Origin of the sequence: Arthrobacter sp. StoSoilB5, from assembly GCF_019977235.1 — a bacterium.
In the GTDB taxonomy this organism is placed as follows: domain Bacteria; phylum Actinomycetota; class Actinomycetes; order Actinomycetales; family Micrococcaceae; genus Arthrobacter.
In genome coordinates this window covers 2,468,507-2,583,849 of record NZ_AP024646.1, presented here as the reverse complement: position 1 = coordinate 2,583,849, position 115,343 = coordinate 2,468,507, and the positions used below count along the sequence as shown (strand labels likewise).

The window sequence follows — 115,343 nt, the reverse complement described above, 5'->3', positions numbered from 1 at the left end:
GTATCGGCGTTGCTTACGCTGTTTCTTCCAACACGTTCCTGGTGTTCATCGTCCCGGGTGTGATCGGCGCCGTACTCCTGGCACTGTTCCCGCTCATCAAGCCCGAAGGCAGTTCGCAGAACATCGCTGTGGACACCCGGGTCACCTTCCGCTCAGTGATTGCAAGCTATGGGTTCAACGTCCGCAAATACCCGGACTTCGCATGGAACTGGCTCGGCCGTTTCATCTTCTTCATGGGCCTGTATTTCAACACCACGTTCGGCACGTTCTTCTACGCCCAGCGACTCGGCCTCCCCGTAAGGGAAGTCGCTGGCGTTGTGGCAACGATCGGCATGCTGGGCGTAGTGGCCGCTGCCGCCGGTGCACTGCTGGGTGGCTTTCTTTCTGACAGGCTCAAGCGTCGGCGTCTGTTTGTCATCATTGCCGCGCTTCTCTTTGTGGGAGGAGCGTTGGCTGAAGCGTTCGCGTGGTCGCTGCCACAACTGATCATCGGTGCAGTCCTTATGCAGACTGCCATTGCAGTATTCGCGACAGTAGACCAGGCCATCATCTTCGCCATTCTGCCCAACCGGACCGAAACGGCACGGTACATGGCGGTGGTTGCCTTTGCCCAGAAGATCCCAAGCGCCGTGGCTCCACTTATCGCCTCCGTGATCATCACCCTTGGCATCACTGGAGCGGACAAGAACTACACCTTCCTGTACCTCTCAGGAGCTGTACTGGCGCTGATCGGTGGACTCGTGATCGCGCTCAAGGTCAAGTCCGTTCGATAACGCCGGGATAGGCAGTAGGAAGAAGGAAAACATTATGGGCGAAGTGCCCCATGACCTCATCGTGGACAGCGGCGGAGACCAGTTCCCCGTCACCGGCCCATCCCCCAGGCTCTCTTGGAAGATTCCAGCCCACATGTCGGCGGAGGCCTTCGAACTGGAAGCAACCGTCGACGGCGTGGCGCAGCCACCAGCGACGACGGCAAGCCGCCTTTACTTTCAATGGCCGTGGCAGGAGCTCCGCAGCCGGCAGCGCGTCACCTGGCGCGTACGGGTTGCAGAAAAGACCGCCGCATGGTCGGCATGGTCTTCGTTTGAAGCAGGCCTTCTCGACCGCGACTGGACGGCTTCCTGGATTTCCCCGGTCGAGCAAGAGGACAAACCATACGGCCAGCGGCCCGCGCATGTTCTTGCCACGGAATTCATCGTGGACGCGGAGGTAAAGTCGGCCCGTCTCTACGCCACAGCCCTGGGCGTCTACACCGCTGCGATCAACGGACAGCGGGCCGGGACCGCAGAACTGTCCCCCGGGTCGACGTCGTACGACCATACTCTCTACGCCCAAGCGGCCGACGTGGCATCCTTACTGGCCCCGGGACCGAACCGGCTGGCCATTGAACTGTCCGATGGCTGGTACCGGGGGCAAGTGGGCGCCTTCCGCCACCCCGCGGAGTGGGGAACTACTCTGGGCGCCCGCGCCGAACTGCACATCGAACGTGTCGACGGATCACGCCAAGTCATCCTTACTGATGGCAATTGGACAAGCGCACCCTCAACCACAACTCGTGCGGACCTCATGGACGGACAAACGGTGGACTTCGCCGCTTCGGCGGCGCCGCCGTCGACAGTCCTGCTCAACGTGGTGGATGCCCCCAGTATTGACTGGTCCCCCGCTCCGCCGGTGCGGGTCATCGAATCGCGGACGCCGATAAGCGTCAGTGAGGTAAGGCCGGGCGTGTGGATTGCTGACTTCGGCCAGAACGCCTCCGGATGGATCCGGCTCGAAGACCTTGGGCCACACGGAACGCGAACAGTGATCGAGTACGGTGAACACGTTGGCAGCGACGGCGACCTCTCAACCGCACACCTGGATTCACACCGGCCAGGAGAACCGGCCAGGATCTTCTCGCAGCGCGACGAGGTAACCGCGAGCGCGGCTGGCGGAGTCTTTGAACCGCGCCACACTGTCCACGGTTTTCAATACGCGCGCATCAGCCGTAACGGGGCGGACCTGAATTCGTCCAAGCTCAGCATGCAGATAGTGCACAGTGATCTCCGCCCAACCGGTGAGTTCGCATGCAGTAACGAGGACCTGAACCAACTTCATCACATCGGGCAGTGGAGCTTCCTGGGAAACGCGGTGGATGTTCCTACCGACTGCCCAACGCGCGAGCGACTGGCCTGGACCGGTGACTACCAGGTGTTTATCTCCACAGCTACGCGGTTGAGGGATGTGCTCGGGTTCAGCCGGAAGTGGTTGAGATCGGTTCGCGACGACCAGCTTGCCGATGGCCGCATTACAAACTTCTCCCCCGACGGCCGCGGCATCAAGAACCACTTGGACGATCAGTTCGCCATGATGACCGGATCTGCCGGGTGGGGAGATGCGATCGTCACTGTTCCTTGGGAGCTGTACGAGGCCTACGGAGATGAAGCCGTTCTCGCCGAGAATTGGGATGCGATGCTCCGTTGGGTCCGGTGGGCGCTGGAAATGGCGCGCACAACGCGCCATCACGCACGGACAAAGGCATTCCCGAAGCCTGAGCCCTACGAACAATACCTGTGGGATGGCACCTTCCATTGGGGTGAGTGGACGGAACCGAAGGAACGCGACGCCGACGGACGCCTGATCGACCCCGTCCAGGACAACCCCATGGCCTGGTTCATGCAAGACAAGGGCGAAGTGGGTACGGCCTACCTTTACCGCTCTGCCGGTACGCTCGCCCGGATCGCCCGCGTACTGGGACGATCCGCAGATGCGGCAGAGTTTGAGGAGATTTCCGAAGCTGTTCGCGATGCTTGGCGTGCGGCATATCTACGTCCCGATGGAACAACCGACGCCGACACCCAGGCCAGCTACGTCCGGGCCCTGGCGTTCGGCTTGCTTCCCGGGGAATTACGCGAACGTGCCGTCGACCGGCTGGTGGAACTCATCCGCTCCGCAGACACCCACCTGGGAACGGGGTTTCTCTCTACGGGTTACCTGCTCCCGGTGCTGGTTGAAGCCGGCCGGGCCGACGTCGCCTATGAATTGCTGCTTCAGCGCACGGCGCCGTCGTGGCTGTACATGGTGGATAAGGGGGCCACGACGATCTGGGAATCATGGGAAGGAATCGACAACAACGGCGACGCCCATGATTCACTGAACCACTACAGCAAGGCAACCGTGCTCCGCTTCCTGCACGAGCACACCCTGGGATTGCGCCAGGCCGAGGGCTCTGTGGGCTGGCACTCGATCATCATTGCTCCCACCCCTGGACCGTCGGTTACGTGGGCCCGGGGCTCCCATGAAACACCAAACGGCACCATCAGCGTCCACTGGCAACTCGACGGTGACGAGCTCCGCATCGACGCGGACATCCCGGCTGACACGACCGCCCGGATCCTTTTCCCTGATGGATCCGAATACACAGCCGGGCCGGGCAGGTTCCGGGCCGCAGCGCCTGCGGCTTCGTACGGCATCAGCGTGCCAAGTAACGCCTGACAGTACCTACCATCAGCCTCACAACCTTCAAGAAACGAGAAACCCATGACAACTTTCCCTGCCAATTTTCTCTGGGGCGCAGCAACCGCCGGGCACCAAATCGAGGGCAACAACGTCAACAGCGACTGGTGGGCACGCGAACTGACCATGCCAGGCATGGAACTCTCCGGAGACGCCTGCGACAGCTACCACCGCTACCGCGAAGACATCGACCTCCTGGCCGACGCCGGCCTGACCTCCTACCGGTTCAGCCTCGAATGGTCACGTATTGAACCCGCACCTGGTGCCTTCTCCAAGGCCGAACTCGCCCACTACCGCCGGATGATCGAACACTGCTTCGCCCGGAACGTCACCCCCGTGGTGACCTTGCAGCACTTCACTACTCCCCAGTGGTTCGCGAACGACGGCGGCTGGCTGGCTCCGGACGCGTCGGAAAAGTTCCAGCGCTATGTCAAGGAAACTACCACCATCCTGGACGGGGTGGAGTGGGTAGTCACCATGAACGAGCCGAACATGCAGGCCGCCATCATGACGGCCATGCGCCGAATGCAACTGGCCGACGGCGCTCAATGGCAGAGTCCCACCGTCGAAGGCACCGAAGAGACTAAACAAACGCACAGCGACTTCCTGACCTACGCCGATCCGGAGATAGGACGCACTTTCACCACCATTCATCACGCCGCCAGGGAAATTATTCGCGCCCACACCGAGGCGAAGGTGGGATGGACGATCGCGGCCGGCGCGCTCACGGCCGCCCCTGGCGGGGAAGAGAAACTGCTGGAGATCCGCTACGGCAAAGAAGACGTCTACTGGGAAGGTAGCCGCGGCGATGATTTCGTTGGCGTTCAGGCCTACTCCAGCCAGCAGGTCGACGCCAACGGTCTCGTCCCACACCCGCCACACCCGGACAACACCCTGGTGGGCACCGCGTACAGGCCCGACGCGTTGGCCATGGCAGTGCGTCACGCCTGGGACATCACCGGGGGCGTGCCCGTGCTGGTCACAGAGAACGGCATCGCCACAGCTGATGACCAGCAGCGAATCCGCTACACCACCGAGGCGCTGCAGGGCCTGCACCAGAACATGGCCGAAGGGATTGACGTACGCGGTTACCTCCACTGGTCCCTGTTGGACAACTTCGAGTGGGGACACTGGGAACCGACGTTCGGCCTCATCGCTGTCGATAGGGATACCTTTGCCCGCACTCCAAAGCCCAGCCTCGCCTGGCTTGGCAGCGTCGCCAAAAGCAACCAGCTCGACGTCGAGGTTTCCGCATGACCACAGCATTCGCCGATGCCTCGCTCACCCCTGTCCGGGACCTGCTTTCCTTGGCCGGACGCAGGGCCGTCATCACCGGCGGCGCGCAAGGCCTGGGCAAAGCCATTGCACTCCGCCTGGGAGAAGCCGGCGCCGACATCCTCATCGGGGATGTGAACGCGGAACGCGCCCACGAGACCGCTGCGGAAATCGCCAACCGCTTCCCCGTGCAGGCACTTGGCCTTGGCATGGACGTCAGCGACGCCGAGTCGGTCCGCCTCGGCGCAGTGGAAGCCATGGAGTCATTCGGAGGGATCGACATATGGGTCAACAACGCGGGCATCTTTCCCAGCGTCCCGGTCCTGCAGACGACTGACAGCATGTGGGAGCAAGTCTTTGCAGTCAATACCCGCGGGGTATTCAATGGCTCCCGCGAAGCCGCGCGCCACATGTCCACAGGAAATCAAGGTGGGGTTATCGTCAATATCGTATCCACCGCAGGATTCGGCGGGACGGCACCGGGCTTGTCCGCCTACGTCGGATCGAAGCATGCCGTCCGGGGCATGACCAAGCAAATGGCCCTCGAATTTGCCCCACTGGGAATCCGGGTGCTCGGTGTTGCCCCAACCTTTGTGCCTACTGAGGGCAACATGGCCGCCGCAGCTCAGCACGCCCCCGCAGACGGCACAGCGGCCATGGACCTCATGACCAACAGCCTTATAGGCCGGATCGGAACGCCGGACGACATTGCACGCGTGGTCCTGTTCTGCGCAAGCGACCTATCCACCATCATGACCGGCAGCACGCTCCTGGCCGACGCAGGCCAAACCATCTAACGCCAGCAGCAGGATCGCCCTCCAACCAGGCACGTGCGCGGAAGCAAAATGCGCGCGCGCCTGGCTGGGCGCAGCACTGTCCAAGGAAGTGAAAATTGCCGTCCGACGAAACAATAATTCAATCGAGAACGGCCAAGGCAACCATCTACGACGTGGCGCGGCAAGCCGGCGTTAATCCATCAACCGTCTCCAGGGCACTCAACAATCCCGAAAGAGTCAACTCCCAGACGAGAAGCCTCATTGAAGCCACCGCCGTTGAACTCAACTTTCAACTGAACCATGCAGCCAAAGTACTGCAGACGGGATCAACGAAGACGCTGGGATTAATTGTTTCCGACGTCACCAATCCAACATTCTTTGGCATTCTTCGCGAGGCAGGAAAAGCCGCGGCACAACGCGACTACACCGTAGTTTTTGTAAATGCAGCCGAATCCGCAACCACAGAACTCGCATCGGCCAATCGTGTTATCAGTGCCGTGGACGGGCTGATCTTGACCAGCCCACGCATGAATGAAAGTGATATTCAGACTCTTGCCAGAACCACGCAGATAGTCGTGATAAACCGAGAGGTAAGCGGCATCAGTTGCGTCATCCCTGATCCAGACAGGGGTGTTAGCCAAGCGGTCCGCTTTTTGGCGGGAATTGGGCACAAAAAAGTCCTTTTCGTTGCGGGGCCAGAACAGTCCTGGATGTCCGCCCGTCGCTGGAACGCCATCTCGGCCGCCTGCGAGTGGTGCCATCTCACAGCCGAACGCATTGAGTCGGCCGCGCCAACCGTTGACGGAGGTCGGCGAGTTGCAAGGACTGTCAAAGCCTCGGGAGCAACGGCCGTCATCACCCACAACGATCTCCTGGCAATTGGCCTGATGCACGAACTCCAAGTCGCTGGAGTTGCGATACCGGAAGCCCTCAGCATCATAGGCTTCGACGACATATTTGGCGCAGACTTCACCACGCCATCGTTGACGAGCATCAGATCCCCGCTCGGGCAGTGCGGGTCATTGTCTGCCGGCCTGATCCTGGACTCCCTGTCGGGCTCTGTAAAAGACCCCCAAACCCTGCTTGTAGACACCGAATTGGTCATCCGGGGGTCTGCGGGTCCTTGGAAGGGAGTTTGACACGACTCCCGTTCGGTGACCCTATGCACCATCATCGAGTGCATGCTTCCTACTCCAAAAACTGAGTGGCACTCTTATTAAGGAGGACTCTTGCTCAGACACATGAGCACCATCCTAAATCTTTCGGTTTTCTATGGTGTGGCACTCAATTTTGGACTATCTTTAGCACATGGACTCCGTAACAGCTCCCCGCAAGCGCTATGCGAAGACGCGTGAGCGCCGCTCAGCTATAGCCCGGGCAGCCCTCGACATCGTCCTTGAGAAAGGACACCGGGCTCTGACAACAGCGGAGGTGGCAGCGCGGGCGTCGATAAGCGAGACCGCCATGCTCTATCACTTCCCGACGCGCGACCATATTCTCGTCGCGGCCATGGAGCTGGCCGATGAGGATTACCGAGCCATCCTTACGGCCGAGTTCCACGTTATCGATGGTGGGAACGCGGACTGGCCCCCACCCGCAATGGCTCACCTAACCCTTGATGACCAGGCTACGACGCGCCTCTTCCTGGCGTTGAGCGCCGAGGCAGTCAACCCCGAACACCCGGCCCACGCTTACCTGAAGACCCACCACGAGCAGGTGATTTTTGAGTTCACAGAAGGAGTCAAAAGACGCCAGGCAAAGGGAATTGCCGATCCCAAACTCGACCCTGGCAGAGTTGCCCGTCAAATGATGGCAGCCTGGAGCGGCCTTCGCATGCAATGGCTTATCGACCCAGCCCTTGATCTGACGGCGGCAGTATCCCAAGCATTCCTGGCCCTTAACGGCTACCCACTAATGAAGTTCAAACACGAAATAACTGAATTCATATCGCAAATCTGATCTGAACCGACCAGGAACTTCCACAACATAATTTAGCAAGACAAGACCGCCCCGACTCCCGGACTGCCTATTCTCCGGATACCGGGTGGTCATTTGGAGTACCTAAAAATTCAACAAGATTCAGGCCAATTAACTTTTTTCATTAATTGTGGCAATCGGTTGCCTTTTCGATTTTCAGATGCTTTGCTAGTGATGTCGGTCACCCCAGACTAAACGGCCCAAACAATGGCCCCCCCAAAAAAAATCTCCAGAAGCTTCCCTCAATGACAAAGGAGTCTCAAGACATGTTCCCTGTCTTGTCCCAAACCACCTCGCTGACCCGTGCGGCAGTAGCCTCCGTCGCGGTTGCAGCGCTACTCTCCACGGCGGCGTGTTCCTCTTCCGCACCAGCGTCGGAACCCATCAATTCTTCACGCAACGAGGAGCTCAGCATTGCCGTTCAAGCCCAGCCGGCTTCGTTGGACCCCGCCCAGCTCGCTGAAGGACAGCAGTCCTACATCTGGGCATCAATTTTCGACACCCTTCTCATGGTGGATAAAGACAACAAGATCCGTGCCAACGCCGCTGAGAGCTGGAAATATTCAGATGACCTGCGCACGCTGACCCTCAAGCTTCGCGGCGACCTAAAGTTCAGTTCAGGAGACGCCGTCACTTCCAAAGACGTTGCCGCAACCTTGGAGAGGACCAGAACAACGCCTGGGCAGCAACAGCCCAAGCTTGCCAAGGTGTCCTCAATTTCCGCTCCCGATGCGTCGACCGTAGTCATTCAGCTTTCCGCTCCTGAACCATCACTGCTGAACTATCTGGCGCAGGCCACAGGCGTCATTGGTGACGCGGACACGTTGGCGTCCGACACCACCAAACTCCGCCCAACTGGTTCCGGGCCCTACGTCCTATCGGACAAAACTGTGGACGGCACCGAATACGTCATGGAACGCCGGGACGACTACTGGAACGCGTCCGCCTATCCATTCAAAACCGTCAAGGTCAAGGTCATCCAGGACAGGACGGCCCAGTACAACGCGCTCCAGGCAGGGGAAGTAAAGGCAGCCCTGATTCAGGCACCTCAACGCAAGCAGGCCGAAGGTGCAGGATTCACAGTCAAGGAGGTGCAGGCAACGGCCGCTCTCGTTCTCGTCCTGGCCGATCGGAAGGGAGAACTCGTTCCCGCCCTGGCGAATGTAAAGGTGCGCGAGGCCATCAACATGGCCTTTGACCGTGCACAGGTCGTCAAGGCCCTCCTCAATGGACTAGGTAAGCCCACGGTCCAAGTGTTCGACCCCAACAGTGGAGCATACGACACCGGGCTTGAAGATGCCTACAGCTTCGATCCGGCGCAGGCACGCAAGCTATTGGCTGAGGCAGGATACGCCGACGGTTTCTCCATGACGATGCCAAGCACGGTCATCTCCCAGTCCTTCGAGCCGGTGATCACGCAGGCTCTTGCGGACATCGGGGTGAAGGTGACTTGGGAACCTGTGCCTCCGCAGAACACTGCATCATCAATAGCCTCGAAGAAGTACCCGGCAGTTCTTTGGTTCTACGGACTCAACAGTGCAGGCCGGCAGGTCGGCGACATGTACGCCCCTGAAGCCTTCCTCAACCCCTTCAAGTGGCAGGACCCTGAATTCGACAAGTTGCTTCAGTCCATTGCCACGGAACCAGACGATACCGCCCGCGATGCTCTGTACAAGAAGGTCAACGAATACACCGTGAAGCAGGCATTGAACGCGCCGATCGCCTACGTAGGCACTCTCTGGGCGACAGCGCCCGATATTGATTTCCTCCCTACTGGGGTGGTTTTGCCGACCGTACGTGACTTCGGCCTATCCGGCAAATAGTGCCGCAGGAGCGAGGGCCCGAAATTCCGGTCGGGTCCTCGTTCCCCCCACCACATGACTCTCCCCCACTTGTCCTGGTTTCGAACCACCGGGCCATTCACAATTAGGAGTTTAGAGATGCCAGAGGAAACGCCACGAGGCAGCTCATGATCAGTTACGCCCTCCGACGTCTTGGTGCAGGCATTGTGCTTGCGCTGCTCGTCACCTTAATCACGTTCTTCCTTCTCAGCGGTTCTTTGGAATCCGTTGCCCGCGAACGCCTGGGAAGTGCAGCCACTCCAGAGTCCCTGAAAGCTCTGATGACCCAGCTGGGCTTCGATCGGCCGGCCATCGTTCAATACCTGGATTGGCTCGGCTCGGTACTGACCGGTGATTTCGGTACTTCTCTTTTCACCAGTCAACCGGTAGCCCCTGCCGTTGCTGCCCGCTTGGGCGTCACGTTGTCGCTCGTCATCACCGCACTCGTCATCACAGTGCTCGTCAGCGTTGCGCTGGGCGTCTGGGCGGCAACCCGAGGAGGATTGGCCGATAAGGTTTCCCAAGGCTTGTCCTTGGTCGGTTATGTCGTTCCCGGGTTACTCATCGCCATAGTCCTTGTGGCTGTGTTCGCCGTGAATCTGAAGCTGCTACCTGCCACCGGCTTTACACCCTTTGCGCAGAATCCCGGAAAGTGGGCGGCATCGATCACTATTCCTGTCATTGTGCTTGTCATTGGTGGAGTGGCCAGCATGGCCGCACAGATCCGCGGCACCATGATCGGGGAGCTCAGGAAAGACTACGTCCGCACCCTGCGGACACGAGGTGTACCGACGCGGTCCATCGTGCTTCGCCACGCACTTCGGAATGCTGCAAGTCCTGCCCTGACAGTCCTGTCCCTTGAATTTATTCAAATGCTCGGTGGTGCGCTCATCATCGAAAACGTGTTCGCGCTCCCTGGCTTTGGCGCTTACGCATTCAACGCCTCGCTCCAGGGCGATATCCCCATCATCATGGGCATCACTTTGTTCAGCGTCATGCTGGTGGTCACGGTGAACCTCATCACGGACGTAGTGAACGGCTGGCTCAACCCGAAGGCGAGAATCTATTGAGCATCGAAGAACTCAGCGTGAATTCCGGGTTGGCAGCCCCACCCCGGAAGTCTCCGTTACGGAAACTCGCCACCGACCCTCAAGCAGTAATTACTTCAGTCCTGCTATTGGTCATCATCATCCTGGGCCTTCTCACTCCCTGGATCGCCCCGCACGATCCCAACGAGGCACAACTCAATGCGATAAACGCAACACCTGGAACCCCGGGATACCCCCTTGGGGCCGACCAGAACGGGCGTGACATCGCTTCGCGGCTCCTCCATTCAATCAGCACCAGCCTGATCGCAGGATTGATTGGAGCAAGTGTTGCCCTGGCTATCGGAATAACGTTTGGCCTCATCGGCGGGTACTTCGGCCGACGGCTACGAAGCGCAACGGAGTGGGTTTTCAGCCTCATCATGACATTCCCCGGGCTACTGCTGCTGATCGTCCTGATGCCCGTAACCAAGGGTGACTACCGGGCAACCATGCTGATCTTTGGAGTGCTGCTCTCCCCCGGGGTTTACCGCATCGTGAGGAACCTGGTCCTTGGCGTGAAGAACGAACTTTACGTCGATGCCGCCCGCGTGTCCGGACTGTCCAATCTTAGAATCCTGGGCCGCCACGTGCTGTTCGCTGTCCGTGGGCCCATCATCGTCGCCGCAGCCTTCCTGATAGGTTCGGCGATCAGCCTGCAGTCCGGCCTGGCTTTTCTCGGCGTTGGGTCCAACCTCGTTCCCAGCTTTGGTGCAATGATCGCCGACGGATTCACAAACCTTTACGTCGACCCCACCCAATTCATCTGGCCCAGCGTCATGCTGGGGACGCTGACTGCTTCCCTTGTATTGCTCGGAAATTCCCTGCGGGACGCCTTTGAGGGAGCAAAGCTCAAACCATCAAAGGCTTCGGCGCCCAGAGCAATTACCCCCACCAGGGACAGCATCCACGGCTCAGCGGCGGACCTGCTCTCGGTTGACGACCTGGCCATCGCTTACCCCACTCCGGCAGGCCAGCTGAGGGACGTGGTGAAGGGAGTTAGCCTCAAACTGCGCGCAGGTGAAACCCTCGGCCTGGTGGGTGAATCCGGCTCCGGAAAGACGCAAACCGCCTTTGCCATCCTCGGCGTGCTTCCGCCCGAGGCCGTGGTCACGCAAGGCGCTATACAGTTGGATGGTCGCCATCTGATCGGCCTTTCGGAGCAAGGGCTACGCGCCCGAGGACGCGAGATCGCGTACATCCCGCAGGAACCCATGTCGAATTTGGACCCCTCCTACACGGTTGGCGCCCAACTCGTCGAAGGCATCCGCGCCTCTGCCCGGATGTCACGCCGGGAGGCAAAGGCGAAAGTGATAGCGCTGCTGGCACGTGTGGGTATCCAAGATCCCCAGCGAACGTTCGATTCCTACCCGCACCAGATCTCCGGCGGAATGGCACAACGCGTGCTCATCGCCGGCGCCGTGGCAAGCCGCCCCAAGCTCCTCATCGCCGATGAACCCACGACGGCACTTGACGTCACAGTCCAGGCCGACATCCTGGATCTGATACGGGACCTACAGGCCGAGCTAAACATGGCTGTGTTGCTCGTAACGCACAACTTTGGAGTCGTGGCAGATATCTGCGATCGGATTGCCGTGATGCAGGACGGCCGCGTTGTCGAATCAGGAACCGCGTTGGAGCTCTTCCGGGAACCGCAACATTCATACACTCAAATGCTTCTGGGCTCCATCCTCGACGAGCACACCATTCGGACCGACCAGCCCACGCCGGTCGTGACGGCCACCGGGGGAAAGAACTGATGACAACACCGCTATTGAACGTAACAGACCTCCGCGTGGCCTTCAAAGGCCACGGATTCCGGCCTCGGGAGGTGGAAGTCCTACACGGGGTTTCCCTAACAATTGCCGAGGGCGAGACCCTCGGAGTCGTAGGCGAATCCGGATCCGGAAAGACCACCATTGGGCGGGCAGTCCTGGGTCTTGTAAAACCCAGTGGTGGGCGCATCACCTTCCGGGGTTCGAACATCACCCATGCCACTCCGAAGGAACGCCGTACCCTGTCCAAAGACATCCAGGTCGTCTTCCAGGACCCCTACACCTCCCTCAACCCGTCCCTGACCATCGGTGACACCCTGAGCGAGCCCCTCATCGTCCAAGGAACAAGCGCCACGCAAGCACGCGCCCGCGTACGCATGCTGTTGGATCAAGTCGGCCTGCCCGGAGACGCGGCGGAACGTTTGCCCCGCGAGTTCAGTGGCGGACAACGTCAACGAGTCGCCATAGCCCGGGCCCTTGCGCCGGAACCCAAACTCATTGTCTGCGACGAACCGGTCTCGGCGCTGGACCTTTCCACACAGGCCCGTGTCATGGACCTTTTCATCGAAATCCAACGGCGCACAGGCGTTGCCTACTTGTTCGTCTCACACGACCTGGCAGTGGTCCGGCACATCAGCCACCGCGTCAGCGTCGTCTACAGAGGGGACATCGTTGAAACGGGCCCCGCGGACCGGGTAACTTCCACTCCAGAGCATCCCTACACCCAGAGGCTGTTACTCGCGGCGCCCATCGCAGACCCTGTGGAGCAAGAGAAACGCCGGGCAGAGCGCCATCGCCTTGCGGAGCTGCACCGGGAACAGCAAATCCAAGCAGGAGTGGCGGGATGACGGATAGAGCCGTGGATGAAAGACTGCGTCCCCAAACTCCATTGCGGTGGGCTATCGCCGGGGCCGGCACTATCTCCCGGAGCATAGTGCCCGATCTGCAGCTCTTGCCCGGAAACCACGTGGAAATTATCTTCAGCAGAAATTCGGCCAAGGCGGCACGCTTCGCGGAAGAGTTCGGGCTGGACCGGTGGACCGACGACTTCGATTCACTGGTCAGGGATCCTGGCGTTGACGTTTTGTATCTGGCGACGCCGTTCGCTACCCACGCGGCCATGGCGCGCCAGGCGCTGCTTGCCGGCAAACATGTGGTTGTCGAAAAGCCCATGGCCTTGAACGCGGATGAAGTGCAAGAGCTCTTCGCGCTGGCGGAAAGCCAAGGGCTTTTTCTCATGGAGGCCATGTGGATGAAGTTCAACCCCGCATTCCAACACCTTTTCGAACTCCTCAACAGCGGAATTATCGGAAAGCCGTCCAGCCTCCGCGCAGGGTTTGGCTTTCCCCTGATCGCCGATGGTGGCAGCAGATGGGACATTGCGCGCAGCGGAGGAACACTCCTTGATCAAGGGATCTACCCAGTGACGTTGGCCCACTCAATCTTCGGTGAGCCAACAGCAATCACGGCGCATGGACGCCTCAGGGACGACGGGCTGGACTTCGCCGAACATTTCACCCTCGACTTCCCCGGGGGCGGGTTCGCGCAATGCGCGAGTTCAATGACCGAATTCGTCGATCCCTCCGCCGCTATCAGCGGAGGCAAGGGCTGGATCACCATCCCAGGCATGTTCTGGACATCCACCACTCTCCAGATCCACGCAGGCTCCTGGGAAAAAATGTTCGCGCCTGAGCCCATCGATCACCTTCGTGAAGGCAACGGCTACGTCCCCATGCTCAGAGCCGCCAACGAAGCAATCCAGATCGGGGCAATCCAACACCCAATACATCCGGCAAAAGACACGATTGCCGTTTTCCGCACCCTGGACACCATCGCCAGCCACGTCAGGGCATCGGCGGGGTCCGCTCCGGATGCCCTCGACGACGAAACGAACCACGCGCTTCCCGGCTTCGTGTAAGCATTCGCCCTAGCCCGCTACCTCATTGACAGCCAAGCAGGAGAAAATACATTGCTTAAGCCCCGCCCTACAATCACCCGAGAACTTATCAACCTGGACGGTCTTTGGCGCTTCGCCCTCGAAGATGCAGACGTTCACGCGCCTTGGAGAGGCGTCTTGGGGGGCAAACTCGAAGCCCCTGTCCCCTCGAGTTATAACGACCTTTTTGCCGACCAGAAGATCCGGGACCACGTGGGATGGGTGTGGTACCAGCGCACGGTGCGCGTACCGCGAGGCTGGACCGGGGAAAGAGTTTTGCTCCGCTTGGACGCAGCCACCCACGAGGGCAAGGTCTATGTTGACGACGTCCTGGTAGCCCAGCACGTCGGTGGCTACACACCCTTTGAAGCAGACATCACCGACCACGTCTCACCGGGAGGTGAATTCCGGCTCACCGTTGGGGTGAACAATGAACTGACCAATGCCACCATCCCACCGGGCAGCATCAGTGTCAGCCAGGACGGGCGACGCCAACAGACCTACCTGCACGACTTCTACAACTACGCTGGCCTGGCGCGGTCAGTGTGGCTCTACAGCAAACCAGAACGCCACATCCGCGACGTCACTGTTGTCACCGGAGTCATCGGCCGCACCGGCGTCGTCGACTATGTTGTCGAAACGAATCACCAAACGTCGGTCCGTGTCCGGGTTTTGGATGCTACGGGCCAGGAAGTTTCATCGGCCGAAGGCACTCAAGGGACACTCACTATTGACGATGTCTCGCTGTGGCGACCAGGTGCTGCCTACTTGTACAACTTGGTGGTAGAGCTCCTCGACGGCGAAGACGTGATTGACAGTTACACAGAGCCGTTCGGTGTGAGGACTGTCGAAGTCCGCGGGACCCAGTTCCTCATCAACGGAGAGCCCTTTTACTTTACGGGCTTCGGCAAGCACGAGGACACAGCCGTCCGGGGCAAAGGTCACGACAACGCCTACCTTGTGCACGACTTCCAGTTGCTGGATTGGGTGGGCGCCAACTCGTTCAGGACCTCGCACTACCCCTACGCCGAGGAGGTGCTGGAATTCGCCGACCGCCACGGCATCGTCGTCGTCGATGAAACCGCCGCCGTCGGACTGAACCTGGGGGTCCAGGGTGGACTCACAGGGGTGGGCCCCAAACCCACGTTTTCCCCGGACACCTTCAACCACGAAACCCAGGCAGCCCACGCCCAGCACCTTCGCGAGGTCATCTCACGCGACAAGAACCACCCAAGCGTTGTCATGTGGAGTATCGCCAACGAACCGGCTTCTAACGAGGACGGGGCACGGGAGTTCTTCGAGCCCCTCGTCCGGCTCGCCCGTGAGCTCGATCCAACGCGTCCCCTGACTTACGCCGCTGTCATGTTTGCAACCTTCCAGAACGACAAAATCGCAGACCTCTTCGACGTTCTCAGCATTAATCGCTACTACGGCTGGTATGTCTTCACCGGGGACCTTAAGACCGCAGAAGATTACCTTGAACGTGACCTCCGCGGCTGGGTGGCGGCCTTTGGCAAACCCATCATGATGAGCGAATACGGGGCAGACACCATGCCAGGCCAACACTCCATCTGGGATATGCCTTGGAGCGAGGAGTACCAGCAGTCCTTCCTCGCCATGAACCACCGCGTCTTTGACAGGATTGACGGCTTTGTAGGTGAACACGTCTGGAACTTCGCCGACTTCCAAACGTCCAACGGCATTCATCGTGTGGACGGCAACCGGAAGGGCGTATTTAGCCGGGATCGAAAACCAAAAGCAGCAGCACACACCCTGCGTGACCGGTGGGCAGGTCTAAACGGTGCCAAGCCCGCACCGGACGAAACAGAGGTTTCCGGAAGCCTAACCAACGAGCCCAAGTCAGCACCAGCCCTCGAAGGAGCAAAATGACCAACAACATCAAGGCCCTGACCAGCTCACGCCCTATTCGGGAATGGCTGGCCCATCCCACTGGCGGTCCCCTCATTCGGGAAATGCTGAACGCGGCCGGGCAGGACGAATCAGCCCTAAAACCCATCGATCACCTTGCCCTCCAGCAGCTCGTTGAACTCGGTGGCGAACAGTTCCCCCAATCTCTACTCGATCAGCTGGTGAGTGAAGCAAACGGCGGTTACATACCGGACGATGACGCTGAGGACACAGAGGGGAACGTTTGGCAGGAACGCATCACCGACGGCAGATTCCTTGGCAAGACCGTCATCGTTACGGGCGCTGGCTCCGGGATCGGCCGTGCCACTGCCTCCAGGATTGCCCGCGAAGGGGGAAGGGTAATTGCCGTAGACATCGCAGCTGCACGGCTGGACTCGCTCGTGACGGAACACCCCGAGGGTGACGTGACAACAGTGCTGGCCGACATCACCAAGGACGATGACATTCTCAGGATTGTGGAAGCTGCTGGCGACCGGATATATGCCTTGGCCAACGTCGCCGGAATCATGGACGACATGACCCCCTTGCACGAGGTGGCCGATGAGGTCTGGGACCGCGTGTTCGCGGTCAACGTCGACGGAATGTTCCGGCTGACCCGCGCCGTACTTCCGATCATGATGGCTGCCGGGCGCGGTTCCATCGTGAACGTTGCCTCCGAAGCCGCACTTCGTGGCAACTCTGCAGGGCTGGCGTACACCGCTTCCAAGCACGCCGTTCTCGGACTGACCCGCAGTACGGCCTTCATGTACGCGCCTCAGGGAATCCGCGTCAATGCAGTCGCACCAGGCCCGGTTGCAACAGGCATCGAGGCCACCTTTGGATCGGAGCTTGGCGCCAATCGCTTGGCCCCCTTCATGCAGATAATCCCACCTGTGGCCGTGGCCTCGCAGCTGGCTGCCTCCATCACCTTCCTCCTCAGCGAGGACGGAACCAACATCTCCGGCGCCGTCCTGCCATCGGACGGTGCGTGGTCAGTCCAGTAAGAACAGCAATGGAGGTCCTCACTGCAAACTATGAAGTGAGGACCTCCGGCACTTAACGGTGGCCGTGGTACCTCCTCGTCCTCTTCCTGCTGGTTTGGTCCTGGAAAACAGAGATGACTGGGGTTAGTCGCGCCGCTAGGAGCGCTTACGGGAAGCGCTCAAGAAACCCCAACAGTCATCGCCCAGGAGGAGTCCGAGTCCCGCAGCGATAGGTTGACTGGACAACCCTGCTGCGCTCTGACACAAGCTGGAGACCGTCTAGGTTTCAACCCTGACAGTCGACGCATCCACTCAGCTGGCCGCCGAACATATGGGCCCTTATCGGCAAACTGTTTGGCCTGCACATGCTCGGCCGACAATCGCCTCAGCAGTAGTGCCCCGGAGGCCACACTACGGCCTACTAAACGGCAGCTCTTTGACGCCATACGCAACATTGCTGGCGCCCTTGGGTCCATCCGAGGAGTGGCCCTTTTCCGGGGCCCTGAGCGCGCCAAAGGTGTCGGAGTTTCCCTCACCCTTGACAGAAACCGTTCGGAGGGGCGAGCTTGACAGGGCTCAGCCCGTCAGCAGGTCGGCTGGCCTCACGATGAGGTCTCCTCCGGCAGTTGACGAAAGGCTGCGGCGAGAAGAGTGTCGATGTGCGCATTGCTCAACCGGCGGGCCTCTTCCGGGTTCGGTTCGAGGAGTGCCGTGACCAGCCGGAGATACTCCAGGTACATCTTGTCGGAGTCCTGGAGCCGCCAGTTTATGAGGTCTTCGAGGAGAAGCGTTCCAATTGCGAGGTCATGCTCGGCACGCTCTAGCTCCTGAGTGCCTGCCAGCCCGACTATCGCGACGTGTAGTTCGATATCCGCCATGGCTGCCGCGTCGCGCCGATCCGCGACCGACTCACGGACATAGGTGGCGAACGCCTCGCGAAGCCGGGTGCGGGCGTCCTCGGACGCGCGGTCGCATCGACCAGCCGCATAGCCCTCGAGTAGGCGGCGGGCTTCCAGGATGTTGGCGACCTCGCGGGTGGAGTAGGAACGCACGCGGGCGCTCTTGTACGGCTCCTGGTCGAGGTACCTTTCGGCGACCAGCAGGTTGAGCGCATCGCGCACGGTGGGTCGGGAGACATCAAACCGCTCTGTCAACCATTTCTCGGTGACCGGCGCACCAAGGGGCAGTTCGCCGTTGAGGATCTGCTGCTTCACCGTGTCAGCCAAGAACCGGGAGGCCGGCGGCCCAGCTGCGAGGCTCTTCCGTTTCGCCGCGACCCGCCGGGGCACACGAATGCGCCCGTCCGCACCGCTGACTACGCCCTCCGTTGCGTTCGCCATCCTGACCTCACCGTCCGTGTCTGAGAAAAAAGGCTCTCGCGTCAATGTCCAAGCAATGAATCGATCGCGTTGCCATGCTACAGGCAACGTGCAGTGTCACACATTGCCATACAGTTCACATTGTATGATAATCGGTGTCGAGTTATCGATCTGATAATCAAAGTGATCTCAAGGAGGAGTCCCACTGTGACGAGCCAAGACATTATGGGCGGCGTACACGACGCCGGCAAGCTTTGGGGAGGTCGTTTTATAGACGGCCCCGACCCCGCGCTGGAGCGGATCTCCAGGTCGCCAGCGCAGTTCTTCGCGTTAGCACCTGAGGACATTCGCGGTTCGGTCGCACATCTCGGCGAGCTGGAGCGGTGCGGCCTGGTCACGAGCGAGGAGCGGGCACTTCTCACCTCAGCCCTGCAGCAGATCAGCGCCGACCATGAGGCTGGCCGCATAACACCCTCCCCGAAAGACGAGGACGTCCACGGCTACCTCGAGCGTGTCCTCGTCGAGCGGGTCGGTCCGATCGGCGGCAAGATTCGTGCTGGCCGCTCCCGCAACGATCAGACCTCGAACGATCTGCGCCTCTGGCTCCGGAGCCGCATCGACGTCATTGCCGAACACCTTGAGCAACTCATAGAGGTGCTGATCATTCGGTCCGAGGATGCCGGGGATGCGATCGTGCCCGGGTTCACCCATCTGCAGCCCGCCCAGCCGGTGTTGTTCGGCCATCAATTACTGGCCCACGCGCAGACCTTGGCGCGTGACCTCGTGCGTCTCCGTGCCGCCCGCGAGGCCGTTTCGCTGTCGCCGCTTGGCGCTGCGGCGCTGGCCGGCAGCACCTTCCACGCCGATCAACTCGCCATGGCCCGCGAGCTTGGCTACCGCGACGTCGTCGCGAACTCGATCGACGCAGTCGGAAGCCGCGATCACGTTATCGACTTTCTCTATGCGGCCGCGTCGATCGGCACGAACCTTTCCCGCCTCTCGGACGAGTTGATCCTTTGGGGGTCGCAACAGTTCGGCTGGATACGCCTCGACGACGCCTTCTCCACTGGATCGTCGATCATGCCGCAGAAAAAGAACCCCGATATCCCCGAGCTCACACGTGGGAAGGCGAGTCGCCTCCACGCGGACCTCCTAGGCATGCTCGGTGTCATGAAATCGGTGCCTTTCTCCTACAATCGGGACTTTTCAGAGGACGAGTTCTTCCCGTTCGACGCCTCCGAGGTGCTCGATCAGGTACTGCCCGCCATCACGGGATTCGTCCGCACGATGGGACTCGTGCCACAGCGGATGCTCGAGCAAGCCGCGCAAGGCTTCACTCTCGCGACAGAGCTTGCCGATTGGCTCGCCGAACAGGGGCTCCCGTTCAGCGAGGCCCACGACATCACGGGACGCGCAGTGGTCTTCTGTGAGGAGCGCGGCATTGGAATCGAGGGGCTCACCGGGGAAGATCTTGCCGGGATAGACCCCAGGATCACCGCAGATGTCCTCGGCCGGCTGACCCTCGAGTCCGCCGTGGCCCGGCGGTCGGGAATCAACGGAACCGCACCATCTCGACAGAACGGGCAACGCGAGCGGCTGCGGCGCGAGGTTGCCGATCACATGACCGCGTTCGCCGCGAAAGCAGCACTCTCATGACCGGCCTGAACCACTCGACTTACCGGATCGCCAATCTGAACCACTCGGAGTACCGGGTCGTACATCTGAAGCACGTCGGCCGCTACCTGGCCGGAGCGATCACGATCGCCGTGTTCGCGGCGATCGTAATCGCCTTCGCGCGCGGCCAGATCGACTGGCCCACGGTCGGCCAGTACTTCACGGCCCCTTCGATCCTCGCTGGCTTCGTCCTCACGATCATCCTCACGATCGTCGCTATGTCGATCGGTATCGCGCTCGGTGTCTTGGTAGCGGTGATGCGGTTGTCGCATAATCCAGTCCTCTTGGGGATTTCCTGGCTCTACGTCTGGATCTTCCGCGGGACGCCGGTGTACCTGCAGCTGCTTCTCTGGTTCAACATCGCTCTGTTTGTTCCGTCCATCGGAATCCCTGGATTGTTTGAGGCGCGCACCGTCGATCTCGTCACCCCGACAGTCGCCGCGATCGTCTGTCTCGGTCTCAACGAGGCCGCGTATATGTCCGAGGTGGTTCGGGGCGGTATCCTGTCGGTCGACGAGGGACAGGCTGAGGCCGCCAAGGCGTTGGGCATCAAGGGCACGAAGACGATGAGCACGATCGTGCTCCCGCAAGCGATGCGTGTAATCCTGCCACCAGTCGGCAATGAGGTCATCGGCATGCTCAAGACGACCTCGCTGGCCTCGGCGATCACGTTTTCCAGCGATCCCGTTTCCCCCGCGTGGGACGTTCGTCGAAGTCCACGTTCCCTAGCCAGAGCGTAGGCCTCTCTGAAAGCAGCATTGGGGACTGAGCGTTCGTCCCCCACCATGCCAATCCCCTTTACCAGGTCGCTTGGGTTTTCCGCAACGGTGGCTACGAGATCGACCGCTGAGCGCGGTCCGAGCTTCCGGTGGATGCAGGGAATCACTTGGGATTTGATCCCAAGATCCTCTTGGGCTGCCTTCGCTCCATTTTCGATGCCCTCAAGGGCGTCCTTGTAGCAAAGGTGCAGCAAAGTTTGGGGAGCGAAAGAGATTTCGCGGAAGCGTGTTTGGATTGTCCCGGCCGCCTCAGCTAGGGAGGAGTAGGTAGCCTCTTCGAAGTCTTGAACCGTCTTCATGCTGTGGCCGATCAGGTCCGACAGGTCAAAGAACCCCCGAGAGTCGGCAAAGTCGTATAGCCCCGCAACGTCGTCCCAGGGGTCCCTAGAGTAACCGCGATCCAGTTTCGAAGCTCAACAGCACCCATGTCGGGGTAGCGGCTGAGAGCCTCTCCGCCGGCCACGACGGATGCCGGCACGGAGGGAATCGGAGTCTCATGGCTTTCGTTAGAGGCCAAGGCCGCGGTCGAAGGGTCCGAAGCTCTGCGTCCGGCGATGTACGAAGGGAGCTCCGATAGCACGTTCCTTAGCTTCGGTTCGTGAGATTCAGTGTCTTCGTGCGTAGGGATGGTTCCCACAAGATAGTCCTTCATAGATTCGGTGTGTTGGATGCTTGGACGTCGTACTTCCCCACCACCGGATATCAAGGAGCACTTCCGGTTGAGATCAAGATCCTTACTCTTAGAGGTCATTTTTCATAGCTGCCATGCGGCTAGGATGCCCTCCGGAACGGCGTCCGTGAGCCATGAATGGAAGCAGCCTGAAGGTTGGTTCGATCACGATTGGCCCTCTTACTCACTCATGAGCGGCTTCTTCGGACGGCAGCAGCCATGCGCTTTCGGTGAGTCCGCAAACCTGCCGAGCATTCATGGTGTCATTGCGCATGACCGACACTGCTGTGGAATAGCTCGTCTTCGTTTCAACCTCAGCTGCAAAGGTCATCCCGTCCTAAAGCAGAGCCTGGACGCAATGCCATGGGCGTGAGACGACCCATCCTGGGGATCAGGTGGTCCGAGCCCTGGCCTTGGGGGATTCCTTGTTCACGTATCAGCGACTGGCGATCACATCAAACGACATGCGGCCAGCGGGCCACTTCGTACTCAAGCCCCGTTCCAACCATTTTTAGTGAGACGAGCTAAGTGAGGGATCGTCCGTCAGTGCGCCGCCGTCACCATCCCAGCGGTCAAGCTGAAACGGTTCAAGTACCTGCGGTTTATGTCCCGTATCCATCCACTCGGCAAGCAGGCTTGCGACTGCCGGAGCGATGGCAAAGCCGTGTCCGCTCCACCCGGTGGCCAGATAGGTCTGCCCCAGACCAGGAATGCGGTCAATGATAGGGAGTTGGTCGATGGTGACCGTTTCCGCCCTATCGGTATGAACCGCTACTACTTCCGCGCCCGCGAGTAGCGGGAAAACCGCTTCTGCTTCGCGCAGGTTGCCTTGGATCTGGTCCTCGAGTTGTGTCCCGGCGGAGCTGCCCAACCATCCCCCCGTAACCATCACGTGGTCATCGTCGATGCGCTTTACCGAGAGAACCCTGTGATTATGATTCACCAACTGAGTCAGAGGGAACTGCGAACGCGGGACCTTGAGGATTATGGCCTGGGGGTAAACACTCCACAGCGGCGGGTCGGACAGACCGAGCGATTCAAAGACTGCGCTGGTTCCGGAGTTTGTGGCGAGAACCACCCCGCGCTCAGCAACATATCGCTCACCGGAAGACAGCGTGACATCAATGGAATGGTTGGCGGCTTCCTGAATACGAGCGACTGGACTGTGTTCGACGACCTGGGCTCCCAATCGAGCGGCCGCATTTGCATAGGCTCGTGTCGTTGCCCCGTGATCTGCTACGCCGTCGGTCGGGCAGAACATGGCGGCCTGAACGTCCACACTAACTTCTGGAAGAAGCCCACGTAGCTCAGCACTTTCCAGAAGCTCTGCCGCCACACCGTAATCCCTCATCACACGCTGCTGGGCGCGCGCAGTAACGAGTCCCCCGCGAATTCCCACTGCCTCACGTTCGTACAGCATGAGAGAACCCACGCGTTCGTAGTAGGTGGGCTCGCCTAATTTTTCGGATAACCCCGGCCACATGTCAGCCGCGAGCCGTATAAGAGGAAGCTCGCGGTAGTCTCGGTGATTTGCCCGAACGCCCCGTTGTCCTGGGCCTCCGGAGGCGCCGGATGCGAGCGTGTCTGCTTCGAAGAGTGCCACGGAGTGGCCACGCGAAGCGAGCTCGAAAGCGGTTGCGCAACCATAGAGCCCGCCCCCGACAACAATGTAGGAAAATTTTTCATTCATGTAGCAAAAACTACAGCACTTGACGCGGCAAGGGTAGGGTCAGGCGAAAAATTGCGGAGTCTGCCCGTTGCCAGTGGGGATTGGATCGACGTCTACCGGGCCGCCTGCTCGGTCCTGCGAAGCTTGGCGAATCCAGCCTAGGATAGACCGTAGGTAGTCAACCCCACAGAAAGCCGGCGAACTCGTAGTGGAAAGATCAACTCTTACCTTTTCAGAGCGCTACATGGGCGCCGGCTCCAGACTGACGCCGAGCGAACGCAAAATTGGCGAGTACCTTTTGCGGCACCCGGATGAGGTGATTGGCGCATCTGCGTTGCGTATTGCGGAAGCGACCGGGACTAGTGACGCCACGGTCGTCAGAACGGTAAAAGGGCTGGGGTATTCCGGGCTCAAGGAGATGAAGAAAGAGTTCCTTGAAAGCGTCCTTCGGCGCAGGAACGTGTCGGCAACTATTGATCACAGAATTGACCGGATGCTCATGAACGAGCAACCGGTGCTGGGCATGCTGTCTGAATCCGTCGGCGTTTTGGACGCTTTCCGCGAAGAGTTTGATGTTGAAGCGTTCGAACGAAGCGTCGAGATCATGGCGTTGGCCAAGCGGATATATGCCTATGGTCTTGGGCCTGGCGGGATGATTGCCGGATTCCTCGCGCTTAATCTGGTCCGGGTAGGTTATGACGCGCATTCAATAACACAGACCGGCTATCGACTCGCCGATGATCTGCTGCTCTTAAGGGACGGGGACTGCGTAGTCCTGTTTGCCCCTTACCATCAGACAGCTGAAGTCGAAGTGCTGGTGGACCATGCAAATAAGGTCGGTGCGTCTGTAGTCTTGGTGACAGAGGCCTTGGGGCCCTCCCTCGAGGACCGAGTCCAAGTCGTAATTAAGACCCCCTCCACCATTTCCAGTCTTGCAAGTGAAGGTTTGGCTCCCCTGACGTTCAGCTACGCAGTCACCGTGCAACTGGCTTCGAAGCATAGGGATGCGTCCATGAAGCGCGGTGAACTCTTCACCGAGTTGTCCTCCAGATTCACCGGCAGTCCGGAAATGCTCTCCCCTCCATTCTTTCCCGTCGACATCAACGTTGACTAACTTGATAGAGTCCTGAGTTTCCGGTCAACCTCCATTGCTTGAGAAAACAGTGCAAACGATCCGAAGTGTCCTGCAACATTTGTAATGGGGGCTGGCCTGGGACTGGCTGACAGACTGAGGTCCGGCACCGCTACGCGTGGCGCTACTGCAATTTGGCCCATTTGAGGGTGCTTTCCACTGGCTTGCCTGCCGGGCAGGACGGACCCGCGCGGCTCCGAAGATACTCCCGGTTGCCCGCCGAGCGATTGACACTCACCGAACCGCGGAGCGGAACCTGCCACCGCGCCTGCTGCGCAGCTTCGGGCTCGGCATCGACGCCTGGAATCCCTGCCCGATGCCTACGTGCGCAGCATGGGCTTGCATGGCGGGCCCGTCGCGGCGAGGACACAGCCCCGCAGACGATCCGCGAGGAGCCCGGAGACTGGCCAACCCGGTCCTCGAGCTCACGGCCAGACGGAGTCCAACCACGCCGCCCTGGGCAAGCATGTCGGCGAACTCGCGTCCAGACTGAGAGAGGCCCGGGCGGCGGCCCTGTCACCACCGTCTTCGTGCTTTTCACCTACTCGCGCAGGGGCAGAATCCGATGCCGTGTCCGCGGTTCTTGCGGCTGCTGCGCCCCTGCTGGCGTCAAACGGGAGCGCAGTCCGTCATGGCTAAACTGCGGCGGCGACCGCCATTTCGACAGCGCGCTCGAGACCATCTCCCGCGTCCACATCTCGAACCACCCCGAAACCAAGGGCAGACGGCCGGCTCGCCGAGGCAAATCGATAGAGAGATTCACCGCGGCCTCAAGCGCTATATCGCCCGCTCGCCCTTCCGCAGCCATAACCGCTTCGGCGGTCTCTCCAGCACTTTTCGGACCCCGTTAACACCACACCCCGGATCATCGATGAGTAGGGCGCCAATCATGCCCGGGACAGGCAGGGCGGCGCACCTATCCCGGCACAGGAACAGGCTATCTCGGACGCCCAAAAAGGCGTTCTTCAAGTTTTCACTACAGTATTGACGATTTTTAGAGTAAGCACTACAGTATGAGCTACACCACATCTAACAAGCGTTTTCGGGAGGTCCAAATGAAACGCGTAGGGCGGGAGCGGTCTATCCGTATAAGCCCAGAACTACTAGTCGGAGAATCATGTCTCCGAAGCTCAACATCGCAGTAATCTGGCGTTGCGTCACGGATTTTTGCACTGTGGAGGCTCACCAATCGCGGAGACTAGTGAACTGATGCCACGCGGGAAGCATTCCGATTGAGTTTCAAAACGGCCTCACTGACATCGCTGTCCGCCGAGAGTCGTACGTGGAAGGCTATCGGCCCAACCGCCCCCCGATCATTGGCCCGAACGGCAACGACAAGTTATGCAGGCCAATGGCTGGACTCTTAGGCCACGCATTCAAATACGCCGACCATAGGCGAAGTCATTGCTGATCTGGCGACATATGGCACAACACCGCCTCATAGGCCGAATGGCCCGCAAGCGCCCGCTGGTAAGTACTTAAGGAGTTCGAATGAAACAAATCCTCGCAGCAGTCACAGCTGTTTTCTTGATGGGTTCTCTGGCAGCTTGCGGTTCAAGCGCGGAAACCCCGAAGAATCAAGAGACCGGCAACGGCAATGCCGTCGTGCAAAGCGCGGCCAATCTGCTCCCCAAAGAAGTAGCCAGCTCGGGAGTGCTGACGGTGGGAACCCCAGCGTCCAGCCCTCCCGAAGGATTCAAGACAGAATCCGGTGCTCTGGATGGTTACGAAGTGCAGATACTGGAGGAGATCGCTGGCGTATTGGGGCTGAAAGTCGACTGGCAGATCACTGACTTTGCCTCGCTCATCCCTGGGCTCAAGTCGGCCCGCTTCAACGTGGCTGTCGGACAAATCGGCATAACCCGCGAGAGAGCGGAAATTGTCGACTTCGTAACGCTGATCCGCACTAACCAGGCCTTCGCAGCTCTTAAGCCCGCCGGTCTTCACGACCTGACCATCGATGATTTGTGCGGCAAGAAGGTGGCGATTATCCAAGGCTCACGACAGCAGGAATTTGGAGCGGCGCAGTCCAAATCCTGTGGGGAAGAGGGCAAGCCAGCGGTCGATCTCAGCGTCTTCCAAAGTGCCAACGACGCCTGGCTAGCCATGCAGAGTAAGCGAACGGAAATCTACTGGGCCGGCGCTACCAACGTCGGCTACCTCGTGTCGAAATCACCAGAGGCGCAAGTCGTTGGTCACCACCTGCAGCCCAACCCAACAGGCATCGCCTTGAATAAGGGATCCTCCGTTGGGCCAGCGATTGAAGCCGCTTTCCAACATCTCATTGAAAATGGCACCTACCAGCGGATCCTCGAAAAGTGGGGCCTGAAGGACAACGGAGTCACTGACGCCAAACTCAATCCGGAAATAACCTGGTAACTGCAGCAAAAGAGAACCTCATGAAAACTTACCCACTACGCCCGGTGCACACTTCATCTGAAGCATCCAAAGACGGACCCGGAAAGACGAACGCGACCGTTGTTAGGCTGAAGCACCCGGTGCGCAACGCCATCACTATCGTCATCGCGATCACGCTCCTTCTTGGCGGATACAGCGTTGTCACAAATGAAAACTTCGGCTGGGAAACCGTCGGCCAGTACTTATTCGATCCTCAGATCCTCGAAGGTCTTGTCAACACTCTGTATCTGACCGTCATCGCGATGATGATCGGTCTGGCGTTGGGAATCACGCTGGCGGTCATGCGGTTGTCCCCGACTTGGCTGCTCCAAGCCATCAGTTCCGCTTACATCTGGTTCTTCAGGGGCACCCCGGTGCTGGTCCAACTCATTTTTTGGTATAACTTTGGGGCACTGTACTCCCACCTGTCGCTGGGAATCCCCTTCGGACCACAGATGCTCAGTGTCCCCAGCAACGACTTCATCACGCCGTTGACTGCGGCAATCTTGGGATTAGGTCTTAACCAGGCCGCCTATACAGCAGAGGTCATCCGCGGTGGCTTCCTTTCCGTAGGAAAAGGCCAACGGGAAGCTGCCAAAGCGATTGGCATGACACCTGGACTGATTTACCGACGGATAGTCCTTCCGCAGGCCATGCCCAGCATTATCCCCCCGGTTGGTAATGAGCTCATCTCAATGCTAAAGGGTACTTCCTTGGTGAGTGTCATCGCCATGACGGACCTGCTCCATTCCGCACAACTGATTTACGCAAGAACGTATGAGACCATTCCCCTGCTGATGGTCGTCTGCGTCTGGTACTTGGCAATTACAACCGTACTGATCCTCATCCAAGGCCGAGTCGAGCGCCATTATGCGAACAGGTAAGACTATGACCACAAACATTCTCGTCGCTGAAGGCGTAACCAAGACTTTCGGTCAAAACGAGGTCCTTAAAGGCATCGATCTGACATTGCACTCTGGAGAAGTAGCCTGCATCATCGGCCCCTCCGGATCCGGCAAGAGCACGTTCCTTCGCTGCATCAATCACCTCGAAACCCTGGATGGAGGCCGCATCGAGGTATGTGGCCAGACAGTTGGTTATGACAGTCGGAACGGCAAACTTTACGAAATGCGCGAGAAGGACATCGCCCTAAGACGGAGGAAGACGGGCATGGTCTTCCAGCAATTCAACCTTTTCCCGCACATGACCGCGATCGAGAACATCATCGAAGGCCCGACGATGGTCAAGGGAACCCCTAAGAAGGCCGCGCTTCTCCGGGCCGAGGAACTCCTGGAGGTTGTCGGTCTGTCGGAGCACGGAAGGCACTACCCATCCCAGTTGTCCGGAGGCCAGCAACAGCGCATTGCCATCGCCAGGGCCATGGCAATGGACCCTGAAATACTCCTCTTCGACGAACCCACGTCAGCATTGGATCCCGAACTCGTCGGTGAAGTCCTGGCCGTTATCAAGAGACTTGCCCACGACGGGATGAGCATGATTGTCGTGACCCACGAGATGGGATTTGCCCGTGAAGTCGCCGACAACGTCATCTTCATGGACCAAGGACTAATCGTTGAATCGGGAAGTCCATCAAAAGTCATCGGGGCGCCCCAGCACGAACGGACACAGTCCTTCCTCTCAAAGGTCCTCTGACAGGCAACGCCACCCGTCGCCAGATGGGCAGCGAACGAGCTCTATGGGGAGCCAAATGTGCTAGCCCGAACGCGACGAAATGAAAGGGCTGCTATTTCGAAACTTAGTCGTTTACGAACTCGCTCCTTAGCCGTAATGCTGGTTACGGCGGCCACGATGTCCGCTTGCGGATCTGGCTCGGAGCCCGATACCGCAGGGCCTCTGACCATCGAGGACCAAGGTAGCTTCACGGTGGGCGGAACCACCGCGACTGCCCCCGGCCAGTCCGATCCCCTGCAGCCGCTGAAGCCGGAAGGTCAGACGTATCACGGTGATCATGCCTACACCTTCTACCAAGTACCGAAGGAGGCACGTCGGCTACCGCTCGTGATGGTGCACGGCGCCGGACAATTCTCGAAAACATGAGAGTCAACCCCCGACGGACGCGAAGGCTTTCAGAGCCTATTCCTGCGCCGTCACTACAGTACCTATCTTGTCGATCAACCACGTCGAGGCGATGCCGGCCGAAGCACAGTCGGCACGACAATCACCCCCACTCCCGATGACAATATCTGTTCAACGTTTTTCGGCTCGGTAACTGGCCGGATTTACACCCTGCCGTTCAATTCTCGAACGACCCATCAGCTCTCGATCAGTATTTTCGACAGATGACACCCAACACCGGACCGCACGACCCCGAGGTTGTGGCTAAAGTCCATGTCCGCCTTGTTCGACCGATCGGGGACGTGGTTCTGTTCACCCATTCGCAGAGCGGGAGTCGGGCTGGTTGACGGCAATCCAGAATCCACGGGAAAAGGGCATCGTTTCCTTCGAACCATCAAGCGGATTTGTGGTTCCTGAAGGCGGAGTGCCGCCGCCTTTTGTAGGCCCCCGATCGCAACGGTACCCGGCGTAGCGGTTACGCTCGCCAGTTCACCGCACTCTCTAAGATTCCAATCGTCATCTATTTCGGCGACAACATCCCGAAATCATCCGCCGAGAATCCCCCAGCCCCCACGGCGGTGACGCCACTGTGGTGCGTCTGCCGAACCGAGGGCTCCACGGGAACACTCACTTCCCCATGTCCAATCTCAACAACGTTCAAGTGGCCGACGAAGTAACTAAATTTCCTAAAGAGAAGAACCTCGACGCCTACTGAGCATCACGCTAATCGGACGACTGAGAGAGCTTACTGGGGGTTCCGGATTACATGAGTGGTGCAGCACCGCAGGGGAGTCTCTGTTGAGTTCACTCCTGCACTCACAAGCATCCTTGCGCCAAGTCTTGATGCACCAGCAAGGGCAGGGTCTTGTCGGCACGCCCTCGTCTTCCACGCACACGCCGAGGTTTCTATGGTTCCTCGTCGTGCTCACGGTTCACCAGAGAAGGGAAATATCATGGCTAGAACAACGGTGGCCACTGTCGCCGTCATAGGTGCTGGCAGCAGCGGACAAGCGATCGCGGGCTTCCTTGGGCTAGGTGGATACCACGTGAACCTCTGGAACCGTGACGATGACGGCGAAGTGAACCAGTGGCTAAAGCCCATCATTGAACGCGGCGGCATCAGCGTCCAGGGAACAATTGAAGGATTCGCGCCCGTCCGGTACATCACGACAGAAATGGCAGATGCGATCTCCGGCGCAGACGTTATTTTGGTCAACACCACAGCCGACGCCTATCCAGATATCGCTTTGCAGTTGGCACCGCACCTCCTGAGCTCACAGATTCTCATCCTGATGTGCCCCGGAACGCTCGGATCCATCGGCATGTGGCACAGTCTCGTGGCAGCCGGCTACAAAGATGACCTGATGCTAGGCGAAACATCGACCACCGTCTTTGGTAGCCACGTGATCGGCCCGGCTAGCGTTCACATCGGCGCAATGAAGGATCGCGTAGAAATCGCAAGTCTTCCAAGCGGACAGGCAGACGTCATGGCAGGTCTTCTTCCCGAGTTCCCGTTCGTGGCTGTCGAGGACGTGCTGATATCCGGGCTGAGCAATGTGGGGCCAGCACTGCACATTGTTCCAATGCTTCTCAACGCGGGCAGGATTGAACACCCAGGTTCAGATTTCCTTTACTACGCCGAAGGGGTGACTCCAGGCATCGCATCGGTCGTTGGCCAACTGGATGATGAACGTGTAGCCGTAGCTCGGGCGTTCGGCTACGAACCTACATCACTGTCCGAATACCTCACACAAGTGGCCGGCGCTCCTCAGGGAAGTCTGTACGAGTCAATCCGTGGATGTGCGATGTATTCCGGAATTCGCGCACCGGACAGCCTTAATCACCGCTTCCTATGGGAAGACACACTGTCAGGTGCAGTGCCTCTGCTGGCTCTGGCCGAAATCGCGGACGTGCCGGTACCTATATGCGATGCGTTCGTAGCCTTGGCCAGTGCCACTCTTGGGCGTGACTTCCGTGCAACTGGTCGCAGTGCACGGAACCTTGCTTTAGAGGGACTCACTGTGAATTCCATGAAGGAATTGGTCAATGACCATGCTTCGTTTCTGACCTGGACGAAGAGCGTGAGTTCTAAGTTGCCAATCCTGCGCGCCTAGGAGAATTCCACTGAGAATCTTCCCAGCTGGAAAGCAGCACGTGGGATTACACGCCCTCTGCTGCTCTTTCAGTTGAACCTTGCACCAGGAGAACATCAATGAACAGCTTTACTGACAACTTCACGATCAACGGGATAACCCTGACGGCTCACGCCGTTCGGCGGCAGAACGAAAACCTCACTCCGGAGGCGCTGGAATTCATCTCGACTTTGCACTGGAAGACTGAGGAACGCCGGCAGGAGCTCCTGAAAACCCGGCAGACCCGGCGAGCCGCGATTCGCAGCGGCCAGGACCCCAGGTTCCTGCCTGCAACCGCCCAGATCCGTGACGACCCGTCGTGGCGCGTTGCTCCGCCGGCCCCGGGCTTGGAAGACCGCCGGGTTGAGATCACGGGCCCGGTGGACAAGAAGATGACCATCAACGCGCTGAACTCCGGCGCGAAGGTGTGGCTCTCTGATATGGAGGACTCCGCCACCCCCACGTGGCGGAACGTCATCAAGGGGCAGCTGAACCTCACCGATGCGGTGGAACGACGCATCGACTACAGGAGCCCCGAAGGCAAGGAATACAAGCTCCGCCCGGCCGGGGAACTGCCCACCATCGTGGTGCGCCCCCGCGGCTGGCACCTGCCCGAGAAGCACATGACTAGCGACGGCGCCCCGGTGGCCAGCGGCATCGTGGACTTCGGCCTGTTCTTCTTCCACAACGCCCGCCGCCTCCTGGCCCAGGGGCAGGGGCCCGTACTTCTACCGGCCCAAGATCGAGAACCACCTCGAGGCACGGCTGTGGAATGACATCTTCATCCTCGCTCAGGACCTGTTGAGCATCCCGCAGGGCACCATCCGCGCCACCGTGCTGATCGAGACCATCACCGCGGCGTTCGAAATGGAAGAGATCCTCTACGAACTGCACGTTCATGCCTCGGGCCTGAACGCCGGCCGCTGGGACTACATCTTCTCCCTGATCAAGAACTTCCGTACCCCCCGGTTCGTCCTGCCGGACCGCGCCCAGGTGACCATGACCGCCCCGTTCATGCGCGCCTACACCGACCAGCTGGTCCGTGCCTGCCACAAGCGCGGCGCCATGGCCATCGGCGACATGGCAGCCGCCGTCCCCAACAGCAAGGACGAAGCCGCGAACACCAACGCCTTCGAGAAAGTCCGTGCGGACAAGACCCGCGAAGCCAATGACGGCTTCGACGGCTCCTGGGTGGCCCACCCGGACCTCGTCCCCACCTGCCGCGAAGTGTTCGACACCATCCTTGGCGAGGGTCCCAACCAGCTGGACCGCACTCGCGAGGACGTCATCCCCGATGACCGCGCCCTGATCAACGTGGCCGCCACCGAAGGCACCATCACCGAGCAGGGCATCCGGAACAACATCGAGGTAGGGATCCGCTACATCGAGTCCTGGCTCCGCGGGAACGGCGCCGTCGCCATCCACGACCTGATGGAGGACGCCGCCACCGCGGAAATCTCCCGGTCCCAGATCTGGCAATGGATGTTCGCGTCCGCCATCACCGATGAGGGAGAGATTGTGACCCGCGAGTGGGTAGAAGACCTTCTGGATGACGAATTCGACAAGTTGGAACGCTTCGACGGCGACCGCTTCGAAGACTCCCGCGACATCTTCGAGGAAGTCACCCTCAGCAAAGACTTCCCCTCCTTCCTCACCCTCCCCGACTACGTCTGGTACCTGGAGGACCGGATCAAGCCTGGCAAAGAAGCAGAAGTGCAGACCCCCAAACATCTCTGAGGGCGGCAGAGAGATTTTTAGAAGGCCCGATCTGACAACGAGACTGGCATTTCACGAGGGGAGCGGGGCAACTCTGTTGCGCTGGGCTATATGATTGGGAACCGTGCACCTTCCCGTTGGGGATGGGAATTGGGTGGAAATTTCAGTAATCGCAGGTCAGGCCACCTACCATGGAATGTCAATTCCCAGCTCGCTGCCGCACGAATCGTGCGCTATGGCCCGAGATCCCAGGCTTACCGGGACCGCAAGAGAGCGCAAGGCCACTCGTCAGCTGACGCTATCCGCTGCCTCAAACGGTTCATAGCCCGGGAAATCTACTACAGCCTCAAGCGGGACCTAAGCGCGTCACCTGCAGCCGCTCTCGTCAGTTCGCGCTGAGAACCCAGTCAGTGACTTCCTGCAGGCCAACGTCGTTGTTATCACGAAGGAGAAGGACGTTCGAACGGTCGGTGAACTCCGAGAACGCGGCGTGAAGTCGTGAATAAACTCTGGTCGATCCTCACGTGCAAAGAACTGGTCACGTTGCTCGCGCATGTTCAGAGCGGTTCGGCCGCTGAGGCGTTCCTGGACTTAGGGGTTGACCTGAAGGGCCAGGCTCGCGGCCGCGCCACTTTTGTAGGTGCCCACGAATGAGAGGTTGTTGGCGTGACGGACGAGATTGCCCGGTTCCAGGACGTCATGGTCGATCACTGTCAGACCCAGTATCCCTGAACGCGCCAGCTGGTCAGCGATGACGCTGCCGACCGCACCGGCACCCAGCAGCAGCACACGCTTGGAAGAAGGCAGCGAAGACGTGCCAAGCCGGGCCTTCATATCGGCCGGTCCGATGCGTCCGGCGCGGACCAGGTGCACGGTGGGTTGTCCCCGCCGGGGTGCGCGGCGGGCAGGGTTGCCCGACTTGCTGTCCTTCCGGCTGGGCTGGTGTAGCCGCCCGAGCTCACGGACCAGGAGAACCCACCCCGTACCGGTGGTGGTTTGACTGTGTTCTTCGGGGAAGGACACCAAACGCAGCTCAAAATACGTGCCGTTGCAGCTTAGGGGCTGCGCGTGAGGGCCCGCCAGTTCTTCACTGGCGGACCAAAGCCCGACCCCCGTTGAAGCCTTAGCCGGTTGCGGCAGGTGCGTCCACTGAGCTGTCCACTCCGCAGCAGCCTTGTAATGCTCCCGGACCGGGGCAGGCATGCGGAATAAACGCTCACCAGCGTGGTTGGTTACGGATTCAATGACGAAAAGACTCTGTGCATCCTCCCGTAAGGGCATGGGACCGCTTACCGCAACGTCACCGTTCCCTTCACCGAGCCCGAGGGCGGTGTCCAGGCGCTATCGATCAGGGCCATAGCATTTGGCCGGTAGGGATAATAATCCGAGAAGGGTTCGCCCTGGTCCTCTTCATCACCCCACGCTCCGGCGATTTCCCGAGCGTGAGGGCCTTACGCAGCTGCTCTTGGATCAACCACGCAAGGTCATTGCTGGTGTCCCACGCGGCCGAAGCCCGGCCGATTAGGCACAGGTTCTTCCCGAAAGGGTGTTGGTGGTGTGCCATGTCCACTCCAGGTGCGGCCACGTCCGGGCGAAGGAACGGATAAAACTCCGGAAACGTCGCCACCAGATCCACGTCTCCGCAGCCGGTCAGGGCATCCGGTGCCACGAACGACCACCTGATCACTCCCCCGGCTTTGGCTTCGGGATCCTCGACAACAGTGATCCCGGCCGACTGGAGCGCACGTCTTTCATGCTCCAGTCTCCCGGGATACCGTTCCCACCACGGCAGGAAACCGGCCACGCTGTTAACCCACAGGCCTGTTACCCGGTGGGGTCGGCGGGTTCGCCGGGCCCGGGGGAACATCCGGCCTGCCAGGCTTATCCGGTTGCTCGGGGTGCTCCGGGTGCTCCGGCTTGTTGGGCTTATCTTCAGGCTTAGCCATACCCACTACCGCTCTTCTTTTGCTCAGGAGACCATCCCCTGAGACGAGCGTGCCACAAGGCACCGACATTTCCAGACACAACTGTGCCGAGGAACGAATAGCTTCTTTGTTGACTGTCCCTCAGATCTGTTGCTTATTGCAGGAAGCGGAAGACAGTCTTGTCACGAATGAGCGCGGGGCAGGTCGGCTCATGATCGGCCAGAAAGTGCACTGGCGGAGTCCTTTTCGGACGGTACAGACGAGCCGACACCCCGCATCCGATACAGACCAAGCCTCGTTTTAGTGCCCGCAGCCGTACGGGCGGGACGTTCTCAAGATCAGTTGCATTCCACTCGTTGCCGTCCACGGAGCAAAACGCCACTTTCATGGGTCGACAGTCGAACGGATGATCCGGGGCGGCACGGAGCACAAGGCTAGACCCATGGAACGGAATTTGGTTTTGCCAGGTGGGTCAGCCAGCCGTGGGTGTCCTCGACCGTTCCGGTCTGGATACCCAGAAGCTTTTCGCGGATGGCCATAGTTGTTTCGCCAGCCGTGGCATCTTCCGCGCCAATGAATTCGGTTGCATCCTTGAGGACACCAATCGGAGTGATCACGGCTGCAGTACCGCAGGCAAAAACTTCCGTGATTTCACCAGAGGCAACGCCGTCGCGCCACTCGTCCAGGGTGATCTTGCGCTCGGAAACCTCGCGGCCCATGTCCTTGGCCACCTGGATCACCGACATACGCGTAACGCCCTCGAGAATGGTGCCGCTGAGGGCGGGAGTCACCAACGAGCCATCCTTCATCACGAAGAAGACGTTCATGCCACCGAGTTCTTCCACGGCGTCGTCGTTGAAGTGATCCAGGAGCAGAACCTGCTTGCAGCCGTTGGCCTCGGCTTCCTGCTGCGCGATCAGCGAAGCGGCGTAGTTGCCACCACACTTGGCCGCACCCGTTCCACCACGGCCAGCACGGGCATACTCACGGCAGATCCAGATGGACACAGGCTTGAGCTCGCCACCGAAGTAGTTGCCAGCCGGGGACGCGATGACGCGGAAGGACACCTCGCGGGCAGCCCGAACACCCAGGAAGGCCTCCGTGGCGATCATGAACGGACGAAGGTACAGAGCCTCGCCATCGCCGGACGGAACCCATTCCTGGTCCGCCTACACCAGTTCCCGGATGGCACCCAGGAAGTACTCTTCGGGCAACTCCGGAAGGGCAAGACGGCGGGCCGACTTGTTCAGGCGCGCCGCGTTGGCCTCGGGACGGAAGGTCCATACGGAACCATCGGCGTGCCGGTAGGCCTTCAGTCCCTCGAAAATCTCCTGGCCGTAGTGCAGGACCGCGGCCGAAGGATCCAGGGAGATGGGGCCGTAGGGCTCGATCCGGGCATTCTGCCAACCGCCATTGCCATCGGCGTCGACCTTGTAATCGACGACGGCGGTGTGGTCGGTGAAGTAGTCGCCAAAGCCCGGGTTCGCCAGGATAGCTGCACGCTCCTCAGCAGACTTCGGGTTTTCCGAGAGCTGCCGGCCGAATCCAACGCCATGCGCACTTTGAATCATGATTCCTCCTAAGCCGTGTGTCGTTGCTGATCACGGCATATTGTGCTTGATTTAGGATGAGCAAGCCCGGTGAGGCGTCCCGGATCTCCGAATGTAGTGTTGCGAGTAGTACATGCCGCCTCGAGGGGGTCATACGCGGAACATATCTTCCTTTATGGTGTACCCGGCCGACGTTGAGGGCGTGTGTAAGTACCAGTTGGGTACTTCTCGTCAATCTAAAGGAACGTCTATTGGGATTGGGATCCCTATGACCGAGTAACGGTCCCGGAGAAAGAGGCAACCGGGCGAAGGAAAACAGGGCGGACAAGAAGCCAAAAAGTCGTGGTGATGGCCAGGGAGCCGGCGAAGAACCAGAAACCGGCCCAGCCCTCATCATCCGCTGCGGCGTACATATGGTTCAGGTTCCTCAGGGCTCCCGTGGCAAGTACCAGCGTCACGTGGGTGATAATGAAGAGCGCAAAGAAAATCATCGTGGGAAAGTGAATGGCGCGGGCAGCTTCGATTGGAAACATCATATTGAGCGAACCTGCTTTCTTGGGCCATGCGGCCGACATACGCAGCCCCGTGATGATGGCCAAGGGCGCTGCAAGGAACACAACCGTAAAGTACGCGAGCAGTTGCAGGGCGTTGTAGTTAGTCCAGCCGTTTTCGAGTGGCCAGTCCAGAGAAGCGTACTGAAGCAGGGCAGAGAGAGCATTGGGAACGACATCAAGGCTTGTTGGGACTATGCGCATCCATTGTCCGGTGACGAACAACAGGACAATAAAGATTGCTCCGTTCAGTGCCCATAATGCATCAAGACTGAGGTGAAGCCACAGGTCGAGGCTAATCTTGGTTGGCTTGCCGCGCGTCTTGAACGCGCCCTGGTTACGCCGGGTCCAGTACGCTTTGGGACGTGTTGTAGTACGCAGCAGCCAGCCCGAACGGATGCTGAGCACAAGGAAAAAGGCGTTCAGGAAGTGCTGCCACCCGAGCCAGGCAGGCAATCCGACGGGGGCATCCTTTGGCAACGTCGTCCAACCGGGATACGCAGCCAGAAATTCCTGAACGCCAGGCAGTTCCCGTAGTCCTTTTGCCGCCAGAACTATCAGGAACAGCACTGCAATGAGGACACCTGTTGTGCTGCCCCATTTAGCCCACGGCTTTCCTCTCCTCGATGGCGGCTTCGTTGCCAGAGACATCCGTTTTTCCTCTCAAGCCGTAGCAAACTGCTAGTTGGACCGTGTTTCGAGGGCCTCGATGAGCTGCGGTACCACGGTGAAGACGTCGCCCACGACGCCGAAGTCAGCAACATCGAAAATGGGAGCGTCAGGATCTTTGTTGATTGCCACGATGGTTTTGGCGGTTTGCATGCCTGCCCTATGCTGGATGGCTCCGGAAATCCCCAACGCGACATACAGCTGTGGTGAGACGGTAATCCCGGTTTGCCCCACTTGGCTGGCTTGTGAGGTGTACCCGGCGTCTACTGCTGCCCGGGAAGCGCCGACCGCAGCATCCAAGACATCGGCAAGCTGCTCGACGAGGACGAAATTTTCCTTCGAAGCCAGACCCCGTCCGCCGGAAACGACCCGTGCGGCCCCGCGCAGTGACGGCCTTGCGGGCGTGGTGGTTGCCTGGTTAGGCGATTTGATGATGGCGGCAGGCCCTGTGGAGGGCGTGAGAGTTACCGTGCTGGTCTGGCACGTGGTTGCCGATACCCGGTGTTCTATTGAGCCCTGGCGGATCGTGATGATTGGCAGGCCCTCCACAGTGGAATCGACGTAGTATGAGCCGCCGTAGACGGAGTGCGAGGCGACTATTCTGTCCTTCACGGTTTGAACGTCAACAGCATCCACGCAGATGCCACCGCCCGTGCGGATAGCCAGTCGCGCTGCCACCTCGCTACCGTTCACCGAGTGGGCGACCAGGACTGCAGCGGGCTTCAGTGCCTCAATGGCAGCCTGCAAACCGTCCAGCTGGGGAGTCACCAACACGCCCCCCAGCTGCTCGGACTCAGCTACAAAAACCTCTGCCGCGCCGAGGGCAGCCAACTGCTCAGAAGTTTGCGGACCCAAGCCCGGAGCCACCACGACAACCGCGGTAGGCCGACCGAGCCTGGACGCTGCACCGAGGAGCTCCCCGGCCGAACCGCTGATGCTTCCGGACGCGGAAACTTCAATGAATGTCAGGATGTTTGCCATCATATTTCTCCTCAAACGAGTCGGCTGGAGACTAGGAACTCGGCCAGGCGCCTGCCGGCGTTGCCGTCATCGACGATCTTGGATCCGATAGCACGTGCAGGCCTGCCCTGTACGGACAGCACAGTCGAACGGGCCCTCAGTACTTCTTGCGGGACGCGTAGGTCATCCAGCATCAAGTCGCGCACCGTCTTGCGCTTGGCCGTCAGGATCCCCTTAAAGTTCGGGAACCGGGCTTCCGCGGCGCGCTCAGTGACGGAAAAAACGGCTGGCAGCGAAGCCTGGACCATAGCGGTGCCATTCTCTTCCTGACGTTCGCCAGCGACAGAGTCAGCAGTGAGTGTCACCTGGTTGAGAGAACCGAGCAGCGGAACGCCCAAGAGCTCTGAAATCATCGCCGGAACAATCCCGCCACCACCGTCGGTGGATGCGTTACCGGCAATCACCACGTCGAAACCGGTGGCCTGCAGCGCTGCAGCCAGGACATGGGCCGTCTGGACCGCGTCGGCACCGGAAAGTCGGTCATCTTTCACATGGACTGCTGAATCAGCACCCATCTGCAGGCCCTTTCGCAGGGCGGCAGCCGTTTCCGCAGGCCCCATGGACAGCAGGACCACTTCGGTGCCTTTGTTGGCATCTTTGAAGGACAATGCCACTTCCAATGCCCGCTCATTGATTTCGTCGGCCACCCCCGAGGCAGACTTCCGGTCCAAGTTCCCATCGGGTGCAATCATGCGCTCTTCTTCAGTGTCGGGAACCTGCTTGACCAGGACGACGATCTTCATGTGGACAGCTACCTTTCGCTCCATTGCTCAACGGTCTGGGACTTGAGACACCAAGCTACAAGCAATCCAAGGAGTCCGCCCCGCAAACGGAACACAGGTTCAATTACGAGCGCAAATTGCGGCCTTTTGTGCACCAAGAACATCGAAAATCGCCACTGCTCTATACATCTGGACTAGTTATTTTTATTCTCGTTGTGCCACTTGCTTGAAGTGATTAGCGTCATAGCAACAAAGACGGCGGTGCCCCTGCTTCAGCGGGGGAGGCGCGTGAGCGCGACCGCCCAAGCATGCAAAGGTGCGTGAAATTGCTAACCAACGAATTGGGTCCCGCCGCGAGCCGGCACGGGGTCGCGGCGCAACCGCAACACGACATCCTTCAACTCATCACGTCCGAGGGCATCCGGATACCTAACGAGGAATACGACCGGTGGGTCGAGGACATCACGGATGACCGGCTGGCGGGACTGTACGAAGACATGGTGGTGATCCGCCGCATTGACAAGGAGGCTACATTCCTCCAGCGTCAGGGCGAACTGGCACTGTGGCCACCGCTTCTGGGACAGGAAGCTGCACAGATCGGTTCCGGTCGCGCTCTGCGCGATGATGACTTCGTTTTTCCAAGTTACCGCGAAAACGGCGTTGCATACTGCCGGGGAGTGAAGTCGGAAGACATCCTGCGGGTGTGGCGGGGCAACGCCCATTCCGGATGGGACCCCTACAGCATCAATATGGCCACTCCACAGATCATCATCGGGGCCCAATCCCTGCACGCTGTCGGCTATGCGATGGGAATCAAGTATGACGGCGCGAGTTCGGTTGCCGTCACCTATTTTGGTGACGGCGCCACCAGCCAGGGCGATGTCAATGAGTCTCTTGTGTTCGCCGCCAGCTTCCAGGTCCCCGTCATCTTCTTCTGCCAGAACAATCACTGGGCCATTTCCGAACCCGTCGGCCTTCAGTCGTCCGTCCCAATCGCGGACCGCGCCCCGGGCTTCGGCATTCCCGGCATCCGCGTTGACGGCAACGATGTTCTCGCTGTTCTTGCAGCAACCCGGGTGGCTCTGGACCGGGCACGCACCGGCGGAGGTCCTACCTTCATCGAAGCTGTCACCTACCGGATGGGGCCGCACACCACCGCTGACGACCCCAAGAAATACCGTGATGACAATGAACTGCAGGACTGGGTGGAAAAGGATCCCATTTCGCGTGTGGAGGCCCTGCTGACGCGCCAGGGCAAGTTCACTGACAACTTCCAGGCGAAAGTACAGGCAACAGCGGACAGAGTGGCTGCAGAGATGCGCTCAGGCTGCATCTCCATGGTCGAACCGGAGCCTATGGATGTCTTCTCCAACGTCTACAGTTCGCCAAACTCCATGCTGGACCGGCAAAGGGACCAGTACGCCAGTTATCTTGCCTCCTTTGAGGCCGCCGAGGAAGTTGCGCAATGATCGAGACAATGACGTTTGGGCGCGCAATCAACACCGGCCTACGCAAAGCAATGGAGGAAGACCCCAAAGTCCTCCTCATGGGTGAGGACATAGGCAAGCTTGGCGGCGTTTTCCGGATCACCGACGGCCTCCAGAAGGACTTCGGCCCCTCGCGCGTCATCGACACACCGCTTGCTGAGGCGGCCATTATGGGCACGGCCGTGGGTCTGGCCTACCGCGGGTACCGTCCGGTTGTAGAGATCCAGTTCGATGGCTTCATTTACCCGGCCTTTGACCAGATCGTCTGCCAGGTCGCCAAGCTGCACTACCGGACGCAGGGTAAGGTCAAGATGCCGATAACCATCCGCGTACCGTTTGGCGGAGGCATTGGCTCCCCGGAACACCACTCTGAGTCCCCTGAGGCTTATTTCACCCATACTTCCGGTCTGCGGGTCGTTACCGTATCCAACCCGCAGGATGCGCACACGGTTATCCGCCAAGCGATTGCCTCCGATGACCCGGTTCTCTTCTTCGAACCCAAGCGCCGCTACCACACCAAGGGTGAGGTGGATCAATCCATGAATCTTCAACAGGCCACCCCCATGGAGCGGGCCCGTGTACTCACTCAGGGGTCCGACGTAACGCTCGTTACGTACGGGCCGCTGGTCACTACTGCCTTGCAGGCGGCGATTGCAGCCGGCGATGAAGGGACTTCCGTGGAAGTCATTGATCTCTGCTCACTGGCACCCATCGATTATGAGCGGGTCGAGGCCTCAGTGTGCAAGACGGGCCGCCTCGTCATCACACACGAAGCCGCCCAGTCGGGAGGACTGGGTGCGGAGATAGCTGCAAGCATCACAGAACGCTGCTTCAACTACCTGGAGGCGCCCCCGGTCCGCGTGACCGGCTTCGACATCCCCTACCCGGCTTCCAAACTCGAATCACACCATCTGCCTGACCTGGACAGAATCCTAGACGGCGTCGACCGCGCCCTCGGGCGCCCTAACACACCGAGCGGGGCTACGGCATGAGCACCGTCATCAAGGAATTTCTCCTTCCCGACCTGGGCGAGGGACTAACAGAGTCGGAAATTCTCGACTGGAAAGTCTCCGTCGGTGACACTGTCGAATTGAACCAGATCATCGCCGAGGTTGAGACTGCCAAAGCTGTGGTCGAACTCCCGTCGCCCTATGCCGGTGTCATTTCTGAATTGCACGAAGAGCCGGGAACAGTCGTCGCTGTCGGAACCCGCATCATTTCCTTTGAGTTGCCAGCCGAGAAGAACACCACGCCGGACCAGCGGGCGGCCGAAACATCCCTGAAAGTTGACGGTGAACCACCGAAGCGCATTCCCACACTTGTGGGATATGGAACGGAAGTCGAAAAGTCGGGAAGGCCACAGCGCAGGCCGAGAAGCGTGGCCCGGGTCAGTGCCGCACAGCCGCTTACCGCCTCAGCCGTTCCTTTAGCCGCGCCGAAGGCGGGACTCGAAAAGACCCGCGTTCGTTCCACCCCGCCGGTCCGTAAGCTTGCCCGGGATCTGGGGGTAGACCTGGGCACTCTGACCGGGACAGGCGCACAGGGGGTGGTCACCAGATTAGACGTCCTAGCCGCTGCAAAAAAGCCCAACATCGCCTCACCCGACGTGTCCCTTGCAGGGGAGGCAGCTTCCGAGACCCGAACGCCGATCAAGGGGGTACGCAAGCACACCGCCGCCGCCATGGTGGCAAGCGCCTTCACCGCACCGCACGTAACGGAGTTCCTGACCATAGACGTGACAGCGATGACGGAACTGCTTGCACAGCTGAAGAAAAGGCATGAATTCAATGGGTACAAACTCACGCCTCTCACCATGGTCGCTAAAGCTTTATGCATTGCCGTTGCACTGCAACCCTCACTAAACTCCCGCTGGGACGAGGAAAACGCCGAGATTGTCACCATGAACTACGTCAATCTTGGTATTGCTGCTGCCACGCCACGTGGGTTAATGGTCCCCAACATTAAGAACGCGCAAACCTTGAACCTGTTGCAACTGTCCTCGGCAATCACCGAACTGACAGAACGCGCCCGCGGCGGAAAGACCGGCCCGAACGAACTCTCGGCGGGAACCATCAGCATCACCAACATTGGTGTCTTCGGCATCGATGCCGGAACACCGATCCTCAACCCGGGAGAAGCTGCAATTCTGGCGATGGGAGCCGTACGCAGACGACCATGGGAGCACAACGGAGAGGTCACACTGCGTGATGTCATGACACTCAGCTTGTCATTTGATCACCGGCTTGTGGACGGCGAACAAGGATCACGCTTCCTTGCAGACATCGGTGCCATTCTGTCCCAACCAGGCGTGACCCTCGCGCTGCTCTAGGGAACCATTCCCGCCACAGTCCCGTCCTCTGCCACTGGAAGACGCGAGTACAGACTCAGAACGGAATACGCCCATGCAAGCCATCGAAAGCCACGTGGTTCCCTCCACAGGCGAGTTCGCAGCCAACGACGCCATGCAAAGGGAGCTGGCCGCTGCACTTGAAAAGCATCTGGCAGCCGCCGCCCTCGGTGGTCCGTCCCACGCCCGGCAGCGTCACCTCAGCCGTGGAAAATTGCTGCCGAGGGAACATGTCGAAGCCCTGCTCGACGACGGAAGCCCCTTCCTTGAAATAGCTCCCCTTGCGGCTCATGGAATGTACGGTGGCGACTGTCCCGGCGCGGGCCTCATTGCCGGCATTGGCGTGATCCACGGTCGGCAGGTTTTAGTGATCTCCAACGACGCCACGGTTAAGGGTGGAACGTACTATCCAATGACCATCAAGAAGCACCTTCGGGCACAGGAAAATGCTCTCGAAAACCGGTTGCCCTGCATCTACTTGGTGGACTCCGGAGGAGCCTTCCTCCCGAAGCAGGACGAAGTCTTCCCGGACAAGGAACACTTTGGGAGGATCTTCTACAACCAAGCCAAGATGTCCGCGGCCAAGATTGCGCAGATCGCTTCCGTTATGGGCTCCTGCACTGCCGGCGGCGCCTATATGCCGGCGATGAGCGATGAGACAGTAATAGTTCGGAACCAGGGCACCATTTTCCTGGGTGGGCCTCCGCTGGTTAAAGCTGCCATCGGCGAGATTGTCGCCGCCGAGGAGCTCGGCGGCGGAGAAGTCCACTCCCGGATTTCAGGTGTGGCTGACCACCTGGCCGAGAATGACGAGCATGCACTCCAAATTGTTAGGGACATCGTGTCCACCTTGCCTGCACCGGCGAAGCCGGTGTGGGACGTGGACACAGTAGTCGAAGAACCCGCCGCCGACATATTCTCCAATTTGAAGGCCAAATGGTGGACTCCCCTGTGCTCCTCCACGCCGAACGCATTCTGTCCCGACGGGAGACCTCCTAATGCCCTCTGACGCGAATGACTCCTGGGAGTTCGCAGAAATAGGCGGATGCGTATCAGGGCAGGGCCCACTTCCTCCACTGTCGTGCCGAGCCAGCTTCCTACGATGTCAAACCTGGTTGAGACGGCCCTCACGTTCTGAGTACTGCTAATGAATTACTCCCGTCTATTTGTTCAAGAATCTGTCCGGTCGCCGATGACGACGCGATTGGTCGCCTCTAGGCTGGGACTTGTTTGCCAAGGGCTGCGCGGCGGCGAACATAACTAGGCGGCATGAACGCAGGCGAATGGTTACCGCCCCGCTTTCATGGCGGCCTTATCATCAGCACATGCAACTTCGTTCCGTGTTGATGTCGCCAGTGGATGTCGCCGAGTTATTGGGTTCCGGCGGTTCAGCATTCAGTGCTGTCCTCAAAGCCGCTATGAACGATTAGCCTAGCGGCGGCAGTCACAGAAAGGCGACGCTGTGAGGGGTACTTGGTCCGCTTGCCACGGCGTTGCTCAAACTTGCACACGCGAAAAGGAGTCAGCATGCATCGGACAGACAAGCTAGATATTGACCTTCTGAAACTGCTTGTACAGTCCCCCAAAGCGGGAGTCAGGGAATATGCTCGTCGCCTAAACATTGCACGCGGTACGGCACAAAGTAGGCTTGACGGGTTTAGTCGATCAGAAGTGATCACCAGTTACCGCCCACAGATTTCCCCCGAAGCTCTGGGCTTCGTCATATTGGCATTTGTCCACATTCACGTTGCTCAGGCGATGCTCGATGCGACCGTAGCTGGGCTTGCGAAAATACCGGAAGTCCTCGAAGTGAACAGTGTGGTCGGCGACGGAGATTTGATTTGCCGTGTTGTGGGCCGAGATAACACTGACTTCGAGCGGGTACTGCAGCAAGTCATAGGAACCGAGGGAGTCCGACGCACGCGGACCGAACTGGTCCTCAGCCGGCGAATAGAACCGCGAATCGTTCCCCTGCTGGAAAAAATCCAGCGTGATCTAGATCGTCCCTCGAGATAGCTTCTGGCTGCCAGCGTTTCTGTACCCGAAGGGGGCAACTCATGCTGGGCTTGTCTGCCGCCGCGTAGATGGAGAGAACGAAATGGGGTTGCTTGTGGTGGAGTAGGCGCGTTTGCTGCTACCGGTTCTATAGCGCACGGGCTCCGCTCTCGATGAACAGAAAGAGGGCGGAGCCAGCTTTTTGGAGTGGCCGCTGAACTGACGCGTCGCCCAAATATCACGATCGATTTCCACCAGCGCGGCGCAGCGGGAAGAAACCTTCTATCAAGAGCAGCTTGCTGCTCGGTCCTCCATTCGGCGGCGTCTATCGGCGCGGTGCTCCCAGAGTAGGGTCGAGGGCTGCGACGAGGTGTACTTTGTAGTGCCAGGTGGTCGGCTATGGTGAGCTTTTAGGGGTGTGTAAGTGGCTATGGGAGTACTTACGCGATGATGTATGCGCAGTCTCCTACAAGACATATGGGTGCTTATCGGCCATTTTATTACGACGCCGATCCTGTCGACGCCTGTGGGCGAGGGAACCCTGCAGCAATCTGTGCAAAGCCAGTTACGTCGATTAGTTAGCAACCACCCGGCAGCTGCCCACACCGCAGAAACAGTTCTGCACGCAAGCAGCCGTACTTCAGCGGCTCTAGCCGGCATGTGACATCCACGACCCGGCCGTGGCATGGCCGAGCCTTCAATCCCCGGTCAAGGTAGAGGCCTGGCCTTGCAGGGTCTGGACCCACATGTGGCCATGCCCCCGGTTGGGAACGAAGTCATGTTGCCACGAACTGAGAGACCCAATGAAGAGGTGAATACTCCGAAACCAAGCCAGGAGGACCCCGAATGTTATCTGCTTTAAGTGTGGACATTGTCCACACCCCCTTTGGCAGGACAAACAGGGACGCCACCTCGACGGCATGCGACGAGGCACGGTCTTTTCGGAGGAAAAGTTCCGCAGGATCCCCGAAAAGTCATGTCGACACCACAACCACTGCCCATGAAGAAGTGAGCGGCCAATAATGGCCGACGAAACACCACAGGAAAGGACGCCGAATGACCACACATCCCAGCAAGCGGAGCGCCCACACGCCAGGACGCTGAACCCGCCCCCCAAACTGAACAGGCCGTACCCGGCGGCCAGGCACCATCTGGGACGATGAGGCAGAGGCACTTGTCAAGCTTTGTCCAGACTTAAAAGCAAAAACCCCTCTGACGAGGGGTTATGCCGTGCCCGAGGTGGGACTCGAACGGGATTCCGGGCCTTGTCATTGCTGGGATCCTGCGGAAACATGCCGAATCCGGGGCAGTCCGGCGGCCGTACGGGCCAGTCCGAGGTGGAGAGTGTGGATATTGTCCACACTTCCTTTTTACCCCTATCGGCGATAACCCATCATCAGATTCCCTTCTTACACAGGTTTATGGCGCCCCAACAAACGACCGACATGACAACACCGAAATCTTCAGACCCCTATCCGCGGACTTCCTCGGCAGCTAAGGGCCTCGTGGCCAGGGTCCGGGACGGCCAAAGGAATAGTCATTACTGTTCTTCGGGCTCGAACTGGGCCTAAACCTCTCAGGGCACGTCCGCGCCACGCGGCACTTCCGACAACCAGGGCTTTCGAGCCACCAGATGCTCCGATATTTGCGCGGCAGAGTCCCGCAACTCGATGTTGCCGGCAGCGACTCCCACAACCAGCCCGAAACCCTCATCAGTGGTGAAGTCGTGGCGGTAGCCGTTGATCCACAAGAGCAGGACCATGAGCGTCCAGGCGGTGCGCTTGTTGCCGTCAATGAGCGGGTGGAATCGGGCCACCGACTCCAGCAACGCAGCCGCCTTCATCGTCAATTCAGGATAGGCGTCAGTGCCCATGACTGTTGTCGCGGGCCGGGCCAGGGCCGAGGCGAGCAAGCCAACATCACGGATGTGGAATCCGTACCGGTCGCTTACCTGCAGCGCGTCCTTAATGTCGAGGTACGCGGTCACGCGTCCTCAAGACGGGTCAACAGCTCAGCGTCGTGACTCATCACAAAGTCCAACCCTTCACTGATCTCCCGGCGCCGGGCATGCCGCTGCAAAACCAACTCAGCCCCCTGCAGGAGAAGTGCGGACTTGGACGTGTGCTCCTCGGCCGCGAGCTTCTCCAGCCTGCGATCGAGGTCTTCCGGGACGCGGAGATTCATTGCCATACTCATATGGTACCAAAACGGTACAAGTCCGGGATTGGGGCTGAAAATCCACAGACCATCTCGCGAATGCACCCCGAGTGCACCGGGCCTGTCACGCTGGTGCCAGATCACGATGGCCAACGCATACGAAGGAGCACTATGTCAGCGGAGATTGTCACCAAGCTCTTGGAAGTCTTGGACGACCTCATTCGTGACGCGAGAGAAACAGCGCTCTCGACCAACCCCGACACCGAGCTCGGGCGATTCGATCGTGGCGCCTTCGAACGCTGTATCAGCGTCATCCATGCAGCCCGTGTCCTCGTAAAAGCCGGCCACTGGGAAACAGCCACGTCTCCTGTTCGTCAGCTTTACGAGATCGTCCTCAACATGGAACATCTCAACACCTATCCCGATAGAGAACTCGCCGCGATCAGGTTCATCCGGCTCGGGAGCCTGCAGGAAGCCTTGGCAACGCTTGCAAACCTCGAGTACGAGCATGAACGAGGCGAACGAATCCAGGTAAAACGAGTCCTCGAGATCAGGCAAACCCTCCAAGGGGAGGCTTACACCGAATTTCGTGCCAAGCCTCGACGGGACGGTTCGCCTCAATGGCGGCAGTCTTGGTGTGGCAAGAACATCGCAGAGCTGGCCCGGGAATCGACGAATCGGCTTCACCATGTGAACTACAAACTCCTCTACTCGGCATGGTCCGAACAGACCCACGGGTCCCCTGGGGCGTTGCTCCCGCGAGTCATGGATAGCATCTATCCCGAGAGGATCGACCCTAACCGCGACGAATTTGAATCGGAAATGCGAGTGATTCTGATGGCCTTGGTCCTCTTTCGCGAACTATGGACTTTGCTCCCCGGAATGCCTCCGCAAAGACCTGCTGCTTCGCAGGAACAGACACTTCGCATGAACGTCCTCGCGGAGGCAGGCAAAAGCCGACGGCAAACCATTCATCATGGCCTTCGACCTTTGAGGTGCCCAGACTCTGAGTTCCTTTCCATGTTCCCAAAGGCGAAAAGTAAGTCATGCCGATAACGGCGCATATGTCGGGGCTGGAAGCAGCCTCCGGCCGACCCTGCGCAGCGATTCCCACCAAGTGATGGCACCCACCGGAGACTAAGTCCACTCACGTCATAACGCCCCACCCCCGCCTGCCCATGAATACCCAGAAGCAACAACGCTGTTTGTCATTCTGATGTCCCGATCAATGGCTGGACGGTACTCCGCCTAACCAGGGCGCTGACGCGGCGGACCCGGTCCCCTGCGTTGCACTTCGGCCCTATCCGAACGACCCACAAGACCCAAAGACGCCACGCACGCACAAAGGAACAGGACAATGAATGCGCTCACCATCAAAGACCCGGCAGACTTGCTGAGCTTCATCGGGCACACCCTAGGGTTCTGGCCCCAAGAGAGCCTGGTCTGCATAACTTTGGACAAGGGTAGAGTCGGCGCAACCCTCCGCATCGACCTCCCCCGCCATCCGGGAACAGAACTTCCTTACGCCCGCACCGTCAGCAGCTACCTCACCAGTGACACCAGCAGGACGAGCATTGTCTTCGCCCTCTACACCTCAGCCCACTGCGAACCAGGACAGCCCAAACCACACGCGGCCACGATCCCAGCGCTCACCGGAGTCCTCGCCGAAAACGACATCACCATTCGCGACGGAATGTTCGTCAGCGGCGAAACCTACTCCCCCTACGACAGCGAACCCGGACAAGACATCAGCCTGCCCCTCAGCACCACTGAATACAGCCGAGTCAACGCCGAATTCATTTACCGCGGCAGCACCATAGAACCCACCAACCGGATCATCCTCCCGACGCCGACCCAAGAAGCAGACCACGCCATCGCCGTCGAAAACCGCATGAACACCATCCGAGTCCAGGCACCCCATCAAGCCGCGCTTCAAGCCAGCCAACTCTGGACGGGCATGCTGGATACAAACGACTTCCCGACCGACGAAGCCTGCACCATGCTCATCGCGAACTTCCAATTCCCCCACCTCCGCGACCGGCTCTTGGCAGACATCCCGGGCATCGACGAACCACCCCAACACATCCCCTTCGCCCAAACCGAGACAGCACCGAAGTGGTCCCGCGTCGAATGGGCACAACAACTCCTCCTCCACGCCTATACGAGGACCAGCCCACAACACGCAGCACCCATCCTCACCACCACCGGCTATATCAGCTGGTGGGAAGGCAGAGGATCCAAAGCACACCAATACATGCAACTCGCCCTCGACACCGACCCCGGATACCGCTTCGCACGACTCACCGACCAAATGCTCGGAGCCGGAATCATCGCCGGCTGGAACACCAACAAAAACACCGCCTACAAAACCCAACTCGACATGCCCTGAAAGAGGGGCAGACAATTTTGTGCGCTGCTTCGTACCAATAGACGGCGTCCTCATCGTGGCCGGCTGGAACACAAGTAGAGGCGACACCTACACCACGACCTCCGGCGCACAGAAAAGGAGGCGGTGGCCAGTAATAGCCCGGCGAGCGTCTACAAACGCCAAACAGCCTTCGAGCTGGTTGAGACTACCTACTCGGGCCCTTGGACACCCCTACACGGCGGTACAGGCGGCCCCCTTCTTCACCGTCGTAACAACGCCTAGAGGCGTGTCGCCGTGCAGGACCGCATCGAAGTTCTGCCACACGGTTTCGATTCTGCGCTGGACATTTTCCCAGCCGACACCTGCCATGTGGGGCGTGCAGACAACCTGTTCCATACTCAGTAGTTCACTGACTGTGTCGAGCGGCTCCCTGTCGTAGACATCAAGCCCGGCTCCTGCGATGCGTCCCTCGCGAAGCGCGTCAATAAGGGCGTTCTGGTCTACGACTTCGCCGCGGCCGACGTTCACCAGAACGGCGTTCTGCTTCATCAGGGCAAGTTTGTTCCGGCCGATCAGCTTGTTTGATTCCGCATTCAGAGGCAGTGCCAAGCAGACGACGTCGGACACTTCCATCAGTTCTTCCAAGGCGACGGGGCGCGCGGGAATGAGTTCCGAAACGGTGAGTGGAATTTCCCCGTTGTCGTAAAAGACTACGTTGGCGCCAAAACCATGGTGCACTATTTTCCCGATCCACCGTCCGATGTTTCCCAGCCCGACGATCCCGACTGTTTTGTTGTAGAGCTCCGAATAGGACGTCTCGTCCAGGTCTTCGCGCCACTTTCCCGCACGCAATAGCTGAGCGGAAGCCGGGATCCGCCGCATCACGGTCAGCAGGAGGGTGAGCGCGTGCTCCGCGACTGAGATGGAGTGGGTTTTCATCTGTGCGACCGGGACCCCGAGTTCGTTCAGGGTATCGATGGGAAGCTGACCGTAGCCGGAACTCATGTATTGGATGAAATGCACGTTCTTTGCGGAGCGGAAGACTTCTTCGGGCACATCAACCCCGGAGATGAGGAAGTCGGCATCCTCGGCTTCACGGCAAATCTCAGAAACATCCCCTGTCAGCGGCATCAATTTCACCTCGAACCCCTCGGGTGCCGACTCCAGAAGGCGATCGATGTAATCCTTGAGTGGGTTAACGAACAGGACTTTGTAGGTCATGGGTGCGTATCTTTCTTGAGGACTGCCCTGTCGACGGTGACGTGGCAATGTCTACGGGTTTGCGAAGGGTTGCTGGCGGGTACGGACTATGGGCCGGTTGCCCGGCTCCGCGCCGACCTACGCTGGCAGGGCTTTGATGATCGTCTCGAGTACTTGCTGTGTTCCTGCTGTTCCGCCGAGGTCGCGTGCCAGAGGTCCTGATGCCAGCGCTGCTTCGACGGCACCCTGTATGTTCTGTGCTACGCGGATGCAGAGATCATCGTCGTGTTGCCCGCCAAGCCATTCGAGCATCATCGCGGCCGACAGGATCATTGCGATCGGGTTTGCGATTCCCTTGCCTGCGATATCCGGCGCGCTGCCGTGGGATGGCTGGAACACGCCGTGTGTAAGGCTAACATCGGCGGAAGGTGCCACGCCCAGGCCGCCGACGAGGCCAGCTGCGATCTCGGAAATGATGTCTCCGAAGATGTTCTCTGAGACCACTACGTCGTAGCGTTCAGGGTCGGTCACCATGTACATGGAGCCGGCGTCAATGTAGTACTTCGCGCTTCCAACATCAGTGTTTCTTGCTGCAACCTCGTCGAACACCTTTTCCATCAGGACGTTGCTGCGGAGGGCATTGGACTTGTGCAGCAGAGTGACATGACCTGGGGTACCCCGCGTGCGACGTGCCCGTGCCTGGGAGAACGCGACATCGAACAGCTTCTCGCAGGTGGCCCGGGTGATCGTCATGCGATCGCTCGCACTCTCGTCACTGGGCTCATGATAATCCGACAATCCGGCGAACATCCCTTCAGAGGTCTCCCGGATGACGAGCATGTCGATGTCCTTCGCTTTCACGGGGCTCTCGACACCCGGAAAGAGCCGGACCGGGCGGAGACTTGAGAACAGTCCGTAGTGTGCACGCATCTCTACCTGGGCGCCAAGTTCGAGGCCTTCGGGTCCACGGACGTCCGGGAGCCCCATTGCGCCGAACAGCACTGCGTCCGCTTCGCCGATTTCATCCATGTCAGCGGCGGTAATTTTTCTTCCGGTGCGGCGGTACAGGTCAGCACTGAAGTCGTAGAACGCGTAGTTGATCGTGAGCCCGTATCGGGCTTGGCATTCCTTCAGGACGGACAAAGCCGCGTCAACGACTTCCGGCCCGATGCCGTCTCCCGGCATGACGGCGATGTCATAGTGAGCCATGGTTTACTGCCTTACTGGTCGTGGGGGGTCGTCGCACCGTCAGGCCTTCCAAGCCGCAGCCGTCGTTGGCCACGACCGGATTGGCCCAAATCCCACTGGGTGGGATGAGATGCTTGTTTGGTGGGAAGACGCTAGCAGGGTAAGACGCGGGACGCAAGATGCCGCCCGCACCGGCGGGCAAGCGAGTCACCGCTGGGCACCATCATTTGAGACTGTTGCGTGCGTCACATGAGGCTGCTATCGTCTATCCGCTTGATGACAAGGTATTCCCACTGGATGGGAAACTCGATATCAGGTCCGGCATTCAAAGACGCAAGCAGGAAGAAATGATGAAGCAACCTCATTTGGAAGAGAACGCCCTCCCCCTACAAGGCATCCGCGTGTTGGAGCTTGGCAGCTTCATCGCCGGGCCATTTGCGGGACGCCTTTTCGGGGACTTTGGCGCCGAGGTCATCAAGATTGAAAAGCCCGACGGCGGGGACGAACTGCGTGATTGGCGGAAGACCCGTGGTGCCACGTCCATGCTGTTCCGTACTATCGGCCGAAACAAGAAATCCGTGGTCCTCGATCTGCGTTCGGCACTCGGACGCGAAGCAGTTAAGAAGATTGCTGCCCAGTGCGATGTGGTGATCGAGAACTTCCGACCCGGCACTCTCGAAAAATGGGGACTGGGCCCAGACGTCCTCCAGGAACTCAACTCTGACATGGTGCTGGTGCGCATTTCCGGCTACGGACAGACAGGGCCCTACAAGAACCGTGCCGGTTTTGGCAGTTCTGCGGAGTCCTTTGCGGGTCTTAGGTATGTCACCGGCGAGCCGGACCGACCTGCAGGCCGCGCCGCTGCCAGCATGGGCGATACCGTGGCCGGCCTCTATGGTGTGATCGGAGCGTTGATGCTCATGCTGCAGAAGGCCCGCGGCGTGAACACCGGGGCATCAAGGATCGTGGATGTTGCACTCTACGAAGGTATCTTCAGCCTTTTGGAGTCCCTCGTCCCCGACTACGACGCCTACGGCATGATCCGTAAACGCACCGGTGGCGCGCTTCCCGGCGTCGTTCCTACCGGCTCATACCTGTGCCAGGACGATCTGGAGGTGGTCATCGGGGGCAACTCGAACTCCGTCTTCATCCGCCTCATGAAGGCCATCGGCCGAGACGACCTTGCGGAGGATGAAACCCTTCTCACCACCGACGCCCGCGGGGCGCGCGAGGAAGAACTCAACGGCGCCATCGCAGCCTGGACCGGCAGCATGCCCCTCACAGACGTGCTCGACAAACTGGACGACGCCGGCGTCCCCGCCGGACCGGTCTACGACGCACCCAGCATCGCCGTGGACAAGCACTATCTGGCCCGCGACATGATTCAAACCCACGAGGTAGTGGTCGACGACGAACCCGAGTTCATCCGATTCCCGGGGGTCGTCCCGAAGTTGCCCGGCCACCAGGGACAGGTCAACTGGATCGGTCCCGATCTTGGCCAGCACACCGAAGAGGTCCTGCGTGAGCTCGCCGGTATGGATAATGACGAGATCGCGGCACTGGGACCACAGGAGGTGCGCTGATGCAGGTCGAAATTACGGACGTCTTCCTGCGCGACGGACTACAGGATGAAGAGGTCATCGTCGCAACAGCGCACAAACTCGAGATAGCCGAAGCCCTGGTCGAAGCCGGAATCAAACGCATTGAGGCGGTTTCCTTCGTCAATCCCCGGCGGGTACCGCAAATGGCCGACGCGGCGGAGGTCATTGCCTCTTTGCCCACCATCGACACCGTTAGCTACACCAGCTTGGCCCTCAACGGAAAAGGCATCGAAAGAGCCGTGGATGCAGGAGCCAGGGATATCCAAGTCGTCGCCTCTGCCAGCCAGGCGCACAGTAACGCCAACGCAGGGAAAAGCATCGAGGATGCCCTGGCAGGAATCGCCGACACGGTGGCGCGTTTTCCGCAGATCCGCTTCTTCGCCGGCATCTCCACTGCCTTCACGTGCCCTTTCGAAGGCCCCGTCAACATCGACCATCTGCTTCGAGTCATCCGCGCTTTCAAGAGTATGGGCATCAACAATATCGGCCTGGCCGATACGTTAGGCACCACCTCCACGGAGCAGGTGATCGCCAGCCTGGCCCACGTGCGTGATTCGGAGCCGAACCTGACCTACTATCTCCACCTGCACAATGCACACAGTCAAGCACTGGCGACTGTGGGTGCAGCGGTGACTGCCGGCGTCGTGCGTTTCGACGCTGCGCTGGGCGGCTTTGGCGGCTGCCCCTTCGCTCCGGGCGCTCATGGCAACATCGCCACTGAAGAGCTCGTCAAATATCTGCACGGTATCGGCCACGAAACCGGAGTCGACGAGGAGCGCCTCGCGGAAGCCGTCCGGCTCGCGCGGGATATCGTCACGCACTCTCCCGCAGCGATCCTCGATCCCGCCCGCTAACCACCCCACTGACAGCAAGAAGCCTCACCACCAGAGACCAAGCACTGATAACGATTCCTACTCACAGTTTTGGAGACGATGATGTCTACAAGCCCACGCACAACAGAACCCACCAGCGAACCAACGGACACGGTTATGAGCGAGAACAGTCCCGGCCCTGCCGGCGGCATCAAGCACCCCGTCACAAAAACGGCGGGGGCTCGCCCCGGAACGCACTACCCCGGTCGGCTCGGATCCAGCATTGCCAGCATTCCTGCTCCCTTGTACCTAGTCCTGGCGGCGTTGGTTGTCACCGCGTCGCTCACGGGCAACCTCCCCGACACCATGGTGGTCGGTTTCGCAACCACTATCCTTCTTGGCGGTCTTTTCATCTGGATCGGGAACCTCTTCCCGGTAGTCCGTGACTTCGGCCTTCCTACCATCCTGTGCACGTTCGCCCCCGCCACCTTGGCCTTCTTCGGCGTCATGCCCGGGAATCTGGTGACGGTGGTCCAAAACTTCATCGAAGGCCATGGCTTCCTGGACTTCTTTGTCATCGGCATCATCGCGGGATCCATTCTCGGCATGCCCAGAGCATTACTCCTCAAAGCAGGTCCGCGCTTCGCGGTGCCGGTGGTGGGCTGCCTCATTGCAACTTTCGTCCTCGTTGGATTGCTCGGCTTAATGACGGGCTTCGGTTTCATCGAAGGCATCCTCTTCATCGCCGCCCCGATCATGGCCGGCGGCCTGGGAGTGGGGGCCTTGCCGATGTCCAAGATGTACGCCTCGGCGACCGGAAGCGACTCCGCCGCGTTTATGGGCGACCTGATGTCTGCCGTCGTGATGGCGAACGTGGTCTGCATCCTCATCGCAGGTATCTACAACGGCCTGGGCAAGCGTAAAAAGCAGCTCTTCGTTGGCTTCAACGGCCACGGACAGCTGATGCGGATCAAGGGCCGCTCTGACGAACTCACCCTGCCTCCCAAGCGCGACGCATCCTCTTTCATCGCCTTGGGCAAGGGTCTGCTCATCGCTGGCAGCCTCTTCGTTTTTGGCAACTTGATGGCAGCTTTCGCCCCGGGCCTGCACCCCTACGCCTGGGCCATCATCGCGGCGGCCGCCGTGAAGATCTTCGGCCTGCTTCCCAAGGACATCGAGGAATCCACAGCCGACTGGGGCGACTTGATCGGCGCAGTCCTGGTGCCGGCCCTCCTCGTCGGTGTCAGCCTGACCTACATCGACATCAAGGACGTCATCGCCTCACTGAGCAACCCGCTGTTCATCCTGCTCACAGTCTGCACAGTGGTCATCGCCACCGTGACCTCCGGCATCCTGGGCTGGCTGGTGAAATTCAACTTCGTCGAAGCCTCCATCACCCCTGGACTGGTCATGGCAGACACGGGTGGAAGCGGCGATGTGTCCGTGCTCAGCGCGGCCAACCGCATGCACCTGATGCCGTTCGCAGCACTCACCAACCGGCTCGGCGGCGCGCTTGTCCTGTTCGTGACATCACTGATCGTCCCGTTGCTCACCTGACAGGCGTTCAACCACAGCAGCAATAACGACGGCGGTGCCTCCTTTGCGGGGCACCGCTCAACCCCCACTAACTTGGAGAGAGAATGACCAGTACAGACGCACTGCCTGTCGAGACGGCGCAGCTTCCGGATGAAGGCAACGTAGCCGCGGTCGTCGCCGACGTAGTGGCGGAGCGCGCCGGGCACTTGTTCGGCCTGATGGGAAACGGGAACGTCCACCTGATCAGCCGGCTTACACGTCCCGGTTTCCCCTTCACCTCCGCCCGCCATGAATCGGGGACTGTCGCAATGGCCGACGGTTACTATCGGGCAACCGGGCACATCGCTGCCGCGACTACCACCTACGGGGCCGGCTTCACCAACGCCTACACCACCCTTGCCGAGGCGCGGATCGCCCGCATCCCCCTGGTCCTCGTGGTCGGCGACGCACCCTCCACCGGGCCACGGCCCTTCGACATCGACCAAGCCAGAGCAGCCGACGCAGCCGGAGTAGTGACGCTCGTAGCCACTCCAGACAATGCCGAAGCCGCCACACACCGCGCCTTCGACCTGGCCCTTCAAACCGTCCAGCCTGTAGTCCTCGCCCTTCCATACGATGTGGCGACAGCGCCGCCGTCGAAAACCAAGACCTTGGAGCCTTTGCCGGTGAAGGCCACGTGGCCTGCTGACCCCGCCCATCTGGACCGCGTGGCTGGGTTGCTGGCTGCAGCGAAACGACCGCTGATCCTTGGCGGCCGCGGCATGATCCTCGCCGACGCCGTCGCTCCCCTACAAGAGCTGGGTGACCGGATAGGCGCGCTGTTCATGACCTCAGTCATGGCAACCAACGCCTTCGCCAGTCCCTGGGACCTGGGCGTCGCTGGCGGTTTCACCCGACGACACCGCCTTGAGGTCGCCCGACGGGCGGATGTTGTCTTTGTTGTCGGAGCCAGCCAGAACCTCTTCCAAACCCGCTACGGAACCCTGTTTCCCCCAACAACCACCATCATCCGCGTCGACAACGAGCCGGACCCAGGCAACCTGCCCTCAGCCGAGTACATCCGCTCAGACATCCATCCATTTGTTGAGGGTCTCCTCGGACGCACTGCCGCTGCCTCAACACCGACCTGGCGGGACCAAGTTCCCGAAGTAGCAAGCGCCGAATTCCGCTCGTCCCGCCCCAGCGAAGACCCCACCGAGTTCGGACCTGATGGTCGACTCAATCCACGGGCCGTCGTATCTGCCCTGGACCGGATCCTGCCTGCCGAGCGTTCGGTAGTGATGGACGGCGGACACTTTATCGGCTGGGCGCCGATGTACCTCTCCGTTCCCGACCCGCACGCCATGATCCTGGTGGGCACCGCCTTCCAGGCCATCGGCATGGGCTTCGGCTCGGCAGCAGGCGTCTCCATCGCGCGCCCGGAGCGGACCACGGTGCTGGTCAGTGGCGACGGCGGCGGACTGATGGGACTGGCCGACTTTGAGACCTTCCTACGGGCAACCCGTAGAGGTGTGGTCGTGGTGCTCAATGACTCTGCGTACGGCGCAGAACTCCACCAGTACGCCGTTAAGGGCCTGCACGAGCAGGCCATGCTGATCGACGAGGTTGACTTCGCCGCCGTCGGGCGTGCCCTCGGGGCCCATGGCACCAAGGTCCGCACCCTCGCCGACCTGCAACAGCTCCAAGATTGGCTCGCGGACCATGAGGAAGGCGTGTTCGTCCTGGACATAGCCATCTCGCAGAAAGTGGTGGCCGAATACATGGCAGAGTCAGTGGCCGCCAAGGGATAGCAAGCAACATAGGCTACTCACATGCCCACACCTGAAACCAACGGAAGCAACCGCACCTTGGAGCGCGCCGCCGCCATCCTCGATGCCGTCGGCCGGTCCGCCGTGTCAGCCAGTGAACTGGCACGACAGACCGGCCTATCGGCGTCCACTACACACCGGCTGGCCCTGCAGATGGTGGACTATGGTTTCCTGCGCCGCACCGACGGCGGCGCATTTCGGCTGGGAGACCGGTTCGTGAGATCCGCACTGGAAAACGCCGGGTTGCCAGTCCTCCGCGAGCTACGCGACCAAACCGGCGAAACCGCACAACTATGGGTGAAGCGAGGAGACGAACGCGTATGCCTGCTCAGTGCCGACAGCCAGCACGAACTCCGCGCAATCCTGCCAATAGGAGCACGGCTTCCACTCCCCCAAGGCTCCAGCGGCAGGCTTTTAGCGGCCGACGAGGAAACTCTCACCGAACTTGCCGAAGTCGGTTGGATCGAGTCGGTCGGTATCCGAACCCCGGGTCTGGGGTCGATCAGTGCCCCGGTGCAAACCGAGGAAGGAATCATCGCAGCCGTCTGCTTGGCCATGCCCCTTGCCCGTGTGGTCAAATCACCCGGCCAAGACTACGGCGACCAAGTAATTAGCGCAGCACTAACAATCGCGGACGCCGTTGATCGAAGAAGACAGACTCTATAAGTCGGTGGGCGCGCCGCCGACGCCAGCCCGGCTGGTTTGACCCGTCATTCGGGAAGTACCGGCCTCGGCGCTCTAGCGGCTTGCAATGAGAGCAGACCATCACCAGGGGAAAATCGCTCTTCGTCCCGACCTCCGACGGGAACATCACCGTCCATGGCACCGGGATTGTGGCGCAGGCTTTTGTCCCTTAAAGTTCGGCGCCGGTCTCCTGCTGGACGGCGGCGCCAGCACAACCCGGGAGTTTTCGCCAAGTATTGCTTGGGTTCATGCGTGGCATCCTGGCAGATCAATCCTCAAGAACGTTGTCGCCTCCATCCAACGGCACAAACCTCAAGTGACTGCTGTCGACGTCGAGAATATGACCCAGCCTCTTGGCAATCCGCGGAACGATCCAGCGGTCGTGGATTTCGATATGCGGGTAGGCGGCCGTGATCCTGTGCTCAATGTTGTCCAACTCTTCCAAGTCGTGCAGCCACAGGAGGACGGCCAAGTTCGCCTTGCCTGTCACCAAAGCGCAGAATCTGGCTTGATTCAGCCTCGTCAGGGAATCCACCACACGATCCTGGTCCGTCCGGTTCACATTGAGCCACAGTACAGCCGCAGCGGACCATCCCATGAGCTGCTGAGCGAAGTCGACCTGCCAACGCACCCAGTCGGCAGAAAGTACCGCATCAATGTCCCTCGCCACCACAGCAATTGACCGGCCAGTTTCGGCTTGGACGTCGGCCGCTGTTCGGCGGGCATCTGTCTGGAGTGCCCTGATGATCTCCTCGTAGGCCGCTTTCCGCTCCACATTCTTCGCCGAAGGCCTCAGATTCTCAAGCGATTTCACCTGCGCCTGGCTAAGTGCCTGGAGACGCCAGCTCGAACCCTCAAAGAACACTTTGCGCAGATAGTGGGTCTGCGTCGCGATGATTCCAGGGATCGACGCTATGTGCTCATCAACGTAGCGATCAGTTTCAACAAGACTGAGAGTCGATATCAGCACGAAGAGATCCCTTGAACCAGAGGTGCAATTGACGCTGAAGATCGGGGGTTTGCTGGCCAGCTCCTCAATGACCTCGCTGCGACGGCCGGACACGCAGCGAACTTCAACGAGCGCGGACACCCCACCATTCCTCGTCTTGGGCGCTCCGCTGTCGTAGCACGTCATCCATGCTCTCCTCTCGGAAATCAGGGCGCTCCATCGCCGGGAGATCGTGGAAGCATCTACCGCCAAGACCTTGCTGAGCTGGGCCCACGAGACTCGGGGGTGGATCTGCAGGGCGTTGATAATTTGGAAATCCAGAGCATCTGCCATGAACAGGATCATGCGCCATAAACGTCATAATCGGCAATACCGTGCACCTATGTGACAGAAAACACCCCATACTCGGCATCTCACCTAGGCGTGAAAGCACATTCCTTGGGCCTCGGCTTAAGACCCCCACCTAGGAGATCGAATGCACCACCGCGCGTATATTTCAGTCGCCGCCGTAACAGCGGCGGCCTTCGTGGTTTCCGGCTGCAGCGGCGGCGCCAATGACGGCACCGCACCCTTGACGGACACCGTGAATGTTTCGCTCGCGACGGACCCTTCGTCCTTTGACCCCGCGCTGGCCCGCAGCCAGGACGACTACACAGTTGCGCCACTTCTTTTCGATACTCTCCTTCGCAAGGACGATGATGGAGCCTTGGTCGGAGGCCTGGCAAGCAAGTGGGACGCAATCGATGCATCCAACTACACACTCCAGATCCGGGACGATGCTAAGTGTGCCGATGGAACACCCATCACCCCGACTGTGGTCGCGGCTTCCCTCAGCCGATTCGCAGCGCCCGAAACCGGCTCTTCCGGCCGGTCCCTCGCATTTGGAGCCGCCAAAGCCATCTTCGCCGCGGACGATGCCTCCGGTACCGTTACGGCATCATTGTCGGCCGGCTGGTCTGATTTCCTCACAGGACTGGCTCTGCCTCAATCAGGCATCGTTTGTCCCGCCGGTCTCGCTGATCTCAAGGGCTTGTCAGCTGGTACGGTGCAGGGCGCCTTCTCAGGGCCCTACACTTTGGAATCTGCCCAACCGGCCGTGACATACAAGCTGGCACTGCGGGGCGACTACAGTGCGTGGCCCAAGTTCAGCAAACCCCTGGAAGGGTCCGCGGCTAACAAAGTGGTCTTCACGCCGATCAGCGAATACTCCACGATCGCCACCCAATTGCTCGCTGGAAGCTTGGACATCGGAGGTGTGGCCGATGAAAACGTAGCCCGCTTCAAAGACAACGATGGATTTACCCAGCAAAGCGCCTCCAACAACACTACGTACATACTTTTCAACGAACGCCCTGGCACAGTCTTCGCGGACAGGCCCGACCTCCGAAAGGCAGTCGCCCAGGCAATCGATCCGAAGGCCTTCAGCGACATCATCAGCGACTCAAGGGGAAAGCCGACCCTCTCCGTCGGATCGGAAAACATCAAGTGCGTGAACACCGACACTTCTCTGATCACGCCCCTTGACCCTGGCGCGGCAGCCAAGGTCTTGGCCGGCGTCAAGATCCGTATTGTGGGCACCACCTTCCTCACAGAAGGAAACGAGTACGTTGCCGAAGCCCTTCGCAAAGCGGGCGCAGATGTGGACGTGAAGTCGCTGGACAATGCTGCGTGGTCCGCTCTGACAGGCAAGGGTGGCACTGAGTGGGATATCAACGTCCAAGGCGACAACAACCTCATGGGCACCCTCGCTTCTTCACTGCTCCGGGTAATGGGCCCTCCTGCTGAGTCCGGCGGCCGCAACAAGACCGGGGCCATCAACGACGAAGGATACTCTGCCCTTGTTGCAGGTATGAATGCCATTGACGCAACCGAACAATGCGCCGCGTTCAAAGGAGCACAGGCTTCCTTCCTGGAGCGTGTTGACGCGGTCCCGTTGGCCACGCTTCCGTATGTCACAGTCGCTGCTAAAGGTTTCAGCATCCGTAAGTTCGGCGAGTACATGGATCCGGCCACGATCCGGATCAACAAATAGCAGTTCCATCCCAGTTTGAAAGCAGCTTTCCGATGACTGAATTCCCAACCCGGGCGGTGCATGTCCCCGAGATCACCGTCCGCGAATCATCTCCAACGCCCAACGCTGCGCTCCAACCACCCAGGGCAATGTCTCCTTGGCTGTCCTTCGCCATCCGGCGCGGAGCGAGCCTCATCGTCACCTTCCTCGCATTAGTGGTGGTGTCCTTCATGATCGTCCAACTCATTCCTGGCGATCCGGCATTTGCCATCGCCGGAGCCAACGCCGACCTTGCCGATGTTGAACGGGTTCGGCGGGAATTGGGCCTCGACCTTCCCCTCGGCCAGCAGTTCCTGACGTACGTAGGCCAAGTCCTGTCGGGTGATCTCGGCACATCATTCATCTACCGTCAGCCAGTGGCCACCGTCATCATGAGCCGTTTGCCATTCACAGCAACCATCGCCGTTGCGGGCATCATCACTGTTTTATTGATTTCCATCCCACTGGGCATGGTTGTAGGACTCCTCACCAGAGCTGGACGGCGAGGCTGGTTGGATACCGCATTCGGTGTCATCACAGGCTTCCTCGATTCCATCCCGGGTTACGTAGTGGCGACGTTGCTCGTGATTTTCTTCGCTTTGGGCATTGGGTTCTTCCCGATGCTTCCACCCGCTTACTCCACCAGGATGGTGGCTGAATCCTTCGTGCTCCCCGTGGCAGCTCTCGTCATCGGTCCCATTTGTACGGTGTCCAGAGTTGTCCGGCGCGAAACTGCGGTGGTACTGGAAAACGACTACATGCGGACTGCCCGCGGATGGCGGATTCCGGCATCCAAGCAGTACGTGAAGTGGGCGCTTCCTAACCTGCTGACCACAACCCTCACACTGAGCGGCCTGATCTTCAGCGGAATGATTGGCGGAGCCATTGTTATCGAGTCCGTTTTCGCACTCCCGGGACTCGGGACAGGAATCATCAAAGCAATTCTTGACCGCGACTACCCGGTCATTCAAGGCATGGTCATTGTCATTGGCATGATCGCCGCCACGATCAATCTGCTGGTGGACGTCGTGCTTGGCCTCATCGACTCCCGGAATCTTGGAGGTAGCCATGCAAACACGTAGCAGACGCACTCAATGGAACGCGGGATTGGTTTCCGGCCTACTTCTCTTCCTGGCCATCCGCGAAGATCGGCAGAGCGCGGCCGCCAGCGACGACACCTTCCCCTAACCGGATATCTGTGGCGATGAGAGACCTTCGCCGACTGCAGCCGGAGGACAATCCATGGTGCCAGGCGGCACAGGACGCGGGAAGCGCAGTCCTGATCACGCTGATCTTATTTTCGTGGTTGTGGCTGGTTCTTTGGGTTTAGGGCCGGTTAAGGGTTAAGTACGTCCCAGCCGGCGGATGTCCTCGAGGAAGTCGGTGACTGTTTTCTCACTAGCGGTTGCCCGGGTCTGGGCAATGGCTTCGAGGTAAATCCGGGTTTGTAGTGCGGTGTCCGCGTCTTCTCCGGGGGTGCCGTACACCTCTTCTTCCAGGGCGTGCTGGGAGGCTTTGCGGGCTGCGAATTCGATGTCAGCTGGGGAGAACCGCTCGGTGCTTTTGGCGAGGACTTCGATGTCGACGTGCTCGCTGGCGCGGTCGGGTATGTACCGTTCCCAGATGGCCCTGCGGGCATCGAAGTCAGGCAGGCCGATGGGAATGACGTAGTCAAACCGGCCGTGGCGAAGGAAGGCTTGGTCCAGGGAGCGGATGAAGTTTGTTGCACAGATCAGCAGCCGGCCTTCTTTGGCGCGGAAGGCCGGAATCGTTTTGAGGAGTTCGTTGGTGACCCCTTGTAAAGGCGATGGTTGACCTTCACTTCGTTGGGCGGCAATTTCCTCGACTTCATCGATGAACACCACAGCGTGTTCCAGGTGCGAGATGTCTTGGAAGGTCTGGCGGAGAGCAGCAGCGAGTCCGTTGGGGTCCGAGGCCAGGCGCGAGGGGAAGACTTCAACAAAAGGCCATCCGAGCCGTGAGGCTACGGCTTTTGCGAACGTCGTCTTTCCGGTGCCGGGTGGGCCGAACAGCACAACGGAGCGGGGCGGCACGACACCGAGGGAGCGGGCGAGTTCTTCCTTGGCCAGGGGCAGGATGAGCCTGCGTTCGATCAGTTCCTTCTCGTGTTGCATCCCTCCCATGTCTTCCCACAGCCCTCGGGGGGATGGTGTTCCGCCAAGGCGTTCCAGGGTTTGGATTTCCTTGGGCTGGACGGGGACGCCGCGTTCGAAGTAGACGAGTTCTTCCTGGGGTCCGAATCCGCTGTTATGGAAGGCCTGGACCCGGGTTTCCTTTGCGGGCAGGAGCGCGGAGATCTTGACGACTTGGGTCTCGGCGAGGCTTTCCTCCAGCGCCGAGATCAGCGAGCTGCCCAGACCTTGATTGCGCCACTCGGGGGCTTGGCCGAGCATGAGGATCCATGCCCGGTCTGCCTGAATGCGGAATACTACGGCTCCGACGAGGTCAGCGCCGATGAATGCCCCAACGCTTTTACCGTCTGCGGCTGCGGCGAGGATGTCCGAGATGCTGTAGACCGAGTGAAGGTGCCCGTCCCGGGAGGAGTGCCAGAGCGTGATTAATTGGTCAAGGTCTTCGCGTTGCAATTCTCGGATGCGCCAGGAGTGCATGTGGTGTGTCCTTCGGAGATGGTCTGGTGGTTAGCGGGGCGCAAAGGCTGCCGCACGCATGCTTCTGAGGGTACGCAGCACGATGGTGAGGATTTCAAAGTCCGGGTTCGTCGAGGGTTCCCGACCTGTAAGTTCAGCGATGGCATCCGTGATGAGCCCGAGCCGACTTTCGACGACGGGGTTCGGTGCCTGCGCGGAGCGTCCGTATTGTGGGGCGGCTAGGGCGGTGGAGGCGCTGGAGAGTACGTCGTAGAAGTCTTCGCGCAGTGCCGCCCGGGCCATGGTTTCCCATGGATCGTTTCGGGGCAGGGAATCGATACGCCCGAGCAGTCGGCTGCCTTCGATTTGTTCGAATAGGTCGAAGTAAGTGGTGGCCAGCTGCGCGGCTGGGATGCCTGTGTTGGCCGCGGCTTCGGCGACGTCCAGCAGGGGGTACTGATACAGCAGGGCGGCGGACTTCTCTGCGAAGTTGCGTGGGACTCCAAGGTTTGTCAGCTCCGCGGCTTTGTCATTGATTCCTTGGAGCTGGCCCGGACGCAGCAGCGTCTGCAATTGTGCGGACAGTTTTTCGACGGGCCGTTTGTACTTGGCTACTTCTGCTGTGACATCCAGGGTTCCTGTCTGGTGCTTGAGGAACCACCGGCTGGACCTGTCCAGCAAGCGGCGCATGATCCGGTCCATTCTTTCCTGCGCGGAGGCAGGGACTTTGCCGTCCAGGCTGCGCATATAGCGGAAGAATTCGGGCTGGTCCCAGATCCTGGCGGAAATGAAGTAGGCCTTGATAGCGTCGATTTCGGTGGCGCGGGTCTCTTCGCAGAGGCGAAACACGAAAGTGACGCCTGAGTGGTTCAGGATACGGTTGGCCAGGGACGTGGCGATGATTTCCCGTTTCAGGGGATGTGCTTGAACGTGGTGCCGCGCCATCTCCAGGAGCTGGTCAGGGAAGTAGTCGTCCAGTTCCTGCTGAGCCCAGGCTTCGTCGGGGATGTCACTGGCAAGGATTTCCTGGCTCAGGGAGGACTTCATGTGGGCAAGAAGAATGCAGATTTCCGGGCGGGCAAGACTCTGCCCTTCATCAAGGCGGCGCAGGATTTCCTCGTCGCTGGGCATCGAGTCCAGGCCGCGGTGGAGCCGGCCTTTGTCCTCCATGAATTTCATCGCCCGCAGGTAGACCCGGGTCATTGACGAGGTGTGGGCGGCAGTCGTTCCGAGCGCGAAGTTCTGTTCGTAATTGTTGGCCAGCACGGCTTGTGCGACGTCGTTGGTCATGGCCCGCAGGATCTCTGCCCTGTCGGCCGCAGGGATGTCTCCTGCAGCTACAGCGGCGTCAAGGAGGATCTTGATATTGACCTCGTGGTCGGAACAGTCGACACCGGCGGAATTATCGACGGCGTCGGCGTTGATCCGGACACCGGACAGTGATGCCTGGACACGGCCTCGGGCCGTGACGCCGAGGTTTCCGCCTTCACCGATGATCTGGGCTCTGATTTGGTCCGCGTCGATCCGTACGGCGTCGTTTGCCTTGTCCATGACATCGGCATGGGATTCGAGGCTGTGCTTGATGTACGTGCCGACGCCCCCGTTGAACAGCAGAGTTGCCGGGGCTTTGAGGATGACCCGGATGAGATCTTCAGGCGTGAGCGTTACGGGGCCTTCGTAGCGCAGGGCATGAGCGGCCTCGGCCGAGATTCGGATGAGCTTGGCTTGTCGGGAGAAAACCCCTCCACCGCCGGATAGCTTGCCCCGGTCGTAGTCGTCCCAGGAGGAGCGTTCCAGTCCGAACAGACGGGAACGTTCCTCGTACGACACGGCCGGGTCCGGGGTGGGGTCGAGGAAGATGTGGCGGTGATCGAAGGCGGCTTTGAGTGCGATTTTGTCGGTGTAAAGCATGCCGTTGCCGAACACGTCACCGCTCATGTCACCGATCCCGACGGTGTCGATGGTCCCGGAGTTCCAAGGGAAATCCGCCTCCATGAGGTGCCGCTTGACCGATTCCCAAGCGCCACGGGCTGTGATGCCCATGGCCTTGTGGTCGTATCCCACAGTGCCGCCGGAGGCGAAGGCATCGCGGAGCCAGTAGCCACGGGTTGCCGCTACCTCGTTGGCAAGATCCGAGAATCGGGCCGTTCCCTTGTCGGCGGCGACCACCAGGTAGGGGTCATCGGCGTCGTGGCGGACGACGTTGGCCGGGGCTTCGATGATTGTCCCGTTCACGCCTGGAATAACGTTGTCGGTCAGGTCAAGGAGTCCGTTGATGAAGGTCCTGTAAGCCTCACGGCCTGCCGTGCCGGGATCCCCCGTTCCGGTGTTTTTGACGTAGAAGCAGCCTTTGGCTCCGGTGGGGACGATGACGGCGTTTTTGACGACTTGAGCTTTGACGAGGTCGAGAGCTTCCGTGCGGAAATCTTCGCGGCGGTCACTCCAGCGAAGACCGCCGCGGGCGATGGATCCGAACCGGAGGTGGATACCTTCAACGGTGGGCGCGTAAACCCAGATTTCGTGTTCCGGTCGTGGTTCGGGGAGCAGCCCAAGTTCGGCTGCAGCGATCTTCAAGGAGATGTAGGCATGCAGTTCCCCGTCGGGGCCTGTTTGGAAGAAATTGGTCCTGACGGTGGCTTTCATTGCGTCCAGGTACGCGCGGATGATCTTGTCATCGTCCCTGGCGGAGATGTCATCCAAGGTTTCGAGAAGATCCTCGAGGATTCCGTGGCCGCGATCATCGGTCGACCCAGCGTCGGGAGCGAACCGGCCGTGAAAGTAGCCGATCAGCTGGGCTGCAATGTGCCCGTGTCCGGACAGTACATGGGCGACTCTTTCCAGCGAGAAGCCCAGCCCGCTTTGGCGCAGGTAGCGGAAGTAGGCGCGTAGCAAGAGCGCGTCACGGTGTGAGAGCCCAGCGGTGGTGATGAGCCCGTGGAAGGCATCTGTTTCAGTCGCCCCTGTCCAGACTGCCCGGATCGATTCTTCGATTCGGTCACGGGTTGAATCGTCAACTGGTATCTGGCTGGTTCCGTCAATGCCAAGGTCGTAGATCCACGCGACAGGATGCTCGTCGGGGGCGATACGGTAAGGGCGTTCGTCCCGGATCGTGATGCCCATGTCCCGGAACGGAGGGACCAGATCTCCAAGGGACAGCTCAGCGGGACTAATGATTTTCAGGCGCTGCTGCCCGGCCGTTTCCGACAAGTAGAACCGCAGAGTGTGTTCCCATGCCGCACCTGTGCCGGCCTCGATGTCCAGGAAATCCGCGAGGGCATCCTTGGCCGTGAACGACTCACGATAGGACAGCGGCAGAGCGCTGATCCAGCGGCGGATCAGGGCGTCAGCTTGACCAGTTCCGAGTGAGCGTCGTGCTTCGTTCGCAAACGTCGTGTCCCACTCTGTGATCCAGTCGGCGAAGTTTGTGGCGGTGCCGTGCGGAACAGCGGAGAGGTGGGACGTGGTGTCACGGGTTCCGCGGCTGTGCTTCCGGGACTGGTCTTCGGTCAGGTGCGGCATGGGGAGCTTCTTCGATCCTTGAGTGGGCCTGCGCGGTTGGGTTTCTAATTCAGGGACAAGCCCGGGCGGATGATGGCGGAGAGAAGTTCCACGACGGCAAGGTGCGTGGAAACGTCGATGTTGTCGACCTTGGGGTCGACGATGCCGACGACGGAGTTGATGAGTCCAACGTCCACGCCCCGGCGCAACAGGGCTGCTTCCAGTTCGGGGGTGTGGAGAATTTTCGGATCGGCCAAACGGGCTGCGAGGGCGGCGGTGATCGCGTAGCAGCCCCAGTTGGAGCAGGCGGCCGTTACGAGAGCTTGGACCTGGGTGGTTGCTCCCAGTCCTCCGCCGCAAGCGGTGGATCCGTCGGCGCCGTGCGGGATGTGGGCTGCGACGGCTTCGGCGACGTTGCCCATGCCGATTTCGTTGCCCCCGTCGCCTACTGCGACGGTGGGGATGCCGCGTTCGAAGGCGAGGTCGAAGACGTGGTCCACGCGGGCGCGGTCCTGGCCGAAGTTGATCCCTCGCATGTTGTAGTAGAAACCGTTCTTGTTCCGTCCGACGCGTTCGGTGGAGAACAGCAAGGAGGGCTTATATTGTTCGAGAACCTGCTGCGCGGCTGACGGTGCTTCGTCGTCGCTGGTGGTGAACGGTACGAGCGCGACGGCCAGCAGCGTTCCTCCGGTGTTGGCCTCGATGGCCTTTTCCGGTGGCAGGACAGTCAGCCCGGCGGTTTCGAAAATCGGGCCCAGTGATGGGATGAGGGTTTCTTCGGCCAACACGATGGGGGTGGCGCGCTTGCCCAGGGCCAGGGCGCGGGCGATGACGGCCGCGCCGGCGGGTCCGTCGTTTTCGCCGATGGTCGGTGAGATCCATGCTCGGGAAACTGAACCGGTGGTCATCAGGACGGTGGATTTCTCGGGGACAGCGGCGAGCAGTTCCGCGGCGCGGCCGACCAGGGACCAGCCTTCCTGCCGTGTCAGGGCTGCCTCGTAGAGGTGCTCGACTCCACGGCCGCCGAAGTCGATGTTGACGATGCGGTCGAGTCGGTTGTCTTTGGCGGCAAGGGAGCGGCTCAGTGCGCTGGGTTCGTAGGTGGTCAGTTCGGTCATGGTGTCAGCTCCCAAGGATCAGAGTGGAAATGGCGTCGGTGTCGTGGAATTGGGCGGCAAGGGCGTCCAGGGATTCGTCGACGGCGGCAGCGACTTTCAGCGGTCCGCCTGTACGGCGCAACGCGTCAAGGGTGGGTTTGAGGCGAAGGGAGACCCGGGCGCCGGGCTGGCCGTGGGTGTTGACGGTCAGGATGCCGTGGTCCCGGAGCAGGAGTGCGCCGAGCGCGGATGCCGTTTCGGAAGGCACCAGGGTAGTTCTGTCCTGACCGGCCCGTTGCAGGGCGATGGCGTGGATATCGTCTTCGTGGACCATGGGGCCCAGGTCGCTGCGTTCGACGACCGCGCCGAGGCGGGCTTCGAGGGCGTCGGAGATCTGCTGCCCGGACTGGGATTCGGTCAGTAGGTCCTGCGGGTCAAAGCTTTGCAGGGATCGCAGGGCTCCGGCGGCGATCGGTGCACGTGCTTCGGCGCCGACTTCTGAGGCCTTTGCCGAGGCTGCGGCAACCAGCGGAGGTCGACCGACCAGGATGCCGGCGCGGGGTCCTGCGAGGCCGGCTTTGTCGCAGTTGGTGATGCTGAGGTCAGCTCCGAGTTGCAGCGACGGTGCGCCGCCGTGCAGGACGGTCCGAAGGCGTGCACCGTAGGCTTCGTCGAGCAGGACGACGGCACCGTTGGCTTGGGCGAATTTCGCAGCTGCGATGGTGTCCTCATCCTTGAGGCGTTCAAGGCTTGAGGTGACAGTGGTGACAACCACAAGGGCTGGCTGGTGCATTTCGATAAGGTTCCGCCAGTCACCGTCGATGCCGGATTCGAGGCACTGGACCCCGGCGAGCCGGGATCCCCGGGGCAGGGAGGCGTGGGAACGGGCGTTGACGGGAACGATCGAAACCACGGGCTTCCCGGCCGAGAGTGCGCCGATCACGGCGATGATGCCGGCGGTGGTGCGGTTGAATACGGCGGCGGCGTCTTCGGGCCGTCCGCCGAGGTGGCCGATCGCTGCCTGGCGGAGTTCTTCGGCGAACAGGCCAGGACCGACCCATTCTTCGGCGTAGGTTGCCAGGTCTTCGACCCGCAGAGGCAGGTCCCTTTGGTTGCCGGTGTAGACAGCTACGGCGTCGGCCCCGGCAGCCCGGACACGTTCGGCGGCGATGGCCTGTCCGTGGCGGAGGCGGCGGCCTTCGGCGATGCTGGAATCGATGATGGCGCCGCGGGCGTAGCCGACTACCGGGTCGATGGGGTTACCGAACCGGTCGGACTTGGCCGTGGGTGCCGTGGACTGGCTAGCTAACAAAACGGGGGCCTTTCGTTGCTGCTGGTGTGAAGATGTGGCTGGGTTGGGGTTCGACGGTCAAGGAACGGGTCGCGGTGGTTGCCGCGACGGTCTCCATCAGGGCAATGACGTGCTGGTGGGTGGCCAAGGGGATTCCGTCGGTCTGCAATGCCGATGTTCCTGTGGCGCCGTCCCGGGCACCTGCTTCCAGGCAGGCTTTCAGGAGAACTTCCTCGGCTGCTGCGCTGTGGCAGGCCTCGGGGAGCCGGAAACTTGCTCCCAGCGCTGCGGCCAGGGCGTAGGCGCCCCAGTTGGAGACCGATGCACTGATGGTTACTTGGGTTTTGGTGACGGTGTAGATGCCCGAGTCGCATCCGGCGCGGCAGGTCCCGTCCCCGGGGAGCCGTTGGGTGATGCGGCGACGGTGGGCGCCGAAGCCGATTTCGTTGCCGCCATCGCCGATGCCGATGGTCAGGATGGACGAGCGGGCGGCAAGGTTGGCCAGGTGGTGGAGCTGAGCGACGTCATCTGCGGAGCGGCAGTCACCCCGTACTCCGTGGAACCGTCCCTGGGTGCCGGGGCCGTCGCGTTCGATGAAGATCGCGGCAGTGGGGTGGTAGAGGGTGATCAGGCGCTGGGCTGCCTGCCGGCCTTCGCGCTCCCCTGGTTCGACAAGTTCAACTTCCGGTTCAAAACCTGGTGGATAGTTCAGTGCCTTGATCGCGGCCCGGACGGCGGGTGCGTGGCGGGCCTCTGTGACCATGACGACCTTGGCGCGGAGGGTCCGGGTGATCGCCCGGGCGAGTGCGGCTGCGCCCATCGGTCCGTCCGTTTCGCCTTGGGGCAACCACGGGCCGATGCCTGCTCCCGTGGCGATCAGGACTGTTGAGTTCGTCGCTACGGATTCGCGTAGTTTCCGTTCGGCAAGTCCGGTCAGGGCCTCCCCGAAAGCATCCCGGCAGGCGCCGTAGAGTCCTGAGACAATCCCAGCTGGTAGCTTGCCATCCGCTGGTCGGATCTCAATAGTCATGATCCGGTCCAGGCTTTCCATGACTGCGGCCAGGTGCCGTTCGTCGGCCACAGGGGCGGCTGTGGGTGCTTCTGTGTGTTGGTGGGATGCTTTCGGGGAGTTACTCATGGTTAGACGTCGATCCGGCTCTTGTAGGTTTCTTTCAGCATGAACGTGCAGGTGACGCTGACTGCCGCAGCGATGATGACGTAGACGGCGACGAACTTCGACTGGCCGGTGGTGCTGACGAGCCAGGCCGCGACCAGCGGTGTGGGGGCGCTGGAGATGATGCCTGAGAGCTGGTAGGCCAGTGAGGATCCGGTGTAGCGATAACGTGCCGGGTACTGTTCGGCGTAGATGACCGCGTGCAGGGAACCCGTGGATGCGTGGCCGATGCCCAGGCCCAGGATCAGCGCCAGCCAAACCAGCGGTTCGGTGGCGGATTCAAGAAGCCAGAAGAACGGGAAGGCGTAGAGGCCCAGGAACAGCGACCCGGCGCCGTAGACCTTCTTGCGGCCGAAGCGGTCCGAGAGCCAGCCAAAGACGGGCTGGAGGCAGAGGTCCACGGCAGCACCGAGCAGTAGACCGGTCACGGCCCAGGTGCGGGGCAGTTTCAGGGTTTCGGTGACGTAGACCAGGGAGTAGACGGTGATGAGGAAGTAGCCGACGTTCGCTGCGCTCTGCAGGAAGACAAGGTTCAGGGTACGGCGCTTATCGTTGGCGAGGACTTCGCGGATCGGGAGTTTGGCGACCTTGCCTTCTTCCTGGACCTTCTTGAAGGCATCCGGTTCAGTAACGGCAAGGCGGATGTACATGCCCACGACCAGCAACAGGAAGCTCGCCAGGAACGGGATACGCCAGCCCCAGCTGAAGAACGCATCGTCGGGCAGGGTGGATACGGCGGCGAACGCGCCGGTGGAAAGCAGCAAGCCTGCGGGAACGCCCATCTGCATGGTGGCTCCAAAGAGGCCGCGGCGTCCGGCCGGTGCGTGCTCGACCGACATCAGTGCAGCACCACCCCATTCACCTCCGAGGGCGAAGCCCTGGAAGACGCGCAGGACAATCAGCAGGATCGGGGCCCAAATGCCGATGGTCCGTTCCTCGGGGATCAAACCGATCAGTCCTGTACACAGTCCCATGACGAGCAGGGTCAGGATCAGCATCTTTTTGCGGCCGAGTTTGTCACCGAAGTGTCCGATGACCACGCCACCGACGGGGCGCAGGAGGAAGGCAACAGCGAAGGTTGCCAGGGAGCTCAGTGTTGCAATGGCTGGCTCCATGTCCGAGAAGAACACCCTCGGGAAGATCAGGGAAGCGGCAGTGCCGTAAAGAAAGTAGTCGTACCATTCGATGGTGGTTCCGATGAAGGAACTGGCTGCTGCCCTGACCGAAACTTTCCCCTTGGTATTGACCGGAACCGGTTCAATGACACCTTGACTGCTCATGGTGGGTCCTTTCGAGTCCAGCCCGGTTGGCCGGATGCTGGGGTTATGCCTGTCCGGCGTCATTGCCGGCCAGATGGGGGGGTGGTGCGGCGGGAGAAGGTTGTTGCCGAGTTCTGGGTCCTTCTCCCGCCGGTCTTTCAGAGAGCGATAGTGACGCTCTTGCGCTGGGTGTAGCTTTCGAGGGCTCCCTCGATGGAGTACTCAGCGCCGATACCGCTTTGTTTGCGGCCGCCGTAGGACATGCCCGGGAGCTGTCCGCCAGCGCGGTTGATCTGGACCCATCCGGCGTCGATGTTCTCTGCCATCCGCAGGGCGGTGTTGAGGTCCTGGGTGAAGACATACGCGGCGAGGCCGTAGTGGGTATCATTGGCCCAGGTCACGACCTCTTCTTCGGTCTGCCAGGGGATGGCAACCAAGACGGGACCGAAGACTTCCTCGCGGGCGATCCTCCAGTTGTTGTCTACGCCGGCGATGACCGTCGGGGTCAGCCTCAACGGAGTGTCACCGTCAAGCTTGGTCGAAGGGCCACCGGTGAGGAACTGAGCTCCCTGGTCCGCTGCCTGCTGAACGAAGTCGGAGATTTCTTCGTAGCGGGTGGTGTTGATGACCGCACCCATGTCCGTGGCTTCAACGAGCGCATCCCCGATAACGAGGTCTTCGACGGCGGCGATGACCTTGGGCATGAAGTCATCCCAAATGTCGGCGTGGACGAAGAGCCGGGATCCTGCGGTGCAGGATTGGCCCTGGCGTGCGAAGCGCATGGCCGCGACGACGTTCTTGGCCGTTTCCTCGTTGTTGCTGTCAGGGAAGACAACGGCCGGGCTCTTGCCGCCCAGTTCCAGGGTTGCGTGGCCGATACGGTCGGCGACGGCGTGGAGGACACCGCGCCCGACTTCGCTGGATCCAGTAAAGGAGACCTTGGCGACGTCCGGGTGCTTGGACAGTGCGGCCCCGGCATCCGAGCCGCGGCCGGTGACAACGTTGAGCACACCCGGCGGAAGGATTTCGGCGGCCAGTTCGCAGATTCGGATCACCGCGAGGGGAGCGTCTTCTGCCGGCTTGAGGATCAACGTGTTGCCGGTGGCCAAAGCCATGCCGATCTTCACGGCGCCCAGAACCAGTGGTGAGTTCCACGGGATGATCGCAGCGACGACACCGAGCGGGTCGCGGGTGGAGTAACTGAACAGGCCCTGTCCCAGGGGCAAGGTTTCGCCCTTTTGTTCCGAGGCGGTGCCGCCGTAGTAGCGGAGAACCTCAACGGTGGAGGCCACTTCGCCGCGGGACTGGGTGCGGATGGCGTTGCCGGTTTCGGCTGCCAGCAGGCGGGCGATCGCTTCGGCGTTTTCAGCAACTGCGTCACCGAGACGGGTCAGGAAGGCGCCACGTTCACGGGCGGGGCGCTGGCGCCAGGTGCGAAAGGCTTCTTGGGCAGAGGAGACGGCGCGGTCGACATCCGCTGCGGTGCTGCGTCCGATCACGGCGACGGTGGACCGGTTGCTCGGGTTCTGCACCTCAAGGGTGCCGCCGTCCTTCGGGTCGATCCAATGTCCGTCGATCAGGAGTCCTGTGGTGCCCTTGCTGGGAAGGACGAGGCTGGCCTGGGCATTCATTAGTTGCTCTCCTTGGTGTTCTTGCGCAGCTGCAGGCCGAACAGTTCTTCATAGATTTCGTTGACCTCCGTGGAGTCCTGTCCGCCGAGCCCCTTTGCTCGGGCAGCGTTGTAGGTCTGCATGACGAGCTGGCTCACAGGCATTGGGAACTGCCCGAATTCCTTCAGACAGAGGCTGATGTCCTTGTGCATCAGGTCAAGGGCGAACAGCGGCGGTCGTTCCTCGGTGAAGAGCGTCTTGCCGAAGTGGTCCAGCATCTTGCTGCCTGCCAAACCTGCTGTGTACACCTCGGTCAGTGTTTCGAGGTTGCCGCCGGCTTTCACCGCTGCTGCCAGGACTTCACCAGCGGCCACCGTGTTGATGGCAACGAGCATGTTGTGGCTGAGCTTGGTCAACTGGCCGGCTCCGACGGGGCCGCAGTGCACGATCCGCGCTGCCAGCTGCTCGAGGTAAGGACGGACGTTCTCCAAGTCCTGAGATTCCGCGCCGACCATGAGCAAGAGCGTCCCTGCAGCTGCCCCGGCTACACCGCCGCTGACGGGTGAATCGACGAAGCGGCCCCCGTGAGCTTCAACGGTCGCGGCAAGGGAACGTGCGGTTTCGGGATCAACAGTACTGACGTCGACGATCGTGACGCCGGAGACCTCGGATGCTAGGACACCGTCCGGGCCCTCGATGGCATCACGCAGGATTGCCGGGTTGGGGAGACTGGTGAAGACGGCCTCCGCGCCTTGGGCTGCCTTGGCAGGCGACGAGGTCGCGATGGCGCCCTGATGGACAAGGGCCTCAACGGCCGCGGTATTTGGGTCGAAGATTTGAACGGTGTGTCCTGCTTCGAGAAGCCGTGCTGCCATGCCAGATCCCATGCGGCCGACGCCGATGAATGAAAGTGTGGCCATTTTGTGTCTCTTTTCTCGTCCGTACCCTCAGCCGATGGCTGGAGACAACAGATGCTTATGTTTCGACTTCGCCTTCGAAGCGCGCCAAAGCCACGCCGTTTTCAAGCGATAGAGGAAAGTGATGCTTACTTTTCGCGACATTCAATGAGTTGATGCAGATCACATCTTTGCCGCCTGAAAAAAGAGTACGCATCCTCAATAGGAGGCACAAGCTTCTTTTTATTGCAGTAATAGTTAGAAGAACTTTCCTTTTATTTTCAGTCATACTGCCTATCCAAGGCTGAAGTCGCGCCTGCCGGGCTCTCAACGCGTAAGATAAGGCGGAACATGGGAGGCTGCGTGCGATAGCCAAGGTTCCCCTACCCCCTACGTCGAGGACCGACCCGCACATGATCAACGTCCAACGTCTACGCCTACTGCGGGAACTGTCATTTCTGGGGACCATCTCTGCGGTCGCTGACTCGTTGGGCTTGACCAGACCTGCCGTTTCCCAGCAACTTTCCCAACTCGAAAAAGATACTGGGCTGGTACTCGTTGAACGAGCCGGACGCAGCGTCCAACTCACGGGCGCAGGACTCCGCCTCGTCGAACAAAGCCACGAAGTCTTTGAATCACTCGAGCGCATAGACGCCGAAATCGCCGTCTCACGGAACTCCATCTCCGGAGACCTGCGCATCTCAGCTTTTCCATCTTTCGCCTCGACGGTTCTGCCCACGACCATCTCACTGCTGCGCTCCTCGCACCCTCAGCTGAAAGTCTTCATGTTCGAGCACGAACCAGCTGAAGGCATGGTCGACCTCATGACCAAAAGGGCTGACGTTGCAGTCCTGGACAATCTGTCCAGACAAGATCCACGCAACGAAGCAGTGAGCTACCAACCACTGTTCGGTGATGACTTTTATGTTGTCATGTCCGAGAAGCACCCCTTCCGCAAACTCGATACCGTTCCGTTGGCCCATCTAGCCGAAGAGGAATGGGCGCTAAACAGATCAGCCAGGATCTACCACTCCTCAATCGTGGATGCGTGCCTGGCCGAGGGCTTCAGCCCCAACATCACCTGTGACTGCCGAGACACCACAACAGTGCTGCAGATGGTTCGCGCGGGCCTGGCGATTTCAGTCCTTCCCGGCCTGGCACTCACTGGCCACCAGCAAGGACTCTCCGTCCGACCACTAACACCACTTCTGAAACGCGAAGTCCTATTCGCCACCCTGAAAGGTCGCTCGAGCCACCCTGCGATCCAAGAGTGTTTCCGAGCCATGAGATCGGCATACGCCCGGCGAGTCCAGTCCAGCTTCCGCGGGTTCGCCCTGGATCAAGAAGACGATTTATAGGCAACGGTTTGGCCATGAAGATGCGGCTGCACCCCTGAGGCATAAGGCTCGTTCTGGAGGGTCATCGCAATACAAGGCTCCTAACTCCACCAACGAGCCGAAACCAAGAACTTTGACGCAGGATCCCGAAGTCATGTTGCGCTCAGTCCCCCTCCCCATGAAGCGGTGTAGGCCAACCACGACCTACCGGACGAACCAAGAGAGGAACACATGACCCCAGCTCACAGCACGCGGAGGGCCGACCAGCCACGACCCTGAACCCGCTCCCCCACAACCAATAGGCGACCCGCGGCGCCAGGCACACCCCGCGGCCAGCATCAGAGGGACCTGACCAAACAGAATGTATACACCTTAAAGCAAAAACCCCCTCTGACGAGGGGGTATGCCGTGCCCGAGGTGGGACTCGAACGGGACTCCCGTTCCGGGCAGCTCGCAACGCCAACCGCGCTCCCCCGCCGAGGGAACGCGGTTTGTCTTTACGCTGGCAATAAGGGACGGCGGACGGGTTCGCGATCCCACGTTCTGGGTATGCCTCACGCGGGGAACGGAGCACCCAATGACCGGGAGAACCCATCCAACAGTGAAAGACTCCATGTGCTACAGCTCCTTCCCCATCTCATGAGCTTTTGGACCTACACCCGCATGACCGGGTCGAAAACGGCTACCCGGCCATCCGCTTGGCCGGTGTCAACGGCAGCGGCGGCGTGCTGGAGGCAGCCACAAAATCCCACGTGCGGATGCGCCCTTCTGGTTCGACGTGTTGGACCACCGACAGCGTGCCAACACGCTTGGCGGATGCTCGGTCCCAGGCGGCCCCAGCCCACTCATTGACCGGAAGAAACGCCGGTTATCGGCGCGGAAACCACGGGAGTAGAAGTGGCTGCGAGAACTCCCGCGCGTGGCCCTTTCGGCTCTTTCGGAATTCTGCTCAGTGGATGGTGCCAGCTAGTATTTTCATGGCGGGGCTCCCTCGCCGCCGAAACTTTGCCTGGTCTGACACCGCTGGCGCGGGGTTAGGGCTTCCTGTGTTTGATGGATTGGTCCACTAGTTCAGTCATCCACGGCCGGTGGCCGCGGTGGAACACGATACCTTCGGGTAGTCCTTTAACGGACGGGACCGAGCTGGCAATGTCAATGGTGATCCTGCCGCCTGCCAAGGGTGCGTTGGTAATGTGCAGATCGCCATAGGAATCCGGCAGTGCAGGATCCATCCATAGACCACCTCGGGACACATGTGTGTCATATCCCATCAGGCTGGTCACCAGCAGTATCGGCGACGTTGCAGCCCATGCCTGGGGTGAGCACGCCGTCGGATACGGCACGGGCTCGGACATCACGTTGCGGCTGAAGCCGCAGAACAGCTCAGGCAGCCTGCCGTCTGAATACTCCGCCGCTTCCAGCAGAGCCGTGGAGATCCGCTGAGCCTCCGTCACAAATCCACAGCGCATCAAACCAGCCTGGATAATTGCATTGTCATGCGGCCAAACGGAGCCATTGTGGTAGCTGGCGGGGTTATAGGCACCCATGTCACTTGCCAGAGTCCGTACTCCCCAGCCGCTGAACATCTCCGGTGACATCAGCCGTTCAACCATCAGCGGCGCCTTGTCCTCATCCACGATGCCCACCCACAGACAGTGACCCATGTTGGAAGCACACGCGTCGACCTGTCGCTTCTTACCATCGAGGGCGATGGCGTAGTACCCGCGCTCAGCCATCCAGAATTGCTCGTTGAATTGCTTCTTCAATTGCGCCGCCCGTTCAGCGAGCTCTGCCGCCAGGGTCGCATCACCTGCGTCATACGCCATCCATGAGCGCGCCATATAGGCGTCGTAGACATAGCCCTGCACCTCGCATAGCGCGAGGGGCCCCTCGGCCAACGTACCGTCGGCGAAGCTGATCCCGTCCCAGGAGTCCTTCCAGCCTTGGTTCTGGAGCCCCTGGGGGTTGAGGCGCTCGTACTCGACGAAGCCGTCGCCATCCTTGTCCCCGTAGTCACGGATCCAAGCCAGTGCGCGGTCGGCGTGGGGCAAAAGGGCCGTAATAGTTTCCCGGGCGAATCCCCAACGGCTTACGGCACCGAGCACAACTACAAACAGCGGCGTCGCATCGACGCTGCCGTAGTAGACCGATTTTCCGCCCAGTGACAACCCGCTGGAGACATCGAGCCTAACCTCGTGCAGGATTTTGCCCGGTTCTTCCTCACTCATAACATCCACCACGCTGCCCTGGCGGTCAGCCAGCGTCTGAAGCGTACCCAGAGCCAAAGAGGGATCAACAGGGAGCGCCATCAGTGAAGCCCAGAGCGAGTCGCGGCCAAACAGCGTCATGAACCAGGGCGCTCCGGCGGCAACCATTACACGGTCGCTATGGTTCGGATCCTCGATTCGGAGGGCTCCTAGGTCGTCGTAACTACGGAGCAACGTCCGTTCGATGGAGCGGTTTCCCATATGCAGCACCGGAATTCTGGCCACCCACTCCCGTCGGCGCCGGTCGCTCGGGGACAATCCGTCCCCGTCAGCGCGAATGAACGACGGCGGGGGCGGACTTGTTGCGTCGGTACTCGGCACCACCGTGAGGATGGTACTCCACTGGCCGTGGGCATTGATGGCCACCGAGTAGGTCAAGGTGCTCTGGGTGACATCTGCTCCCGGAGCATGGACAAGAATGCCCTTCCGTGTGTCTTGCCAGGCAGCCCGGATGGCCAAGGAATCACCCTCCACGCGCCGGGTTTCTTCCCACTGGCGCTGAATACGTGCCTCCTTCACTTCGAAAAGATCCGCGAAGTCAGCGTCAACCTGCATTGAGATGAGACATTCGGCCTGCTTCATCGAGTAGTTGCGTATGGTGATCTGCTCCTGGATGCCTGCCCCCACTTCGCGCAGCCGCTCAACGACCAGCGGGCTGTCCGCGTATCCGTCCGCCCGGGGAACCCTGCAGATAATTAATGTTCTGTACGGTTCTTTAGTCTCAGCCGCCAAGGGCTCAAGTGGCTGGCCGTTTACCGCCACAGTCCAGCGAGAAAGGATGCGGGTGTCGAGGACGAAAAGACCGTGGGGATGTTCGGGATATATGTCCCCGTTCGGCGAGGAGATACAGAAAGATGATCCCTCGACCAACGTAATCGTCCCGGCTCCCAAGGGACCGGCCGCTGTGTCAGCATTCCATCCAGCCATGCCAGCCCCTTCTACACGCAAGCGCCAGCTTCCTAAACCCCAAGATCGGGCCACACATCTCCCCTACTCTCGGATCGACGCTACTCCTGATCCCTCGCGCCTGCCAGAGTCAGGATCTCCGTGGAACCAGACCGAGGCGTCAGGTTCCTGACGGGAATAGGCGCGGGGTTAGGTAGGGAGACCACCGAAGTGGAACCACGGCATGATGGCGGGCTCGGCGTTGGAGACGTCGTCGAGGACGATTTCAGTGACGACCTCCGTTTGGTACTTCTTGACGAGCGCCCTTCACGGAGTCCTTGATTTTCGGGCGGGACCAGGCCAAAAAACCGCAAAGCAGACTTCCTGTCCCCTCCCCATTCATCTGGCTGGCTCATCGACCCAGCGCGCTGCTGCACCACCAAGTCGGCCGCGGCGGCCCTGATGCCGGACGCCGCGCACCCGATCCACTTCTCACAGCAGACCTGCGGAAACGGATGGCCCCTCTCCAACCGATCCTCACCCTCGAGGGGCGGCTGACTCTCTGGGGACGATCAGCGCCGCCTCCGTGGGGGCATCGGGCAGTGGGTGTCCTTCGGCATAGTGCAGGGCGATAGCGGCTGTGTAGAGGCCGAGCCGTTCCATGTCGATTGAGATGCTTGAGATGGATGGCATGAAGCGAACGGCCAGCGGGGAGTCATCGTGGCCCACTACGGAAAGGTCTTCCGGAACCCGCATTCGGTTTCGGACCGCCCCGGCAATGACGTCTGCAGCTGTGTCGTCGTTGTAGGCGATCACGGCGGTTACGCCTGCCTCCTTCTACGCGGCTGCGGCCGAACGCCCCGAATCGTCCTGATAGTCGATTTGCCTGACCATGGGCAGGGGGATTCCCGCCTCGGTGCAGACCTTGTTTACGAGCCGCCCCGACGGCACCATCAACCCCGGCGGCATGACCTCCTTCAACCACTATGCCCTCGGAGCTGTCGCCGACTGGATGCACCGCACCGTCGCCGGCCTCGCACCCGCCGAGCCCGGATACAAACGGATCCGCTTCGCCCCGAAACCTGGCGGCGACCTCACGAGCGCCTCCGCACGCCACCTCACCCCCTACGGCCTGGCTGCCATATCCTGGCGGCTCGACGCGGACGGCGCCGTCACCCTCGACGTCACAGTTCCTGACGGAACCACCGCGGAAGTCATCCTTCCGCTGCATCCGGAAAACCTGGCAGTAGAGGTCGAACCCGGTACGCACAGCTGGAACTACCAACTTCCCCAGGGATACAACGACCGCCCTGACTACAGCCTGGACACCACCTTCGGAGTCCTCGCCCAGGACCCGGACGTCTGGGAGAGCCTCTACGGAACATTCGCTTCCTATTTCCCGGGGGTACCGCTGGACGCCAACAACCCCGATGCGAAGAACCTGACCATCCGGGCCATGCTCGGCATGATCCCGATGAGCCCCGCCGGCTTCTCTGAAGCCATCGAAAAAGTCCTGCAAGACGCAAACGAGGTAACCGCATGACCCGCCAAAGCGCCAACACGACAACCGAGCCATCCACCAACACCCTGAGCCTTGAGGAAAAGGCATCGCTCCTCTCCGGCCGTGACTTCTGGTCCACCGCACCCGCTCCAGGAGTCCCTTCCTTCGTCATGGTGGACGGACCCCACGGCGTCCGACGCCACGAAGTAACGGCTGACAACCTAGGCTTCAACGACAGCCTTCCCGCCACCTGCTTCCCACCCGGAACAGCTTTGGGCTCAAGCTGGGACCCCGACCTCGTAGAGGAAGTCGGCAAAGCCCTGGGCAGAGAAGCCCGCTCCCTCGCGGTCAATGTTCTCCTGGGTCCGGCCATCAACATCAAGCGTTCCCCCCTGTGCGGGAGGAACTTCGAGTACCTCTCCGAAGATCCCCTCGTCACCGGAGTCCTGGGCGCCGCCTATGTCAAGGGCGTCCAGAGCCATGGCATCGGCACGTCAGTGAAACACTTCGCAGCCAACAACCAGGAAACGGACCGAATGCGGGTCAGCTCCGACGTCGATGAGCGGACGCTGCGCGAAATCTACTTCCCGGCTTTCGAACGGGTAGTCCGCGACAGCGACCCGGCCACCGTGATGTGCCCCTACAACCGCATCAACGGAACCTACGCCTCAGAAAACCAGTGGCTCCTCACCGACGTCCTGCGCACAGAATGGGGCTTCCGGGGCGCCGTCACCAACCGCACCGCTGCCCTCAAGGCCGGACTTGACCTTCAAATGCCCGGAACCGACGGCGCCACTGTCGCCGAAATCATCGCCGCCGTCGAAGGCGGCGCACTGGCGGGCGAGCATGTTGATGCCAGCGCCGCGAGGATCGCCGCGCTGCAGCGCCGCACTGCCATCCACGACGCCTCGACCGCGTTCGACGCCGACACGCACCATGCCCTCGCACGACGGGCGGCCGGAGCATCCATCGTCCTGCTCCGCAATGAAAACAACGTCCTCCCCCTTGACTCAGATAGCGACGTCGCGGTCCAGGGCGAATTCGCTCAAAAGCCTCGCTACCAGGGCGGCGGCAGCTCCCACGTCAACGCCACCCGCGTCGACGTCCCCCTCGACAAACTCCGCCTTGCCCTGGGCGAAGGGCGCGTGCACTACGCGCCAGGTTATGGTGCGGCCGGTGCGGACTCTACGGCCGCCCTGGTGCGGGAAGAGGCAGCGGACCTGGCACGACGGGCCGATATCAGTGTCGTATTCGTCGGTTTGGAAGAGAAAGAAGAATCCGAAGGCTTCGACCGCACCCACCTTCACCTTCCGGCTGACCACGTCGCACTCATCCGCGTGGTCGCCGCAGCCAGCCCGCGTACCGTCGTCGTACTCTCCAACGGCGGTGTGGTGACTCTTGAACCGTGACATGACGATGTCGATGGCATTGTTGAGGGCTAGGCCTTGGGCCAGGCGGGAGGCGGAGCCCTCGCCGGTGTCCTGACCGGACGGATCAACCCCTCAGGCCAGCTCGCCGAAAGCATCCCCTTCAGGCTCAACGACACCGCGCCCTTCGTCAACTTTCCCGGCGAGGCAGGACACGTCCGCTACGGCGAAGGCATCCTCGTCGGATACCGCTACCACGAGACCGTCGATGTGCCCGCCCGGTACCCGTTCGGGCATGGCCTGAGCTACACCACCTTCACATACTCCGACCTGACCGCTATGCCGACCGGAGTGGACACCGCAAGCGTCCAGGTCACCGTCACCAACACCGGGAACCGGTCCGGGGCCGACGTCGTCTAAATCTACGTCGCCGCGCCCGAAGGACCCGTCCGGAGGCCAGTGCGCGAACTGCGGGCCTTCCAAAAAGTTGCCCTCGAACCGGGCGAATCCCGCACCCTAACTTCGAATTGGTCCGACGTGCATTCGCCTACTACGACATCACCGACAGCCGCTGGGCAGTCACCCCCGGCCAATATCGCCTTGAATTGAGCCGTTCCTCCCACGACATCGCCGCACGAAGCACAATCCACCTTGACGGGGACCTGGGCCGCCCGTCCCCGCTGACCCTCGCCTCCACGATCGAAGAATGATTCACCCACCCCGTCATCGGCGCCATGCTCATCGTGGGTATCTCCGCGTCCATGGCTGAGGAACAGCGCGCCGCAGGGATGCAGGACGGGCTGAAGATGGCCTATTCCAAGCCCATGAACCAGTTCGCGAAGTTCCCTGGCGTCAACATCCCCCTGCACTCCCTTGAACAGCTGATCGAAGCCAGCAAGGAGCCCACGTTCCAGTGAAGCAATCACAGAAACTGAAGAAAAGGGTCTTCCTCACGGGAGCCACCGGAAACTGGGGACAGTACATCCTGCGCGAGTTCGCACGGCGTGCTGACCGGTTCGACGTCCTCGCCCTGGTCCTGCCAACACCAAGAGACACCCCGCTATCCGCCAGTTCGAGGACATGGAAAATCTCAGCGTCGTCTTTGGCGATGTCACGGACTACCCCCACCGTGCTCTCCTACGTGACCGAGACAGACTTTGTCTTGCACACTGGCGCGGTAGTCTCCCCGTTTGCCGATGACCACCCCGAACTGACGCACGCGGTCAACGTCGGCGGAGCCAGGAACATCATCAGAGCCATCAAAAGCCAGCCGGAACCGGACGCCATCAGGCTGGTCACCATCGGGACACGGTCGAGAAAATGAATCGCAACTACGCAGGCTCCCTGGAGCAGATGAGCAATCCGTATGCATTCCCTGGCGGCCACAACCTGACTGGATTGCCGCCGACGCTGCTCGTTGACGCGGATCGCGACTCCCTCCGCGCCTCCGGTGGCGCATTTGCGCAGGAACTTGCTCGTGCCGGTGTCCCGGTCGATTATGAGATAGTCGCTGAAGCCACCCATGGATTCCTGAACCGGCCCGCGACAGCGCACTGCAACACCGGAATCGGCGCCATGGTCCGGTGGCTCGGCTCGCAGCCAAAGAAAAGAGCGCAAAATAGTTCATCGCGAAAGGCGCGCTTTCTATCGGCTGAACGTTGACGACGGCAAGCGCCAGGTTCGATGGGGATCCTAACCGAGGAGACATGGCGGACCTGACGCCCACCTCCCGTTCCCCTCCGACGACTGCGAAGTCGAGATCGAATAAGGCCACGCATGTAGCCGGACTTGTGGAGTCCGGAAAACCTGCCACAGGGGCAGGGAGTTGGCCCACTTACGTACTCCCCAGCTGAAGGCTGCATCACAGCAACGTCTGCGGCGTATCCAGCGCGATGCGCTGCCCCTGTTCCTACAGCGGATGCCAGATCAATCGGAAGTTGGTGAATAGGAGGCCCATGCCTGGTATGCCAACCAGAAGGCAGAGAGGTCCCCTGATGATGAGATATCTCTGCCGGTGATGTCCTTGATTTTGGCTAACCTGTAGGACAGGGTCTGGCGATGGATACCGAGTTGCGTGGCTGTTTCGTTCCACCTGCGGTCGTTTGCAAGGAATGCGAAGAGTGTCTCACGCAAGGCTGAGGTTTTGGCGTCCGGTGCAGCAAGGTCACCAAGCACTTGCTGCACAATTGCTGACGCCTCTTTCCTCGATCTCGTCAGTAGAGAAATTGGTACGCCAGCGAAGTCGAGCCACTGGTGATTTGCTCCACCGGAAGACAAGACTTTGTGGGCTTCCTCTGCAGCGAACATTGCGTCCCGGAGATCAATATGTGTCGAGGACGCAGCGGCTCGAATTCCCAGCCCTTCCAGGAGCTGCCGGACGTCCTTGCGTATTTTTTCGGGCATAAGAAGAAAGAAGGAATTGCGTCCAGGGCCGGCCAGCACTGGCAGGCCTCCGATCGAGACCGCCCTGGCGGCTTTGGGCCCTTGGTCTATCGCGATCGCGACCATCTGATATCCGGCCGCAATGGCACCTGGCTTTAGAACAGCATCGAGATTAGCGGGTATGCGGCCTTCCAGAAGCGCTTCGAGCGTGTGCGCGGAGCGTTCAGCTCGTCCTCTAATCGAACTCAGAAGCTGGCTCACTGCGACGTCGACAACCTGCAGGACGTGGATCAGCAGGAAGCTACTGATTTCCTCCCCGGGAAACTCGGTGATTCTCAGCTTTACATTGGCATCCCCGGGAAGAGAGTAAGAACGCTCGCGAGCCTTCACCAACATCGTGGCAAGGAGCGGCCCCTCAATGATTGTCAGGCCAGTCTGGGTGTCAAGCACGCTGAGCCTCGCCCTCAATAGTGCCTGAAGTTCATCCATCAAACGCTTCGGATCGGCGTGGGCATATGTAGAAAGCTGGTAAAGCTTGCTCAATTTGAGCACCTGCAGTGTCTGCGTGGAGGCTGTCGCTGCAGCAACCGTGCGGCCTATGGCGGCAAATGGCGTCTCCTCATTGGCAAGCAGAACGGGGAATCCTCTTAGATCGGCCTCATCCAAAAGTTCCTGGGACAAGGGCGGCAAGCTCGGGTGATCCCCCAAGGCCACGCCGGCCAACCCTGCTTCGTCCAATTTCCTGACGAAGTCCCGTTGCTCCTCCGCCTCCCGCGGCACGCACAGGCCGACGGTCATGAGTAGTTCGTGAGGTCCCAGCCAACGATCCGGATCGCTCAGTTCGCAACTGTGGGCCCAAAGCACCTGCCGCTCAAGGCCGTTCGCCCCGGCCAGGAGTCGGGTTCCTAAACTCTGGGTGCTTACGAGGTCATTCACGGTCAACACAGACTGGTCCACAGCCAAAATGTTACTACCAAACTAAATGATGGCGGAATTCTTGCATTCGTACGATAAAGGTTGAATTTTCTGGTCATTACTGTGAATTGCACGACATATGACCAACCGTCAAAGGAGATGACACCCCATGGCCCCAAGCAACGTGCTTGCTGATGATTTGTGGATCGGTGTACAGCCGGTAATTGCCGCGAAGAGGTCACCGTCGTGGCGCGCCATGGAGGCTGGGCAATGAGGCTACTGCGCGAAGGCGGCAGCGTTGCCGTGCTCGGCGCCGGTCTTGCCGGTCCCTCCAACAACACCGTGTTGGGAAGCATGGCCGAAGTCCCCCACGACGACATCGAGACAGTCATCGCCAACGCTAACTCCGCGCAGAAGCTCTGGTACGCGAAGACCGTCCTCGAACGGGCCAAAATCCTTCACGAGGTCGCAGCAGAGATCAAGAAGGTCAGCCCGGAAATCGCTGAATTGCTGACCCTTGAAACCGGCAAGCCCTATAAGGAAAGCGCAGATGAGATGAGCTGGTCCGTCTCGGCCGTTGACTACTATGCCGAGCTGGGCAGGCATTCAATCGGTTCCGTGCTTGGCTCGACGATCCCTGGGCAAACCCATTACACGCTCAAGGAACCTATGGGTACTGTCGTGAGCATTCTGCCCGCGAACTTTCCGATTCTGCTGCTCATGTGGTCTGCGGCGGCAGCGCTGGCCGCCGGTAACTCGGTCATCGTCAAGCCCTCGGAGACCGCGTCCTTGACGACACTCTCGTTCATGCGCGTCTTCGACGCTCTTCCGGCCGGCCTGGTGCAGTGTCTAACCGGCGGGCCAGATGTTGCCAAGCAGCTTGTCTCCCACAAAAACACACACATGATTGCATTCACCGGCAGCGTCTCCACTGGCCAGGCTGTCTCCCGCGCCTGCGCCGAGCACTTCAAACCGAACCTCATTGAAGCCTCTGGGAGTGACGTCTTCCTGGTCATGCCCTCGGCACCGATCGATGTGGCGGCACTGGCGGCCACCTTTGCCGCCTTCTTTAATGCAGGTCAGGTATGCACCTCGGGTGAAAAGTTCCTTGTCCCCGAGGACGTCTATGACGAGTTCATGGAAGCCTTCATCGCCAACGTGAAGAGGCTTCGCATAGGACACGGCCTCGACAAGGTTGACCTTGGTCCTCTGGAAACCGCCCGTGAGCTCGACCGCGTTGAGGCCATCCTCGCCCGCGCGGTGGAACAGGGCGCGACAATCACCCTCGGCGGGAAGCGTCTGAATCTTGGCGGGAAATTGGAAATCGGCTTCTTCTTTGAACCGACTATCCTCGAGGGTCTGCGCCCGGACATGGACATCTTCACCACCGAGGTGTTGGGGCCCGTTGCACCTGTTTACAAGGTTTCAAGCTTCGAAGAAGCCCTGAAGAGAAGATCACCAACGACTCCCCCTTCGGCCTCGGCTCGACACTGTACTCCAAGGACGCGGAGGAAATCACCCGGGCAACCAACGAAATCGTCGCGGGCATAGTCTGGATCAACGCCCCGATCCTCGACAACGACGCAGGACCCTTCGGCGGACGCAAGATGTCCGGCATCGGACGCCAGCTGGGTGCCGAGGGCCTGGACACGTTCCGCCACACCAAACTTGTCATGATAGACCCGGCCGCAACCAGCCATGACTTCTGGTGGTTCCCGTATCAGGACGATGAAGCCTGGAAGGGGGCAAACAACGAGACGGCCGAGACCGAAGAGGAACTGCCCGTCCACCACTTCGCACCTGCCGCGTCCTGACCGCCAACCCAGCGCATCATGCATTGAATGGAACCCGGCTGCTGCCAGGCCGGGTTCCCTCCTCCCCCAGGACGTGTCTGATTTCAGTCGAAGCAGCACGCGCGCAAATAACTTGCTGGGGTCTTGCCCGCCTTTCCAGCGGGGCTGCAGCTGGGGTCCCGAGCCCCTGAGTCTGTGACCAATCACATCCCGGCCACCACACTCATTTCTAAAGGAACCCATCATGATCTCCACGATCAACCCGGCCACGGGCGAACAACTTCAGTCCTTCGATGCACACTAGAACCGCCAGGTTCATTCCATCCTGACCACAGCAGTCGAGGCCCAAAAAGCGTGGAGGCTTGTGCCAGTGGAAGACCGGGTGCAAATACTGCGCAACACCGCCAAGGTCCTCCGTGAAAACCTTGCGGACTATGCACAAACTCATCACCGTCGAAATGGGAAAGCCGATAACCGAGGCACGCGCGGAAATTGAGAAGTGCACCCTAACCGCGGATTACTATGCTGAGAATGCCCCGCGCTTCCTGAGCTTCGAAAGCATTGAGACCGGCGCCCATGACAGCGGAGTCGTTTTCGAACCGTTGGGTGTGGTGCTAGCGATTATGCCCTGGAACTATCCGTTGTGGCAGTTCTTCCGCTTCGTCCTCCCGGCACTCGCCGCCGGCAATGGGGCAATTCTCAAGCACGCCAACAATGTTCCCCGGTCGGCGCCGGCCGTCCAAGATGTTCTCGACAAGGCGGGCTTGGCCCCAGGCCTTTGCGCTACCATCCTCGTCGAACCCGAACGGGTGGGTGCCATAATCGCAGATGACCGGATAGCGGCCGTGACGCTCACGGGTTCCACTCAAGTAGGCAGCACCGTGGCCGCTCGCGCCGGCGCTGCCTTGAAAAAGCAAGTACTGGAACTTGGCGGTTCGGATCCGTTTATCGTATTGGCCGATGCGAATATCAAGGAGGCAGACCGGGTTGCGGTCAAAGCCCGGTTCACGAACGCCGGGCAAGCCTGCGTGAACGCCAAGCGCATCGTCGACGAAGAAATTGCGCATGAGTTTGTTGCCGAGTTCGTGATCCGGGCACGGGAGCTTGTGCTCGGAGATCCCTCAAATCCAGCCACGGATATTGGGCCGATGGCCCGCGAAAACCTTCGCGCTACGCTCCATGATCAGGTCCAACGCACCCTAGAAGCAGGCGGACGCCTTCTGCTGGGGGGTGAAGTTGTTGATGGGCCCGGGTTCTACTACCCCCGACCATCATCGACCGCGTCAAACCAGGTCAGGCGGCTTTTGACGAGGAGACCTTCGGCCCTGTCGCAGCGATTACCCGCGTCTCGTCCACCGAGGAAGCAATCGCCTTGGCCAACCAAACGGAATTCGGCTTGGCAGCCGCGCTGTGGACTCAGGACATTGCCAAGGCACGTGAGTTGTTGCCCCGAATTGACGCTGGCGCTGTATTCGTCAACGGCATGGTTGTCTCCGATCCCCGTTTGCCCTTCGGAGGCATCAAGAAGTCGGGCTACGGTCGCGAACTGGGTCCTCAAGGCATCCGCGAGTTCACGAACACTAAAACGGTCTGGATTGGCCCCAGTTTGGAGGAGGGGTAAGGGAATGGAGGTTCCGTTGAAGCGATCGAAGAGGCACTTCCCTGGCACATCAAGTCTCCAGGCCCCGATGTTGCCCCGGCAAACGAAGTGCAGGACTGGGACGATCTGATTCCTGGAGACCTGGTGCAGATTCTTACTGAATCCGGCACTATCAACCGCGCGGTCGTCGATACTATCAGCGACGATGGAAGCATTATTTGGCTTAGGAACGAACCAATCGGCCACCGTTCCCTGCATCTCAAAACTGACCCGGTCTTGTTGTATCGGCGGTAAGACCACTGATACCGGGCAGCAGCAGCTCCGACCCCTTCGGGTCGGAGCTGCTGCTGTGTCAGGCGCAAGCGGCTTTGGGCGGGACTACGGGAATGACTCGTGGGTTCCAGAGACCCTCCACGCCTCCCATCGCCAGCTCCGAAGCGTCTTGCCTGTTGTGGCCGCCGCCTTGTACGTCTCTTGGGTGGGCTTGGGATCCGGCACCCATCGACCCCAGGCTCGTCATCTGCCGTCACTGTGCAACGAAAAGTGGGACCGCCTACCAGCCAGGTAAGCGGTCCCACTTCATTCGGATGAGGCCTGCAGTCATAAGTGCGGGCTACATCCTGTTCGTCGCCGCCAGCACGGGCCTTTGAAAGGGTTGCGAGAGCCTGTCAATGTCTGTGTCAACGACGACGAAATCCTGCCTCAGCCTTCCCGTGGCGTGCGCGACAGACGTTCGGCTGCAGCGACGACGTTCGCCAGCAGCATGGCCCTGGTCATCGGACCGACCCCTCCGGGATTGGGAGAAATCCAGCTGGCCACGCTGCCGGCATCCGCCTCGACGTCACCGCGGAGAGTGGCCTTGCCTGTGACCTCGTCGACCGTGCGCGAGACGCCGACGTCCAGGACAATGGCCCCGGGTTTTAGCTGGTTTGCCTTGACGATGCCCGGGACCCCTACTGCGGCCACGACGACGCCTGCCCGGCCGATCAGTTCAGCGAGGTCAGCTGAGCCGGTGTGTGCCAGGGTCACGGTTGCGTTGATGGCTCTGCGGGTCAGCAGGAGTCCCAGCGGACGGCCGACGGTCACTCCGCGGCCGATAACCAGTACTTCGAGGCCCTTGAGGACGATCCCGTGCCTATTAAGAAGTTCCACGATCGCATTGGGAGTGCACGGCAACGGTGAGTCGAGTTCACCATTGACCGTCAACACGAGCCGGCCGAGGTTGGTCGGGTGCAGTCCATCGGCGTCCTTGTCTGGAGAAATTTTCTCCAGCACGGCGTTCTGGTCGATGTGCGGAGGCAACGGCAGCTGGACTATGTAGCCTGTCGTTTTCGGGTCGTTGTTCAGTTCCTCCAGTACGGCTTCCAACTCACCTTGGGAGATGGAGGACGGGAGGTCCCTCCGGATCGACTCGATGCCGACTTCCGCGCAGTCACGGTGTTTACCTTCCACGTAGGAGTGACTGGCAGGGTCGTCCCCGACCAGGACAGTTCCGAGCCCGACGGTTCCGCCGTGCTCGTTGAGTGTGGCAACGCGGGCGGCCAATTCGCTCTTGATGGCGCGGGCAGTCGCTTTGCCGTCGAGGATGCGTCCCAAGCTGCCCGCTTCGTTGGGCGCCTCCACTAGGATTTCCGACATGTGAGTTTCCTTTCGAATGGTCTTCTGCTGCAAGCGCGAACGAGATTCTCTGCGTGCGCCTGAATGGCTTGGAGGGATATGGGCCCCTTAGCCGCGGAGGCGTTCGCCTTTGGGGTCGTAGAACGGCCGTCGTGAAACTGTGGCTGCGTAGTTGCGGCCCTTGCATTGGACTTCAAAGTCTCCTGAGAGGTCAGTCTCGGGGGCGATGGCTGCGAGGCCGACTGCGCGGCCGAGGGTGTGGCCGTAGCTGCCGCTGGTCATCCGTCCGACAGGTACACCGTTGCAGTAGACGGTCTCATCGTGGACAAACACGGGCTCCGGGTCCTCCAACGCCACATAAACCGTGCGGTGTTCTGGTGCAGAGGGGTCCAGCTTGAGCAGCGCGTCCCTTCCAACGAAACCCCCTGGCTTGTCGAGGGCCACCGTGAAGCGCAGACCTGAGGAGTAAGGGTCGTCGATGGGGCCAATGTCGTGACCGAGGTGCCTGAAGCCCTTTTCGCTGCGTAGCGAATCCAAAGCATGGTAGCCAGCCATTTTGATGCCCAGGTCCTGGCCGGCTTTCCACAGCGCATCAAAGACGTTTACTGCCAGGTCGGCGCTGGGATACAGTTCGTAGCCGAGTTCCCCGATGAAGCTCACCCTGAGGCTGTAGGCGTAGCCGTCCGCGATCTCCACCATCCGTCCGTGCGTGTACTCCTGGGCCTCGTCGGACCAGTTCTCAGGTGAAACCCTGGAGAGCAGTTCCCGGCTTTTTGGACCCATGACTCCGATCGTGGCAAGCCCGGCAGTGCAATCGAAAACAGCCGCTGCCTTGCCTTCCGCGAGCCGCTGAAGGTAGGCCCGTGTTTTCTGCTGGGTAAAGGATGGCGTTACTACTAGGAACCGGTTCGTACCGAGGCGAGTGACCGTGCCGTCAAGTTCGATCCCGGCAGCATCGTTGAGGAACAAGGTGTAGACGGCCTTGTCGAGCTGCACGTCGACGTTCGCCGTCGTCGCTTTCTGGCACACCGCAAGGGCGTCAGGACCGGCAACTTCAAACTTTGCGAATGGGCTGAGGTCGAAGAGAACTACGCCTTCACGGGCTGCCTTGTGTTCGGCGGCGACCCGATCAAACCAGGTCGGACGGCCGTAGCTGTAGTCATAGCTGGGAGTCGTTCCAGCTTCGCCGTACCAGTTGGCCCGTTCTCCGCCGTTGACTTCACCGAAACAGGCTCCAAGTTCTGCCAGCCTGGAATGCAAGGGGGTGCGGCGAACGTTCCGTGCAGTTTCCATCTGCAGACTTGGCCAGTGCATGGCATACAGCCTGCCCAGGCCTTCTTTGGTTCGCGCTTGCAGGTAGCTGCGGTTGTTTTGGTGCTTTGAGAAGCGCTGCACGTCCACAGTGGAGGAATCGAAGCCAGGGGTTCCTGAAATAACCCAGTCCGCCAGTTCTTTGCCCACACCAGGGGCATAGATGATTCCTTGTGAGTTGAAGCCTGCCGCAACGTACAGGTTCGGGATTTCCGAGGTCTCACCAATGGCGAAATTGGCGTCCGGGGTGAAGCTCTCCGGGGCGTTGAGGAATCGGTCATACCCGGCCTCCCTCAGGGTTGGGATGGTAACTTCGGCCTTCGCCCTGATTGGGGCGAAGTGGTTCCAGTCCGGCTCAAACTCGGCGAATCCGTTGGCGGGAATGTCCTCGACCGGTCGGGGCAGGCCGTCTGGTTCGAATGCTCCCACCAGGAGACGACCAGCCTCGTGGCGCAGGTAGTAGCTGCTGTCCAGATCCCTGAACACGGGCAACGACGGCACCGCGCCATCAATGGGCTTGGAGCGGACGTGAACGTGTTCGGCGGCGTACAGTGGCACGTTCACCCCTGCCGTTGCCGCAAGTTCCCGGGTCCAGAGCCCGCAGGCAAGAATCACGCGTTCGCAGTGCACGGTCCCCTGGCTGGTGAGGACACCGACCATTCGCTGCCCTTCGCGCAGAATCCTTTCCACCGGGACGTCCTCGCGGATCTGCGCGCCCAGTTCGTGGGCCAGCTTGGCGAAGGCTATGGTTGCGTGCCCAGGGTTGATGTGTCCGTCGTCCGGCAGCAGAAGTGCGCCAAGGACCCCTTCGTGGCTGGCCAGCGGCCATACTTCCTTGAAGCGTTCGTCGGTCAGCCATTCCGTTCTGACACCTTGCTGGTCGGCGACGTCCTTGGCGTAGAGGATCTCGTCGACGCGCCCCGGAGTGCGGGCCACGCTGAGGGACCCTGAGCGTTGGAACGAGACGTCTACGTCGGACATTTCCTCGAGTCGGCCGTAGAACTCCAGCCCGTACTTTGCGAGCTTGGTCATGGTTGTCGAGCCGCGCGCCCCTGTCACCAGACCGGCGGCGTGCCATGAGGTCCCACTGCCAAGGACGTTGCTCTCCAGGACGAGGATGTCGCTCTCCCCCGCTGCGGCGAGATGATATGCGATGCTGGCGCCTATGATGCCGCCACCAACGACGACGGTCCGCACTCGTGCGGGCAGGGGGTCGTGGGAGGTGTCCGTAAATGCTTTGGCGCTGATGCTGCGGTCGACAAGCCTGTCCATGTGGGTTCTCGCTTCTGTGATGGTCAGTGCCCTGCGGGGCAAGGGTGTTGAAAGTGGTAGTTAGTTGAAGACGACGGTGCGGTGACCGTTAAGCAGGACTCGCTGTTCTGCGTGCCACTGAACAGCCCTCGACAAGGCAAGGCGCTCGGCGTCCTGGCCGGTCACCGCGAGTTGCGCCGGGCTGTAGTCGTGCCCGACGCGAAGGACTTCCTGCTCGATGATCGGCCCTTCGTCCAGCTCTCCGGTCACATAATGAGCCGTGGCGCCCACGAGCTTGACCCCCCGTTCGAAGGCTTGGTGGTAGGGCCTGGCGCCCTTGAAGCCGGGCAGGAACGAGTGATGGATGTTGATCGCCTTTCCGGCAAGTTCACGGCAGAGGTCGTCGCTGAGGACTTGCATATAGCGAGCCAGGACTGTCAGGTCGACTTGGTGCTCGGCAATGAGTGCGAGCAGCTTTTCTTCTGCAGCTGGTTTCGTCTCAGGTGTTACCGGGATGTGGAAGAACGGGATCCCGTGGGCGTCAGCCACAGGCTGGAGCGTCTGGTGGTTGGAGGCAATAAAGGGGAAATCGACTTTCAGTTGGCCTGCCCGCCAGCGGAACAACAGGTCGTTGAGGCAATGTTCGGCTTTGGAGACCATCAGCGCTACCTTGGGGCGGTCGGCGGTGTCCGCCATGGTCCAGGACATGCCATAGGCATCCGCTGTCGCCTGGAATGCCGCCTTCAGATCACCAATTGTTACGGTCGCCGGATAGGTGGCGTGAACTCTCATGAAGAACGTGTCTTCGGAAGCGTCGTCGAACTGCTGGCTGGCGAGGATGTTGCACCCATGCGATACCAGGAAACCTGACACGGCGTGGACGATTCCAAGAGTGTCGTGACAGCTGAGGGAAAGAATCACTTCGCGGGGATGTGCGTGGTCCATGGGAACTCCTAGGTGGGGATTCGTCACGTTGGTGTCCTCAAACCGGACACCAACCGTGGATGGGGCGAAATTTCCAGAGATTTCAGAAGGAACGCCTCCAGAACTGGAAATCGCGTTCACTATCGACCCTATGCACCCAAAAACCCTGAAACCATGCTGAAAATGCAAGAAATATGGGTGCTTTTCATACTCTGGTACCTCGAGGTGTGGTGTGAGGTGAAGATCCCGACCTGCACTTGGTTCGGCCGTTTGTCGGGGTCGGGACGAGACTGATCGTGTTTGGATTTTTCCTGGGAAATGGCACTGCCGTGCAGACCCTTGTCGGGGCTGCACGGCAGTTGCTTTTCATATCCGGTGGAGGGGGACGATCACACGGGGGCGACGTGGTGGGATTGGTCGGATCCGACGAAGTAGCCGGCGGTAGCACCGCCGTCGACGGCGTAGACCGTACCGTTGGCGTAGGTTGACTCCATAAAGTGGCGACTGTGGCCGCGATTTCCTCCGGTTTGGCGAAACGGCCCAACGGCACAGAACTCCTGTAAAATTGCAGCTCCTCTTCGGAGCTTTCCGCAAAGAGTCTCTTAGCCATGGGTGTTTCCACGAAGCCGGGACAAATGACGTTGCTGCGAACACCGACTGGGCCAAAATCCAACGCCAGACACCGAACCAGCCCAACTACTCCATGTTTAGCAGCTACATAAGCCGAGTACCCCTGGGCACCGTTTGTCCCTGCGTCCGAGGCAATCGCGGTGAACGCCCCCCGGGTCTTGATCAGCGAATCAACGGTTGCCTTTGCGGTCACGAACGTTCCCGTGAGGTTGACCGCAAGGGAACGGTTCCATTACTCCAACCCAAGGTCCAGGACACCTCCCTGGACTTCCACGCCGGCGCAGGCTACGGTCGCGCTGATCGTGCCCAAGAACGACTGGCCGTCTTTCACTGCACGTTGAACTGACTCCAGATCAGTAACGTCGGCAACGAAGGCTGCAGGGCGGCCACCAGCCTCCACGATCAGGGCTGCGGTCTTTTCAAGCTCTCTTTGATCTCGGTCGATAATGATGACCGCATGCGTTCGTGCCAGCTCGAGCGCCGTAGCACTGCCAATGCCGCCCGCTGCCCCCGTAATCAGTGCTACGGGTTGGCTGTTGGAGTTCATGTCTTTCCTTTCAGGGTTCGTGCATCGCAGCCGTAGGCACCGGCGCTCAGATGTCCTGTCGTCCGATGCGGGCGTAGGTATCAGGCTTGGTCCGCCGGAAAATCAGCGCCAGGATGATTCCGACGACGAGGCATCCCTAGAACAGTGCCATCAGGAAAACCGCCAAGGCTTCGTCACCGCCGATCATCACTGCGATGTTCTGGGTGGCGAGGACGACGGCGACGATGAGACCCAGCGTCGCAGCGACGGGTGCAACCTGGCTCTTCCAACGGTTGACCTTGAGTTCGGGCCGTTTGTGGAAGTAGAGGACGACGGCTGCGCTGGTGAGGGTGAGCAGGAGGATCAGGGCATAGCCGCCGACTCCTACGAGGACCGCATAGAGTGTTGCGCCCGGGGCTCCCGCGATCACGACGATTGCCAGGAAGATCACCGCGATCACGCTGGTGGCCAGGGACGCAACGTGGGGGGAATCGTGGCGGCTGTGGACGCGGCTGAGGGCTGCCGGAAAGACGCGGTCGACGCTGAGGGAGTAGAGGTAGCGGGCGCTGATGTTATGCGTGGCCAGGTTGGCCGCGAAGATGCTCGAGCAGAGAAGCGCGATCATCACATCCATGACGATCTTGCCCAGGAGCTGGGAGACAACGGTCATGACCGTCCCGGTGGGGTCTGTCGCGGAAGCTTCAACGACGGTCCCCGGACCGATGGCAATTATTTGTGCCCAGGCCGTCAGGGCATAGATAGAACCCATGGAGAGAATGGCAATGTAGGTTGCCCCGTGGCATGTCCTTTCCGGGCTACGGGCTTCCTCGCGGAAGACAGCGGTGGCTTCGAACCCGGCGTAGCAGACAATGCCAAGGAGGAGGGCGAGCCCGATGTTTCCCGACAACATGTTCGCCGGTTCAAAAGGTGCCGTCGTGATCCCTTCCGGACCACCGTTGATGAAGGCAGCAACATCGAAGGCCACCATCAGGATCACTTCGAAGATCATGGAAACCGTCAGAATCTTCGCGGAAAGAGTGATCTTGAAGTACCCCCAGGGTTCCGAAAATTGTCATCAATTGCAACGTATAGGCCCACCACGGCACTTCCGGGCCGCCAAGCACGTCAGTTACCAGCGCCTCAAGTGAGATACCACCGAACGCGTAACCCCCAACCAGGATAAAAAAGTACGACACAACAGCCAGGAAAGATGCCCCAAGTCCCAGGGGCTTACCCAAGCCTGCTGTGATGCAGGCGTAGAAGGCGCCGGGGTTGGGAAGGTGCCGGCCCATCGAAGTGAATCCGACGGCAAAGACCAGAATCAACGCGCCTGCAGCAAGGTAAGCGGTGGGTGCCCCCAGCTGGTTTTGGGAGACCTCGGCAATCTGGGGTCCGGTCAGTTTTTTGCGGGCATCCAGACCGAGCTCGTTCACCCGTGCCAGCGCGGTCAGCGCGTTTACCGCCCGGGTGCGGTCGGTGGTCATGGATTCCCGTGGGAGGTGACCAGGATCCGCAGGGCCGCCCGGACTCCGTCGTTCAGCCGGGGCCGGCGCAGCTGCTGCTCATCCAGGGGCAGGACGGCGGCTCCGATCCGGTTCGCGTCCAACGGATCGGACTTGCCTACCCCGTGATCCGCCCGGGCATCCATCCGTGCGGCTTCGGAGACCTCGTAACCGGCAGCGCCGACAGCGCCGGTCAGCAACGCCCCGTATGAGGCAGCGCCCTCGATCACCCACAGGGTCGCCAGGTCAGCGCCGATAAGCCGCGCAGCCCAGGCGATGGCCCGGTTGATCCCGGCGCTGGTAGTGGGAAATTCCCGGGTCTGGAGCAGTGCCCCGGTGGCGGCGGCGATGATGGCGTAGACATGGCTTTTGGCGTGGGTGTCGACCCCGACGACAAACGGGCGGGAATGAGCAACGATAGACATAGCGGTTCTGGCACTCTCCTCTATTCACGGATATGGTCAGGGCCGCGTACGGCCGGCACCAGTCCGGGTAGAGGTCACTTCGGAACAACACTGTGACGAGCCACGCCCCCAGTCATTCGAGGCGGGCAACCTTCTGATCAAGTTACCGAGGTGGGCCGGGCAGGCACCGGCCGCCTACTCCATGGACGGACAAGTCACCAGAAGGGCACCCAGGGGGCCATGTGTTTGATGAGTCACGACCACAGGGCAAACGGCCGGTACCTACTCTGCCAGCCAGTCCCGGACCAGCCACCACAATCCTCATAGTGTTTGAGCCGGTAGCTGGAGCCTTTGAGAGTGACGACTTCGGCGTGGTTTCGACAAGGACAAAATCGACGACATCGACTTTGACGCGCTCCGAAGCGGCACCTCCTCAGAGGCGTATTCGTGTTCAGGCCTCGTCGGCGAGCCCCGCCGCCCAGTCCACCAGGTAGGCGAGGAGAGGAGCAGCGCTGTCGACGTCGAGCTGGCGCGGATCGGCGCCGAACACGGCGTGCAGCGGGTGATCGGGGCGGTGGCGGTCCTGACCGTACGGGTCTTCGCCTGCAGGGGCCGGGTGGGCGGCGGCGTCAGGGAGAGCGCTCACGTTCACGAGCTCAGGCGACAGCGCGTGCAGCAACAGCGACTCGAAACGGCCGGCGTGATCCGGCGTCACCGGTAGCGTCGGCGCCTGGCCCAGCGTGCGTGCGACGGCGCGAAGCGGAGCATCCCTGGCGTTCCACTTCTTGGCGACCCGCGTGATCAGTCCGCACTGCTCGTCGGCGAATTGCCCGCTGAGGATGACGGCGCGGTGTACAAAAGGCTACTCCGCCAATTGCCTATCGAACGGCGTCTTTCAGTTCGCAGTTGAGTCCGGATCAAATGGATGTTCCGTCGATTGGGAATCGGCGAAGCCTTGGAGTCCGGGTTGGACGCAGCGTGCGTACGAGGATCGCATGGCGCGGAAGCATTCGAGTATTGCCGGGTGATTGGCGCGGCCCTTGAGGGTGGCGAAGAGCACTTCGCGCCTTAGTGCGAGGTCCAGGGGTCTGACGATGAGTCCGGTGTGGCGGCCAATGAGGGCCAGGCCGGGGAGGACGGAGATGGCCAAGCCCGCGCGGATCATCTGCAGGACTGTCGTGGTGTCTTTGCAGTCGCAGGTGATGTTGGGCCGAAAACCCTCCCCAAGGCACGCGTCGACGATCGACGTGTGGTAGATCCGCGCGGACCTATTGAGCGCCCAGTCTTCGCTCGCCAAGTGCGCCAAAGGCACAGTGTCGAGTTTCCGATAAGGGTGTTGCTCGGACATGACCACGTAAAAGTCGCCCGCGAACAAGGGCTGATAAAAAAACTGCTTCGTTGCGGGGATCCTGATGGGAAAGGTTGTCCAATATCGCAACATCCGCACGTTTGGCCATGAGGTCAATGATGGCTTCAGCCGGCTCGTGTTCGACCATGTGGACCTCAGCTGTGAGTGGGACCCACGTAGCAGAGCCATGGCCGTCGGCAGCACCGTGGCCGAGAACGACGGAAAAACGGAGATCCTGATGTCGCCTGAGATTGAGTTCTTCGTGACCGCAATTTCTGCATCAATGCGCTCAAGCGACTCAAAGACTTCATGGCTTTGTTCAACGAGCCGGATACCTGCTCCGGTCAGGCGCACAGTGCGCCCGGCCCGTTCGACCAAGACGAGCCCGGTGTCCTTTTCCAACTGGGAAAGCTGCTGAGAGACTACCGGTCGCGTCAGCCCCATCGAGTCGGCCACTGCGGAAATCGTCCCCAGGAACGAGAGCTCCCTCAGGAGCCGAAGCCTCTGAACATTAATCACTCGGGGACCTCCCACGGGACAAGCGTCAGGAAAAGTAACGGAAGGCGCTCCGTCTTCCAGCCGGGCGGCTTCCTCAGCGGTGCGGCCCTTGGCCCGCGCTTCGGTCACGATCCGCAGCTTGTCAGCTATCACGACCGGGTCCGAGAGCGGGCGGCCGAACCTTGTTCCACCCTTTCGTGCAGCAGCGATCCCGGCGTTGACACGCTCGACAATCAACTCCCGCTCATATTCGGCCAAGGTAGCGAGCATGTTGAGCATCAGGCGGCCCGATGTGGTGGCAGGGTCGATGCCATCCGAGACTGACCTCAGCTGCACACCACGCTCCCGAAGCAGGTTCACGGCTTCAAGACATCTATCAGGGACCGGCCGAGCCGGTCTATCCGCCACACCACGACCGTGTCGCCCGGCTCCACGTAATCCAGCAGCTTCTTCATCCCAGGCCGCTCACCCGCAGTCTTGCTCCCGGACGTGACATCTGCAAAGACATCACGCTTTTGGACTCCCGCGCCAACGAGCGCATCAAGCTGCAGCTTTGCATCCTGGCTCGATGTACTGACCCGCGTATACCCAAGATGTCTCACCCGGCTCATTGTGCCTCAGAAAGCTCCGCTCGGCACCTGCCCTGAGACAAAACACGGCGAGACAACTTTCCAAGACAGCAAGGCGCCCGCCCCAACGCCAATCCGTCTGAGCTTCCCAGATGCGAACGCGGTGTCTTGAAGAGCTTTTGATTAGTAAGACGCCCACCCGCGTTTCCTTTCCGTCCCATTTCGAAGAAAAGGGAACACCTTCAACCGAATCTCCTTCCGTAAGGTGGGAGCTGGCCGCGCCCAGTGGCTCTTCGGCCCGGTGTCCAGTTCGCGATCTGAGTGCGTTTGTCGCCATACGCGCCGGCGGAGGGATCCAGCAGAAAGGCGCGCGGGTGAACAATGGTAGCTGCAGGTCCTCGACCCATGCGGGTCCAGGAGTTAGCCGGCGGTCAACGTCGCGGGATGGTTTCGCCGGCCGGTTTCGGATGCCTGGCCTGAAATGATCTCGCGCATAAAATTCACGGCCTCGTGGCCGAACTCCCGAGGACGGAGATCCACGGCGTGAATCAATGGATTCCTTAGCTCAGTGGCCGGGTCCCCTACGAGGGAGCCTAGGTGGAAGTCCTTGCCGAGCCGACGTCCCATGGACTGAAGTACGGGCGCGGCGCGTCCCGCCAGCCCCTGCGCTACAGAGACCAAAGCATCGACGTCATTCTGGTCCGCAATTCCTTGCATGGCCGCGGCGAGCTCCTGATCCGTGGGGGTCACGGAGAGGGGAATCACTACAGGCTCAATACCGGAGCCGGAGCACCAGTCAGCATAGGCACGTGATACATCAAAGGTGTAGGACGAGCTGAACTTCTCATCTGATGCAAGGAGCAACGGCCGGCGCCCACCAGCGGCACGAAGTGCCTCAAGCAGGGCCGTTGCCATGCTGTAGTGGTCTATCTCGATCACGGCCAGGGGACGGCTCTGTGTCTCGTCCAATATTCGCCCGACAGTTACCACCGGAAGATCGGAGCCCAATAACGACTCAAGGACAGGATCTCCGTCAAGAGGATCAACGGCAATGAGCCCATCAACCTGAGGTGGCCCTGAGCGTCTTTTGCTGCCTACTCCTCGACCTATCAGCGTCAGGTCAAGATCATGGAGTGCCGACTCGTCCGCCGCCCCAAAAGCGAACTCCATGTAGAAAGACAAATTGCGGACATGACCGGGTATGTACAGGCCCAAAGCGCCAGTTTGGCTGCGGCGCAGCAGGCGCGCTGCCCGGTTGGAGACATATCCCATTCTCTGCGCGACCAAGAGAGTCTTCTGCCGGGTTGCCTCCGAAACGCGGCCCGAACCTATGAGGGCATCCGAGACCGTTGTCTTCGACATCCCGAGCTCACGGGCTATGTCGACTATGGTCACCGCAGACTTTGCCATATGCCCAGTGTAGGCACGTGGGGTAACGCCATCACGCCTGCCTCGCCCACAGGAGTAGAACGTCATCATCCAGGTTTCAATCAGGTGAATTAAGACGAAACCTTGACTGGCAGCGTGATCTGGATCATGATTATTTCAGTTGCCGGAACGTTCCGGCAATCTTCACGGGCTATTCGCCCCAAATCCTGAAGGACAGGCAGATGTCTTTTCCCTTACCTCACAGAGGCCCCAGCCAGTGGACCAAGTGGTCAGCAGCGCTGGTGGCAGTCGACGCCACTCTCCTGCTGTTTCCGCCCCTCCACTGGCTGGCAGGATCCAATGGCCCATTGGCGTCCATTGGTTACTTCGTCGGTGCCGGGCTGGCCGTCATGGCATCGCTCTTCCTTATGGTCCGCTTGGACGAGAAGGCGGATGAGCAATAGTGGACATCCTCATCGGATACGGCGGCGTGGCTTTGTTCTTCCTCGTCGTCATCGTCGTTCTTGAGAAGACAAAGCGAAGGGATGCGACCTTCAGCGACTACGCCACCGCTGGACGTTCGTTCGGGTCTTTCTATAGCACTATGGCCTTCGTAAACACGTGGTTGCCTGGGACGATTTTCATTGCCTTCGCCGGTTTGGCTGCCGCGGCAGGTGTCATAGGTTTCTACTTTGTCCCTTACTCGCTCCTGGCCGCTGTCTTAATGTTCTGGCTCGCCAAGCCGGTGAACAGGTGGGGCAAACTCTTCGATCTGCGAACGCAGGCTGATCTGATCGGCCTGCGCTACAACTCCAAGGTCGTCCGTGTTACGGCCGCGGCCATCGGCATCATCGCCTCCTTCCCCTGGGTGATACTGGGCATGCAGTCGCTGGGACTTGTATTCACGTATCTTTCATTCGGTGCCATTAGCGGTGTTGCTGCAGTCGTCATCGGCATTCTGCTTATTGGTGTTCGTCAGATCTGGACCGTTCGCTTCGGAATGCGGGGCGTGGTCATCAGCGATATGGTTCAAGGAATTTTTGCCTACTTTATCGGGACGGCTGTGATCCTGGGAATCCTGGTCTGGCTTCTTACCAACGGTCATGGTTTCGGGCAGGTCAGCCCAGGATTCTTCACCATCCCAGGTCCCGGCAGCGCCTTAGGCCCCATGTATCTCATGTCGCTGGTTCTGACCGGCGCGGTTGGTGGCTGGTGCTGGCCCGACATCTTCGTCCGCCTTTTCACCGCACGCAGCACGTCCACCATCAAGCGTTCGGCTGCTCAGGCAGCCCCCATCCTGTTCATCTTCGGAACGGCCCTTACCCTCCTTTCCATCTTGGCATCCTCAGTTCCAGAGGTGGCCGAGGCCCCGGATAATGTCTGGTTCATCACCGCTGGAATCGGGGGCGTCGGCCTGGTGACCGTTGCCGGAATCTGTGTCGTTGCCGCCACCATGGGTAACGTTGGAGCCAACTTGCAGGCACTGGGCACCATGACGGCGAATGACATCATCGGCGTTGCGCGCCATCATCGCGTCACAGACCCCAAAACAGGGAAAATCGCTGTCATTGTGCTCACCATACTCGCGGCGGCCGGAGCCTTCGCAACGTTGAACATTTCTACGGGCCTGATAGTCCTCGCGCTCGTTTCCTATCAAGGCATTTGCCAGCTGGCACCCACACTCTTCTTCGGGATTTTTTGGAAGCGCGGTAACGCCGCAGGTGCCACTGCCGGAATGATCGGCGGCTTTATCACCGCGGCAATTTTAGAAATCCTATATCCGACTTCAATTCCGTGGCTCGGGGGACTCACTTCCGGTGTCGCGGCCCTCATCGTCAACGTGTTGCTCTACGTGGGCTGCGCACTTGCGCTCCCGTCGGCACCTCAAGAACGGGCGCGAGTCGAAGAGCTCTTCGCGCACTTGAACGAAACTGAGACCGCAACCGACACCACCACGACAACTCCAATTGATGAAAAAGAACCGAGCAAAGCAAGGAACGCACGATGAACCATTCGACGCTTTCTGCTCCCGCGCTACCGGAAGCGCGTGGCTTTGGAATAATGAGCGCTGACACTGTCTATCGGGCGGCCCACGTGGTTACTTTCGATCCCGACAGAGCACAGGCTGAGGCCGTTGCCGTCAAAAACGGCACTATCGTCGCTGTAGGTTCCTTCGCAGGTGTGCGGCCGTGGATCGGCCCGGACACCGAGGTGTTGGATTTCGGCGATGTCGCTATGCTTCCTGGCTTGACAGACGCCCACGTACATCCGATCTGGGGGATCACGGGTATAGCAAAAGGGATAGACCTGACCGGTCTTGACACACTGCACGACGTCACCGCACGCCTGCAAGAAAGCGACCCCATTGGCCCTGAGGAATGGATACTTGGATGGGGACTGGATCCGAACATCTTCAACGGGCCGATGAGTGGCCGCTCATTCAAGGAATCACTGCAAAACCGGCCGGTCTACCTGCGACTCAGGGATGTACATTCCGCAATTGTCAGTCCCCGCGCACTCGAGCTCGCCGGAATAACAGGAGAGGAAACGTTTGCCGACAAGTCATTGGTGGAGCTTGCCGACGACGGCCGGCCCAGTGGACTACTGCTCGAACTCAGCGCCATGGCCCTGATCGAACCATACCTTCCCAGCTTCACCTTCGAAGAAACAACGGCAGCTGTTCTTACACAACTTAAGACAATGGCATCACTCGGACTCACCGGTGGCCATGTCATGGACTTTACGGAGGGCAGCCAGGAAATTCTCGAGGCCATCGAGAGAGCGACCGATCTCCCGGTGCGGCTCAGGTTGTCCCCGATGTGCACGCCGGATATGGACGAAGGCCAATGGAAGAACCTCCTGAATCTCCAGGGCCTTGGCGGAAGGCGTTGGCAGGTAGAGGGCATTAAGTTCATGATTGATGGAACCATTGACAACGGCACAGCATGGCTCGAGGACCCAGACATCCATGGGGAAAACACAGAAGCAATCTGGAAGGATCCAAGCGCATACAGACGTGCGGTACAATACTTCATCGCCGCGGGGATCCCAACGGCAACGCATGCCATCGGCGACGCTGCCGTGCGTTACGTACTAGATGCCATAGGTGCAGCCGAGCAAAGCGAATCACAGGTCCCCCACAGGATCGAGCACATCGAGACCATACCGGATGACCTCGTCCAAGAGTTCGCCAGGCTCGGCGTCATCGCAAGCATGCAGCCAGTACACGCGACCCACCACACCCGGGCCGATCGAACGGACACATGGTCCGCACGCCTCGGCGAGGAAAGGGCCTCACACGGATGGCGATGCAGAGACCTCCGCGACATAGGAGTCACATTGGCGCTGGGCTCGGACTGGCCCGTCACTCCCGTTGATCCCCGAGCCATGATGGCTGACTCCCAGCTGCGCCGTCCGGTCGAAAAACCGGATATCCAGCCAGTCCAGCCCGAACAGGCTCTCACAGCCTTGATGGCTTACGAGGGTTATACGACCCACGCCGCCAGAGCGGCGGGACATCAGGATTCGGCGGGCAAGATCAAGGTCGGCTATCGCGCCGATTTCACCATCCTCGGCGCCGAGCCCCTGCAGCTGACACCCGAACAACAGGCTTCCAACCCTGTCATAGCCACCGTCATAGCCGGACGTCCGCAGTTCATCAATCAGGAGCACCGCTAAGCGTTACCGAAGCCCCAAAACCTGCCGCTAAGCAATTTCCGGGCAGCCGCATCCCTGACTGCTGACCTGGATGTTCCCCACGGACTTCCACGCGCTGCGACCCGACGAAGTAGGCCCTCCTCCGGGGGCCGCTTCGTTTGGTCGAAGCCTGCTGAGCTGTTGATTGACAAACAGCTCAGCGTGCTTAGGCCTGTCAGACCCCTATCCGTCCCGAGCGGACCACCCTGCCGCGATGAGCAAGGACTCGATACGAGGACGGAATCGTCACGAAAGGGAAGGACGCAAAGTCGCACCTTCAGCCAGATCTGGAGGATACCCTTGTCTCCCGACTCTCCAGGCGGTGAACCCACTACCCACAATCCACGCCACCCACAAGGAATTCAACGTCCGGGGGTACGTCGGAGAGCGGTAGCGGTGTCAAAGAATGAAATCATCGCCGCGGCGATTGACCTCGTAATGAACTCCGGATACGGATCGCTTACTATGAGGACGCTTGCCGCCCACATGCACGTCAGGCACTACGCTATCTACAATCACCTGCGCTCAAAGGACCAACTACTATCCATGATCGCCGGGAACCTTATGTCCCGAATCGACATCGAGGGCCTAGAACTATTGCCGTGGCCCACGGGAATCAGACATTGGGCTCTGTCCTATTACGAAGTGTTCTGCCAGCATCCAGGACTGATACCTTTTCTCGTCGCGCATCCGCTTGAAGGCGCTCCGGCTAAGCGGATGTACGAGGCGCTTACCATCTATCTTCGGAAAAATGGCTGGCTGGAGAACAAAATAATCCCAGGCATAATGGCCCTCGAGGCACTTATTTTCGGTAACGTTCTCTTGGCCGACTCCCGCTCCCAAGCGCGAATGGGCATGTTCGCCGATCATCAGACGTCCGAGCAAGCCAGAATTCAATTTGAGATCGGACTCGACGCGTTTTTGGCTGGAATCTTTTAGCTGCGTACTGTCGCCACGAAAGAACGAGACGGACGGCGCTTTTCAGGCGGACGGCGCAGAGCATCTCATCCTCATGGCCTGATCGTGCTGCTATTGCTGCTAGCCACGCAAGCGCCATGGGCTTACCACCGCGGCCGCGGCGGGTAGTCCTTAGGTCGACGAGTCCCCGGCGACGTGAGCGGAGGGTACGCCAGTGGTTGGCACTCCCAAGTACGTCAGGGCTAGGTCTAGCAGTGGGACACTGCCATTCGCTTGGCCTGGCTGCAGTTGGGGACCTTCATCGGCCACAGGGTCTCGCGACGTATACGGACATTTCGACCCCCGAGCCCTGGCGCCGGCAAGAGTTCGAGTCGTCGCGCCCGTTGACCGATCCTTGGGTTCTTGCGGTGATTGCAACACTTAGCGGATGGGTGTTGTCGTGGCGAGGTATTCAATTTATGTAAGACCGGATCTTCTGCAGGTGTTTTGGGCTGGGATGCAGGCCGGTGATTTCATTACTGACGCCGTTGCGCCGATCAATACGAGCAGGCGGGCTGGGCGCCGGGTCCTGGTCGACGCCGGGGGTGTCAGGCCGCGCCGCGGCCGTGATCTGAAGGGCAGATGCCTGACCTTCGCCCAGCGTGAAGAGATCGCTGTGATGCGCGCCCAGGGACACTCGCTGCGCCAGATCGGGGCCGTGATCGGCAGATCGGCCTCGACGGTGTCCAGGGAGCTTCGACGCAATTCGGTGGCCGGGTTGCCCTACCGGGCGACGTCCGCTCACGTGCTGGCGTACGAGCGCGCTTCGCGGCCGAAACCGGCGAAACTGCACACGAACACGGTGTTGCGTGCGAAGGTGGAAGAGGATCTGAAAATGAAGTACTCGCCGGAGCAGATCGCAGGACGCCTGCGGGTTGAGTTTCCCGATGAGCCGGAGATGCGGGTGTCACCTGAGACCATTTACCAGTCCCTCTACGTTCAGTCCCGCGGGGCACTCAACCGGGATCTGGCCGCGTGTTTGCGCACCGGGCGTGCGCTCAGGCAGCCGTGCAGGAAGGCCGGCCAGCGGAAGAACCGGATCCCGGGGATGATCAATATCTCCGAGCGTCCACCCGAGGTTCAGGACCGTGCGGTGCCGGGGCACTGGGACGGCGACCTTATCATCGGCAAGGGCAACCAGTCCGCGATCGGGACCCTCGTTGAGCGAACCACCAACTACACGATGCTCGTTCATCTTCCCGATGGATACAAAGCAGAACAAATGCGTGACGCCCTGGCAGCCAAGATCAAGACACTCCCCGAGGCGCTACGGCATTCCCTCACCTGGGACCAGGGCATCGAAATGCAGGACTGGAAGAGCGTGAAAATCAATGCCGGCATCGACATCTACTTCTGCGACCCGCACTCACCCTGGCAGCGCGGCATCAACGAAAACACGAATGGCCTGCTGCGCCAGTACTTCCCGAAAGGCACCGACCTGAGCATCCACAGCGCCGAAGACCTCGACTGGGTCGCGCAGGAACTCAACGACCGGCCGCGCAAAAGACTAGAGTTCAGAAAACCGATCGAATTGATCGAAGGACTCCTGTTGCAATGACCGCCAGAATCCGCCGATCCTCTTCCGGGCTGCACCATGCGCCAAATAGCGCTGTAAGAATGCCGCCATTTACCGGCAAAAGTCACAGCCGAGGGCCAGGATGGCGGCCTCGCCCGGGTTCAGGATAGGCGTGCCTGCGTCGATGCCGAAGACGCCGATGTTCGTGATGGAAATCGTGCCGCTGGAGAGGGACTCCGGGCTTGTCTTCCCGGCCCGCGCCGTGTCCGTCAGTTCCGTCAGGGCGGAGGAGATTTCCATGAGGGACATCCGGTCCGCGTCCTTGATGTTCGGAACCGTCAGTCCCCGCGGGGTCGCGGCCGCGATGCCCAGGTTCACGTAGTTGAACTGGACGATCTCCTTGTTGGCCTCGTCCCAGCTGGCGTTGAGCGTCGGGTGCTTCCCAGCGTGATCAGCACGGCCTTGGACACCATAGTAAGCGGCGTGAGCTTGTAGCCGGCCAACGCGCGGCTGGCCTTGAGCCGAGCCAGCAGCTCCGTCGTGGGCATGACGTCGACGGTCAGGAACTCCGTGACGTGGGGTGCGGTGAAGGCGCTGGCCACCATGGCGGCGGCCGTGAACCTCCGCACGCCCTTTATGGGCGTGCGGGTCTCCCGCTCGCCTTGCTCCCGCACGCTGGCCTGCGCTGGCGCGCCGGCCAGTTCCTGTACAGCTGCGGGCAGGTCCCCGCCACCGACGAAGTTCCGGACATCGTCACGGGTGATGAGCCCGTGCTCTCCCGTGCCGGTGACTGCTTTGAGGCTGACACCGAGATCCTTGGCCAGTTTGCGAACCGGCGGCGTGGACCGCGGACGATCGACGGGAGTTGCTACGACCATCACTGGGCGAACCGGTCCGGGACGCGGGTCGGCGAAACTGCGGGCGCGGCGGGCGGGCCGGCCAGAGCCTTCCAGGACGGCGCCGTACCCGACGAGGTTCGGCTCGCGCTTGGCCGTTGCCTCGCCGGCGCCGTTGGAGCCGGGGCCGTCGTCGTCCGATACTTCGAAGGAGACGATCGGCTTGCCGACCTCCACAACCGTGCCGGGCTGCTCGTGGAGCTCCCTGATGACGCCGGCGAACGGTGACGGCAGTTCCACCACGGCTTTGGCCGTTTCCACCTCGGCAATGACCTGGTTGAGGCTGACGGTGTCCCCCACCCCGACTTTCCAGCTGAGGATTTCGGACTCGGTCAGTCCTTCGCCGAGGTCCGGGAGCCTGAATTCCTTGATCATGGTTGCGCTCATCCTTCCAGCCCACTCAGGGAGTTCGGCCGACCCAGGGCACGGTCGACGCCGTCGAGGATTCTGTCCAGGCCGGGCAGATGGTGCATTTCGAGTTTGGAGTACGGGTACGGAATATCGAACCCGGTGATCCTGACGGGAGCGGCTTCAAGGTGGTAGAAGCACCGCTCGGTGATGCTGGCGGCCACTTCTGCGCCGAGCCCGCCGGACTGCCCGGCCTCGTGGGTGATGACCAGCCGGCCGGTTTTCCGCACGGAGGCTTTCACGGTGGCGTAGTCAGCGGGCGCCAGCGAGCGCAGGTCGACGACCTCGATGGACACTCCCTCGTCCGACGCGGCGGTGGCGGCGTCGCGGGCTGTCTTGACCAGGGGGCCGTAGGCCACGAGTGTCACGTCGGTCCCCTCAGTGACGACGCGTGCCTGGTCCATGGGCAGGGCGGTGGACAGGTCAACAGCCTCGTCCACTTCGCCTTTGTCGTGGTAGCGGCGTTTGGGTTCTAAGTACAGGACGGGATCGTCGCTGGCGATGGCCTGCTGGATGACGGTGTGGGCGTCCTGCGGGTTGGACACGGTCACCACGCGTAGCCCGGAGGTGTGGGTGAAGTAGGCCTCGGGTGATTTCGAGTGGTGTTCCGGTGAGCCGCTGCCGCCGCCGAAGGGTACCCGGACGGTGATGGGCATCTTCACGGCGCCCTGGGTCCGGTAATGCAGCTTGGCCACCTGGCTCACGATCTGGTCGAAGGCCGGGTAGATAAAGCCGTCGAACTGGATCTCCACCACCGGGCGGTAGCCGCGGTACGCCAGTCCGACTGCGGTGCCCATGATGGCGGATTCGGCCAGTGGCGTGTCCACGACGCGGTGATTGCCGAAGTCCTTCTGCAGGCCGTCCGTGACCCGGAAGACGCCGCCGAGGGCGCCGATGTCCTCCCCCATCAGGATGACCTTGGGGTCGTTCTCGAGGGATTTGCGCAAGCCGGCGTTGATGGCTCTGCTGAAGGTCATGGTGCTCATGTGTTCGTCCCTTTACCGCGGTCAGCCTCGAAGGTCTCGAGGTAACGGGCGTAGTGTTCCTTCTGCGTTTCCAATGAAGAGTTTGGTGCGCTGTATACGTGGGCGAACCTGTCCATCGGTGATGGGGGTGGCATGTTGATACAGGCCTCACGCATCTCCTCGGCAACAGCGTCTGCCTTAGCCGCGACGGAAGCCTCAAGTTCCGGAGTGAGCACTCCCGCACTTTCCAAAAGAGCTGCCAGCCGGAAAATTGGGTCCTTGGCCGCCCAAATCTCCAGCTCATTGGCGTCACGGTACCGGGTGGGATCATCGGCCGTGGTGTGCGGGCCCATTCGATACGTGACAGCCTCGATAAATGTCGGCCCTCCGCCGGTCCGGGCCCTGTGCAAGGCAAACCGAGTAGCTGCCCTGACCGCCAGGACGTCGTTTCCGTCCACCTGTAGAGATGGGATGCCGAAGCCCGTCGCCCGGGATGCGATTGGAATTTGCGACTGAAGCCCTACAGGTTCTGAGATCGCCCATTGGTTGTTCTGGCAGAAGAAGATAATGGGGACCTGAAACTAGCAGCGAACACCATTGCCTCGTTCACATCACCTTGGCTTGTCGCGCCATCGCCGAAATATGCGATGGCGACAGAATCCGCGCCGTCGTTCTTGATGCCCATGGCGTAGCCGGTTGCGTGGAGTGTTTGTGCGCCGATAATGACCTGGGGTGTAGCCATACTCAACTCAAAGGGATCCCACCCCGAGTGGGAGTTGCCACGCCACACTTGGAGGATGTCTCCGTAATCCACTCCTCTGCAATAGGCGACGCCACTCTCCCGGTAGCTGGAAAAGACGAAATCGTCCCTTCGTAGGGCCCGAGCCGATCCAATCTGGGCGGCCTCTTGGCCAAGAAGCGGCGGCCAGAGAGCAAGTTCCCCTTGGCGCTGGAGATAGGTGGCTTCGGTATCGATCCGGCGAATGACACTCATGTCTTCGTACAGCGAAGCAAGCTGCACGTCAGAGACGTCCTGAACCCACAAGTCGAAGTCCGGGTGTCCCACCCGGTCGCCTGCAGGGCTAAGCAGCTGAATGAGTTGGCCGTCTCCTCTCAACTCCGAATCCTGTCGACTTGCGGAAAGGTTCAACTCATCTAAACGCAAAGTTCACGCACCCATTTTTCCTCGAACTATGAGGACCCGAATCTTCGATGGTCCTGCTGCACGGGCTGTTGACCCGGCAACTGTGACCGTACTCACGCAATTGAACGCCTACAACACCCCGACGCCGAGGTGGACACTGTGCCCAAAAACGACATCCTGGGTCGGGCGCCGCTAAGCACCATGTACGTGTTACCCGGTTCCGATGATCAGCCCTTGCGCCACTCTCGGCGGGGAGTGAGGGTGCCGGAGAGCGGAAATGACTTGAAGAGGACGCCTCGAGCTATGTCACTCGACCCAGTCAGAGGCCTAGAGTGTTGACATTGTCAACAGGCCGACTTCCACGCTTGAGTCTTCCTCCGACAACGGGCCCGGCTCAATTGAGGGGAGGTCATTCCTGGTCTACAGGACCTACCTACAGAGCACGACCGCCAGAACTCATACGAGCGCAGGAAGAATCTGATCCAGCGGCCGGAGCCCGTAAGAAGCGCTCTCGCTGCCTGCCTGTTTGTGTCCGGTATCAGGGCCCGCCTCGCACGCTTGTACCCGGCGCTTCTCCATATGCCGACGCCCAATGACTGAAGGCCGCGACGTCAAGAGGCATCGAGATCTGCAACAACGCCCCCGAAATTCCGCGATTACTCCACCGCGTTGCAGGGTAACGATCCAGCACTACAACACTGAACGAGTTCACACCGGCATCGGAACCACACCCATCACCCGGATGCCACCAACCTAGTGGCGCAGTACACCTAGCACGGTTCACGCATCCTGCGAAGCACCGGGCAGGCGACGGCCAGCAGAACCCCTCCAGTCGGGCATTACGGTGGTACATGAAGACCCCGTAGTCGTTGGCTGTGTGTGGTAACCGCCAACCTAAGAGGTCTTCACATATTTACGACGTAACCAATCTCCTGACTCTGTACAGCTAAGGCCCGAAAAGCGACTGTGCCACTGACCAGTAAATCGCCGCCGGGCCTCAGCCGAGCGGCGATTCAACGTCAACTGGAAGCAGGCCAGCCTAGATGCTGACGGCGGAAAGGGCTTGGTCGTAGATGGCAAGTGCCTGGGCCACTTCTTCGGCCGTGACGACGGCGGGCGGGACCACGTGGATGCGGTTTTCAGCGATGAATGGCAGCAGTCCGCGGCCAAACAGTTCGGCCTTAAGGCGGCCCATGTAATCGGCGGTGACCGGCGTGCGGGTGCTGCGGTCCTGCACGAGTTCGAGTGCCCAGAAAACCCCGCGGCCGCGGACGTCGCCAATGACATCGTGCTTTTCAGCAAGTGTCTGGAGGCCCGGCTCCAGGTGGTCGCGGCCAATGCGTGCGGCGTTGCCAACAATGTCTTCTTCTTCGAAGGCTTCGATGGAGGCGACGATGGACGCCGCGGCGATCGGGTGGCCTGAATAGGTCAAGCCGCCCGGGAAGACGCATTCGTCGAAAGTGGCTGCAATATCGCCGGAGATGATGACGCCGCCCACCGGGATGTAGCCGGAGTTGACGCCTTTGGCGAAGGTGATCAGGTCCGGTGTCACGTCAAAGGCGTCAAAGGCGAACCAGTCGCCGGTGCGGCCGAAGCCGGCCATGACCTCGTCGAGGATCATCATGATGCCGTATTCGTCGCACAGGGTCCGCACCCCTTGGAGGTACCCGGGCGTGGGGACAAGGATGCCGGCGGTACCGGGGACGGTTTCGAGGAGGACAGCTGCGACCGACTGGGGTCCTTCGGCCTGGATCACCCGGCGCAGGTGGTGCAGTGCCCGTTCGGTTTCCTGCTCTGGGGCTTCTGCCCAGAATTCCGAGCGGTAGAGGTAGGGGCCGAAGACGTGGATGTGGCCGCGGGAGTATTCGTTGGGGATGCGGCGCCAGTCCCCCGTTGCCGCAATCGCGGCGCCGGTATTGCCGTGGTAGGAGCGGTAGCGGGAGATGACTTTGTCGCGGCCGGTGTGCAGGCGGGCCATGCGAATGGCGTTCTCGTTCGCGTCTGCGCCGCCGTTGGTGAAGAACACCTTGTCCATGGTGGCGGGGGCGTGGGAAAGGATCTTGGTCGCTGCCGTCGCCCGGACGTGGTTGGCGTGTGCCGGGGCCACGGTTGCCAGGCTTGTTGCCTGCTGGGCGATGGCGGCGATCACTTTGGGGTGCTGGTGGCCGATGTTGGTGTTGACCAACTGGCTGGAGAAGTCCAGGAAGGTGTTGCCGTCGTGGTCCCACACGGTGCTTCCGGAGCCGCCGGCGATCGCCAGGGGGTTGAGGGACTTTTGCGCAGACCAGGAATGGAAGACGTTCGCCCGGTCGAGGGCAACGACGTCGGCGTTGCTGGGGCCTGCGTTATCGATTGCTGTGTCCAGGGTTGCCGGGCCGGCGGCCATGACGGTTCCTCTCGGTGGATGGATGGGGAAGTTCCTTCATCATCCGACCTAAAGGGGTCGAAGCACCGTAGACGTTTGTACAATCAATTCAGTCCTGTTCGACGTTTTCACATCTTGGGGTCCCCGATGCCACCCAGCCTGAACATCCTCCTCCGCAGCCGGTCGCTGAAGCTTCGACTCGTTGTGCCCGACCTTGGCGCCTCCCAGCTCGAAGAACCGATCAATTGGGTGCACAGCTCTGACCTTGAGGACCCCACCCCGTTTCTGGACCCGGGCCAGCTGCTGCTCACCGATGGCACGCAGTTCCCCGTTGCCGGCGTGGGTGGTGATGGGGCAGGAACGACGACGGCGGAACAGGCATCCGGGCGCCCGCCGTGGAAAGTGCCGAACGGCCAAGGGTATGAAGAGTATGTGCGACGGCTGGTGGACCATGGAATCGTGGGCCTCGGCTTCGCGACTCAGGTCATCCACGGGACGTTGCCGCCGGGACTTGAGGAGGCGTGCCGGAATCAGGGCCTGCCCCTGGTGGAGGTACCGGACCGGACACCGTTCATCGCAATTATCCGCATGGTGGCGGACTACCTCGCAAGGGAGGAGCACGCCCGGGCGGAGTGGTCGCTGCAGGCGCAACGTGCCATTTCCCGCGCAGCCCTCCGGCCGGACGGCCTGACTTCCATCCTGGGGGAACTCGAACGGCAACTTCACAGTTGGGTGGCCCTGTACGACGCGGCAGGAAACTATGTCCGGATGCCGCGGAACCGTCCCGTTCCCGCAAACATCGCTGCCCGCGTGAGCCAGCGTGTACGGGACGCACTGGACCTTGGCACGCGTTCGGCCTCGCACCTGGACATCGAGGGCCAGTCAGTGACATTGCAGACACTCGGCCGTAAGGGCAGTCTTCGGGGAGCACTGGTTTTGGGCGCCATCGAACCCCTGGATCCCGCGAGGGCGGACATCGTCAACAGCGTCATCGGCCTGGCCAGTCTGGCCCTGGAACAGGCTCGCACCCTGGATACTGCCCGCAGGCACCTCCGCGCCGGCGTCTTTGAACAGCTGCTGGCGGGCAGCACCGACCTGGCGCTCCGGACCGCGCGGCAAGTGTGGGGCCAGCTGCCGCGGGAGCCGCTGCTGGTTACGGCCTCACGCCAGGAGAGTCCTGCGCCGAACCTGCTCGAGGCCCTGGAACTCCTGTCCGACGATTACCGCGGCGCGGTGTTCTACGCTGTGCGCGGTGACCTGCTGATAGTCCTCGCGGCACGGGCCCACCACGACAAGGTCCTGGCACTGCTTGAACGCCACAGTGCAGTGTGCGGTGTCTCAGCCGAAACCGCCATGAGTGGCCTGGCGGATGCCCTCGAGGAAGCCACGCGGGCGGTGTTCCGTGCCGCGGAGTTGGGCCGCACCGTCGTCACATTTCCAGAACTGTCCGACGGCGGGATGCTGGGATTGCTGCGCGAAGAGAAGGCAGGGCCGGTGGCCCGCGGGCTGCTCCAGCCATTGATTGCCCACGACGCCGCCGAGCAGACTGAACTGCTGGAGACCGTCCGCGAATGGTTTGCCAACAACTGCGTCTGGGACAAGACAGCCAGACTGCTGGGCGTCCACCGGCATACCCTGCGCAACAGGATAGACGCCGCCGGCGGGATCCTTGGCCTGAACCTGGACGGCATGCGCGACCGCCTCGAAGTGTTCGCCGCAGTGCAGTTCCTGGAAAGGCGTAAAACTGAGTAGGAGGGCCGGGTTTCCCGGCCCTCCTACTCACACCCCCCGTACGTGCGGGCCTCGCATACGGCGGCTCGCTGGTTTGTTGAAATACGGCCCTAAGCGGTTGAGAGTCTCGACGACTGCGGGGCGTGGGCTAATCGGCTTCAGGTTGGTGGGCTGCTTCAACGCCCCCTCCCGGGTCCTGCCGCGAACACGTTTATGGCGGCACGTTCCGCCCGTGCGAAGTGTGAAGCTGTCCTGCGCGGTGATAAGACCACGGTTGACGGCTTCGTAGATGGTCTGGTCCAGACATGCCAGGAGCTGCGTTTGAGCCAGCGGCTGATTTGGGCGGGTGACCAATGTTTATCAAGCTTTCCGGCTACAACCTCCCGGAGCAGCTGATCCAGAGCGGGGCGGCGTTCTCTGGCCCTGAGCCAACGTTGATGGGCTTGGCCGTGGGCGTACCGGGGTTAGTAGCGGCCACTTGGCCAAGCGGTTGCGAGATCTCCCGGTAGACGCTCTGATAGCTTTCCCGATCCGAGAGACGATCGCTTTTACTGGCTCACCGGCGGCGAGGCGGTCTGCGATTTCGATCCGGTCATCCTGAGTCAGGTATCGGCGGCTGATCGGCTTGTCTACTAAGTCCACTCTGCCAGCATCGATAATCAGCTATACCCTGTGGTCCTCATCGACGCGGTGAACGTGAAGATCCGCGGGGGGCAGGTTTCGGAACGGCCGATCTACCTCGCGCTGGCGGTAACCTCCGAGGGCACCAGCGACATCCTCGGGCTGTGGGCAGGCGAGCACAGCGACGGGGAAGGGGCAAAGTACTGACTGCGGGTCCTGTCCGAGATCCAGAACCGCGGCATCCAGGACTGCCTGATCGTAGTCTGTGGCGGGCCCAGGACCTGCCCGAGGCCGTCCTGATCGAGCGGTTGTCGTCCAAGGAGGCAACGGACTTCGCCTATCGACGGACAGTATCCGTACGCGACACCGCCGAACGTACTT

82 protein-coding genes and 9 pseudogenes (1 of these 91 cut by a window edge) are annotated in these 115,343 nt (G+C 60.5%); 52 read left to right on the top strand and 39 right to left on the bottom strand.

The genetic code is table 11. The annotated features are described in order from the left end of the window. From LDN75_RS11620 to LDN75_RS11560, 13 genes are all read left to right on the top strand, one after another. Positions 1-773, top strand: the 3' portion of a protein-coding gene (locus LDN75_RS11620; protein ID WP_223937395.1) for an MFS transporter. It extends 580 nt beyond the left edge of the window; only the last 773 of its 1,353 coding nucleotides appear in the window; the start codon falls outside the window, past its left edge; its stop codon occupies positions 771-773. A 34-nt stretch (positions 774-807) separates the two neighbouring features. Next, positions 808-3,474, top strand: coding sequence for a family 78 glycoside hydrolase catalytic domain (locus tag LDN75_RS11615; RefSeq protein WP_223937394.1), 2,667 nt, complete (start codon positions 808-810; stop codon positions 3,472-3,474). 45 nt (positions 3,475-3,519) lie between these two features. Beyond that, complete coding sequence (locus LDN75_RS11610) at positions 3,520-4,752, top strand: family 1 glycosylhydrolase (RefSeq protein ID WP_223937393.1); 1,233 nt, start codon at positions 3,520-3,522, stop codon at positions 4,750-4,752. Beyond that, positions 4,749-5,567, top strand: coding sequence for an SDR family oxidoreductase (locus LDN75_RS11605; protein ID WP_223937392.1), 819 nt, complete (start codon positions 4,749-4,751; stop codon positions 5,565-5,567). The genes LDN75_RS11610 and LDN75_RS11605 overlap by 4 nt, the downstream gene beginning before the upstream one ends. A gap of 95 nt (positions 5,568-5,662) precedes the next feature. Continuing rightward, on the top strand, positions 5,663-6,685 hold the full coding sequence (locus LDN75_RS11600; protein WP_223937391.1) for a LacI family DNA-binding transcriptional regulator: 1,023 nt from the start codon (positions 5,663-5,665) through the stop codon (positions 6,683-6,685). 169 nt (positions 6,686-6,854) lie between these two features. Continuing rightward, complete coding sequence (locus LDN75_RS11595; RefSeq protein WP_223937390.1) at positions 6,855-7,505, top strand: TetR/AcrR family transcriptional regulator; 651 nt, start codon at positions 6,855-6,857, stop codon at positions 7,503-7,505. Between the two features lie 284 nt (positions 7,506-7,789). Then, positions 7,790-9,346 (top strand): ABC transporter substrate-binding protein, encoded by a 1,557-nt coding sequence (locus LDN75_RS11590; RefSeq protein WP_223937389.1) that lies wholly within the window; start codon positions 7,790-7,792, stop codon positions 9,344-9,346. A 146-nt stretch (positions 9,347-9,492) separates the two neighbouring features. Continuing rightward, positions 9,493-10,434 carry an ABC transporter permease gene (locus tag LDN75_RS11585; RefSeq protein WP_223937388.1) on the top strand — a complete coding sequence of 314 codons (942 nt, stop codon included), beginning with the start codon at positions 9,493-9,495 and terminating at the stop codon, positions 10,432-10,434. Further along, positions 10,431-12,209: a dipeptide/oligopeptide/nickel ABC transporter permease/ATP-binding protein gene (locus LDN75_RS11580; protein WP_223937387.1), complete on the top strand. Its 1,779-nt coding sequence runs from the start codon at positions 10,431-10,433 to the stop codon at positions 12,207-12,209. The genes LDN75_RS11585 and LDN75_RS11580 overlap by 4 nt, the downstream gene beginning before the upstream one ends. Continuing rightward, entirely contained in the window at positions 12,209-13,072 is an 864-nt protein-coding gene (locus tag LDN75_RS11575; protein WP_223937386.1) for an ATP-binding cassette domain-containing protein, read from the top strand. The genes LDN75_RS11580 and LDN75_RS11575 overlap by 1 nt, the downstream gene beginning before the upstream one ends. Next, entirely contained in the window at positions 13,069-14,142 is a 1,074-nt protein-coding gene (locus tag LDN75_RS11570) for a Gfo/Idh/MocA family oxidoreductase (RefSeq protein WP_223937385.1), read from the top strand. Before LDN75_RS11575 ends, LDN75_RS11570 begins: the two co-directional genes overlap by 4 nt. A gap of 51 nt (positions 14,143-14,193) precedes the next feature. After that, positions 14,194-16,050, top strand: a complete 1,857-nt coding sequence (gene uidA, locus LDN75_RS11565; RefSeq protein ID WP_223937082.1) for a beta-glucuronidase — start codon at positions 14,194-14,196, stop codon at positions 16,048-16,050. After that, positions 16,047-17,072, top strand: a complete 1,026-nt coding sequence (locus LDN75_RS11560; protein WP_223937384.1) for an SDR family NAD(P)-dependent oxidoreductase — start codon at positions 16,047-16,049, stop codon at positions 17,070-17,072. The genes uidA and LDN75_RS11560 overlap by 4 nt, the downstream gene beginning before the upstream one ends. A gap of 581 nt (positions 17,073-17,653) precedes the next feature. Here LDN75_RS11560 and LDN75_RS11555 read toward each other — a convergent pair. Continuing rightward, positions 17,654-18,391, bottom strand: coding sequence for a GntR family transcriptional regulator (locus tag LDN75_RS11555; RefSeq protein WP_223937383.1), 738 nt, complete (start codon positions 18,389-18,391; stop codon positions 17,654-17,656). A gap of 186 nt (positions 18,392-18,577) precedes the next feature. Between LDN75_RS11555 and argH the strand changes: the two genes are divergently transcribed. Further along, complete coding sequence (gene argH, locus LDN75_RS11550; protein ID WP_223937382.1) at positions 18,578-20,026, top strand: argininosuccinate lyase; 1,449 nt, start codon at positions 18,578-18,580, stop codon at positions 20,024-20,026. Then, positions 20,023-20,784, top strand: coding sequence for an amino acid ABC transporter permease (locus LDN75_RS11545; protein ID WP_223937381.1), 762 nt, complete (start codon positions 20,023-20,025; stop codon positions 20,782-20,784). The genes argH and LDN75_RS11545 overlap by 4 nt, the downstream gene beginning before the upstream one ends. 1,220 nt (positions 20,785-22,004) lie before the next feature. Here the strand turns inward: LDN75_RS11545 and LDN75_RS11535 are convergent. Further along, the gene (locus tag LDN75_RS11535; protein ID WP_223937380.1) at positions 22,005-23,183 is read right to left on the bottom strand and encodes an FAD-binding oxidoreductase; all 1,179 of its coding nucleotides are present in this window, start codon (positions 23,181-23,183) and stop codon (positions 22,005-22,007) included. A 223-nt stretch (positions 23,184-23,406) separates the two neighbouring features. Between LDN75_RS11535 and LDN75_RS11530 the strand changes: the two genes are divergently transcribed. From LDN75_RS11530 to aceB, 7 genes and pseudogenes are all read left to right on the top strand, one after another. Continuing rightward, positions 23,407-24,276: a MurR/RpiR family transcriptional regulator gene (locus LDN75_RS11530; RefSeq protein WP_223937379.1), complete on the top strand. Its 870-nt coding sequence runs from the start codon at positions 23,407-23,409 to the stop codon at positions 24,274-24,276. 1,509 nt (positions 24,277-25,785) lie between these two features. Continuing rightward, positions 25,786-26,673: an ABC transporter substrate-binding protein gene (locus LDN75_RS11525; RefSeq protein WP_223937378.1), complete on the top strand. Its 888-nt coding sequence runs from the start codon at positions 25,786-25,788 to the stop codon at positions 26,671-26,673. A 119-nt stretch (positions 26,674-26,792) separates the two neighbouring features. After that, on the top strand, positions 26,793-27,575 hold the full coding sequence (locus LDN75_RS11520) for an amino acid ABC transporter permease (protein ID WP_223937377.1): 783 nt from the start codon (positions 26,793-26,795) through the stop codon (positions 27,573-27,575). A 4-nt stretch (positions 27,576-27,579) separates the two neighbouring features. Then, entirely contained in the window at positions 27,580-28,344 is a 765-nt protein-coding gene (locus LDN75_RS11515; RefSeq protein WP_223937376.1) for an amino acid ABC transporter ATP-binding protein, read from the top strand. A gap of 156 nt (positions 28,345-28,500) precedes the next feature. Further along, on the top strand, positions 28,501-28,749 hold the full coding sequence (locus LDN75_RS11510; RefSeq protein WP_223937375.1) for a hypothetical protein: 249 nt from the start codon (positions 28,501-28,503) through the stop codon (positions 28,747-28,749). Between the two features lie 971 nt (positions 28,750-29,720). Continuing rightward, positions 29,721-30,881 carry an NAD/NADP-dependent octopine/nopaline dehydrogenase family protein gene (locus LDN75_RS11505; RefSeq protein WP_223937374.1) on the top strand — a complete coding sequence of 387 codons (1,161 nt, stop codon included), beginning with the start codon at positions 29,721-29,723 and terminating at the stop codon, positions 30,879-30,881. A 98-nt stretch (positions 30,882-30,979) separates the two neighbouring features. Beyond that, positions 30,980-32,636, top strand: a pseudogene (gene aceB / locus LDN75_RS11500) (malate synthase A). A 570-nt stretch (positions 32,637-33,206) separates the two neighbouring features. On the opposite strand, the gene LDN75_RS11495 reads toward aceB, so the two are convergent. From LDN75_RS11495 to LDN75_RS11475, 5 genes and pseudogenes are all read right to left on the bottom strand, one after another. Next, positions 33,207-33,896 (bottom strand): ThiF family adenylyltransferase, encoded by a 690-nt coding sequence (locus tag LDN75_RS11495; protein WP_223937373.1) that lies wholly within the window; start codon positions 33,894-33,896, stop codon positions 33,207-33,209. Positions 33,897-34,974: 1,078 nt separating this feature from the next. Then, a pseudogene (locus tag LDN75_RS11490) lies at positions 34,975-36,111 on the bottom strand (branched-chain amino acid aminotransferase). A 245-nt stretch (positions 36,112-36,356) separates the two neighbouring features. After that, complete coding sequence (locus tag LDN75_RS11485) at positions 36,357-37,292, bottom strand: cytochrome b/b6 domain-containing protein (RefSeq protein WP_223937372.1); 936 nt, start codon at positions 37,290-37,292, stop codon at positions 36,357-36,359. A gap of 30 nt (positions 37,293-37,322) precedes the next feature. Further along, positions 37,323-38,294, bottom strand: coding sequence for an electron transfer flavoprotein subunit alpha/FixB family protein (locus LDN75_RS11480; protein WP_346347170.1), 972 nt, complete (start codon positions 38,292-38,294; stop codon positions 37,323-37,325). Between the two features lie 8 nt (positions 38,295-38,302). Next, positions 38,303-39,073: an electron transfer flavoprotein subunit beta/FixA family protein gene (locus LDN75_RS11475; protein WP_223937371.1), complete on the bottom strand. Its 771-nt coding sequence runs from the start codon at positions 39,071-39,073 to the stop codon at positions 38,303-38,305. A 320-nt stretch (positions 39,074-39,393) separates the two neighbouring features. On the opposite strand from LDN75_RS11475, the gene pdhA (LDN75_RS11470) reads away from it, so the two are divergent. The 5 genes and pseudogenes from pdhA (LDN75_RS11470) to LDN75_RS11450 all read left to right on the top strand — a co-directional run bounded on the left by pdhA (LDN75_RS11470) (position 39,394) and on the right by LDN75_RS11450 (position 44,902). Next, positions 39,394-40,521 (top strand): pyruvate dehydrogenase (acetyl-transferring) E1 component subunit alpha, encoded by a 1,128-nt coding sequence (gene pdhA, locus LDN75_RS11470; RefSeq protein WP_223937564.1) that lies wholly within the window; start codon positions 39,394-39,396, stop codon positions 40,519-40,521. Then, complete coding sequence (locus LDN75_RS11465; protein ID WP_223937563.1) at positions 40,521-41,531, top strand: alpha-ketoacid dehydrogenase subunit beta; 1,011 nt, start codon at positions 40,521-40,523, stop codon at positions 41,529-41,531. The genes pdhA (LDN75_RS11470) and LDN75_RS11465 overlap by 1 nt, the downstream gene beginning before the upstream one ends. Further along, the gene (locus LDN75_RS11460; RefSeq protein WP_223937370.1) at positions 41,528-42,868 is read left to right on the top strand and encodes a dihydrolipoamide acetyltransferase family protein; all 1,341 of its coding nucleotides are present in this window, start codon (positions 41,528-41,530) and stop codon (positions 42,866-42,868) included. Before LDN75_RS11465 ends, LDN75_RS11460 begins: the two co-directional genes overlap by 4 nt. 73 nt (positions 42,869-42,941) lie before the next feature. After that, positions 42,942-43,790, top strand: a pseudogene (locus LDN75_RS11455) (carboxyl transferase domain-containing protein); the annotation flags it as partial. 623 nt (positions 43,791-44,413) lie between these two features. Continuing rightward, positions 44,414-44,902: an Lrp/AsnC family transcriptional regulator gene (locus LDN75_RS11450; protein ID WP_223937369.1), complete on the top strand. Its 489-nt coding sequence runs from the start codon at positions 44,414-44,416 to the stop codon at positions 44,900-44,902. Between the two features lie 1,555 nt (positions 44,903-46,457). On the opposite strand, the gene LDN75_RS11445 is transcribed toward LDN75_RS11450, so the two are convergent. From LDN75_RS11445 to LDN75_RS24195, 3 genes are all read right to left on the bottom strand, one after another. After that, positions 46,458-46,868: a type II toxin-antitoxin system death-on-curing family toxin gene (locus tag LDN75_RS11445; protein WP_223937368.1), complete on the bottom strand. Its 411-nt coding sequence runs from the start codon at positions 46,866-46,868 to the stop codon at positions 46,458-46,460. Next, the gene (locus LDN75_RS11440) at positions 46,865-47,065 is read right to left on the bottom strand and encodes a ribbon-helix-helix protein, CopG family (RefSeq protein WP_018778837.1); all 201 of its coding nucleotides are present in this window, start codon (positions 47,063-47,065) and stop codon (positions 46,865-46,867) included. Before LDN75_RS11440 ends, LDN75_RS11445 begins: the two co-directional genes overlap by 4 nt. Positions 47,066-47,212: 147 nt before the next feature. Beyond that, entirely contained in the window at positions 47,213-47,728 is a 516-nt protein-coding gene (locus LDN75_RS24195) for a hypothetical protein (RefSeq protein ID WP_263422373.1), read from the bottom strand. 667 nt (positions 47,729-48,395) lie between these two features. Between LDN75_RS24195 and LDN75_RS11430 the strand changes: the two genes are divergently transcribed. Beyond that, a complete protein-coding gene (locus tag LDN75_RS11430) occupies positions 48,396-49,427 on the top strand; it encodes a DUF4192 domain-containing protein (protein WP_223937366.1) in 1,032 nt (343 codons plus the stop codon). A 210-nt stretch (positions 49,428-49,637) separates the two neighbouring features. On the opposite strand, the gene LDN75_RS11425 is transcribed toward LDN75_RS11430, so the two are convergent. Further along, positions 49,638-50,627, bottom strand: coding sequence for an NAD(P)-dependent oxidoreductase (locus LDN75_RS11425; RefSeq protein WP_223937365.1), 990 nt, complete (start codon positions 50,625-50,627; stop codon positions 49,638-49,640). A gap of 117 nt (positions 50,628-50,744) precedes the next feature. Continuing rightward, on the bottom strand, positions 50,745-51,815 hold the full coding sequence (locus LDN75_RS11420) for an isocitrate/isopropylmalate family dehydrogenase (RefSeq protein WP_223937364.1): 1,071 nt from the start codon (positions 51,813-51,815) through the stop codon (positions 50,745-50,747). Between the two features lie 326 nt (positions 51,816-52,141). Between LDN75_RS11420 and LDN75_RS11415 the strand changes: the two genes are divergently transcribed. The 5 genes from LDN75_RS11415 (at position 52,142) to LDN75_RS11395 (ending at position 58,217) form a co-directional block, all read left to right on the top strand. Continuing rightward, positions 52,142-53,377 (top strand): CaiB/BaiF CoA-transferase family protein, encoded by a 1,236-nt coding sequence (locus LDN75_RS11415; protein ID WP_223937363.1) that lies wholly within the window; start codon positions 52,142-52,144, stop codon positions 53,375-53,377. After that, positions 53,377-54,249, top strand: coding sequence for a hydroxymethylglutaryl-CoA lyase (locus LDN75_RS11410; protein ID WP_223937362.1), 873 nt, complete (start codon positions 53,377-53,379; stop codon positions 54,247-54,249). Before LDN75_RS11415 ends, LDN75_RS11410 begins: the two co-directional genes overlap by 1 nt. A gap of 135 nt (positions 54,250-54,384) precedes the next feature. After that, positions 54,385-55,764 (top strand): 2-hydroxycarboxylate transporter family protein, encoded by a 1,380-nt coding sequence (locus tag LDN75_RS11405; protein WP_223937361.1) that lies wholly within the window; start codon positions 54,385-54,387, stop codon positions 55,762-55,764. An 83-nt stretch (positions 55,765-55,847) separates the two neighbouring features. Then, the gene (locus tag LDN75_RS11400) at positions 55,848-57,533 is read left to right on the top strand and encodes a thiamine pyrophosphate-binding protein (protein ID WP_223937360.1); all 1,686 of its coding nucleotides are present in this window, start codon (positions 55,848-55,850) and stop codon (positions 57,531-57,533) included. Between the two features lie 21 nt (positions 57,534-57,554). Next, a complete protein-coding gene (locus LDN75_RS11395; protein ID WP_223937359.1) occupies positions 57,555-58,217 on the top strand; it encodes a helix-turn-helix domain-containing protein in 663 nt (220 codons plus the stop codon). A gap of 286 nt (positions 58,218-58,503) precedes the next feature. On the opposite strand, the gene LDN75_RS11390 is transcribed toward LDN75_RS11395, so the two are convergent. Continuing rightward, on the bottom strand, positions 58,504-59,517 hold the full coding sequence (locus tag LDN75_RS11390; RefSeq protein WP_223937358.1) for an Lrp/AsnC family transcriptional regulator: 1,014 nt from the start codon (positions 59,515-59,517) through the stop codon (positions 58,504-58,506). Between the two features lie 142 nt (positions 59,518-59,659). Here LDN75_RS11390 and LDN75_RS11385 point away from each other — a divergent pair, with 142 nt between their 5' ends. Continuing rightward, complete coding sequence (locus tag LDN75_RS11385) at positions 59,660-61,216, top strand: ABC transporter substrate-binding protein (protein WP_064723117.1); 1,557 nt, start codon at positions 59,660-59,662, stop codon at positions 61,214-61,216. Between the two features lie 32 nt (positions 61,217-61,248). After that, on the top strand, positions 61,249-62,316 hold the full coding sequence (locus tag LDN75_RS11380; protein ID WP_223937357.1) for an ABC transporter permease: 1,068 nt from the start codon (positions 61,249-61,251) through the stop codon (positions 62,314-62,316). Positions 62,317-62,577: 261 nt separating this feature from the next. Here the strand turns inward: LDN75_RS11380 and LDN75_RS11375 are convergent, their stop codons facing one another. The 8 genes from LDN75_RS11375 to LDN75_RS11340 all read right to left on the bottom strand — a co-directional run bounded on the left by LDN75_RS11375 (position 62,578) and on the right by LDN75_RS11340 (position 74,692). Continuing rightward, entirely contained in the window at positions 62,578-63,864 is a 1,287-nt protein-coding gene (locus LDN75_RS11375; RefSeq protein ID WP_223937356.1) for an ATP-binding protein, read from the bottom strand. Between the two features lie 30 nt (positions 63,865-63,894). Then, complete coding sequence (locus LDN75_RS11370; protein WP_223937355.1) at positions 63,895-67,362, bottom strand: NAD-glutamate dehydrogenase domain-containing protein; 3,468 nt, start codon at positions 67,360-67,362, stop codon at positions 63,895-63,897. A gap of 44 nt (positions 67,363-67,406) precedes the next feature. Then, positions 67,407-68,459 carry a DUF4392 domain-containing protein gene (locus LDN75_RS11365; RefSeq protein WP_223937354.1) on the bottom strand — a complete coding sequence of 351 codons (1,053 nt, stop codon included), beginning with the start codon at positions 68,457-68,459 and terminating at the stop codon, positions 67,407-67,409. Between the two features lie 4 nt (positions 68,460-68,463). Next, positions 68,464-69,750 carry a hypothetical protein gene (locus tag LDN75_RS11360; protein ID WP_223937353.1) on the bottom strand — a complete coding sequence of 429 codons (1,287 nt, stop codon included), beginning with the start codon at positions 69,748-69,750 and terminating at the stop codon, positions 68,464-68,466. Next, positions 69,740-70,867 (bottom strand): glutamate cyclase domain-containing protein, encoded by a 1,128-nt coding sequence (locus tag LDN75_RS11355; protein WP_223937352.1) that lies wholly within the window; start codon positions 70,865-70,867, stop codon positions 69,740-69,742. The genes LDN75_RS11360 and LDN75_RS11355 overlap by 11 nt, the downstream gene beginning before the upstream one ends. Positions 70,868-70,869: 2 nt before the next feature. Further along, on the bottom strand, positions 70,870-72,183 hold the full coding sequence (locus LDN75_RS11350; protein ID WP_223937351.1) for an MFS transporter: 1,314 nt from the start codon (positions 72,181-72,183) through the stop codon (positions 70,870-70,872). Positions 72,184-72,320: 137 nt separating this feature from the next. Further along, the gene (locus LDN75_RS11345; protein ID WP_223937350.1) at positions 72,321-73,793 is read right to left on the bottom strand and encodes an aldehyde dehydrogenase family protein; all 1,473 of its coding nucleotides are present in this window, start codon (positions 73,791-73,793) and stop codon (positions 72,321-72,323) included. Next, positions 73,793-74,692 carry an NAD(P)-dependent oxidoreductase gene (locus tag LDN75_RS11340; protein ID WP_223937349.1) on the bottom strand — a complete coding sequence of 300 codons (900 nt, stop codon included), beginning with the start codon at positions 74,690-74,692 and terminating at the stop codon, positions 73,793-73,795. Before LDN75_RS11340 ends, LDN75_RS11345 begins: the two co-directional genes overlap by 1 nt. Positions 74,693-75,081: 389 nt before the next feature. Here LDN75_RS11340 and LDN75_RS11335 point away from each other — a divergent pair, with 389 nt between their 5' ends. Next, positions 75,082-76,026 carry a LysR family transcriptional regulator gene (locus tag LDN75_RS11335; RefSeq protein WP_223937348.1) on the top strand — a complete coding sequence of 315 codons (945 nt, stop codon included), beginning with the start codon at positions 75,082-75,084 and terminating at the stop codon, positions 76,024-76,026. A gap of 1,013 nt (positions 76,027-77,039) precedes the next feature. Here the strand turns inward: LDN75_RS11335 and LDN75_RS11330 are convergent. Further along, positions 77,040-79,199 (bottom strand): glycogen debranching N-terminal domain-containing protein, encoded by a 2,160-nt coding sequence (locus LDN75_RS11330; RefSeq protein WP_223937347.1) that lies wholly within the window; start codon positions 79,197-79,199, stop codon positions 77,040-77,042. Positions 79,200-79,694: 495 nt separating this feature from the next. Then, the gene (locus LDN75_RS11325; protein ID WP_223937346.1) at positions 79,695-79,973 is read right to left on the bottom strand and encodes a substrate-binding domain-containing protein; all 279 of its coding nucleotides are present in this window, start codon (positions 79,971-79,973) and stop codon (positions 79,695-79,697) included. 109 nt (positions 79,974-80,082) lie between these two features. On the opposite strand from LDN75_RS11325, the gene LDN75_RS11320 reads away from it, so the two are divergent. The 6 genes and pseudogenes from LDN75_RS11320 (at position 80,083) to LDN75_RS11290 (ending at position 83,687) form a co-directional block, all read left to right on the top strand. Next, complete coding sequence (locus LDN75_RS11320; RefSeq protein WP_223937345.1) at positions 80,083-80,700, top strand: alpha-L-rhamnosidase C-terminal domain-containing protein; 618 nt, start codon at positions 80,083-80,085, stop codon at positions 80,698-80,700. Beyond that, positions 80,697-82,445 (top strand): annotated as a pseudogene (locus LDN75_RS11315) (glycoside hydrolase family 3 C-terminal domain-containing protein). Before LDN75_RS11320 ends, LDN75_RS11315 begins: the two are co-directional and overlap by 4 nt. A gap of 107 nt (positions 82,446-82,552) precedes the next feature. Further along, entirely contained in the window at positions 82,553-82,735 is a 183-nt protein-coding gene (locus LDN75_RS11305; RefSeq protein WP_223937344.1) for a hypothetical protein, read from the top strand. 24 nt (positions 82,736-82,759) lie between these two features. Then, a complete protein-coding gene (locus tag LDN75_RS11300; RefSeq protein ID WP_223937343.1) occupies positions 82,760-82,942 on the top strand; it encodes a hypothetical protein in 183 nt (60 codons plus the stop codon). Next, positions 82,939-83,349: an NAD-dependent epimerase/dehydratase family protein gene (locus LDN75_RS11295; RefSeq protein ID WP_223937342.1), complete on the top strand. Its 411-nt coding sequence runs from the start codon at positions 82,939-82,941 to the stop codon at positions 83,347-83,349. Before LDN75_RS11300 ends, LDN75_RS11295 begins: the two co-directional genes overlap by 4 nt. Beyond that, entirely contained in the window at positions 83,346-83,687 is a 342-nt protein-coding gene (locus LDN75_RS11290) for an alpha/beta hydrolase fold domain-containing protein (RefSeq protein ID WP_346347169.1), read from the top strand. Before LDN75_RS11295 ends, LDN75_RS11290 begins: the two co-directional genes overlap by 4 nt. Before the next feature lie 264 nt (positions 83,688-83,951). Here LDN75_RS11290 and pmfR read toward each other — a convergent pair whose 3' ends face one another. After that, positions 83,952-85,343: a transcciptional activator PmfR gene (gene pmfR / locus LDN75_RS11285; protein ID WP_223937561.1), complete on the bottom strand. Its 1,392-nt coding sequence runs from the start codon at positions 85,341-85,343 to the stop codon at positions 83,952-83,954. Positions 85,344-85,592: 249 nt separating this feature from the next. On the opposite strand from pmfR, the gene LDN75_RS11280 reads away from it, so the two are divergent. Then, positions 85,593-86,873, top strand: a complete 1,281-nt coding sequence (locus LDN75_RS11280; RefSeq protein ID WP_263422372.1) for an aldehyde dehydrogenase family protein — start codon at positions 85,593-85,595, stop codon at positions 86,871-86,873. Next, positions 86,777-87,136: an aldehyde dehydrogenase family protein gene (locus LDN75_RS24190; protein ID WP_346347177.1), complete on the top strand. Its 360-nt coding sequence runs from the start codon at positions 86,777-86,779 to the stop codon at positions 87,134-87,136. Before LDN75_RS11280 ends, LDN75_RS24190 begins: the two co-directional genes overlap by 97 nt. Positions 87,137-87,729: 593 nt before the next feature. Here the strand turns inward: LDN75_RS24190 and LDN75_RS24185 are convergent. Then, on the bottom strand, positions 87,730-88,182 hold the full coding sequence (locus tag LDN75_RS24185) for a hypothetical protein (protein WP_263422371.1): 453 nt from the start codon (positions 88,180-88,182) through the stop codon (positions 87,730-87,732). A gap of 203 nt (positions 88,183-88,385) precedes the next feature. On the opposite strand from LDN75_RS24185, the gene LDN75_RS24180 reads away from it, so the two are divergent. Further along, complete coding sequence (locus LDN75_RS24180) at positions 88,386-88,736, top strand: aldehyde dehydrogenase family protein (RefSeq protein ID WP_346347176.1); 351 nt, start codon at positions 88,386-88,388, stop codon at positions 88,734-88,736. Between the two features lie 681 nt (positions 88,737-89,417). On the opposite strand, the gene LDN75_RS11270 is transcribed toward LDN75_RS24180, so the two are convergent. The 10 genes and pseudogenes from LDN75_RS11270 to LDN75_RS11225 all read right to left on the bottom strand — a co-directional run bounded on the left by LDN75_RS11270 (position 89,418) and on the right by LDN75_RS11225 (position 100,657). Next, entirely contained in the window at positions 89,418-90,353 is a 936-nt protein-coding gene (locus LDN75_RS11270; protein ID WP_223937341.1) for a bifunctional methylenetetrahydrofolate dehydrogenase/methenyltetrahydrofolate cyclohydrolase, read from the bottom strand. Positions 90,354-90,440: 87 nt separating this feature from the next. Further along, a complete protein-coding gene (locus tag LDN75_RS11265) occupies positions 90,441-92,915 on the bottom strand; it encodes an FAD-dependent oxidoreductase (protein WP_223937340.1) in 2,475 nt (824 codons plus the stop codon). A gap of 60 nt (positions 92,916-92,975) precedes the next feature. Continuing rightward, a complete protein-coding gene (gene purU / locus LDN75_RS11260) occupies positions 92,976-93,839 on the bottom strand; it encodes a formyltetrahydrofolate deformylase (protein ID WP_223937339.1) in 864 nt (287 codons plus the stop codon). A 520-nt stretch (positions 93,840-94,359) separates the two neighbouring features. After that, positions 94,360-94,995 (bottom strand): annotated as a pseudogene (locus tag LDN75_RS11255) (SDR family oxidoreductase); the annotation flags it as partial. Between the two features lie 136 nt (positions 94,996-95,131). After that, positions 95,132-95,983, bottom strand: a complete 852-nt coding sequence (locus LDN75_RS11250; protein WP_263422370.1) for an APC family permease — start codon at positions 95,981-95,983, stop codon at positions 95,132-95,134. Between the two features lie 358 nt (positions 95,984-96,341). Continuing rightward, positions 96,342-96,901, bottom strand: a pseudogene (locus tag LDN75_RS11245) (transposase); the annotation flags it as partial. Positions 96,902-97,331: 430 nt separating this feature from the next. Beyond that, the gene (locus LDN75_RS11240) at positions 97,332-97,526 is read right to left on the bottom strand and encodes a hypothetical protein (RefSeq protein WP_223937338.1); all 195 of its coding nucleotides are present in this window, start codon (positions 97,524-97,526) and stop codon (positions 97,332-97,334) included. A 249-nt stretch (positions 97,527-97,775) separates the two neighbouring features. Beyond that, a complete protein-coding gene (locus tag LDN75_RS24275; RefSeq protein ID WP_346347175.1) occupies positions 97,776-98,996 on the bottom strand; it encodes a LysR substrate-binding domain-containing protein in 1,221 nt (406 codons plus the stop codon). Beyond that, positions 98,970-99,337, bottom strand: a pseudogene (locus LDN75_RS24270) (recombinase family protein); the annotation flags it as partial. The gene LDN75_RS24275 and the pseudogene LDN75_RS24270, both read right to left, overlap by 27 nt. A 378-nt stretch (positions 99,338-99,715) precedes the next feature. After that, on the bottom strand, positions 99,716-100,657 hold the full coding sequence (locus LDN75_RS11225) for a LacI family DNA-binding transcriptional regulator (RefSeq protein ID WP_263422369.1): 942 nt from the start codon (positions 100,655-100,657) through the stop codon (positions 99,716-99,718). A 248-nt stretch (positions 100,658-100,905) separates the two neighbouring features. Here LDN75_RS11225 and LDN75_RS11220 point away from each other — a divergent pair, with 248 nt between their 5' ends. The 5 genes from LDN75_RS11220 (at position 100,906) to LDN75_RS11200 (ending at position 106,874) form a co-directional block, all read left to right on the top strand. Next, positions 100,906-101,127 (top strand): hypothetical protein, encoded by a 222-nt coding sequence (locus tag LDN75_RS11220; protein ID WP_223937336.1) that lies wholly within the window; start codon positions 100,906-100,908, stop codon positions 101,125-101,127. Continuing rightward, positions 101,127-102,671, top strand: coding sequence for a sodium:solute symporter family protein (locus LDN75_RS11215; protein ID WP_223937335.1), 1,545 nt, complete (start codon positions 101,127-101,129; stop codon positions 102,669-102,671). The genes LDN75_RS11220 and LDN75_RS11215 overlap by 1 nt, the downstream gene beginning before the upstream one ends. 53 nt (positions 102,672-102,724) lie before the next feature. Continuing rightward, positions 102,725-104,341, top strand: coding sequence for an amidohydrolase (locus LDN75_RS11210; RefSeq protein ID WP_223937334.1), 1,617 nt, complete (start codon positions 102,725-102,727; stop codon positions 104,339-104,341). Positions 104,342-104,755: 414 nt separating this feature from the next. Further along, positions 104,756-105,298, top strand: coding sequence for a TetR/AcrR family transcriptional regulator (locus LDN75_RS11205; protein ID WP_223937333.1), 543 nt, complete (start codon positions 104,756-104,758; stop codon positions 105,296-105,298). 637 nt (positions 105,299-105,935) lie between these two features. Beyond that, entirely contained in the window at positions 105,936-106,874 is a 939-nt protein-coding gene (locus LDN75_RS11200; protein WP_263422386.1) for an IS30 family transposase, read from the top strand. 87 nt (positions 106,875-106,961) lie between these two features. Here LDN75_RS11200 and LDN75_RS11195 read toward each other — a convergent pair. From LDN75_RS11195 to LDN75_RS11180, 4 genes and pseudogenes are all read right to left on the bottom strand, one after another. Beyond that, positions 106,962-108,115 (bottom strand): annotated as a pseudogene (locus tag LDN75_RS11195) (dihydrolipoamide acetyltransferase family protein); the annotation flags it as partial. After that, entirely contained in the window at positions 108,112-109,122 is a 1,011-nt protein-coding gene (locus LDN75_RS11190) for an alpha-ketoacid dehydrogenase subunit beta (protein ID WP_223937331.1), read from the bottom strand. The gene LDN75_RS11190 and the pseudogene LDN75_RS11195, both read right to left, overlap by 4 nt. Further along, positions 109,119-110,251: pseudogene (gene pdhA / locus LDN75_RS11185) on the bottom strand (pyruvate dehydrogenase (acetyl-transferring) E1 component subunit alpha). Before pdhA (LDN75_RS11185) ends, LDN75_RS11190 begins: the two are co-directional and overlap by 4 nt. Positions 110,252-111,284: 1,033 nt before the next feature. Next, complete coding sequence (locus LDN75_RS11180) at positions 111,285-112,631, bottom strand: aspartate aminotransferase family protein (RefSeq protein ID WP_223937330.1); 1,347 nt, start codon at positions 112,629-112,631, stop codon at positions 111,285-111,287. 126 nt (positions 112,632-112,757) lie between these two features. On the opposite strand from LDN75_RS11180, the gene LDN75_RS11175 reads away from it, so the two are divergent. Together LDN75_RS11175 and LDN75_RS11170 are read left to right on the top strand one after the other, a co-directional pair. Then, complete coding sequence (locus LDN75_RS11175; RefSeq protein ID WP_223937329.1) at positions 112,758-114,362, top strand: PucR family transcriptional regulator; 1,605 nt, start codon at positions 112,758-112,760, stop codon at positions 114,360-114,362. Between the two features lie 675 nt (positions 114,363-115,037). Beyond that, positions 115,038-115,169 carry a transposase gene (locus tag LDN75_RS11170; RefSeq protein ID WP_263422368.1) on the top strand — a complete coding sequence of 44 codons (132 nt, stop codon included), beginning with the start codon at positions 115,038-115,040 and terminating at the stop codon, positions 115,167-115,169. Positions 115,170-115,343: the final 174 nt, after the last annotated feature.

Bases quoted from the DNA above. Each gene is read 5' to 3' on its own strand.
- LDN75_RS11420 (WP_223937364.1), bottom strand. From the start codon at position 51,815: ATGGCTCACTATGACATCGCCGTCATGCCGGGAGACGGCATCGGGCCG.
- LDN75_RS11560 (WP_223937384.1), top strand. From the start codon at position 16,047: ATGACCAACAACATCAAGGCCCTGACCAGCTCACGCCCTATTCGGGAA.
- LDN75_RS11225 (WP_263422369.1), bottom strand. From the start codon at position 100,657: ATGTCGAAGACAACGGTCTCGGATGCCCTCATAGGTTCGGGCCGCGTT.
- LDN75_RS11570 (WP_223937385.1), top strand. From the start codon at position 13,069: ATGACGGATAGAGCCGTGGATGAAAGACTGCGTCCCCAAACTCCATTG.
- LDN75_RS11280 (WP_263422372.1), top strand. From the start codon at position 85,593: ATGAGGCTACTGCGCGAAGGCGGCAGCGTTGCCGTGCTCGGCGCCGGT.
- LDN75_RS11430 (WP_223937366.1), top strand. From the start codon at position 48,396: ATGAATGCGCTCACCATCAAAGACCCGGCAGACTTGCTGAGCTTCATC.
- LDN75_RS24185 (WP_263422371.1), bottom strand. From the start codon at position 88,182: ATGCGCAATTTCTTCGTCGACGATGCGCTTGGCGTTCACGCAGGCTTG.
- LDN75_RS11450 (WP_223937369.1), top strand. From the start codon at position 44,414: ATGCATCGGACAGACAAGCTAGATATTGACCTTCTGAAACTGCTTGTA.
- LDN75_RS11370 (WP_223937355.1), bottom strand. From the start codon at position 67,362: ATGCCGCACCTGACCGAAGACCAGTCCCGGAAGCACAGCCGCGGAACC.
- LDN75_RS11270 (WP_223937341.1), bottom strand. From the start codon at position 90,353: ATGTCGGAAATCCTAGTGGAGGCGCCCAACGAAGCGGGCAGCTTGGGA.
- LDN75_RS11440 (WP_018778837.1), bottom strand. From the start codon at position 47,065: ATGAATCTCCGCGTCCCGGAAGACCTCGATCGCAGGCTGGAGAAGCTC.
- LDN75_RS11605 (WP_223937392.1), top strand. From the start codon at position 4,749: ATGACCACAGCATTCGCCGATGCCTCGCTCACCCCTGTCCGGGACCTG.
- LDN75_RS11495 (WP_223937373.1), bottom strand. From the start codon at position 33,896: ATGCCCTTACGGGAGGATGCACAGAGTCTTTTCGTCATTGAATCCGTA.
- LDN75_RS11175 (WP_223937329.1), top strand. From the start codon at position 112,758: ATGCCACCCAGCCTGAACATCCTCCTCCGCAGCCGGTCGCTGAAGCTT.
- LDN75_RS11535 (WP_223937380.1), bottom strand. From the start codon at position 23,183: ATGAATGAAAAATTTTCCTACATTGTTGTCGGGGGCGGGCTCTATGGT.
- LDN75_RS11385 (WP_064723117.1), top strand. From the start codon at position 59,660: ATGCACCACCGCGCGTATATTTCAGTCGCCGCCGTAACAGCGGCGGCC.
- LDN75_RS11290 (WP_346347169.1), top strand. From the start codon at position 83,346: ATGAATCGCAACTACGCAGGCTCCCTGGAGCAGATGAGCAATCCGTAT.
- LDN75_RS11200 (WP_263422386.1), top strand. From the start codon at position 105,936: ATGCGCGCCCAGGGACACTCGCTGCGCCAGATCGGGGCCGTGATCGGC.
- LDN75_RS11595 (WP_223937390.1), top strand. From the start codon at position 6,855: ATGGACTCCGTAACAGCTCCCCGCAAGCGCTATGCGAAGACGCGTGAG.
- LDN75_RS24275 (WP_346347175.1), bottom strand. From the start codon at position 98,996: ATGCTCGCTACCTTGGCCGAATATGAGCGGGAGTTGATTGTCGAGCGT.
- LDN75_RS11330 (WP_223937347.1), bottom strand. From the start codon at position 79,199: ATGGCTGGATGGAATGCTGACACAGCGGCCGGTCCCTTGGGAGCCGGG.
- LDN75_RS11505 (WP_223937374.1), top strand. From the start codon at position 29,721: ATGGCTAGAACAACGGTGGCCACTGTCGCCGTCATAGGTGCTGGCAGC.
- LDN75_RS11250 (WP_263422370.1), bottom strand. From the start codon at position 95,983: ATGATCTTCGAAGTGATCCTGATGGTGGCCTTCGATGTTGCTGCCTTC.
- LDN75_RS11615 (WP_223937394.1), top strand. From the start codon at position 808: ATGGGCGAAGTGCCCCATGACCTCATCGTGGACAGCGGCGGAGACCAG.
- LDN75_RS11220 (WP_223937336.1), top strand. From the start codon at position 100,906: ATGTCTTTTCCCTTACCTCACAGAGGCCCCAGCCAGTGGACCAAGTGG.
- LDN75_RS11380 (WP_223937357.1), top strand. From the start codon at position 61,249: ATGACTGAATTCCCAACCCGGGCGGTGCATGTCCCCGAGATCACCGTC.
- purU (WP_223937339.1), bottom strand. From the start codon at position 93,839: ATGGACCACGCACATCCCCGCGAAGTGATTCTTTCCCTCAGCTGTCAC.
- LDN75_RS11400 (WP_223937360.1), top strand. From the start codon at position 55,848: ATGACCAGTACAGACGCACTGCCTGTCGAGACGGCGCAGCTTCCGGAT.
- LDN75_RS11335 (WP_223937348.1), top strand. From the start codon at position 75,082: ATGATCAACGTCCAACGTCTACGCCTACTGCGGGAACTGTCATTTCTG.
- LDN75_RS11300 (WP_223937343.1), top strand. From the start codon at position 82,760: ATGCTCATCGTGGGTATCTCCGCGTCCATGGCTGAGGAACAGCGCGCC.
- LDN75_RS11265 (WP_223937340.1), bottom strand. From the start codon at position 92,915: ATGGACAGGCTTGTCGACCGCAGCATCAGCGCCAAAGCATTTACGGAC.
- LDN75_RS11410 (WP_223937362.1), top strand. From the start codon at position 53,377: ATGCAGGTCGAAATTACGGACGTCTTCCTGCGCGACGGACTACAGGAT.
- LDN75_RS11610 (WP_223937393.1), top strand. From the start codon at position 3,520: ATGACAACTTTCCCTGCCAATTTTCTCTGGGGCGCAGCAACCGCCGGG.
- LDN75_RS11555 (WP_223937383.1), bottom strand. From the start codon at position 18,391: ATGGCGAACGCAACGGAGGGCGTAGTCAGCGGTGCGGACGGGCGCATT.
- LDN75_RS11365 (WP_223937354.1), bottom strand. From the start codon at position 68,459: ATGACCGAACTGACCACCTACGAACCCAGCGCACTGAGCCGCTCCCTT.
- LDN75_RS24195 (WP_263422373.1), bottom strand. From the start codon at position 47,728: ATGGTGAAGCCGATTCGTCGATTCCCGGGCCAGCTCTGCGATGTTCTT.
- LDN75_RS11545 (WP_223937381.1), top strand. From the start codon at position 20,023: ATGACCGGCCTGAACCACTCGACTTACCGGATCGCCAATCTGAACCAC.
- LDN75_RS11415 (WP_223937363.1), top strand. From the start codon at position 52,142: ATGATGAAGCAACCTCATTTGGAAGAGAACGCCCTCCCCCTACAAGGC.
- LDN75_RS11530 (WP_223937379.1), top strand. From the start codon at position 23,407: ATGGGCGCCGGCTCCAGACTGACGCCGAGCGAACGCAAAATTGGCGAG.
- LDN75_RS11425 (WP_223937365.1), bottom strand. From the start codon at position 50,627: ATGACCTACAAAGTCCTGTTCGTTAACCCACTCAAGGATTACATCGAT.
- LDN75_RS11590 (WP_223937389.1), top strand. From the start codon at position 7,790: ATGTTCCCTGTCTTGTCCCAAACCACCTCGCTGACCCGTGCGGCAGTA.
- LDN75_RS11475 (WP_223937371.1), bottom strand. From the start codon at position 39,073: ATGAAGATCGTCGTCCTGGTCAAGCAGGTTCCCGACACTGAAGAAGAG.
- LDN75_RS11345 (WP_223937350.1), bottom strand. From the start codon at position 73,793: ATGAATGCCCAGGCCAGCCTCGTCCTTCCCAGCAAGGGCACCACAGGA.
- LDN75_RS11480 (WP_346347170.1), bottom strand. From the start codon at position 38,294: ATGATGGCAAACATCCTGACATTCATTGAAGTTTCCGCGTCCGGAAGC.
- LDN75_RS11460 (WP_223937370.1), top strand. From the start codon at position 41,528: ATGAGCACCGTCATCAAGGAATTTCTCCTTCCCGACCTGGGCGAGGGA.
- LDN75_RS11210 (WP_223937334.1), top strand. From the start codon at position 102,725: ATGAGCGCTGACACTGTCTATCGGGCGGCCCACGTGGTTACTTTCGAT.
- LDN75_RS11525 (WP_223937378.1), top strand. From the start codon at position 25,786: ATGAAACAAATCCTCGCAGCAGTCACAGCTGTTTTCTTGATGGGTTCT.
- LDN75_RS11355 (WP_223937352.1), bottom strand. From the start codon at position 70,867: ATGAGTAACTCCCCGAAAGCATCCCACCAACACACAGAAGCACCCACA.
- LDN75_RS11485 (WP_223937372.1), bottom strand. From the start codon at position 37,292: ATGTCTCTGGCAACGAAGCCGCCATCGAGGAGAGGAAAGCCGTGGGCT.
- LDN75_RS11190 (WP_223937331.1), bottom strand. From the start codon at position 109,122: ATGAGCACCATGACCTTCAGCAGAGCCATCAACGCCGGCTTGCGCAAA.
- LDN75_RS11340 (WP_223937349.1), bottom strand. From the start codon at position 74,692: ATGGCCACACTTTCATTCATCGGCGTCGGCCGCATGGGATCTGGCATG.
- LDN75_RS11180 (WP_223937330.1), bottom strand. From the start codon at position 112,631: ATGGCCGCCGGCCCGGCAACCCTGGACACAGCAATCGATAACGCAGGC.
- LDN75_RS11510 (WP_223937375.1), top strand. From the start codon at position 28,501: ATGTCCGCTTGCGGATCTGGCTCGGAGCCCGATACCGCAGGGCCTCTG.
- LDN75_RS11575 (WP_223937386.1), top strand. From the start codon at position 12,209: ATGACAACACCGCTATTGAACGTAACAGACCTCCGCGTGGCCTTCAAA.
- LDN75_RS11390 (WP_223937358.1), bottom strand. From the start codon at position 59,517: ATGGCAGATGCTCTGGATTTCCAAATTATCAACGCCCTGCAGATCCAC.
- LDN75_RS11585 (WP_223937388.1), top strand. From the start codon at position 9,493: ATGATCAGTTACGCCCTCCGACGTCTTGGTGCAGGCATTGTGCTTGCG.
- LDN75_RS11350 (WP_223937351.1), bottom strand. From the start codon at position 72,183: ATGAGCAGTCAAGGTGTCATTGAACCGGTTCCGGTCAATACCAAGGGG.
- LDN75_RS11375 (WP_223937356.1), bottom strand. From the start codon at position 63,864: ATGCACTCCTGGCGCATCCGAGAATTGCAACGCGAAGACCTTGACCAA.
- LDN75_RS11515 (WP_223937376.1), top strand. From the start codon at position 27,580: ATGACCACAAACATTCTCGTCGCTGAAGGCGTAACCAAGACTTTCGGT.
- LDN75_RS11405 (WP_223937361.1), top strand. From the start codon at position 54,385: ATGAGCGAGAACAGTCCCGGCCCTGCCGGCGGCATCAAGCACCCCGTC.
- LDN75_RS11395 (WP_223937359.1), top strand. From the start codon at position 57,555: ATGCCCACACCTGAAACCAACGGAAGCAACCGCACCTTGGAGCGCGCC.